Source organism: Saccharopolyspora tripterygii (genome assembly GCF_054778355.1).
The window spans coordinates 387,109-498,517 of the sequence record NZ_BAAGZP010000008.1 but is presented as its reverse complement, the minus strand read 5'-3'; the positions used below and the strand labels follow the sequence as shown (position 1 = coordinate 498,517).

General features: G+C 70.2%; 114 protein-coding genes (2 of these 114 running past the window's edge). 27 read left to right on the top strand and 87 right to left on the bottom strand.

The window, feature by feature from the left end; all coding sequences use genetic code 11:
- A protein-coding gene (gene rfbA, locus ACYVF3_RS07860) for a glucose-1-phosphate thymidylyltransferase RfbA (RefSeq protein WP_461153518.1) crosses the window boundary here: on the top strand, nt 1–624 show its 3' portion. The gene continues 252 nt to the left of window position 1, outside the view; only the last 624 of its 876 coding nucleotides appear in the window; its start codon lies beyond the left edge, outside the window; the stop codon is at nt 622–624.
- A 7-nt stretch (nt 625–631) separates the two neighbouring features.
- Here rfbA and htpX read toward each other — a convergent pair whose 3' ends face one another.
- A complete protein-coding gene (gene htpX / locus ACYVF3_RS07855) occupies nt 632–1,507 on the bottom strand; it encodes a zinc metalloprotease HtpX (RefSeq protein ID WP_461153517.1) in 876 nt (291 codons plus the stop codon).
- A gap of 194 nt (nt 1,508–1,701) precedes the next feature.
- Here htpX and ACYVF3_RS07850 point away from each other — a divergent pair, with 194 nt between their 5' ends.
- Nucleotides 1,702–2,610, top strand: coding sequence for a YceI family protein (locus ACYVF3_RS07850; protein ID WP_461153516.1), 909 nt, complete (start codon nt 1,702–1,704; stop codon nt 2,608–2,610).
- Between the two features lie 55 nt (nt 2,611–2,665).
- Here the strand turns inward: ACYVF3_RS07850 and ddaH are convergent, their stop codons facing one another.
- Entirely contained in the window at nt 2,666–3,520 is an 855-nt protein-coding gene (gene ddaH / locus ACYVF3_RS07845; protein WP_461153515.1) for a dimethylargininase, read from the bottom strand.
- Between the two features lie 74 nt (nt 3,521–3,594).
- Between ddaH and ACYVF3_RS07840 the strand changes: the two genes are divergently transcribed.
- Nucleotides 3,595–4,038 (top strand): Lrp/AsnC family transcriptional regulator, encoded by a 444-nt coding sequence (locus ACYVF3_RS07840; RefSeq protein WP_461153514.1) that lies wholly within the window; start codon nt 3,595–3,597, stop codon nt 4,036–4,038.
- A gap of 64 nt (nt 4,039–4,102) precedes the next feature.
- Here ACYVF3_RS07840 and ACYVF3_RS07835 read toward each other — a convergent pair whose 3' ends face one another.
- The 20 genes from ACYVF3_RS07835 to ACYVF3_RS07740 form a co-directional block, all read right to left on the bottom strand.
- Nucleotides 4,103–5,290 carry a sunset domain-containing protein gene (locus tag ACYVF3_RS07835; protein ID WP_461153513.1) on the bottom strand — a complete coding sequence of 396 codons (1,188 nt, stop codon included), beginning with the start codon at nt 5,288–5,290 and terminating at the stop codon, nt 4,103–4,105.
- Nucleotides 5,291–5,461: 171 nt separating this feature from the next.
- Entirely contained in the window at nt 5,462–6,490 is a 1,029-nt protein-coding gene (locus ACYVF3_RS07830; protein ID WP_461153512.1) for a polyprenyl synthetase family protein, read from the bottom strand.
- A gap of 47 nt (nt 6,491–6,537) precedes the next feature.
- On the bottom strand, nt 6,538–8,079 hold the full coding sequence (gene nuoN / locus ACYVF3_RS07825; protein WP_461153830.1) for an NADH-quinone oxidoreductase subunit NuoN: 1,542 nt from the start codon (nt 8,077–8,079) through the stop codon (nt 6,538–6,540).
- Between the two features lie 26 nt (nt 8,080–8,105).
- Entirely contained in the window at nt 8,106–9,683 is a 1,578-nt protein-coding gene (locus ACYVF3_RS07820) for an NADH-quinone oxidoreductase subunit M (protein ID WP_461153511.1), read from the bottom strand.
- Between the two features lie 64 nt (nt 9,684–9,747).
- Complete coding sequence (gene nuoL / locus ACYVF3_RS07815; RefSeq protein WP_461153510.1) at nt 9,748–11,730, bottom strand: NADH-quinone oxidoreductase subunit L; 1,983 nt, start codon at nt 11,728–11,730, stop codon at nt 9,748–9,750.
- 23 nt (nt 11,731–11,753) lie between these two features.
- Nucleotides 11,754–12,053, bottom strand: a complete 300-nt coding sequence (nuoK, locus tag ACYVF3_RS07810) for an NADH-quinone oxidoreductase subunit NuoK (protein ID WP_093414272.1) — start codon at nt 12,051–12,053, stop codon at nt 11,754–11,756.
- Nucleotides 12,050–13,006, bottom strand: a complete 957-nt coding sequence (locus ACYVF3_RS07805) for an NADH-quinone oxidoreductase subunit J (RefSeq protein WP_461153509.1) — start codon at nt 13,004–13,006, stop codon at nt 12,050–12,052. The genes nuoK and ACYVF3_RS07805 overlap by 4 nt, the downstream gene beginning before the upstream one ends.
- Nucleotides 13,003–13,569 (bottom strand): NADH-quinone oxidoreductase subunit NuoI, encoded by a 567-nt coding sequence (gene nuoI, locus ACYVF3_RS07800; protein WP_461153508.1) that lies wholly within the window; start codon nt 13,567–13,569, stop codon nt 13,003–13,005. Before nuoI ends, ACYVF3_RS07805 begins: the two co-directional genes overlap by 4 nt.
- A complete protein-coding gene (gene nuoH / locus ACYVF3_RS07795) occupies nt 13,556–14,863 on the bottom strand; it encodes an NADH-quinone oxidoreductase subunit NuoH (protein ID WP_461153507.1) in 1,308 nt (435 codons plus the stop codon). The genes nuoI and nuoH overlap by 14 nt, the downstream gene beginning before the upstream one ends.
- Nucleotides 14,860–17,394, bottom strand: coding sequence for an NADH-quinone oxidoreductase subunit G (locus tag ACYVF3_RS07790; RefSeq protein ID WP_461153506.1), 2,535 nt, complete (start codon nt 17,392–17,394; stop codon nt 14,860–14,862). Before ACYVF3_RS07790 ends, nuoH begins: the two co-directional genes overlap by 4 nt.
- Nucleotides 17,391–18,704 (bottom strand): NADH-quinone oxidoreductase subunit NuoF, encoded by a 1,314-nt coding sequence (nuoF, locus tag ACYVF3_RS07785; RefSeq protein WP_461153505.1) that lies wholly within the window; start codon nt 18,702–18,704, stop codon nt 17,391–17,393. The genes ACYVF3_RS07790 and nuoF overlap by 4 nt, the downstream gene beginning before the upstream one ends.
- A gap of 8 nt (nt 18,705–18,712) precedes the next feature.
- Nucleotides 18,713–19,468, bottom strand: coding sequence for an NADH-quinone oxidoreductase subunit NuoE (nuoE, locus tag ACYVF3_RS07780; protein WP_461153504.1), 756 nt, complete (start codon nt 19,466–19,468; stop codon nt 18,713–18,715).
- Nucleotides 19,465–20,793, bottom strand: coding sequence for an NADH-quinone oxidoreductase subunit D (locus ACYVF3_RS07775; protein WP_461153503.1), 1,329 nt, complete (start codon nt 20,791–20,793; stop codon nt 19,465–19,467). Before ACYVF3_RS07775 ends, nuoE begins: the two co-directional genes overlap by 4 nt.
- Nucleotides 20,794–20,812: 19 nt before the next feature.
- Complete coding sequence (locus tag ACYVF3_RS07770; RefSeq protein ID WP_461153502.1) at nt 20,813–21,574, bottom strand: NADH-quinone oxidoreductase subunit C; 762 nt, start codon at nt 21,572–21,574, stop codon at nt 20,813–20,815.
- A 5-nt stretch (nt 21,575–21,579) separates the two neighbouring features.
- Nucleotides 21,580–22,251: a NuoB/complex I 20 kDa subunit family protein gene (locus ACYVF3_RS07765; RefSeq protein WP_461153501.1), complete on the bottom strand. Its 672-nt coding sequence runs from the start codon at nt 22,249–22,251 to the stop codon at nt 21,580–21,582.
- A gap of 83 nt (nt 22,252–22,334) precedes the next feature.
- Nucleotides 22,335–22,700 (bottom strand): NADH-quinone oxidoreductase subunit A, encoded by a 366-nt coding sequence (locus ACYVF3_RS07760; RefSeq protein WP_132680587.1) that lies wholly within the window; start codon nt 22,698–22,700, stop codon nt 22,335–22,337.
- Nucleotides 22,701–22,892: 192 nt separating this feature from the next.
- Nucleotides 22,893–24,191, bottom strand: a complete 1,299-nt coding sequence (locus tag ACYVF3_RS07755; protein WP_461153500.1) for a geranylgeranyl reductase family protein — start codon at nt 24,189–24,191, stop codon at nt 22,893–22,895.
- Nucleotides 24,192–24,493: 302 nt separating this feature from the next.
- Nucleotides 24,494–24,793: an AtuA-related protein gene (locus ACYVF3_RS07750; RefSeq protein WP_461153499.1), complete on the bottom strand. Its 300-nt coding sequence runs from the start codon at nt 24,791–24,793 to the stop codon at nt 24,494–24,496.
- Nucleotides 24,780–26,069 carry an acyclic terpene utilization AtuA family protein gene (locus tag ACYVF3_RS07745; RefSeq protein ID WP_461153498.1) on the bottom strand — a complete coding sequence of 430 codons (1,290 nt, stop codon included), beginning with the start codon at nt 26,067–26,069 and terminating at the stop codon, nt 24,780–24,782. The genes ACYVF3_RS07750 and ACYVF3_RS07745 overlap by 14 nt, the downstream gene beginning before the upstream one ends.
- Nucleotides 26,070–27,341, bottom strand: a complete 1,272-nt coding sequence (locus ACYVF3_RS07740) for a CitMHS family transporter (protein WP_461153497.1) — start codon at nt 27,339–27,341, stop codon at nt 26,070–26,072.
- A gap of 97 nt (nt 27,342–27,438) precedes the next feature.
- Between ACYVF3_RS07740 and ACYVF3_RS07735 the strand changes: the two genes are divergently transcribed.
- Nucleotides 27,439–28,368 carry a LysR family transcriptional regulator gene (locus ACYVF3_RS07735; RefSeq protein WP_461153496.1) on the top strand — a complete coding sequence of 310 codons (930 nt, stop codon included), beginning with the start codon at nt 27,439–27,441 and terminating at the stop codon, nt 28,366–28,368.
- Here the strand turns inward: ACYVF3_RS07735 and ACYVF3_RS07730 are convergent.
- Together ACYVF3_RS07730 and ACYVF3_RS07725 are read right to left on the bottom strand one after the other, a co-directional pair.
- On the bottom strand, nt 28,365–29,054 hold the full coding sequence (locus tag ACYVF3_RS07730) for a demethylmenaquinone methyltransferase (protein ID WP_461153495.1): 690 nt from the start codon (nt 29,052–29,054) through the stop codon (nt 28,365–28,367). The two genes, ACYVF3_RS07735 and ACYVF3_RS07730, sit on opposite strands and share 4 nt — an antisense overlap.
- A gap of 34 nt (nt 29,055–29,088) precedes the next feature.
- Nucleotides 29,089–30,213, bottom strand: a complete 1,125-nt coding sequence (locus tag ACYVF3_RS07725; RefSeq protein WP_461153494.1) for a glycosyltransferase family 4 protein — start codon at nt 30,211–30,213, stop codon at nt 29,089–29,091.
- Nucleotides 30,214–30,390: 177 nt separating this feature from the next.
- Between ACYVF3_RS07725 and ACYVF3_RS07720 the strand changes: the two genes are divergently transcribed.
- Nucleotides 30,391–31,248 carry an inositol monophosphatase family protein gene (locus ACYVF3_RS07720; protein WP_461153493.1) on the top strand — a complete coding sequence of 286 codons (858 nt, stop codon included), beginning with the start codon at nt 30,391–30,393 and terminating at the stop codon, nt 31,246–31,248.
- Nucleotides 31,249–31,342: 94 nt separating this feature from the next.
- On the opposite strand, the gene ACYVF3_RS07715 is transcribed toward ACYVF3_RS07720, so the two are convergent.
- The 3 genes from ACYVF3_RS07715 to ACYVF3_RS07705 all read right to left on the bottom strand — a co-directional run bounded on the left by ACYVF3_RS07715 (nt 31,343) and on the right by ACYVF3_RS07705 (nt 33,522).
- A complete protein-coding gene (locus tag ACYVF3_RS07715; RefSeq protein WP_461153492.1) occupies nt 31,343–31,849 on the bottom strand; it encodes a hypothetical protein in 507 nt (168 codons plus the stop codon).
- A gap of 125 nt (nt 31,850–31,974) precedes the next feature.
- Nucleotides 31,975–32,916 (bottom strand): 1,2-phenylacetyl-CoA epoxidase subunit PaaC, encoded by a 942-nt coding sequence (paaC, locus tag ACYVF3_RS07710; protein WP_461153491.1) that lies wholly within the window; start codon nt 32,914–32,916, stop codon nt 31,975–31,977.
- A gap of 108 nt (nt 32,917–33,024) precedes the next feature.
- On the bottom strand, nt 33,025–33,522 hold the full coding sequence (locus ACYVF3_RS07705; RefSeq protein ID WP_461153490.1) for a DUF3592 domain-containing protein: 498 nt from the start codon (nt 33,520–33,522) through the stop codon (nt 33,025–33,027).
- 88 nt (nt 33,523–33,610) lie between these two features.
- Between ACYVF3_RS07705 and ACYVF3_RS07700 the strand changes: the two genes are divergently transcribed.
- Complete coding sequence (locus ACYVF3_RS07700; protein ID WP_461153489.1) at nt 33,611–34,900, top strand: isochorismate synthase; 1,290 nt, start codon at nt 33,611–33,613, stop codon at nt 34,898–34,900.
- Between the two features lies 1 nt (nt 34,901).
- Here ACYVF3_RS07700 and ACYVF3_RS07695 read toward each other — a convergent pair whose 3' ends face one another.
- A complete protein-coding gene (locus ACYVF3_RS07695) occupies nt 34,902–36,401 on the bottom strand; it encodes a M1 family metallopeptidase (RefSeq protein WP_461153488.1) in 1,500 nt (499 codons plus the stop codon).
- Nucleotides 36,402–36,667: 266 nt separating this feature from the next.
- Nucleotides 36,668–38,341, bottom strand: a complete 1,674-nt coding sequence (gene menD, locus ACYVF3_RS07690) for a 2-succinyl-5-enolpyruvyl-6-hydroxy-3-cyclohexene-1-carboxylic-acid synthase (protein WP_461153487.1) — start codon at nt 38,339–38,341, stop codon at nt 36,668–36,670.
- A 133-nt stretch (nt 38,342–38,474) separates the two neighbouring features.
- Between menD and ACYVF3_RS07685 the strand changes: the two genes are divergently transcribed.
- From ACYVF3_RS07685 to ACYVF3_RS07675, 3 genes are all read left to right on the top strand, one after another.
- Nucleotides 38,475–39,398, top strand: coding sequence for a 1,4-dihydroxy-2-naphthoyl-CoA synthase (locus ACYVF3_RS07685; RefSeq protein WP_461153486.1), 924 nt, complete (start codon nt 38,475–38,477; stop codon nt 39,396–39,398).
- Nucleotides 39,399–39,757: 359 nt separating this feature from the next.
- Nucleotides 39,758–40,939, top strand: coding sequence for an o-succinylbenzoate--CoA ligase (menE, locus tag ACYVF3_RS07680; RefSeq protein ID WP_461153485.1), 1,182 nt, complete (start codon nt 39,758–39,760; stop codon nt 40,937–40,939).
- A gap of 35 nt (nt 40,940–40,974) precedes the next feature.
- Nucleotides 40,975–41,847: a 1,4-dihydroxy-2-naphthoate polyprenyltransferase gene (locus ACYVF3_RS07675; RefSeq protein ID WP_461153484.1), complete on the top strand. Its 873-nt coding sequence runs from the start codon at nt 40,975–40,977 to the stop codon at nt 41,845–41,847.
- A gap of 46 nt (nt 41,848–41,893) precedes the next feature.
- Here the strand turns inward: ACYVF3_RS07675 and ACYVF3_RS07670 are convergent, their stop codons facing one another.
- The 7 genes from ACYVF3_RS07670 to ACYVF3_RS07640 all read right to left on the bottom strand — a co-directional run bounded on the left by ACYVF3_RS07670 (nt 41,894) and on the right by ACYVF3_RS07640 (nt 46,359).
- On the bottom strand, nt 41,894–42,370 hold the full coding sequence (locus tag ACYVF3_RS07670) for a hypothetical protein (protein ID WP_461153483.1): 477 nt from the start codon (nt 42,368–42,370) through the stop codon (nt 41,894–41,896).
- An 18-nt stretch (nt 42,371–42,388) separates the two neighbouring features.
- A complete protein-coding gene (locus ACYVF3_RS07665) occupies nt 42,389–42,817 on the bottom strand; it encodes a hypothetical protein (protein WP_461153482.1) in 429 nt (142 codons plus the stop codon).
- A gap of 14 nt (nt 42,818–42,831) precedes the next feature.
- Nucleotides 42,832–43,695: a WXG100 family type VII secretion target gene (locus tag ACYVF3_RS07660; protein ID WP_461153481.1), complete on the bottom strand. Its 864-nt coding sequence runs from the start codon at nt 43,693–43,695 to the stop codon at nt 42,832–42,834.
- Nucleotides 43,696–43,709: 14 nt separating this feature from the next.
- Nucleotides 43,710–44,051 (bottom strand): hypothetical protein, encoded by a 342-nt coding sequence (locus tag ACYVF3_RS07655; RefSeq protein WP_461153480.1) that lies wholly within the window; start codon nt 44,049–44,051, stop codon nt 43,710–43,712.
- 212 nt (nt 44,052–44,263) lie between these two features.
- Nucleotides 44,264–44,830 (bottom strand): DUF3558 family protein, encoded by a 567-nt coding sequence (locus tag ACYVF3_RS07650; RefSeq protein ID WP_461153479.1) that lies wholly within the window; start codon nt 44,828–44,830, stop codon nt 44,264–44,266.
- A gap of 60 nt (nt 44,831–44,890) precedes the next feature.
- Nucleotides 44,891–45,988 (bottom strand): L-cysteine desulfhydrase Cds1, encoded by a 1,098-nt coding sequence (gene cds1, locus ACYVF3_RS07645; RefSeq protein ID WP_461153478.1) that lies wholly within the window; start codon nt 45,986–45,988, stop codon nt 44,891–44,893.
- Nucleotides 45,985–46,359, bottom strand: a complete 375-nt coding sequence (locus tag ACYVF3_RS07640) for a DUF4229 domain-containing protein (RefSeq protein WP_461153477.1) — start codon at nt 46,357–46,359, stop codon at nt 45,985–45,987. Before ACYVF3_RS07640 ends, cds1 begins: the two co-directional genes overlap by 4 nt.
- 194 nt (nt 46,360–46,553) lie before the next feature.
- On the opposite strand from ACYVF3_RS07640, the gene ACYVF3_RS07635 reads away from it, so the two are divergent.
- On the top strand, nt 46,554–46,778 hold the full coding sequence (locus ACYVF3_RS07635) for a BldC family transcriptional regulator (protein WP_461153476.1): 225 nt from the start codon (nt 46,554–46,556) through the stop codon (nt 46,776–46,778).
- Nucleotides 46,779–47,102: 324 nt separating this feature from the next.
- Nucleotides 47,103–47,288 carry a hypothetical protein gene (locus ACYVF3_RS07630; RefSeq protein WP_461153475.1) on the top strand — a complete coding sequence of 62 codons (186 nt, stop codon included), beginning with the start codon at nt 47,103–47,105 and terminating at the stop codon, nt 47,286–47,288.
- A gap of 142 nt (nt 47,289–47,430) precedes the next feature.
- Here the strand turns inward: ACYVF3_RS07630 and ACYVF3_RS07625 are convergent, their stop codons facing one another.
- The 15 genes from ACYVF3_RS07625 to hemB form a co-directional block, all read right to left on the bottom strand.
- Nucleotides 47,431–48,942 (bottom strand): MinD/ParA family ATP-binding protein, encoded by a 1,512-nt coding sequence (locus ACYVF3_RS07625; protein ID WP_461153474.1) that lies wholly within the window; start codon nt 48,940–48,942, stop codon nt 47,431–47,433.
- A gap of 193 nt (nt 48,943–49,135) precedes the next feature.
- A complete protein-coding gene (ccsB, locus tag ACYVF3_RS07620; protein WP_461153473.1) occupies nt 49,136–50,149 on the bottom strand; it encodes a c-type cytochrome biogenesis protein CcsB in 1,014 nt (337 codons plus the stop codon).
- Nucleotides 50,149–51,774 carry a cytochrome c biogenesis protein ResB gene (gene resB / locus ACYVF3_RS07615; RefSeq protein WP_461153472.1) on the bottom strand — a complete coding sequence of 542 codons (1,626 nt, stop codon included), beginning with the start codon at nt 51,772–51,774 and terminating at the stop codon, nt 50,149–50,151. The genes ccsB and resB overlap by 1 nt, the downstream gene beginning before the upstream one ends.
- Nucleotides 51,774–52,556 (bottom strand): cytochrome c biogenesis CcdA family protein, encoded by a 783-nt coding sequence (locus ACYVF3_RS07610; RefSeq protein ID WP_461153471.1) that lies wholly within the window; start codon nt 52,554–52,556, stop codon nt 51,774–51,776. Before ACYVF3_RS07610 ends, resB begins: the two co-directional genes overlap by 1 nt.
- A 223-nt stretch (nt 52,557–52,779) precedes the next feature.
- Nucleotides 52,780–53,367, bottom strand: a complete 588-nt coding sequence (locus tag ACYVF3_RS07605) for a TlpA family protein disulfide reductase (RefSeq protein ID WP_461153470.1) — start codon at nt 53,365–53,367, stop codon at nt 52,780–52,782.
- Nucleotides 53,364–54,008, bottom strand: a complete 645-nt coding sequence (locus tag ACYVF3_RS07600; RefSeq protein WP_461153469.1) for a histidine phosphatase family protein — start codon at nt 54,006–54,008, stop codon at nt 53,364–53,366. The genes ACYVF3_RS07605 and ACYVF3_RS07600 overlap by 4 nt, the downstream gene beginning before the upstream one ends.
- A complete protein-coding gene (gene hemL / locus ACYVF3_RS07595) occupies nt 54,005–55,354 on the bottom strand; it encodes a glutamate-1-semialdehyde 2,1-aminomutase (protein WP_461153468.1) in 1,350 nt (449 codons plus the stop codon). The genes ACYVF3_RS07600 and hemL overlap by 4 nt, the downstream gene beginning before the upstream one ends.
- 225 nt (nt 55,355–55,579) lie before the next feature.
- Entirely contained in the window at nt 55,580–55,912 is a 333-nt protein-coding gene (locus tag ACYVF3_RS07590; protein ID WP_461153467.1) for a hypothetical protein, read from the bottom strand.
- A 13-nt stretch (nt 55,913–55,925) separates the two neighbouring features.
- Nucleotides 55,926–56,561 carry a hypothetical protein gene (locus ACYVF3_RS07585; protein WP_461153466.1) on the bottom strand — a complete coding sequence of 212 codons (636 nt, stop codon included), beginning with the start codon at nt 56,559–56,561 and terminating at the stop codon, nt 55,926–55,928.
- 134 nt (nt 56,562–56,695) lie between these two features.
- A complete protein-coding gene (locus tag ACYVF3_RS07580; protein WP_461153465.1) occupies nt 56,696–57,145 on the bottom strand; it encodes a DUF3093 family protein in 450 nt (149 codons plus the stop codon).
- Nucleotides 57,142–57,498: a hypothetical protein gene (locus tag ACYVF3_RS07575; RefSeq protein WP_461153464.1), complete on the bottom strand. Its 357-nt coding sequence runs from the start codon at nt 57,496–57,498 to the stop codon at nt 57,142–57,144. Before ACYVF3_RS07575 ends, ACYVF3_RS07580 begins: the two co-directional genes overlap by 4 nt.
- Nucleotides 57,498–58,160, bottom strand: coding sequence for a hypothetical protein (locus ACYVF3_RS07570; RefSeq protein WP_461153463.1), 663 nt, complete (start codon nt 58,158–58,160; stop codon nt 57,498–57,500). The genes ACYVF3_RS07575 and ACYVF3_RS07570 overlap by 1 nt, the downstream gene beginning before the upstream one ends.
- 148 nt (nt 58,161–58,308) lie before the next feature.
- A complete protein-coding gene (locus tag ACYVF3_RS07565; RefSeq protein ID WP_461153462.1) occupies nt 58,309–58,833 on the bottom strand; it encodes a hypothetical protein in 525 nt (174 codons plus the stop codon).
- A 43-nt stretch (nt 58,834–58,876) separates the two neighbouring features.
- Entirely contained in the window at nt 58,877–59,452 is a 576-nt protein-coding gene (locus tag ACYVF3_RS07560; RefSeq protein ID WP_461153461.1) for a hypothetical protein, read from the bottom strand.
- Complete coding sequence (gene hemB, locus ACYVF3_RS07555) at nt 59,449–60,432, bottom strand: porphobilinogen synthase (protein WP_461153460.1); 984 nt, start codon at nt 60,430–60,432, stop codon at nt 59,449–59,451. Before hemB ends, ACYVF3_RS07560 begins: the two co-directional genes overlap by 4 nt.
- A 201-nt stretch (nt 60,433–60,633) precedes the next feature.
- Here hemB and ACYVF3_RS07550 point away from each other — a divergent pair, with 201 nt between their 5' ends.
- Entirely contained in the window at nt 60,634–60,930 is a 297-nt protein-coding gene (locus ACYVF3_RS07550) for a hypothetical protein (RefSeq protein WP_461153459.1), read from the top strand.
- 47 nt (nt 60,931–60,977) lie between these two features.
- Here the strand turns inward: ACYVF3_RS07550 and ACYVF3_RS07545 are convergent, their stop codons facing one another.
- The 5 genes from ACYVF3_RS07545 to ACYVF3_RS07525 all read right to left on the bottom strand — a co-directional run bounded on the left by ACYVF3_RS07545 (nt 60,978) and on the right by ACYVF3_RS07525 (nt 66,271).
- Nucleotides 60,978–62,510 carry a bifunctional uroporphyrinogen-III C-methyltransferase/uroporphyrinogen-III synthase gene (locus ACYVF3_RS07545; RefSeq protein WP_461153458.1) on the bottom strand — a complete coding sequence of 511 codons (1,533 nt, stop codon included), beginning with the start codon at nt 62,508–62,510 and terminating at the stop codon, nt 60,978–60,980.
- 14 nt (nt 62,511–62,524) lie between these two features.
- Nucleotides 62,525–63,463: a hydroxymethylbilane synthase gene (gene hemC, locus ACYVF3_RS07540; RefSeq protein WP_461153457.1), complete on the bottom strand. Its 939-nt coding sequence runs from the start codon at nt 63,461–63,463 to the stop codon at nt 62,525–62,527.
- Complete coding sequence (locus tag ACYVF3_RS07535; RefSeq protein WP_461153456.1) at nt 63,460–64,860, bottom strand: glutamyl-tRNA reductase; 1,401 nt, start codon at nt 64,858–64,860, stop codon at nt 63,460–63,462. Before ACYVF3_RS07535 ends, hemC begins: the two co-directional genes overlap by 4 nt.
- Nucleotides 64,857–65,732 carry a redox-sensing transcriptional repressor Rex gene (locus tag ACYVF3_RS07530; protein WP_461153455.1) on the bottom strand — a complete coding sequence of 292 codons (876 nt, stop codon included), beginning with the start codon at nt 65,730–65,732 and terminating at the stop codon, nt 64,857–64,859. The genes ACYVF3_RS07535 and ACYVF3_RS07530 overlap by 4 nt, the downstream gene beginning before the upstream one ends.
- Before the next feature lie 320 nt (nt 65,733–66,052).
- Nucleotides 66,053–66,271 carry a glutaredoxin family protein gene (locus tag ACYVF3_RS07525; protein ID WP_461153829.1) on the bottom strand — a complete coding sequence of 73 codons (219 nt, stop codon included), beginning with the start codon at nt 66,269–66,271 and terminating at the stop codon, nt 66,053–66,055.
- A 425-nt stretch (nt 66,272–66,696) separates the two neighbouring features.
- Here ACYVF3_RS07525 and ACYVF3_RS07520 point away from each other — a divergent pair, with 425 nt between their 5' ends.
- Entirely contained in the window at nt 66,697–67,401 is a 705-nt protein-coding gene (locus tag ACYVF3_RS07520) for a sigma-70 family RNA polymerase sigma factor (protein ID WP_461153454.1), read from the top strand.
- Nucleotides 67,402–67,583: 182 nt separating this feature from the next.
- A complete protein-coding gene (locus tag ACYVF3_RS07515) occupies nt 67,584–68,471 on the top strand; it encodes an HAD family hydrolase (protein ID WP_461153828.1) in 888 nt (295 codons plus the stop codon).
- 200 nt (nt 68,472–68,671) lie between these two features.
- On the opposite strand, the gene ACYVF3_RS07510 is transcribed toward ACYVF3_RS07515, so the two are convergent.
- From ACYVF3_RS07510 to proC, 6 genes are all read right to left on the bottom strand, one after another.
- The gene (locus ACYVF3_RS07510) at nt 68,672–69,028 is read right to left on the bottom strand and encodes a VOC family protein (protein ID WP_461153453.1); all 357 of its coding nucleotides are present in this window, start codon (nt 69,026–69,028) and stop codon (nt 68,672–68,674) included.
- 196 nt (nt 69,029–69,224) lie between these two features.
- Nucleotides 69,225–70,133, bottom strand: coding sequence for a lysophospholipid acyltransferase family protein (locus tag ACYVF3_RS07505; protein WP_461153452.1), 909 nt, complete (start codon nt 70,131–70,133; stop codon nt 69,225–69,227).
- Nucleotides 70,134–70,156: 23 nt separating this feature from the next.
- Nucleotides 70,157–71,191, bottom strand: coding sequence for an NAD-dependent epimerase/dehydratase family protein (locus ACYVF3_RS07500; protein ID WP_461153451.1), 1,035 nt, complete (start codon nt 71,189–71,191; stop codon nt 70,157–70,159).
- Nucleotides 71,192–71,402: 211 nt separating this feature from the next.
- Nucleotides 71,403–71,504, bottom strand: a complete 102-nt coding sequence (locus ACYVF3_RS07495; RefSeq protein ID WP_010241351.1) for a 30S ribosomal protein bS22 — start codon at nt 71,502–71,504, stop codon at nt 71,403–71,405.
- A 181-nt stretch (nt 71,505–71,685) separates the two neighbouring features.
- The gene (locus ACYVF3_RS07490; protein ID WP_145741188.1) at nt 71,686–71,910 is read right to left on the bottom strand and encodes a helix-turn-helix domain-containing protein; all 225 of its coding nucleotides are present in this window, start codon (nt 71,908–71,910) and stop codon (nt 71,686–71,688) included.
- A 238-nt stretch (nt 71,911–72,148) separates the two neighbouring features.
- Nucleotides 72,149–72,964: a pyrroline-5-carboxylate reductase gene (gene proC, locus ACYVF3_RS07485; protein ID WP_461153450.1), complete on the bottom strand. Its 816-nt coding sequence runs from the start codon at nt 72,962–72,964 to the stop codon at nt 72,149–72,151.
- A 148-nt stretch (nt 72,965–73,112) separates the two neighbouring features.
- On the opposite strand from proC, the gene ACYVF3_RS07480 reads away from it, so the two are divergent.
- Nucleotides 73,113–74,741, top strand: a complete 1,629-nt coding sequence (locus ACYVF3_RS07480) for a long-chain fatty acid--CoA ligase (RefSeq protein ID WP_461153449.1) — start codon at nt 73,113–73,115, stop codon at nt 74,739–74,741.
- 80 nt (nt 74,742–74,821) lie between these two features.
- Here ACYVF3_RS07480 and ACYVF3_RS07475 read toward each other — a convergent pair whose 3' ends face one another.
- From ACYVF3_RS07475 to ACYVF3_RS07420, 12 genes are all read right to left on the bottom strand, one after another.
- Nucleotides 74,822–75,616 carry a thioesterase family protein gene (locus ACYVF3_RS07475; RefSeq protein ID WP_461153448.1) on the bottom strand — a complete coding sequence of 265 codons (795 nt, stop codon included), beginning with the start codon at nt 75,614–75,616 and terminating at the stop codon, nt 74,822–74,824.
- A 101-nt stretch (nt 75,617–75,717) separates the two neighbouring features.
- Complete coding sequence (locus ACYVF3_RS07470) at nt 75,718–76,596, bottom strand: sugar phosphate isomerase/epimerase family protein (RefSeq protein ID WP_461153447.1); 879 nt, start codon at nt 76,594–76,596, stop codon at nt 75,718–75,720.
- An 88-nt stretch (nt 76,597–76,684) separates the two neighbouring features.
- Nucleotides 76,685–77,851 (bottom strand): hypothetical protein, encoded by a 1,167-nt coding sequence (locus tag ACYVF3_RS07465; protein WP_461153446.1) that lies wholly within the window; start codon nt 77,849–77,851, stop codon nt 76,685–76,687.
- Nucleotides 77,848–78,939, bottom strand: a complete 1,092-nt coding sequence (locus tag ACYVF3_RS07460) for a Ppx/GppA family phosphatase (RefSeq protein ID WP_461153445.1) — start codon at nt 78,937–78,939, stop codon at nt 77,848–77,850. The genes ACYVF3_RS07465 and ACYVF3_RS07460 overlap by 4 nt, the downstream gene beginning before the upstream one ends.
- 132 nt (nt 78,940–79,071) lie before the next feature.
- Nucleotides 79,072–79,752, bottom strand: coding sequence for a response regulator (locus ACYVF3_RS07455; RefSeq protein WP_461153444.1), 681 nt, complete (start codon nt 79,750–79,752; stop codon nt 79,072–79,074).
- Entirely contained in the window at nt 79,749–80,987 is a 1,239-nt protein-coding gene (locus ACYVF3_RS07450) for a sensor histidine kinase (protein WP_461153443.1), read from the bottom strand. Before ACYVF3_RS07450 ends, ACYVF3_RS07455 begins: the two co-directional genes overlap by 4 nt.
- Nucleotides 80,988–81,240: 253 nt before the next feature.
- A complete protein-coding gene (locus ACYVF3_RS07445; RefSeq protein ID WP_461153442.1) occupies nt 81,241–81,984 on the bottom strand; it encodes a phosphoglyceromutase in 744 nt (247 codons plus the stop codon).
- 641 nt (nt 81,985–82,625) lie between these two features.
- On the bottom strand, nt 82,626–83,108 hold the full coding sequence (locus tag ACYVF3_RS07440; RefSeq protein WP_461153441.1) for a type III secretion system chaperone family protein: 483 nt from the start codon (nt 83,106–83,108) through the stop codon (nt 82,626–82,628).
- A complete protein-coding gene (gene mshA / locus ACYVF3_RS07435; RefSeq protein WP_461153440.1) occupies nt 83,105–84,400 on the bottom strand; it encodes a D-inositol-3-phosphate glycosyltransferase in 1,296 nt (431 codons plus the stop codon). Before mshA ends, ACYVF3_RS07440 begins: the two co-directional genes overlap by 4 nt.
- Nucleotides 84,401–84,651: 251 nt before the next feature.
- Nucleotides 84,652–85,791, bottom strand: a complete 1,140-nt coding sequence (locus ACYVF3_RS07430) for a L,D-transpeptidase (protein ID WP_461153827.1) — start codon at nt 85,789–85,791, stop codon at nt 84,652–84,654.
- Nucleotides 85,792–86,064: 273 nt separating this feature from the next.
- Nucleotides 86,065–87,072: a chymotrypsin family serine protease gene (locus tag ACYVF3_RS07425; protein WP_461153439.1), complete on the bottom strand. Its 1,008-nt coding sequence runs from the start codon at nt 87,070–87,072 to the stop codon at nt 86,065–86,067.
- 76 nt (nt 87,073–87,148) lie between these two features.
- Nucleotides 87,149–88,261: a UDP-N-acetylmuramate dehydrogenase gene (locus tag ACYVF3_RS07420; RefSeq protein WP_461153826.1), complete on the bottom strand. Its 1,113-nt coding sequence runs from the start codon at nt 88,259–88,261 to the stop codon at nt 87,149–87,151.
- A 37-nt stretch (nt 88,262–88,298) separates the two neighbouring features.
- On the opposite strand from ACYVF3_RS07420, the gene ACYVF3_RS07415 reads away from it, so the two are divergent.
- From ACYVF3_RS07415 to purU, 4 genes are all read left to right on the top strand, one after another.
- Nucleotides 88,299–88,817, top strand: a complete 519-nt coding sequence (locus ACYVF3_RS07415) for a DUF2505 domain-containing protein (RefSeq protein ID WP_461153438.1) — start codon at nt 88,299–88,301, stop codon at nt 88,815–88,817.
- Nucleotides 88,818–88,823: 6 nt separating this feature from the next.
- Entirely contained in the window at nt 88,824–89,678 is an 855-nt protein-coding gene (locus tag ACYVF3_RS07410) for a class I SAM-dependent methyltransferase (protein WP_461153437.1), read from the top strand.
- Between the two features lie 72 nt (nt 89,679–89,750).
- Nucleotides 89,751–90,476, top strand: coding sequence for a maleylpyruvate isomerase family mycothiol-dependent enzyme (locus ACYVF3_RS07405; RefSeq protein WP_461153436.1), 726 nt, complete (start codon nt 89,751–89,753; stop codon nt 90,474–90,476).
- A 32-nt stretch (nt 90,477–90,508) separates the two neighbouring features.
- Nucleotides 90,509–91,381 (top strand): formyltetrahydrofolate deformylase, encoded by an 873-nt coding sequence (gene purU, locus ACYVF3_RS07400; RefSeq protein WP_461153435.1) that lies wholly within the window; start codon nt 90,509–90,511, stop codon nt 91,379–91,381.
- Nucleotides 91,382–91,513: 132 nt separating this feature from the next.
- Here the strand turns inward: purU and ACYVF3_RS07395 are convergent, their stop codons facing one another.
- From ACYVF3_RS07395 to ACYVF3_RS07370, 6 genes are all read right to left on the bottom strand, one after another.
- Nucleotides 91,514–92,062: a YbaK/EbsC family protein gene (locus ACYVF3_RS07395; RefSeq protein WP_461153434.1), complete on the bottom strand. Its 549-nt coding sequence runs from the start codon at nt 92,060–92,062 to the stop codon at nt 91,514–91,516.
- 19 nt (nt 92,063–92,081) lie between these two features.
- Complete coding sequence (locus ACYVF3_RS07390; RefSeq protein WP_461153433.1) at nt 92,082–92,783, bottom strand: alpha/beta fold hydrolase; 702 nt, start codon at nt 92,781–92,783, stop codon at nt 92,082–92,084.
- Between the two features lie 38 nt (nt 92,784–92,821).
- Nucleotides 92,822–93,106, bottom strand: coding sequence for a DUF2516 family protein (locus tag ACYVF3_RS07385; RefSeq protein WP_461153825.1), 285 nt, complete (start codon nt 93,104–93,106; stop codon nt 92,822–92,824).
- A 114-nt stretch (nt 93,107–93,220) separates the two neighbouring features.
- The gene (locus tag ACYVF3_RS07380; protein WP_461153432.1) at nt 93,221–93,910 is read right to left on the bottom strand and encodes a hypothetical protein; all 690 of its coding nucleotides are present in this window, start codon (nt 93,908–93,910) and stop codon (nt 93,221–93,223) included.
- 6 nt (nt 93,911–93,916) lie between these two features.
- Nucleotides 93,917–94,333 carry a helix-turn-helix domain-containing protein gene (locus tag ACYVF3_RS07375; RefSeq protein ID WP_461153431.1) on the bottom strand — a complete coding sequence of 139 codons (417 nt, stop codon included), beginning with the start codon at nt 94,331–94,333 and terminating at the stop codon, nt 93,917–93,919.
- A 92-nt stretch (nt 94,334–94,425) separates the two neighbouring features.
- Entirely contained in the window at nt 94,426–94,806 is a 381-nt protein-coding gene (locus ACYVF3_RS07370) for a VOC family protein (protein ID WP_461153430.1), read from the bottom strand.
- A 102-nt stretch (nt 94,807–94,908) separates the two neighbouring features.
- On the opposite strand from ACYVF3_RS07370, the gene ACYVF3_RS07365 reads away from it, so the two are divergent.
- Complete coding sequence (locus ACYVF3_RS07365) at nt 94,909–95,454, top strand: CGNR zinc finger domain-containing protein (protein ID WP_461153429.1); 546 nt, start codon at nt 94,909–94,911, stop codon at nt 95,452–95,454.
- Nucleotides 95,455–95,482: 28 nt separating this feature from the next.
- Here the strand turns inward: ACYVF3_RS07365 and ACYVF3_RS07360 are convergent, their stop codons facing one another.
- Entirely contained in the window at nt 95,483–96,691 is a 1,209-nt protein-coding gene (locus ACYVF3_RS07360; protein WP_461153428.1) for a DUF445 domain-containing protein, read from the bottom strand.
- A gap of 211 nt (nt 96,692–96,902) precedes the next feature.
- Between ACYVF3_RS07360 and ACYVF3_RS07355 the strand changes: the two genes are divergently transcribed.
- Nucleotides 96,903–98,072, top strand: a complete 1,170-nt coding sequence (locus ACYVF3_RS07355) for a pyridoxal phosphate-dependent aminotransferase (protein ID WP_461153427.1) — start codon at nt 96,903–96,905, stop codon at nt 98,070–98,072.
- Between the two features lie 4 nt (nt 98,073–98,076).
- Here ACYVF3_RS07355 and ACYVF3_RS07350 read toward each other — a convergent pair whose 3' ends face one another.
- The 4 genes from ACYVF3_RS07350 to ACYVF3_RS07335 all read right to left on the bottom strand — a co-directional run bounded on the left by ACYVF3_RS07350 (nt 98,077) and on the right by ACYVF3_RS07335 (nt 102,719).
- The gene (locus ACYVF3_RS07350) at nt 98,077–100,689 is read right to left on the bottom strand and encodes a CHAT domain-containing protein (protein ID WP_461153426.1); all 2,613 of its coding nucleotides are present in this window, start codon (nt 100,687–100,689) and stop codon (nt 98,077–98,079) included.
- Nucleotides 100,686–101,159 (bottom strand): hypothetical protein, encoded by a 474-nt coding sequence (locus ACYVF3_RS07345; protein WP_461153425.1) that lies wholly within the window; start codon nt 101,157–101,159, stop codon nt 100,686–100,688. Before ACYVF3_RS07345 ends, ACYVF3_RS07350 begins: the two co-directional genes overlap by 4 nt.
- Nucleotides 101,156–101,740 carry an RNA polymerase sigma factor gene (locus tag ACYVF3_RS07340; RefSeq protein WP_461153424.1) on the bottom strand — a complete coding sequence of 195 codons (585 nt, stop codon included), beginning with the start codon at nt 101,738–101,740 and terminating at the stop codon, nt 101,156–101,158. The genes ACYVF3_RS07345 and ACYVF3_RS07340 overlap by 4 nt, the downstream gene beginning before the upstream one ends.
- A 112-nt stretch (nt 101,741–101,852) precedes the next feature.
- Complete coding sequence (locus ACYVF3_RS07335) at nt 101,853–102,719, bottom strand: S8 family peptidase (RefSeq protein ID WP_461153423.1); 867 nt, start codon at nt 102,717–102,719, stop codon at nt 101,853–101,855.
- Nucleotides 102,720–103,296: 577 nt separating this feature from the next.
- On the opposite strand from ACYVF3_RS07335, the gene ACYVF3_RS07330 reads away from it, so the two are divergent.
- Nucleotides 103,297–104,292, top strand: a complete 996-nt coding sequence (locus tag ACYVF3_RS07330; RefSeq protein WP_461153422.1) for a hypothetical protein — start codon at nt 103,297–103,299, stop codon at nt 104,290–104,292.
- Between the two features lie 385 nt (nt 104,293–104,677).
- Here the strand turns inward: ACYVF3_RS07330 and yczR are convergent, their stop codons facing one another.
- Nucleotides 104,678–106,123, bottom strand: a complete 1,446-nt coding sequence (gene yczR / locus ACYVF3_RS07325) for a MocR-like transcription factor YczR (protein WP_461153421.1) — start codon at nt 106,121–106,123, stop codon at nt 104,678–104,680.
- 63 nt (nt 106,124–106,186) lie between these two features.
- On the opposite strand from yczR, the gene yczE reads away from it, so the two are divergent.
- The 5 genes from yczE (at nt 106,187) to ACYVF3_RS07300 (ending at nt 110,950) form a co-directional block, all read left to right on the top strand.
- A complete protein-coding gene (gene yczE / locus ACYVF3_RS07320) occupies nt 106,187–106,834 on the top strand; it encodes a membrane protein YczE (protein WP_461153420.1) in 648 nt (215 codons plus the stop codon).
- Nucleotides 106,835–107,073: 239 nt separating this feature from the next.
- The gene (locus ACYVF3_RS07315; RefSeq protein ID WP_461153419.1) at nt 107,074–107,661 is read left to right on the top strand and encodes a TIGR03086 family metal-binding protein; all 588 of its coding nucleotides are present in this window, start codon (nt 107,074–107,076) and stop codon (nt 107,659–107,661) included.
- Nucleotides 107,662–107,725: 64 nt separating this feature from the next.
- The gene (locus ACYVF3_RS07310) at nt 107,726–108,166 is read left to right on the top strand and encodes a helix-turn-helix transcriptional regulator (RefSeq protein ID WP_461153418.1); all 441 of its coding nucleotides are present in this window, start codon (nt 107,726–107,728) and stop codon (nt 108,164–108,166) included.
- A gap of 10 nt (nt 108,167–108,176) precedes the next feature.
- Nucleotides 108,177–108,587 (top strand): VOC family protein, encoded by a 411-nt coding sequence (locus tag ACYVF3_RS07305; RefSeq protein WP_461153417.1) that lies wholly within the window; start codon nt 108,177–108,179, stop codon nt 108,585–108,587.
- Between the two features lie 11 nt (nt 108,588–108,598).
- A complete protein-coding gene (locus ACYVF3_RS07300; RefSeq protein WP_461153824.1) occupies nt 108,599–110,950 on the top strand; it encodes an ATP-binding cassette domain-containing protein in 2,352 nt (783 codons plus the stop codon).
- Between the two features lie 210 nt (nt 110,951–111,160).
- Here ACYVF3_RS07300 and ACYVF3_RS07295 read toward each other — a convergent pair whose 3' ends face one another.
- Nucleotides 111,161–111,409 carry the 3' portion of a substrate-binding domain-containing protein gene (locus ACYVF3_RS07295; RefSeq protein ID WP_461153416.1) on the bottom strand. Its footprint extends 1,251 nt past the window's final position, so 249 of the gene's 1,500 nt are visible here — the last part of the coding sequence; its start codon lies beyond the right edge, outside the window — the gene reads right to left on this strand; its stop codon occupies nt 111,161–111,163.

Here is a 111,409-nt window from a genome sequence, read left to right as displayed (position 1 = left end):
GGGCTCGCCGAAGCCTTCGTGATCGGTGCGGACTTCGTCGCCGACGAGCCCGTCGCCCTCGTGCTCGGCGACAACATCTTCTACGGCCAGGGCTTCTCCAGCATCCTCCGCAACAGCGCCCGCGACCTGAAGGGGTGCACGCTGTTCGGCTACCCCGTCCGGGACCCCCAGCGGTACGGGGTCGGCGAAGTCGACCCCGACGGCAAGCTGCTGTCGATCGTGGAGAAGCCCACCGAGCCCCGGTCGAACATGGCGATCACCGGGCTGTACTTCTACGACAACGCGGTCGTCGACATCGCCAAGGGCCTGTCCCCCTCACCCCGCGGCGAGCTGGAGATCACCGACGTCAACCTCGCCTACCTGCGAGAAGGCCGAGCGCACCTGTCCGAGCTGGGACGCGGGTTCGCGTGGTTGGACACCGGCACGCACGACTCGCTGCTGGAGGCCGGGCAGTTCGTGCAGGTCCTCGAACACCGCACCGGGGTCCGCATCGCCTGCCTGGAGGAGATCGCCCTGAAGATGGGCTTCATCTCCGCCGAGGACTGCTACGAGCTCGGCGCCAAGCAGGCCAAGTCCGGGTACGGCGAGTACGTGATGGAGGTCGCCCGCAAGGCGGGCGCCTGAACGGGGGTCAGTGGATCGGCGGCAGCTGCTTGCCGGCCATGCCCTCCAGCCGCGAGATGCGCTCCTCCATCGGCGGGTGCGTGGAGAACAGCTTGGTCAGCCGCTCACCCGGCCGGAACGGGTTGGCGATCATCAGGTGCGACTGCGACACCAGCTGCGGTTCCGGGGCCAGCGGAGCCGCCTGAGTGCCCATCTGCAGCTTCCGCAGCGCTGAGGCCAGGGCCAGCGGGTCCCCGGTGAGCTGAGCGCCCGAGGCGTCCGCCTGGTACTCGCGGGAGCGGCTCACCGCCATCTGCACCACGGCCGCCGCGATCGGGCCGACCAGGGCCACCAGCAGCATCGCGAAGGGGTTGGGTCGGTCCTCGTCGCTGCCGCCGAACATGCCGAAGAACATCCCGAAGTTCGCCAGGAACGTCACCACGCTGGCCAGCGCGCCTGCGACGCTGGAGATCAGGATGTCCCGGTTGTAGACGTGCGAGAGCTCGTGGCCGAGCACGGCGCGCAGCTCGCGCTCGTCGAGCAGCTCCAAGATCCCGGTGGTGCAGCACACCGCGGCGTTGCGCGGGTTGCGGCCGGTCGCGAACGCGTTCGGCGCGCGGGTCGGGCTGATGTACAGGGCGGGCATGGGCTGCCGCGCCGACGTCGCGAGCTCGCGCACGATCCGGTACATCGCCGGCTGCTCGGCCTCCGACACCGGCCGCGCGCGCATCGAGCGCAACGCCATCTTCGCCGAGTTGAAGTAGGCGTACCCGTTCATGCCCAGCGCCACGACGAGCGCGATGACCAGGCCGGCCCGACCGAAGATCGCACCGACCATCAGCACCAGCGCGCTCATGCCGCCGAGCAGGACCGCGGTTTTCAGACCGTTGAACTGACTGTGCACCTCTGCCTCCGCCCGTGATTCAACTGGAAAACGCTTGGCGAGGGCGACTGGTTCCGCTGACCGGATGTGCGGAATGCAACTACGGCGTCCGATCGGATGAAATCAAATTTGGATCTAGGCTGAAGGGTCTAGCAGCTGAAACCGAATTTCATCTTCCGGTTCCCCCGCCGGAGGATGCTCAGAAGGGATTCTCAATGGTCCTCGCCAAGCTGCGCCGACGATGGTCGGCCAGCCCCGGCACCCCGTCGCCTTCCCCCCGCGGCGGGTTCTCCTTGCACCCCACGCCTCTGGACAGCGGTCTGGTGAGCGGCCAGGTGCACGACGAGCGCGGCACGCTCCTCCCCGGCGCGAGCGTCACGATCGTCGACCGCTTGAACCAGGCCATCGGGGAGACGAAGACCGACGCCTACGGCGGCTTCGTGCTCTCGGTCGCGCCCGGCACGCACCGGCTGTCGATCAGCGCCGGTGGCTACCGGCGGTTCAGCACCAGAGTTCAGGTGCAGGTCAACCAGCACTCCCCGCTCGGCAGCATCGGGATGCAGTCGGACGACTCGCTGCAGATGCCGCAGCCCGGTCGCTACCGGTTCGACCCGTACCACACCGAGATCCGGTTCGTGGCCCAGCACATCGGGCTCTCCAAGATCCACGGTGAGTTCCGCCGCTTCGACGGCGTGATCGACGTGGCCCCGAGGTTCGAGGACTCGCAGATCGAGGTGGTGATGGAGGCCGCCTCCATCGACACCGGCGTGCAGATGCGCGACGACCACCTGCGCTCGGCGGACTTCCTCGACGTCGAGTCGCACCCGCGGGTCCTGTTCCGCAGCGAGCGGTTCACGCACGTGCGCGCGGACCGCTGGAACGTCAGCGGCCGGCTCACCCTGCGCGGGACCACGAGCCCGGTGGAGCTGGAGACGGTCTACCTGGGTCAGCGCCAGTTCCAGGGCCCGGGTTTCGACGGCGACCTGCGGGTCGCGTGCGACGCGAAGGCGACCCTGCGGCGCGAGGACTACTCGGTGAACTGGCAGGCCACGCTCGCCAAGGGCATCGCGGTCGTCGGCCCGACGATCAACATCGAGCTGGGCGTCCAGGCAGTCATGGAGTGACCGGGACGCGGGAGAGCGGCTGCGCAACTAGGTCGTGCAGCCGCTCTCGCACGTATCAGGTGTGCAGCTCCATCGTGCAGCACTTGGGACCGCCGCCGGACTTGCGGAGCTCGGAGATGTCCAGGCCGATGACCTCGTAGCCGCGGTCCTCCAGCTGCTTGGCCAGACCGGTCGCCTCGACGGGCAGCACCACGTGGCGCCCGTCGGAGACTCCGTTGAGCCCGAGGCAGGAGGCGTCGGCCTCGTCGGCGATCACCGCGTCCGGGAACATCCGCGCGAGCACCCGGCGGGAGCCCTCGGAGAAGGCGTCCGGGAAGTAGGCGATCTGCGCGTTCGGGCCCTTGTCCAGCACGAACAGGGCCGTGTCGAGGTGGTAGTAGCGGGCGTCGACCAGGTTGAGCGAGACGACCGGAACGCCCAGCGCCTCCTGCGCCTCGGCGTGCGCGGCGGGGTCGGTCCGGAACCCGGTGCCTGCCAGCAGCACGTTCCCGGTCCAGGCGAAGTCGCCCTCCGCCTCGTTGATCCGGGTCGGCATCACCAGGTCGCGGTGGCCGCGGGTGACGAACCAGCGGCGGAAGTGCTCGGCCTCCGCGGCGCGCTCGGGCGCGCGGAACTTCGAGCCGAGCACGCGGCCTTCGATCACCGTGCCGGAGTTGGCGGCGAAGACCATGTCCGGCAGGCCGGGCTGGGGCTCGATGGTGTCCACCGCGTGCCCGAGCCTGACGTAGGTGTCCTTGAGCTCCTGCCACTGCGCCAGCGCCAGCGCCGTGTCGACCGGTTCGTCCGGGTTCATCCACGGGTTGATCGCGTACTCGACGGTGAAGTACTCGGGCGGGCACATCAGGAAGTGGCGGGTGGTGGCCTGCCTGGCCAGGAGCGTGTCGGCGGGTCGCGCCGCTGTTGCCGTCATGAATCGAAATCTAAGCTCTACGGATACCCGCCATCAACGCTGCTCCGTTCGTCGTTTGCGGCAGAATGTTGCGTATGGACGCCTTGGACCAACGAATCATTTCGCACCTGGTCACCGACGCTCGCGCGAGCTACGCGGAGATCGGTTCGGACGTGGGGCTGTCGGCGCCCGCGGTGAAGCGACGTGTCGACAAGTTGCTCGACCAGGGCGTTCTGCAGGGGTTCACCGCCGTGGTCGACCCCGAGGCGCTCGGCTGGGGCACCGAGGCGTTCGTGGAGGTCCACTGCCACGGCAACGTGCCCGCGCACCGGATCCGGTCCGGCCTGGAGCCGCTGCCGGAGGTCGTCGCCGCCTACACCGTCTCCGGGCAGGCGGACGCCATCGTGCACCTGCGCGCCGCCGACATCCACCACCTGGAGGAGGCGATGGAACGGCTCCGCGAAGTCGACTTCGTCTCGCGCACTGTCTCGACCGTCGTGCTCTCCCGCCTCCTGGAGCGCCAACCGCAGCCCGACTGACCCGCGCAACGGAGAACCGCCGGAGTCGCGCGGGCGGCTCCGGCGGTTCTCGCAGCAGGTGGGCTCAGCGGCGGGAGCGGTTCCAGGGCTCGAAGCCGGCGGTCTCGGCGTCGGAGGGGTTGCGGAACCAGACGTCGGCGGTGATCTGGTCGTAGTGCGGGGATTCCGGCGTGTGGTACTGCCGGGAGGCCGAGTGGCCCTTGATCATCGGACCGGTCGAACCTGCGCTCTGAGCCGGCTGGGACGCGGAGGTCTGCCGGGTCTCCGCCGCGGCCTGGGGCGTCTCCGAGGCCTTCTCCCACTTGAGATCACGACCGGGGTGCGGGCCCGCGCCGGGCGTGCGGCGGGGCAGCGGAGCCGAGTCGTCCGGGTTCTCGACGAGCTTGATCTCGGCCGCGGGGTCCTCGCCCTGATCCCCGCTGGAGAGCGGCTCCGCGTTCTCCACGCGCTGCCGCAACGAGTCCGGGATGTGCGGGCGGTCGGGCTGCGCCGCGTCGGCGCGCGGCTGCGGAGTGCGCTTCGGGAGCGGCTGGGCCTCGGCGCCGTCGCCACCGAGGCTGCCGCTGAGCTGGGAGGACTTGCCCTTGCGCTCGTCCGGCACGGTCGGGATGACCTGGGTGGCGTCCGCGCCGACCGGTGGCGTGTAGGGCTCCTCGGTGTCCGCCGACTCCGGCTCGAACAGCGAGCGGAGCTGGCCGGAGAGCTGGTCGGGTTCCTCATCAGCGCCGGGCGGGAACTGCGACGGGCGCTGCTCGCCCCTCGTCTCCTCGAACTCCGGGTTGCGGAACCAGGTGTTGTCACCGGCCGAGGGCTCCGGTTCCGGCTCGGGTTCCGGCACCGGTGCCGCAGCGGGCTCCGGTTCGGGCACGCGCTGCGTGTCCGCCAGGTCCGACCGGGTCGTGGCCCCGGGCGCGACCCACGGGCGGGGTCTGCGGTCCCACTCGCCGAACTGGTCCTCGGCGGGTTCCCGGTGCCCCGGGCGCTCGTCGAGCAGGTCCAGCGGAGCGGGCCGGTGCTCGGTGACCGGCTCGTCCTCGTAGGCCTCATGAGCCCGCTCGTACACCGGCTCGTCGTAGACCGTTTCGTCGTAGACGGGGTGGTCGTAGACGGGTTCGTCGTAGTGCGGCCGGTCGAGCTCCTCCTTGAGCCTGCGCCGCAACGGCCGGACGAACAGCGCCCAGGTGACGAACGCACCCACCAGGAAAGCGGCGAGGCTCCACAGCCACACCTGGGTGAAGAGCCAGGTGATCACGAGAGATGTCCCTCCTCCGGGGCTCCAGAAGCACCGCCGGTCACACCCGGGTTCCTACCACGCGTGCGACGTCGCCCGGTACCGCTTTCACCGGCATGTGACTGATCCGGCGAGTTCAAGACAGGCCCTCGGCGTTCACCGAACAGCAGGGCATCGCCGAACAGCGGCGCATCACCAGGTCCGGGCGACCACGTAGTCGACGAGCGAGGACAGCGCCTCCCTGGCCGGCACGTCGGGCAGCGAGGCGAGCTCCTTGCGGGCGTCGTCGGCGAACTCCTGCAGCGTGCTGCGGGTTCGCTCCAGACCGCGGGAATCGCGCAGCAGGGCCAGGGCTTCCTCGACCTCGGCGTCGCTGTCCAGCGGACGGCCCAGCAGGTCCCGCAGTCGTGCCGGGCACTGCTCGTCGGCCAGCGCGTAGAGCATCGGCAGGGTCTTCACGCCCTCCCGCAGATCGGTGCCCGGGGTCTTGCCGGACTCCTGGGACTGCGAGGCGATGTCGATGATGTCGTCGGAGATCTGGAACCCGGTGCCGATCAACTTGCCGATGCGTTCGAGCGACTCGATGGTCGCCGCGTCCGCACCGGAGAACCAGGCCCCGAACCGGCCGGCCGTCGCGATCAGCGACCCGGTCTTCTCGTAGATCACCTTGAGGTAGAAGTCGACGGCGTCGTCGTCCTCGCCGATCCCCTCGGTCTCGCGCATCTGGCCGGTGACCAGAGCTTCGAAGGTCGCCGCCATCCGGCGGACCGCTTCGGCACCGAGATCGGCGATCAGCTGGGAAGCCTTGGCGAACAGGAAGTCGCCGGTGAGGATGGCCACCGAGTTGTCCCAGCGGGCGTTCGCGCTGGTCGCGCCCCGCCGCATGGTGGCCTCGTCCATCACGTCGTCGTGGTAGAGCGTGGCGAGGTGGATCATCTCCACCACCGCGCCGGACTTGACGACCTCGTCCGTCGTGGGGTCGCCGAACTGCGCGGCGAGGAGCACGAACAGCGGCCGGAACCGCTTGCCGCCCGCGTCCACCAGGTGCAGCGAGGTGCGCGTGGCGAAGTCGAGGTCGCTCTGCACCTCGTCGTGCAGCAGCTGCTCGACGCGGGCCATGCCCTGCTTGACCGAGTCGGCCAGCCCGGCGTCGGTGATCTGGAAACCACCCGGCCCGGCTGCGCTCAGTTCACTGATCGGGTCATCCGCTGGCCTGCTCACGTCACCGTCGCCTTCGCTCCCCCACGATCGCCCTACGGGCGAGCACTCTACGACACGAAGCCCCCGACGTTCGCCCAGTCCAGAGCCAACGTCGGCAGCACGCCCAGCAACAGCGTCACGACCACGCCCAGCGTGATCGCCGCCGTCGTGAACGCACCCGGCACGCTCACGGTGGGGCCGTCAGCAGCCGGTTCTTGGAAGTGCATCAGCACGATGACACGAAGGTAGAAGAAGGCCGCAACCGCACTCGCCACCAGGGCCACCACCACCAGCGGTGCCATTCCGTCGGTCAGAGCGGCCTCGAACACCACGAACTTCCCGACGAATCCGCTGGTCATGGGGATACCGGCGAGGGCGAGCAGCAGGAACGTGAACACCCAGGCCACGAGCGGTGACCGCTTCGCCAGACCCGCCCAGTCCGAAAGGTGAGTTGCCTCACCGTCGGACCGGCGCACGAGACTGATCACACCGAACACGGCGATTGTGGTGAACCCGTAGGCCAGCAGGTAGAACAGCGTCGCGGCGACACCGCGATCGGACAGCGCGAGGGTGCCCAGCAGCATGAAACCGGCGTGCGCCACCGACGAGTAGGCGATCATCCTCTTGATGTCGCGCTGGGTCAGGCCGAGCACCACGCCGATCACCATCGACACGACGGCGATCGTCCACACCACGCCGCGCCACTCCCAGCTGGAGGCCTCGAACGCGACCTGCAGCACGCGGAGGATCCCGCCGAAGGCCGCGACCTTGGTGCAGGCGGCCATGAATCCGGTCACCGCGGTCGGAGCGCCCTGGTAGACGTCCGGCGTCCAGGTGTGGAACGGGCCGACCGAGGCCTTGAACAGCAGACCCACCAGCAGCAGGCCGAGGCCGGCGAACAGCAGCGTGTCGGAGCGATCCGAGCCGGCGGTGGCGTCGGCGATCGCCTGCAGCTTCACCGAACCCGCGTAGCCGTAGAGCAGCGCCAGGCCGTAGAGGAAGAACGCGGAGGCGAACGCCCCGAGCAGGAAGTACTTCACCGCGGATTCCTGCGACAGCAGCCTGCGGCGCTTGGCCAGACCGCACATCAGGTACAGCGGGAGGCTCAGCACCTCCAGCGCGATGAACATCGTCAGCAGGTCGTTGGCCGCGCAGAACACCATCATCCCGCCGAGCGAGAACAGGGCCAGCGGGAAGACCTCGGTGCGCATCCCGGCCGCCGACGCGGCGGCGCGGCTCATCGTCCCCGGCCCCTCGGCCGGGATCGACTCCGCGACGAACGCCCCGCCCGGTTCCACCGAGCGGTCGGCGATCAGCAGCAGCGAGCCCAGGCCGAGCGCCAGCAGCGTGCCCCACAGGAACAACGTGGGCGGATCGACGGCCAGCGAGTCCGACAGGGTCGTCACGCCGGTGCCCGCCGACCGCGCGAAGGTGGCCAGCGCGATGCCCGCGATCACGACCGACGCCAGGCTCAGCCCGACCTGCACCGACCAGCGCTGGTGCCGGGGCAGGAAGGCCTCGACCAGGATCGCCAGGCAGGCGGCACCGAGGATCACCAGCACCGGCGCGATCGCCGCGTAGTCGATCGGCGGAATCTCGACGGAACCCAGCTGGCTCGGGAATCCCTTGACCACTGTCAGTTACCTCCCTGCGAGGTCACGGGGTCGGTGACGCCGACCTCGCTCATGGTTGCCGCGACCGACGGGTTGATCACGTCCAGGACCGGCTTGGGGTACACGCCGAGCCCGATGATCAGCACGATCAGCGGAGCCAGCACCGCGATCTCCCGGGCTCCCAGGTCGGTGAACCGGAGCCGGTGCGCGCCTTCGCGACTCGGATCGATCACCGCTCCCGGTCCGCCCGCGGTGCCCAGCAGCGCGTCGCCGCGCACCGGGCCCTGCATCGTGCGCTGGTAGAGCCACAGCACGTAGACCGCCGCCAGCACCATGCCGATCGTGGCCAGCGCGGTGAACACCGGGCGGGTCGCGAAAGAGCCGACCAGCACGAGGAATTCGCTGACGAAGGAGTTGGTGCCGGGCAGCGACAGCGTGCTCAGCCCGGCGATCAGCAGCGAACCCGCCAGCAGCGGGGTCACCTTCGCCATGCCGCCGTAGTCGGCGATCCGGGTCGAACCGCCGCGCACGATGATCATGCCGATGACCAGGATCAGCATGCCCGTGGCGATGCTGTGGTTGATCATGTACGACACCGCGCCGACGTGGGCCTGCGAGGTGAACGCGAAGATCCCCAGCGCGATGAACCCGAAGTGCGCGATCGAGACGTAGGCGATGAACCGCTTGAGGTCGCTCTGCCCGAACGCCTGCAGCGAGCCGTAGAGCACGCCGATCACCGCGAGCACCAGCACCAGCGGCGCCAGCTGCTGCGAGGCCACCGGGGTCAGCGGCAGGCTGTAGCGCAGGAACCCGAAAGTGCCGACCTTGTCCAGCACGCCGACCACGATCACCGCGACGCCGATCGGCGCCTGCTGCGCGGCGTCCGGCAGCCAGGTGTGGAACGGGAACAGCGGGGCCTTGATCGCGAACGCCGCGAAGAATCCCAGGAACAGCCAGATCTGCACGTTCGCCGGGGCGTCCGACAGGATCGGGACGAGCTTGGCCCAGTCGAACGTGCCCTCGCCGGTGACCTGCGCGCTGTAGCTGTAGGCGCCGATCGCCGAGGCCAGCATGATCAGGCCGCCGAGGAACGAGTAGAGGAAGAACTTCACCGCGGCGTAGGCCCGGTTCTCACCGCCGTAGCCGCCGATGAGAAAGTACATCGGGATCAGCATGATCTCGAAGAGCACGTAGAACAGGAACACGTCGGTGGCGGCGAACACCGCGACCGTCAACGCCTGTTCGAGCAGCAGCAGCGAGAAGAACCCGCCGTGCGTGCGCCCCTCCGGGAGCCGCTCTCCCCAGCTGTAGCCCAGCACCAGCGGCATCAGCACGGCGATGACCAGCACCATCACCAGGGCGATGCCGTCGACGCCGAACGAGAGGTTGATGTCGAACGACGGGATCCACGGGATCGAGCTGGTCAGCTGCATCCGGGGACCGGCCGGGTCGTAGGCGAACCACGCGGCGACGGCGAGGACGAGCTCGGCGAGCGAGAAGCCCAGCGCGGTCCACTTCGCCGCTCCGGCGTTGCCGCGCAGCAGCGCCACCACCACCGACCCGGCGATCGGCAGCAGCACCAGGGCGAGCAGCAGGGTCATCGGATCTCCTCCCGGAGCTCACCGTCTCGGTACGAACTGGGCAGAACGGGTCCGTGCGAGGTCGTCATGACGGGATCCCCACTGCCATCAGGGCGGCGATCACCACGATGCCGCCGAAGAGCATGGACAGGGCGTAGGACCGGACGAAACCGGTCTGCCAGCGGCGCATCCGGCTGGAGCTGAAGGTCAGCAGCGAGGCGACGCCGGAGACCGTGCCGTCGACGCCCTTGCGGTCGACCGCGAGCAGGCCCTTGGTGAGGCCGAAGGCGGGGCGCACCGCGACGAGGTCGTTGAGGGCGTTGCCACCGAGGTCCGCACGAGCCGCGCGCACGACCGGCGAGACCTTCACCGGGCGCTCGACCGGGACCGGCTTGCGACCGACCACGAGCCACGCGATCAGCGCGCCCAGCGCCGAGATCCCCACCGTGAGAACGGGGATCAGCGCGTGCGGGATCGCGGTGTGGTGAGCTTCCTGCAGTTCGCCCAGCGATGGCGACAGGAACGTCACCAGCCGGTCGCCACCGGCCAGGAACATGCCTGCCCCGATCGAACCGACGGCCAGCACGATCATCGGCGCGGTCATGATCGCCGGCGACTCGTGCGGGTGGAACTCCTTGCCGTTGCTCGCCTTCAGGTCCTTCCAGCGCTTCTCGCCGAAGAACGTCATCAGCACCAGCCGCGTCATGTAGAACGCGGTGATGCCCGCGCCCAGCATCGCGGCGCCGCCGAAGATCCAGCCGCGCCAGCCCTCCTGGCCGAAGGCCGCCTCGATGATGGCGTCCTTGGAGTAGAAGCCGGACAGGAACGGGAACCCGATCAGCGCGAGGTAGCCGAGCCCGAACGTGCCGAAGGTGATCGGCATGTACCGCGCGAGGCCGCCGAACTTGCGCATGTCGACCTCGTCGTTCATGCCGTGCATGACCGAACCGGCGCCGAGGAACAGCCCGGCCTTGAAGAAGCCGTGCGTGAGCAGGTGCATGATGCCCAGCGCGTACCCGGCCGGGCCGAGCCCGACCGCCAGCATCATGTAGCCGATCTGGCTGACCGTGGAGTACGCGAGGACCTTCTTGATGTCGTCGTAGGCGCAGCCGATGACGCACCCGACGAGCAGGGTGACCGCGCCGACGATGGTGACGGCCAGCTGGCCGCCCGGCGAGAGCGAGAACAGCGGGTTGGAGCGCGCGACGAGGTAGACGCCCGCGGTGACCATCGTCGCGGCGTGGATCAGCGCCGACACCGGGGTCGGGCCCTCCATCGCGTCCGGCAACCAGGCCTGCAGCGGGACCTGACCGGACTTGCCGCAGGCGCCGAGCAGCAGCAGGAGCGTGATCGCCAGCAGCACGCCCGGCGAGAGCTCACCGGCGCGGGCGAAGACCTCGGCGTACTGGGTGGTCCCGAGGTTGGCGAACAGCAGGAAGATCGCCAGCGCCAACCCGACGTCACCGACGCGGTTCATCACGAACGCCTTGGTGGCCGCGGCCGCGGCCGAGGGCCGGTGCTGCCAGAACCCGATCAGCAGGTAGGACGCCAGGCCGACGCCCTCCCAACCGAGGTAGAGGGTCACGAAGCCGTTGCCCAGCACCAGGATCAGCATCGAGGCGACGAACAGGTTCAGGTAGGCGAAGAACCGGCGGCGCTCGGTGTTGGCCGCGCCGGTGCGCCCCTCCTGGTCGTGGCTCATGTAGCCGATCGAGTACAGGTGGATCAGCGATCCCACACCCGTGATCAGCAGCAGGAACACCATCGCCAGCGGGTCCAGCCGGAGCCCGAAGTCGACCTGCAGGGCGTTGACCGGGATCCAGGAGAACAGGTGCAGTTCGCGGACCTGCTCGCCCTCCGGAGCGCCGGACACGGAGGTGAACAGCCAGAGCCCGTAGACGAACGAGGCGACCACCGTCGCCGTCCCCAGCAGGTGTCCCCAGCCGTTGGCCCGCCGTCCCGCGATCAGCAGAATCGCGGCACCCACCAGCGGGAACGCGACCAGCAACCAGGCGTAGGACTGCGCGGGCCCGGTCGCCTCGGCGACCCCCGCTGCGGTTTCAAGCATCTTTGCCGTCACCACGCGCCCTCTCAGTACTTGAGCAGGTTGGCGTCATCGACCGAGGCCGAGCGACGCGTCCTGAAGATCGACATGATGATGGCCAGGCCGACCACCACTTCGGCGGCCGCGACGACCATCACGAAGAACGCCATGACCTGCCCGTGCACCGTTCCCTCGATGCGGGCGAAGGTGACCAGCGTCAGGTTGACCGCGTTGAGCATCAGCTCGACGCACATGAACACCACGATGGCGTTGCGCCGCACCAGGACTCCGACCGCGCCGATCGAGAACAGCAGCGCGGACAGCAGCAGGTAGTACGTGGGGGTCACTGGTGAACCTCCTCGGTGGCGTGCTCGGAACGCTGCTCCGAGTGCCCGTTGCCGTTGCCCTGGGGCGCCGGGATCTCGGGACCTGAGTCGATGACCGGCTCCCCGGACTTGCCGGAACCGCCGCGCTCCGGCGGGTCCGGCTCGTCGGTCAGCGCGCGGGCGTCGGGTTCGGGTTCGTCACCGGCGACCGCGCGGCGCTCGTCGTCGAGCGCGTCGGCGGGCAGGTTCTCCAGCAGCTCCGACAGCGACTCCGGCGCGACCGAACCGTCCGGCAGCAGCGCGGGAACGGCCACGGAGTTGGCCGTGGCGTACACGCCGGGACCGGGCAGCGGCGACGGGCGCTCACCGCGGAACCGCGCGTTGGCCTGCTCCCGCTGGCTCAAGCGCGGCCCGCGGCCCTTGCCGCCGTAGGCCAGCACCATCGCGGCGACGGCCGCGGTGATCAGCAGCGCGGAGGTCAGCTCGAACGGGAACAGGTAGTCGGTGAAGATCAGCCGGCCGAGACCGCCCGCGCCACCGCCCGCCGGCTGCCAGGAGTCCAGCGGCGCGGCCGCCTGCACCGAGGTCAGCGACCGGGCCAGGCCCGAGACCAGCAGCGCGGCCAAGCCGATTCCGCCGAGAGCGGCCCAGAGGCGTTGCCCGCGCAGGACTTCCACCACCGAGTCCGAGGAGTCGCGACCGACCATCATCAGCACGAACAGGAACAGCATCATGATCGCGCCGGTGTAGACGATGATCTGGGTGAACCCCAGGAACGGCGCGCTCTGACCCATGTAGAGCACGCCCAGGCTCAGCATCGTCAGCACCAGCCACAGCGCGGAGTGCACCGCGTTGCGGGCGAAGACCATGCCGAGCGCGCCCAGCAGCGACAGCGGACCGAGGATCCAGAACAGCACCGTCTCACCGGTGCCGACCACGTCGCCGGCCTGCGCCAGCACTACTCCGGTGCTCATCGCGCGTCCTCCTCGGGGCCGGACTCGATCGTCGCGCCCGCCGGGACGCCCCGCTGCTTGGCGAGCTGAGGACCGTTGACGTAGTAGTCCTGCTCGTTCTCGCCGAGGCGCATCTCGTGCGGCGGCTGCTCCATCCCGGGCAGCAGCGGCGCCAGCATGTCGGCCTTGGTGTAGATCAGGTCCTGGCGGTTGTCATCGGCCGTCTCGTACTCGTTGGTCATCGTCAGCGCCCGCGTCGGGCACGCCTCGATGCACAACCCGCAGCCGATGCAGCGCAGGTAGTTGATCTGGTAGTCCTTGCCGTAGCGCTCACCCGGCGAGAAGCGGGCCTCGTCGGTGTTGTCGCCGCCTTCCACGAAGATCGCGTCGGCCGGGCAGGCCCACGCGCACAGTTCGCAGCCCACGCACTTCTCCAGCCCGTCCGGGTGCCGGTTGAGCTGGTGACGTCCGTGGAACCGGGGCGCGGCAACCTTCTTGACCTCGGGGTACTCCTCGGTGACGACCTTCTTGAACATCGTCGAGAAGGTGACGCCGAATCCCTTGATCGGATCAAACATTCCCATGGGGCGCCTCCTCGCCTTCCGGACCCGCGAGTTCGCCGGAACCGGTGCCGCTGCGCACCGGGGTGCGTCGCGGCGGGGTCTTGGGGACTTCCAGGTCGAGCGGCGGCACCGGGTACCCGCTGCCCGCCAGCGGCACGTCGTCGGAGTCCTTCTCGGGCTTGCGGTCCGGGATGAGGAACGTGGCCGCGACCAGGATCACCACCACGACCGCTCCGCCGATCATGAACTGCTGGGTGCTGACCGTCTCGGAGTTGCGCAGCGCGCGGATCACCGTCACCGCCACGATCCACACCAGGCTGACCGGGACCAGCAGCTTCCAGCCGAGGTCCATGAACTGGTCGTAGCGCAGGCGGGGCAGGGTGCCGCGCAGCCACACGAAGAAGAACAGGAACGCGATCGTCTTGCCGAGGAACCACAGCACCGGCCACCAGCCGGTGTTGAGCACCCCGTCGCCGATCAGCGACAGCGGCCACGGCGCGTGCCAGCCGCCGAGGAACAGCGTCGTCGCCAGCGCGGAGACGGTGACCATGTTGATGTACTCGGCGAGGAAGAACAGCGCGAACTTCAGCGACGAGTACTCGGTGTGGAACCCGCCGACGAGCTCGGACTCGGCCTCGGGGAGGTCGAACGGGGCGCGGTTGGTCTCGCCGACCATCGACACCAGGTAGACCAGGAAGCTCACCGGCAGCAGCGCGAAGAACCAGCCGTTCTCCTGCGCTGCGACGATGCCGGAGGTCGACAGGGTGCCCGCGTACATGATGACCGCGACGAAGGACAGGCCCATCGCGATCTCGTAGGAGATCACCTGCGCCGCCGACCGAAGCGAACCCAGCAGCGGGTAGGGGGAGCCGGAGGCCCAGCCGGCGAGGACGATGCCGTACACGCCGACCGAAGCGCAGGCCAGCACCACCAGCAGGCCGACCGGCAGGTCGACCAGCTGCAGCGCGGTGCGCTCGCCGAAGATGGTGACCTCGGGGCCGATCGGCATCACCGCGAACGACACCAGCGCGGGCGTCGCGGAGATCACCGGGGCCAGGAAGTACACCCACTTGTCGGCCATGACCGGCCGGATGTCCTCCTTGAACGCCAGCTTCAAGCCGTCGGCCAGCGACTGGAGGATGCCGAAGGGACCCGCGCGGTTCGGCCCCGGCCGGTGCTGCATCCGGCCGATGACGCGGCGTTCCGCCCAGATCGTCAGCAGCGTCATCAGCACCAGGAAGACGAAGATCGCCACGACCTTGAGCAGGATCAGCCAGATCGGGTCGTCGGCGAGCAGTTCGGCGGTTCTGGTCATGCCTTCCCCCCGTTGTGGTGAGCCGGGGAACGGCCGTTGCCGTTCGGCGAAGCGCCGCTGCCGTCGAGGCTCCCGCTGCGCGGTGCGAGGTCGACCAGGGAGCCGTGACCGGCGCCGAGCGCCTCGTGGACCCGGGCGCTGCCGGAGTCGGTCGGCACCCACACGACGTCGTCGGGCATGTCGGCGATCTCGACCGGCAGCACGATCTCGCCCTGCTCGGTGCGGACTTCAAGCCGCTGCCCGGAGCTGATCTCGATCCGCTTGGCGGTCTCCGGCGAGAGGATCGCGACCCGGTTGCGGGCGGTGCCCGCCAGGCTCGGCTCCTCGGCTTGCAGCGAACCGTTGTCCAGCAGCTGCCGCCACGTGCCCAGCACGGCCTGGCCGGGGCCCGGCCGGGGCGCGTGCGCGACGGGTTCGTCCGGAGCGGCGGTGCGCCCGCCGGTGTGCGTGCCGAGCCGCTGGAGCTCGGAACCGGCGGCGGCCGGGCTCTGCGTGAACAGGTCGGCGTCCATCTCCACCGCGAGGGTGTCCAGCACCCGGCAGTCCGGCAGCGCGCCGGTCCCGTCGATGGTGGTGGCGAACTCGCGGCGGCGGCCCTCCCAGTTGAGGTAGCTGCCGTTCTTCTCGGCGCTGGGCGCGATCGGCAGCACCACGTCGGCCCGCTCGGTCACCGCGCTCGGCCGGAGTTCCAGGCTGACCACGAAATCGGCCGCGTCCAGGGCCTTGCGGGCCAGCGCCGGATCGGGCAGGTCGTCCGGGTCGACGCCGCCGAGCACCAGGCCCGACAGGTCACCGGAGGCGGCGGCGGTGAGGATCTCGGTGAGGTCCCGGCCCGCGTTGGCCGGCAGCGACCCGGGCGCCATGCCCCAGGTCCGCTCGACCTCGGAGCGGGCGTGGTCGTCCACGACCGGACGGGCACCGGGCAGCAGCGTCGGCAGCGCGCCCGCCTCGATGGCACCGCGCTCCCCGGCCCGGCGGGGGATCCAGGCGACCTGAGCTCCCGTGCGCTGAGCGGTCCGCAGCACCTCGGAGAGCAGGCCCGGCACCTCGGCGGCGCGTTCGCCGACGATGAGCACCGCGCCCTGCCGGCGCATCGCCTCGTCCACATCGGACGGCAGCGACTCCAGCGCGGCGGCTTCGCCACCGGGCGTGCACTGCACCAGCGAACCGGTCCGCACCGGGCCCCCGGCGTGGGTGATGACCGTGGTCTTCTCGACGCCCGGCGAGGTGCGCGGGGCGACGTGGAAGACCTGCGTCTTGCCCGCCCGCGCGGCCTTGCGCAGCCGCAGGAAGACGATCGGCGACTCCTCCTCCGGCTCGAACGCCACGCAGAGCACGGCCGGGGCGGATTCCAGATCGCCGTAGGTGACACCGGTTTCCGGCGTCACGCCGACCACCGTGGACTCCAGGAACCGCAGCTCCTCGGTGGAGTGCGGCCGGGCGCGGTGGTCGATGTCGTTGGTGCGCAACGCGACCCGCGCGAACTTCGAGTAGGCGTACGCGTCCTCGACGGTCAGCCGACCACCGGGCAGGACGCCGACGCCGCCGGCATCACGCGCGGCCGTCAGGCCCTCGGCGGCGGCCTGCAGCGCTTCGGTCCAGGACGCCTCGCGCAGCTCGCCGTCCACCCGGATCTGCGGCCGGGTGATGCGGTCGGCGGCGTTGGCGTAGCGGAACGCGAAGCGGCCCTTGTCGCAGATCCACTCCTCGTTGACCTCCGGGTCGTCCCCGGCGAGCCGGCGCATCACCTTGCCGCGCCGCCAGTCGGTCCGGGTCGCGCAGCCCGACGCGCAGTGCTCGCACTGCCCGGGGGTGGAGACCAGGTCGAAGGGCCGCGACCGGAACCGGTAGGCGGCACTGGTGAGCGCGCCGACCGGGCAGATCTGGATGGTGTTGCCGGAGAAGTAGGACTGGAACGGCTGCTGCTCGCCGATGCCGATCTGCTGCAGCGCACCGCGTTCCAGCAGCTCGATGAACGGGTCACCGGCGATCTGCTTGGAGAAGCGCGTGCAGCGCTGGCACAGCACGCAGCGCTCGCGATCCAGCAGCACCTGCGAGGAGATCGGGACCGGCTTGGCGAAGGTCCGCTTGGTGTCGTGGAAGCGGGATTCCGCGCGACCGTGCTTGAGCGCCTGGTTCTGCAGCGGGCACTCGCCGCCCTTGTCGCAGACCGGGCAGTCCAGCGGGTGGTTGATGAGCAGCAGCTCCATCACGCCCTGCTGCGCCTTGTCCGCGACCGGCGAGGAGTTCTGCGTCTTGACGACCATCCCGTCGGCGACCGTCATGGTGCAGGAGGCCTGCGGCTTCGGCATCGGCCGGCCGTTCATCTCGACCTCGACCAGGCACTGCCGGCAGGCACCCGCCGGGTCCAGCAGCGGGTGGTCGCAGAACCGGGGGATGGTGATCCCCATCCGCTCGGCGGTCCGGATCAGCAGCTCGCCCTTGGGGGCGTCGACCTCGATCCCGTCGATGGTCAGCCGGACGTGCCCCTCCGGGACGGGACGCGCTTCGGATTCGGGTGCCAGGGTCATCGGGCCGCTCCTACGAGTTCCGCGGCGGACTTGTCGGTTCCGCCCGAATTCTTCGAGCAGAGCGCGAGGAATTCCTCGCGGAAGTACTTGATACCGCTGGTGATCGGGCTGACCGCACCATCACCGAGCGCGCAGAACGAGCGGCCGAAGATGTTGTCGCAGACGTCCAGGAGGGTGTCGATGTCCTCCTCGGTGCCGTGCCCGTCGACCATCCGCTCCAGCACCTGGGCGAGCCAGTAGGTGCCCTCCCGGCAAGGGGTGCACTTGCCGCAGGACTCGTGCTCGTAGAACTGCGTCCACTTCATCACGGCCCACGGCACGGACACGGTCTCGTTGAAGACCTGCACAGCCGTGGTGCCCAGCATCGATCCGGCTTCGGCGGCGCCCTCGAAGTCCAGCGGGACGTCCAAGTGCTCGGCGGTGAACAGCGGCGTGGAGGACCCGCCCGGGGTCCAGAACTTCAGCGGGACGCCGTCCTTCATGCCCCCGGCGAGTTCCAGCAGCTGCCGCAGCGTGGTGCCCATCGGCGCCTCGTACTGGCCGGGCTTCTCGACGTGACCGGAGATCGAGTAGATCTTCGGGCCGGGCGACTTCTCGCTGCCCATCTCGCGGAACCAGTCCGAACCGCCGTTGACGATGAACGGCACCGAAGCGATGGTCTCCACGTTGTTCACCGTCGTCGGGCAGGCGTAGAGCCCGGCCGCGGCGGGGAACGGGGGCTTGAGCCGCGGCTGGCCGCGCTTGCCCTCCAAGGAGTCAAGCAGCGCCGTCTCCTCACCGCAGATGTAGGCGCCCGCACCCGCGTGCACGACGATGTCCAGGTCGAACCCGGAGTCGAGGATGTTCTTGCCCAGGTACCCGGCGGCGTAGGCCTCGCGGACCGCGTGGTGGAGCCGCCGCAGCGGGTGCAGGGCCTCGCCGCGCACGTAGATCATGCAGTGGTGGGCCCGCATCGCGTAGCTGGCGATGATGCAGCCCTCGATCAGCGAGTGCGGGTCGGCCATCATCAGCGGGATGTCCTTGCAGGTCCCCGGTTCGCCCTCGTCGGCGTTGATGACCAGGTAGTGCGGCTTGACGGGGTCCTTGGGCATGAAGCTCCACTTCACGCCGGCCGGGAAGCCCGCACCCCCGCGACCGCGCAGGCCGGACGCCTTGACCAGCTCGATCAGCTGATCCGGGTGGGCCTGCAGCGCCTTGCGCAGGGCGGTGTAGCCCTCCAGCTGCTCGTAGGTGTGCAGCGTCCAGGAGTTCGGCGACAGCCACCGCTTGGTCAGCACCGGGGTCACCGGGCTGGGAGTCGGTTCGGTCATGGCCACCCTCACTTCTTCTCCGGCAGGGGCGGGAGTTCCGCGTCATCGGGCATGCTCGGCGCCGTCCAGCCGCGCTCCTCGGCCAGCGCGGCGCCGCGGTTGGTCTCGATCGCCTGCGAGGGGCCGGTCACGGTCTCGTCGAGGTCGTCGAAGAACCCGGCCAGCTGGCGCTCGGCACCCCGGAAGTCCGACAGCCCCGGTCCGCGCGTCGGCGCGGGCTTCTCGCCGCGCTGCAGCGCGTTGACCAGTTCCAGCGCCTGCTCGGGCGTCTGGTTGTCGTAGTACTCGTAGTTGACCTGCAACACCGGCCCGAGGTCGCAGGCCGCGAGGCATTCGGCGTGTTCCAAGGTGATCGAGCCCTCGGTGCCGGGTTCGCCCGCGGTGTCCTCGTGCCCGACGCCCAGGTGATCGCCCAGCGTCTTGTAGATCGCGTCGCCGCCCAGCGCCGCGCACATCGTGTTGGTGCACACGCTGACCAGGTGCTCACCGCACGGCTTGCGCTTGTACATCGTGTAGAAGGTCGCCACGGCGCTGACCTCGGCCACGGACAGGGCCAGCTCCTCGGCGCAGAACTTCATGCCCGCCGGGCTGACGTGCCCCTGCACCGACTGCACGAGGTGCAGCATCGGCAGCAGCGCCGACCGCGATTCCGGGTACCGGGCGATGATCTGCTTCGCCTCGGTCCTGGTGTCCTCGCCGAACACCGAGGTGTCGACCGCGTCGGTCTGCTCCTCGGTGGTGGTGAAGTCGAACTGCTCGGTCATCGGTCCACCCCGCCCATCACCGGGTCGATGGAGGCGACGGCCGCGATCACGTCGGCCACCAGCCCGCCTTCGGCCATCGCCGGCATCGCCTGCAGATTCACGAAACTGGGTTCGCGCACGTGCACCCGCATCGGCCGGGTGCCGCCGTCGGAGACCAGGTGGACGCCCAGCTCGCCGCGCGGCGACTCGACCGGCGCGTAGGCCTGGCCGGGCGGCACGTCGAAGCCCTCGGTCACCAGCTTGAAGTGGTGGATCAGCGACTCCATGGACTGACCCATGATCTTGCGGACGTGCTCCAGGGAGTTGCCCATGCCGTCGGCGCCGATGCTCAGCTTCGACGGCCAGGCGATCTTCGCGTCCTCCACCATGTGCGGGCCGGACTCCATCTTGTCCACGCACTGCCGGATGATCTTCAGCGACTCGTGCATCTCCTGCACCCGCAGCACGTAGCGGGCGTAGCAGTCGCCGTCGTTGCTGGTCGGCACCTCGAAGTCGTATTCCTCGTAACCGCAGTACGGTTCGACCTTGCGCAGGTCCCACGGCAGACCCGCCGCGCGCAGCAGCGGCCCGGTCACGCCCAGCTGCAGAGCCCCGTCCAGCGGCAGGTGGCCGACGTCCTTGAGGCGCTGCTTCCAGATCGGCTGGCCGGTGAACAGCTTGTCGTAGTCCGGCAACCGGGTGTCCATGACCTTGATGAACTCGCGGACCTTGTCCTGCCAGCCCTCCGGCAGGTCCTGCGCGACTCCGCCGGGGCGGACGAACGCGTGGTTCATCCGCAGGCCCGTCAGGAACTCCAGCAGGTGCAGGACCTCTTCGCGCTCGCGGAAGCCGTAGGTCATGCCGGTGGTCGCACCCAGCTCCATCGCGCCGGTGGCCAGGAAGACCAGGTGCGAGGAGATCCGGTTGAGCTCCATCAGCATCACGCGGAACGTCTGGGCCCGCTCCGGCGCCTCGATGCCCAGCAGCTTCTCGATGCCCAGGCAGTAGGCGGTCTCGGTGAACAGCGGCGCCAGGTAGTCCATGCGCGTCACGAAGGTGACGCCCTGGGTCCACGTCCGGTACTCGGTGTTCTTCTCGATGCCGGTGTGCAGGTAGCCGATCACCGAGCGGGCGTTGGTGACCGTCTCGCCTTCCAGCTCCAGCACCAGCCGCAGAACACCGTGCGTGGACGGGTGCTGCGGACCGAGGTTGATGACGACCCGCTCCTCGCCGCCGGTTTCGTCCAGGAACTCGTCCCAGTCGCCGCCGGTGACGGTGAAGATGCGGCCCTCGGTGGTGTCTCTCGACTCGGCGGGGTACGCGCCGGTGAGTGATTCGGTGGTCATTGCCCACACCTCTCCGCGATCACGAGTAGGCCCTGCGCTGGTCCGGCGGCGGGATCTCGGCGCCCTTGTACTCCACCGGGATTCCGCCGAGCGGGTAGTCCTTGCGCTGCGGATGGCCGTCCCAGTCGTCGGGCATCAGGATCCGCGTGAGCGCCGGGTGCCCGTCGTAGACGAGCCCGAACATGTCCCATGCCTCGCGCTCCTGGAAGTCGGCGGTCGGGTAGACCGGCACTACCGACGGCAGGTGCGGGTCCTCCACGTCCACCGCGACTTCGAGCCGGATGCGACGCCGGTAGGTCATCGACGTCAGGTGGTAGACCGAGTGCAGCCGCTGCGGCGCCTCGGTCCCGTAGTCCACACCGGACACCGAGCTGCACAGCTCGAAGCGCAGCGCCGGGTCGTCGCGCAGCACGCGGCAGACCTCCAGCAGCTCGTCGCGGCGCAGGTAGTAGGTGATCTCGCCGCGGTCGACGGTCACCTGCTGCACGGTGTCGGCCGGAATCCCCTTGGCCCGCAAGCCTTCGAACAGGGCGTCGGTGACCTCGTCGAACCAGCCGCCGTAAGGTCGCTCGCTGGCGTGCGGCACGTGAGCCGGGAGCCGCAGGCCGCCGAAACCGGAGGTGTCACCGGTGCCGCGAACGCCGAACATGCCCTGGCGCTCGCGACCCGCGGCCGGAGCTCCGGCACGGGCCGGCTGCGCGCCCGCGGGCGAGAGGTCCGTCGCGCGCTCAGCGCTCGAACCGGGCTCGCCGGGGGCCGGGGTGGTTTCCTCGTCTGCCATCGAACTCACCTACCCGACTTGAGTTCCGGGCGCTGCGGAGCGCTCTCGAACGCGCCGAGCTCTTCGGATCCGCCCATCTCGCGGCGCTGCGCGGCCTGCTGCCGCTCGGCGCGCTTGCGCTGCGCGGCGTTCTTCGGCGCGAACCGGACGGAGGACGGGATCATCGGCGTGCGGTCTCCGCGTTCGAGCTTCTCCTGCGCGCGCTTGCCGTTGATCGGCTCGTCCATGATCTTGGCGTGCAGCTTGAGGATCGCGTCGAGCAGCATCTCGGGGCGCGGCGGGCAGCCCGGCAGGTACATGTCCACCGGCACCACGTGGTCGACGCCCTGCACGACCGCGTAGTTGTTGAACATGCCTCCGCTGGAGGCGCACACGCCCATCGCCAACACCCAGCGCGGCTCGGGCATCTGGTCGTAGATCTGGCGCAACACCGGCGCCATCTTGTTGGTCACCCGTCCGGCCACGATCATCAGATCGGCCTGTCTCGGGGTGGCGGAGAAGCGCTCCATGCCGAACCGCGAGATGTCGTAGCGGGAACCGCCCACGGTCATCATCTCGATGGCGCAGCAGGCCAGCCCGAACGTCGCCGGCCACATCGACGTCTTCCGGGTCCAGTTGACGAGCTTCTCCACGTTGGCCAACAGGATGCCGTTGGGCAGCTGCTCTTCGAGCCCCATCGCCGGCACTCCTTCCCGCGTCCTTGCGGCTAGTACCTGTAGTTCGTCTCAGGCGCCCGGAGGACCGGGCGGTCGCGCTCCGGTCAGTTCCAGTCCAGGCCGCCTCTCCGCCAGACGTAGATGTAGGCGAAGCCGACGGTCGCGATGAACAGCACGATCTCGATGACGCCGAACATCCCCAGGGCGTCTGCGGAGACCGCGAACGGGTAGAGGAAGACCATCTCGATGTCGAAGAGGATGAACAACATCGCGGTCAGGTAGTAGGCGACGGGCATCCGGCCGCCGCCGATGACGGGCTGCGGCGAGGGCTCGATGCCGCACTCGTAAGCATCGAGCTTCGCCTTGTTGTAGCGGCGGGGACCGACGAGCGGCGCGATCGCGACCGAGAACACCGCGAAACCCAGTGCCAGCGCGAACAACAGCACCAACGGGATGTACGGGTCGAGCACCTTTGCTCCCCTCCAACCGGTTCCGGACTCGTGGTCCGGAACACACTTCGTCAGTCCCCGCCGAGACGCAGGTCACGCCTCAGGCATTCGGTGCGCACTCTATGCGGTCGCCCGAATCGGCTCCGTAGTGAGGCGTACCTAACTTTATGACTTGTCTCACCCTTGCCGGGACATCTGACCAGACACTCGGCGTCACGCGCTAGGGGTGACGCGAGTAGTGGTGCTGATCACACGATCCATGGCGTCCCCACCCTTCTCGTCGTAGAGATTTGCCAGCAGCTTCAACACGAAACGCATCAACGTCCGGCGCGGCAGACCGTGCTTGGTGGCCATCCGCATGACCGTGGGATTGCCAATCAACTTGCTGAAGATATTGCCGAGCCGGAAGTACCCGCCCATCGCTTGCTGGACGGCGACCGGGTACCGGGCGAGGGCTTGTTCGCGGGAGGCCTCGGTCGGTCGTGCCATCGCGTGCACCACGCACTCGGCGGCCAGCCGGGCCGACTCCATCGCGTAGGCGATGCCCTCGCCGTTGAACGGGTTGACCATGCCGCCGGCGTCACCCACCAGCAGCAGACCGTTTCGGTAGTGCGGGGTGCGGTTGAAGCCCATCGGCAGCGCGGCCCCGCCGATCTTGCCGGTGGCGTTCTCCTCGCGGAATCCCCACTCCTCGGGGGTCCCGTCCAACCAGGACCGCATCAGCTGGCGGTAGTCGGTCTTGCCGTAGGCGGACGAGGTGGACAGGATGCCCAGCCCCGCGTTGACCGTCCCGTCGCCCATGCCGAACAGCCACCCGTAGCCGGGCAGCAGCTGCGGATCGGCGGGGTTGGACTTGTCCCACAGCTCCAGGTGCGACTCCAGGAAGTCGTCCTTGCTGCGCGGGCTGGTGTAGTACCGGCGCACGGCCACGCCCATCGGGCGGTCGTCGCGCTTCTGGATGCCCACCGACAGCGCCAGCCGCGCCGACACCCCGTCGCAGGCCACGACGAGCGGGGCCCGGTAGGTCACGGGCTTGCGCTCCGGTCCGGTCTTGGCCTCCACGCCCACGACCCGGCCGGTGCGGTCGTCGGTGATGGCGCCGCTGACCGACGTCTGCTGGAACAGGCGCGCCCCTGCGCGCTGGGCGGCCTTGGCCAGCAGGTCGTCGAAGTCGTTGCGCGGGCGGACCACGCCGTACGGCGGGAAGCCGGACAGGCTGGGCCAGTCGAGCTCCAGGCTGATCCCGCCGCCGACGACCCGCAGGCCCTTGTTGTGCAGCCAGCCGGCTTCTTCCCTGGTGTCGATGCCCAGGTCGATGAGCTGCTTGACGCCCCTCGGCGTGATCCCGTCGCCGCAGACCTTCTCCCGCGGGAAGACGCTCTTCTCCAGCAGCAGGACGTCCAGTCCCGCCCTGGCCAGGTAGGTCGCAGCCGTCGAGCCGGCCGGACCGGCCCCGACGACGATCACGTCGGCGTCATCGTCCGGTTTGCGGCGGCTGGTGGCGCTGGTCATGACACTCCTCGAACTAGTGCAGTGCTCGGTGCGAACCCGCTTGTGAACGAGTTCACTAACTCCGAGTCTAAGCCGCTGCACCAGCGCGATCGACCCTTTCCCGTAGGCCACCCGAGTGAGGAAACCCGCCATCCGGTGGCACCCCCGCGTCCTCGCCGAGGGTCACCAGCTGCCGGTTTTGGTCCGAATTGACCGGGCAAAGCGGACATCGATCATGGACGGTTCGAACCAAAACTGCCCACCGGCCCCACGCGCCCCTCGCGACGCGGAGATCCAGGGCCCTCGGAGACCCAGGACGGGGTTCAGAGATCCAGGGCCAGGAGGCGGGAGCTGAGGGTCTTGCCGTGGGCGTCCAGGGACAGGGACGTGGTCACACCGCCGTCGAGAGCGCGGTGGCAGGTGAACTGGAGAGCCTTGAGCAGCGGGAGCTCGCAGCAGAGGACCTCACCCCGCACCTGGTCGGCGAGGTGAGCGCGGACGCGGTCGGCCGTGAGCTCCCGGCGCAGGCGGTCGTAGTCGGCGTCGTCGAGCGGGAACACCGACAGGATCGAGGTGTCGCCCTTGTCCCCCGCGCGGCAATGCGCGATCTCATGCAGTCGCATCCTGCACCTCCAGGGTCGTGACCTGCGATTCCACGTCCGACCTGGGGATCAGGGCGGAGACGATGCCGATCACCTCGCGCACGTCGGTCCGCACGCCCCCACCTCCGGCGGGACCGTTGGTGTAGAGCGATTCGACCTCGTGGCAGACGATCTGCGCCGCCGTCCGGTCGTCGGCGAGGGCGGCCACTCGCAGTCGGCACTCGCCGTCCGGATCGCCCAACGCCCCCAGCACGTCGGCGCGCACGCGCAGCCCGGCGCGACGCACCCGCTCGGTCACCACGTCGGCGGCCAGCTTCGCCCGATCGGCCGCCCCCGGTCCGGCGTAGCTGATGCCGCATTCGGCTCGGTGGCCCGCGCGGTATCCAACGCTGACCTTCAGCTCCTCCGGTCTCGCCCGCCCCTGCGCCCCGCTGATGCGGACCCGGTCGGCCCCGGCCCGCTCGGCGCGGACCTCGCGGAAGTCCAGGACCACGTCGGGCGTGCGGTACGCGGTCGGGTCGGTGACCTCGTAGAGCAGCTGCTCCCGGACCGTCCCGACCGTCACCACGCCACCGGTCCCGTCGGGTTTTCCGATGGTCGCGGTGCCGTCGGCCTCGATGTCGGCGAACGGGAAGCCGAGCTCGGCCAGACCCGGGACCTCCTTGCGGCCCGGGTCGGCGAAGTAGCCGCCGGTGACCTGTCCCGCGCACTCCAGGACGTGCCCGACCAGCGTCGCGGCGGCCGCGCGCGGGACGTCGTGGAGATCCCAGCCCATCCGCTGCGCGATCGGTGCCACGAACAGCGACGGGTCGGCCACCCGTCCGGTGATCACCACGTCCGCGTCCAGCGCGGGAAGCAACGCCTCGGCGCCGAGGTAGGCGTTGGCCGAGACGATCTCGCCGTGCTCGGCCAGCGGGACGCCGTCCTCCAGCGCGGGCGCCTCCAGGTCGAGGCGGTCCAGCACGTCGTCGCCGGTGACCACCGCGATGCGGCCGATCAGCCCAGCGGCCGTCATCACCTCGCGCGTCACCTCGCCCGCCCGCAGCGGATGGGCCGCGCCCATGTTGGTGATCACCCGTGCTCCGTTCGGCACCGCGACCGGCAGCAACCGCTCGAACCGCGCGCGCAGCAACGGGTCGTACCCCTGATCCGGATCGCCCAGCCTGCGCTGCTGCCCGAGCGCGATGGTGCGCTCGGCCAGGCACTCCAGCACGAGGTCATCCACCCCGGCCCGCGCGAGCTCCAGCGCCGGTTCGAGGCGATCGCCCGCGAAACCCGCTCCGCTGCCGATGCGCACTCACAACACCCCCGTGACCAGCGCGACCAGCGTCATCACCAGCGTGGTGCCGAAGGCCCAGCCGAAGATGAACCGCTGGTGGTCGCCGAGATCGACCTTGGACATGCCGAGCAGGATGAAGGTGGACGCGGTCAGCGGGCTCAGCGGGAACCCGGTGGTCATCTGGCCGAGGATCGCCGCCCGCCCGATCGCGGCGGGGTCACCGCCGAGCGCCGCGCTCGTCTCCGCCAGCACGGGCACGACCCCGTAGTAGAAGGCGTCCGGCGTGAAGACCAGGCTCAACGGCATCCCCGCGACGGCCGTGATCAGCGGGAGCAGGGCGCCACCGGCGTCCGGGATGATCGCGACCAGCCCCTCGGCCATCGCCTTGATCATGCCGGTCCCGGTGAGGATCCCGGTGAACACGCCCGCCGCGAAGATCACCACGACGACCAGCACCACGTTGTAGGCGTGCTTGGCGAACAGCTCCTGCTGCCCCTGCCAGGAAGGGCGGTTGACCAGCAGCGCGACCAGGAAGGCGATGAGGAACAGCACTTCCAGGTCGGCGATCTGGGCGAGCAGGCAGCCGACCAGGGCCAGCGTCAGCAGCGCGTTGATCCAGAACCGCACCCGGTCCGCACCGGTGAGCCTGACCCGCTCGCCCGCTTCGAGGTTGACCACGCCGAGCCGCTTCCGCTCGGCCCGGCCGATCAGGTACGCGGCGAGCAGCACCCAGCAGATCCCGGCGATCATCGCCGGCAGCACCGGCAGGAACAGCTGCGCCGAGTCCAGCTTGAGCGCGGCCATCGCCCTGGCCGTCGGACCTCCCCACGGCACCAAGTTCATGACCCCGGCGCCGAGGCAGACCACGCCGGCGAGCACGATCCGCCGCATGCCGAGCCGCTGGTAGATCGGCAGCAGCGCGGACACGGTGATCAAGAAGGTGGAGGCCCCGTCGCCGTCCAGCGCGACCAGCAGCGTCAGCAGCGCGGTGCCGACGGTGATCTTGAGCGGATCGCCCTTCGCCCAGCGCAGGATGCGGGTGACGGCGGGGTCGAAGAGCCCCGCGTCGATCATCAGGCTGAAGTAGAGCACCGCGAAGGTGATCATGATGGCGACCGGGGCGACGGTGACCAGGCCGTCGGCCACCAGCTCGCCGAGCTCGGCGCCGCGACCGCTGATCAGCGCGGCGGCGATCGGCACCAGGGTGAGCGCGAAGAGCACCGACACCCGGCGCGAGAGCACCAGGGCGAGGAACACGCCGATCGTCAGGAATCCGCTCGCGGCGAGCATGGGCTACCTCCGAACACCGCCGTTGGGCCGGACGGGAGAACTGTGATCCACCTCGCTCATGCCGGTCAAGCACGAGTAATTGATAAATTCATGCGCTATGAGCATGGATCTGACGGTTCAGCAGCTCCGGCTGGTCCTCGCGGTGCACGACACCGGCGGTTTCACGCCTGCCGCCGAACAGCTGCACCTGGCGCAGTCCTCGATCAGCCGCGCGGTGCGCGACGTGGAGCGCAGGCTGGGCATCACGCTGTTCCAGCGCACGACGCGCCAGCTGGTCACCACCCCGGAAGGCGCCGAGTTCTGCCTGGTCGCGCGTCGGGTCGTCGGTTCCTTCGACGCCGGGATCAACCACTTCCGGGGCTTCCTCGCCGGCACCCGCGGTCGGGTCCGGGTCGCGGCGCTGCCGTCGATGGCGGCGGTCCTGCTGCCCTCCGCCGTCTCCGCCTACCGGGCGGAGCACCCCGACGTGGAGCTGTCGATCGAAGACGGCATGTCGGACGAGGTGCTGGCGAAGGTCCGGGCCGGCACCGCCGACCTCGGCGTCACGGTCGTCGCCGACGAACCGCCCGATCTGGCGGTGCACCCCATCGCGACCGACCGGATGTGCGCGGTGTTCCCGCCGGAGCACCGCTTCGCCTCGCACGAGTCGCTGACCTGGGCGGAGCTCGCGACCGAACCGCACATCGCGTTCGCGCCGACCTCCAGCATCCGGCAGCACGCCGACCGCGCCTTCACCGCTGCCCGAGCGCATCCCGACGTGGTCCTGGAATCCGGCAACATCACCGCGGTCGCCGGCCTGGTGGCGGCGGGCCTGGGTGCCGCGGCGATGCCGGGGATGGTCCTCCCCCTGGTCGCCTTCGCGGCGCTCGCGCACGTCCCCCTCGTCGCGCCCGAAACACGTCGCCGCATCGCGGTGATCCGGGCACCGGATCACCCGCTGCCCCCGGCCACCAGGGCGTTCATCACGGCGCTCACCGGGACGCGACCGGACGCACCCGAGACGACCTGGGCGCGGAGCGGTTCCTAGGCGGCGTTCTTGGCGTGGTGGATGGTGACGACGCCGCTGGTGAGGTTCTTCCACGTGGTGTCGGTCCAGCCGGCTTCGCCGATGAGCTCGGCGAGGGCGCGCTGGTCCGGCCAGGAGCGGATCGACTCGGCCAGGTAGACGTAGGCGTCCGGGTTGGAGGACACCGCGCGCGCGATCGAGGGCAGCGCGCGCATCAGGTAGTTCATGTAGACGCCGCGGAAGGGCTGCCAGGTCGGGGTCGAGAACTCGCACACGACCAGTCGGCCACCGGGCCGCACCACCCGTCGCATCTCGCTGAGCCCGGCCACCGTGTCGGCGAGGTTGCGCAGGCCGAAGGAGATCGTCGCCGCGTCGAACGCGTCGTCGGCGAACGGCAGGTTCAGGGCATCGGCGGCCACCAGGGGCACGCCGCGGTCCTTGCCGACCGAGAGCATGCCCAGCGAGAAGTCCGCCGCGACGCAGTAGGCCCCGGACCGGGCGAACTCGACGGTCGAAACACCGCTGCCCGCAGCGAGGTCCAGGATCCGCTCGTCCTTCTGGGGTGCGAGCAGCTGCCGGGTCACCTTCCGCCAGCGCCGGTCCTGCCCGAAGGACAGCACGGTGTTGGTCAGGTCGTACCGACGCGCGACGCCGTCGAACATCGCCGCGACTTCGCGAGGGTTCTTGTCCAAGCCTGCCCGAGACACACCCGAAGCGTACGTGGCCCGCTCCGGAGCCGGTTCAGGCAGCCGCCGACGCGACGTACCCGCTGACCGCCGCGTAGTGATCCACCAGCTGGCGGCACAGCGCGGGCCAGGTGCGGCCCGAGACGGCGTTGCGGGCGTGGCTCCCGAAGCGCTCGCGCAGCGCCGGGTCGCGCAGCTCGGAGATCGCCCGGCGCAGTGCCGCGGCGTGCTCGGCGTCGTCGTGCGCGGGCAGCAGGTACCCGGTGCGGCCCACGTCGACGAGGTCGCGGGGCCCGCCTGCGTCGGGCGCGATGACCGCGACGCCGGAGGCCATCGCCTCCTGCACGGCCTGGCAGAACGTCTCGTGCGGGCCGGTGTGCACGAACACGTCGAAGCTCGCGTAGATGCGGGCCAGCTCATCACCGGTTCGCTGGCCGAGGAACGCCGCGTTAGGCAGCTCCTCGCGCAGCCGCTCGCGCTCCGGCCCGTCGCCGACCACGACCGCCCGCACGCCGGGCATGCCGTCCAGCTCGGCGAGCCGCTCGATGCGCTTCTCCGGCGCCAACCGGCCGACGTAGCCCACCAGGAGCTCGCCGTTCGGGGCCAGCTCCGAGCGCAGTCCGGCGTCGCGCTTGCCCGGGGTGAAGCGCTCGGTGTCCACACCGCGGCCCCAGCGGTGCACGCGCGGGATCCCGTGCTCGCGCAACGTCTCCACCGCCCACGTCGAGGGCGCCAGGGTGCGGTCGGCGTGGCAGTGCAGGCGGCGGATCCACTTCCACGCCGCCTTCGCGGTCAGCCCCAGCCCGTAGGACTCGGCGAAGCCCGCCACGTCGGTCTGGTACACGGCGACCGTCGGAACGCCCAGGCGGCGAGCCGCGTTGAGACCTCGCGCCCCCACGACGAACGGCGAGGCCAGGTGCACCACGTCGGGGGCGAAGTCCTGGAGGCCGCGCAGCACGCGGCGGCTCGGGAACCCGATGGGCAGCGAGGACACCACCGGCAGGTCCACCGCGGGCAACCTGATGACGGGGAAGCCCGCGTACTCGTCCGGACCGGGTCCGGGCGCGATGACCAGGGCCTGGTCGCCTCGACGACGCAAGTGCTCCAGCACCCGCAACACCGAGTTCGTCACTCCGTTGATCTGCGGCAGGAAGCTCTCGGTCACGATCGCGATGCGCACGCACATCACGGTCGCCGCCACTTCCGGCGAGCAGCCGAAGGCAATGTGACGCGACCACCAACGACAACCGAAGAGCGCCCCAACTCGGTCATCGGCCCGCAAACGTGGCTTGCGGGCCGATGACCGGTCACCTCGGCTTTGCTGGCCGGTCACCCGCCGCGCGGAGGCTGGGGACGCATGACGGCCCTGCCTACTCCACCCGCCCAGATCGAACCGGCCCTGGTGTCGCGGGCTTTCGAGGTCGCCGGTCGGCTGGCCAACGACGCCGCAGACGTGATCATCGCGACCGCGGGCAGGGGCGCCCGGCCCGCGCCGAGCGAGTCGCCGTTCGACTGGGTCACCGACACCGGGCGCACGCTGGAACGGCACACCCGCCGCATCCTCGCCGACGAGTTCCCCGGAACACCGGTGTTCGGCGAGGAGTTCGGCGCGGAGCCGAGCGTGCCTCCGCAGCAGGGCGTCTCGCACTTCCGCTGGTCCGTCGACCCGGTCGACGGCACCGCCAACTACGTGGCCGGACTTCCCTGGTGCGCCTACAGCCTGGCGATGCTCGACGGGTACGGGCCGGTCGTGGGCGTGGTCGCCGATCCGTACCGGACGCAGATCTACGCGGCCGCCCGAGGGAGGGGCATGCGGGCCAACGGCACCCCGGTGCGCCTGCCCGACCGGTCCGAGATCCGCGGCGGCATCGTGTGCACCGAGCTCACCAAGAACGGGCCGTGGCCGGGCATGGACCGGTTCATCACCAACGCGGCGAGCGCGCAGGTCGGCGTGCGCTTGCTGGGTTCACCGGCCCTGGCCATCGCCCAGGTCGCGCTCGGCCACAGCATCGCCGCGGTGCTCGACCACTACGAGGAGTGGGACGTGGCGGGCGCGCTCGCGCTGGCCACCGAATCCGGGGCCACCGTCCTGGACCGCCGGGGGCGGCCCGACCCGCTTCCCCGCGACGGGCTGCTCGTCGCGGCACCCGGCGCGGCGGCCGAGGTGCACGAGTGGTGGACGCAGGCGGCGGAGGTACCGGCTAGGGGCTGTTGACGCCGTGCAGTGGGTAGGTGGGTGGGTGGGGAAGTTTTCATGAAAACTTCCCGCACAACACCCACCCGCACCGCCGAGCAAAGCGATTCGGTTCTCAGCTGACGGGTTCGGGCAGGACTGCTGAGATCGGGCGCAGCAGCGGGAACCGCGCGCGCAGCTCGCCCACTCGTTCGGCATCGGGGTCCTCGACGAGTTCCAGCACCTCGCCGGTGACCGCGCCGAAGCGCTGCTCCGCCTCGGTGAGCTCGGCGCGCACCCGACCGGCTATCTCGGCGTCGCGCGAGGTGCCGCCCAGACCGCGGCCGAGTTCGGCGAGCACGCGCAGGTTGGGCAGCTCGGCGTCCATCCGGCGCACCACGGTCCGCAGCCGGTTGCGGGCCTGCTGCGAGGACATGGCCTCCACGGACCGGCTCGCCCGCAGCACCGCCTGCTCGCAGTGCTGCACGTGCGGCTCCCACACGTCGGGTGCCGTCCGGGGCAGCGGATCGGGCTCGTCCGCCGCGACCTGCTCCTCGGGACGTCTGCGCAGCGCGAGCACCACGCCCGCTCCCGCGCACCCGGCCATCAACGCTACGAGCACCTGCAACCAGATCTGTTCCATCCGCGTTGCGCCCTTCCACTAGACCCCGACCGAGGAACGCGGGAAGGCCCCCAGCAGCGCTTCCAGCGGTTCCGATCCCCCTCGATCAGGGTGCCCCCGTCCGAGGCGCATCGGCTTGCGGGGAACTACTCATCTTGCATTTCGTTTCCGACACTTCCCGGTCCTCGCTCGTCCACCGGTCGCTGCGGAGCCCGGCCGCTGGCAAGCCCGGCCCGGACCAGGTACTGCAGGTCGGCCAGCAGGAACTCCATGGATTCGGTGTGCGTGCCGTCGCGGCCGCCGGGCGGTGCGAACTCGCCGAACGCGCCGGGGACCGGGGCGTCCAGGCGTGCGATGGAGAACACCTCGTCGAGCGCCTGCCCGGCGCGCACCCGCACGCTCGCGGGATCCACGCCGCAGCGCGCTTCGGCCATCCGCACCTCGACCGGGTGCGCGACGAACAGCTCGGCGGCCAGTGGCCACACGCGGTGCAGTCCGGCGCTCATCAGCCGCGGTCCGCCCGGTCCGGAGTCGCCGAGCTTGATCAGCCATTGCGCGGCGTGGTCCCGGTGCTGTTCGAGCAGCTGCAGCGACCGCGCCGCCAGCGTCCCCAGCACCGCGTCCCGGCTGGTGGCGAGCTCTTCGAAGACCGCGAGCCGCCAGGTGCTGAACAGCAGCAACCGGGCGACCGTGGCCGGGAAGTCGCCGCCCGGCCCCGGTCCGCAGTCGACCTCGACCAGCCGGACGTTCCGGAATTCGGCGGGTTCGCGCAGGTAGGCGAGCTGCTCCTCGTCGTCGGCGCCGTGGACCTCGGCGGCCCGGCCGAACAGGACCCGCGCCTGCCCGAGCAGGTCGTGCGCGATCCCGCCGAGCGCGGCGGATTCCTCCAGGCCTGCGCGCATCCCCCACTCGGAAAGCCGGTGGGCGAGCACCAAGGCGTCGTCGCCGAGCATCGTGCAGTAGAGCGCCAACTCGGCGGGATCCACCCCGTCGGGCAGCGATCGATCGACGGTGGACAGCACCGGGGCTCCGAGCACCCACTGCTGCTGGTCCTGCGACGAGCTTGACAACGCTCCTGGCGTGTTCATCGGCAACGACCTCGCAGACGCGGGGTCGGCACGTCGACCTGGGTCCCGCCGACCCCCTTTCGGCGGATCCCCAAGTCTGGCACCGGGCGAGGGTTCTAGGAAGGGCCCTCAGCCTCTGTTAGATCGTCTGAGCAGCCAATACGTCGGAAGGAGGACCGCCCACAGGATGGCCAGCGCGCTGAAGACGGGCAGCAGCGAGATCAGTGCGGTGCGGCCCTCGGCACGCACCAGGTCGGGGTTGCGGGAGTCGTACTCGACCCGCACCAGCTGCCCCACCTGAAGGTCCGTCGGGTAGAGGACCCCGTTCGGCGGGATGTAGACGCGCCCGTCCTCGGTGTTGAAGCGCACCACGGTCCGGGTCAGCGAGGTGTCCACGACCTCCGCGACCGCCTGACCTCGCGATTCGGTGATGGTGACGTCGTTGATGAAGCAGGCGCCGATGATCGACAAGCCCATGACCGTGAGCAACGCACCGGTGATGAGCACGCCGCGCGCCACCCGGCAGCGAACCCGCCCAGGCGAGGGCTCCGACGCCGCCCGGTCACCGTCCGTGTCTGAGCCGGTCACCGAGTCGGCCGCGTCCTGGGTCACCGCGTCGCCTGCCACGGTGACCGATTGTAGGGGCCAGGGGTCGTGGCCAGGGCCACGCGGCCGCTCAGCCCACCGGAATCCGCAGTCCGAATACGCTCCAAGCGTGGCGATTACTTCCAGGCGGCTGACGGCGCGCACCCGCAGGCTCGACCCAGCCGACCCACGGCACGACCGACCGCTGCTGGAGCTGCTGCCGGGCGGCGAGTCGCTGAGCTGGGTCCGGGAGGGCGAGGGCCTGGTCGGGCGGGGCTGCGCCGCGCGGCTGGACACGTCCGGCACGGCGCGCTTCACCGACGCCGACGCCTGGTGGCGGCAGTTGTGCGGGCACATCGACGTCGACGACGAGGTGGGGCTGCCCGGCTGCGGCCCGGTCGCCTTCACCAGCCTCGCCTTCGCCGACCAGCCGGGGGACTCGGTGCTGGTGCTCCCCGAGGTCGTGGTCGGCGAGCACGACGGGGTCCGCTGGATCACCACGATCGGCGACGCCCCGGAGCCCGCGATCGAGCCGGTCCGCCAGCCCGGAACGGTCTCCTACAGCGATGGCCGTCTGTCCTCGACGGGCTACCGGCAGGCGGTGACCGCTGCGGTCGACCGGATGCGCGACTCCGGCGGGGACCTGCTCAAGGTCGTCCTCGCGCACGACCTGGTCGCCAACACCTCCGAACCGCTCGACGAGCGGTTCCTGCTGCACAACCTGGCCGCGCGCTACTCGAGCTGCTGGACCTTCGCGGTGGACGGCCTGGTCGGCGCCACCCCCGAACTGCTGCTGGAACGGCGCGGCTACGAGGTCCGCTCGCGGGTGCTGGCGGGAACGGCATGGCCGCATCCCGGCCGCACGGACGACGAGATCGCCGCCGAACTGCTGGCGTCGGCCAAGAACCGCAGCGAGCACCAGTACGCCTCGGAGTCCCTGGCGGAACGGCTGCGACCCTTCTGCAGCGAACTGTCGGTCCCCGACTCGCCGTCGGTCCTGAGGCTGCGCAACGTGCTGCACCTGGCCACCGACGTCGAGGGGAAGCTGGCCGACACCCCGGACGGCCCGGGGCTGCTGAACGTCGTGGAGGCCGTGCACCCCACGGCCGCGGTCGGTGGCACGCCCACGGCCGACGCGGTCCAGCTGATCGCCGAGCTGGAGGGCATGGACCGGGGCCGCTACGCGGGTCCGGTCGGCTGGATCGACGGTGCCGGCAACGGCGAGTTCGGGATCGCCCTGCGCTGCGGCCAGATCGAACAGCAGAGCACCGCCGGCGCTGGGTCCGGCGGTGCTCGCGGTGGCAGGGTCCGGTTGTTCGCCGGAGGCGGGATCGTTCCCGACTCCGACCCTGATCAGGAAGTTGCCGAGGCCGAGGCGAAACTCCTCCCGGTGCGGGAAGCGCTGGAAGGAGTTCGCTGACTCAGTGGTCGTGCAGCAGTTCGTGCGCGCGATCGATCTCGGCGACCGCGGCGGGTTCGGGCACGTTCTCCCGGGCGGCGCTGGCGGTCACTCCGGTCGCCGGGCTCACGGTCGGCTTGCCCTTGGTGAACAGCCAGGCGTTGAACAGCTCGTCGAGCTGCTTGCCCGACTTCTGCTCCGCCAGCTCGATGAACTGCTCGACGGTGCCGGTCGAGTACCGGTGCTCGGTGACCCAGGTGCGGGTGATGTCGAGCATCGCCTCGTCACCGACGACGTTGCGCAGCGCGTGCAGCGCCATCGCGCCCCGGTCGTAGACCGCGGTGTGGAAGACGTCCTCGGCGCCGGGGTCTCCCGGCGGGACCTGCCAGAACGGGTCGTCGGCCGGGTAGGAGTTGTAGTAGTGGTCGAACAGCTCCTGCGTGGTCCCGGTGCCCTGGGCCTCCGACCACAGCCACTCCGCGTAGGACGCGAAGCCCTCGTTGACCCAGATGTTGCGCCAGGTGTCCACCGACACCGAGTCGCCGAACCACTGGTGGGCGTTCTCGTGCACGACCACCGAGACGTTCGCCGCGCGCTGGAAGAACAGGTGGCTGTAGGTCGGGCGGGTCTGGTTCTCCAGGGCGAAGCCCAGTCCCTCCGACGGGACGACGCCGCCCTGCGCGCTGAACGGGTACTCGCCGAACAGCTGGCTCAGGAAGTCAAGGACCTCCGGGGTGCGCTCGATGCTGGCCTTCGCCGGTCCGGCCAGCGGGCCGAGCTTGTCGGAGTAGGCGGTGACGAACGGCTGGCCGAACGCGCCGGTCTTGCTGCTGATCTCGTACTGGCCGATGGCCATGAACGCCAGGTAGGTGGCGGTCGGTTCGCTGTTGCGCCAGTTCCAGGTGGTCCACCCGGCCAGGCTGCTGTTGCGGGTGTTCACGCCGTTGGAGAGGGCCTCGGTCCCGTCGGGAACGGAGATGGCGACGTCGTAGGTGGCCTTGTCCCTCGGGTGGTCGTTGCCGGGGAACCACCAGGCGGAGATCTCGGGCTGGCCGACCGCGAGCGCTCCGTCGGAGGTGCGCACCCACGGGTTGACGGGGCCGACGTCGGCGGCCGAGGGAGTGCCCTCGTACTCCACGACGAAGGTCGCCATCTCGCCCTGCGGCAGGGTCGCCGACGGGGTCACGGTGAGCTCCAAGCCGTTCTGGCTGAACTGCGCCGGCGCGCCGTTGACCCGCACCGACTTCGCGGTGAGCGCGAAGTCCAGGTTGAAGGCGGTCAGGTCCTGCGTCGCGTTCGCGACGATCGTCGCGGTGCCCTGCAGGTGATCGTCCGCGGGCTGGTAGCGAAGCTGCAGGTCGTAGTGCGAGACGTCGTAACCGCCGTTGCCGTACCCGGGGAAGTAGTCGTCACCGGCTCCGGGCGCCCCCGGCCCTTCGGCACCCGCGAGCGCCGGTGCGGCGAACACCGCGCTCGCGCAGCAGGCCGCGATCACCGCGCGCAGGCCCTGTCGTCGAATCACCCTGCCACCTCCTCGAGGAACTGGTTCCGATCAGGAGACTAGGCAACCACGTTCACACTCGGTGCGCTTTTCGCGCCGAGTTTTTCCCATCGTCACGCGGAAAAACGCGAATGCACACCAATGGGGCAACGGGTGATGCGTCTGCGGTGATGCGACCACAGTGGCCGGTCGACCCCGGCCACGACCTGCCGTGCAAACCGATCCGTCACGCCCGCGAAACGCGAACCGAGCTTCACGCAAGGGTTTTCACGTCGTCCGGTGGTGGATCAGCCGAGCAGCGCGGAGCGGACCGCCGCGTGCAACCGCTGGTGGACCGCGCGCAGCTCGTCCCTGCTCGCCCGCACCTCGACCACGCGCAGACCGGGCGCGGGCCGCAGCGCTTCGCGCAGTTCGGAGTGACCCGGCACCTGGACGTGCTCGACGCCGTGCGCCGCGCACAACTGCCCCAGGTCGGTGCCGTGCGGCGTCCCGAAGACGCGGTCGAAGGAGTCGCTGTGCTCGGGACCGCCCTGTTCGAGCAGGCTGAAGATGCCTCCGCCGTCGTCGTTGAACACCACGATCGTCAGGTCCGGCCGTTGCTCGTAGGGGCCGAGCATCAGGCCGTTGCTGTCGTGTAGGAACGTCAGATCGCCCAGCAGCGCGTAGGCCGGGCCGCTGTGCCCGGCGGCCGCGCCGATGGCGGTCGAGATCGTCCCGTCGATGCCGGCGGCCCCGCGGTTGCGGTGCACCAGCACCTCGGGCCGCTGCCGCGCGGCGAGCGCGACGTCCCGGCTCGGATTGGACGATCCGAGCACGAGCAAGGAGTTCTCCGGCAGCGCGCCGACCAGTTCGCGCGCCACGGCAGGACCGTTCGGCCACCGCTCCAGGTCGAGGGCGGCGTGCAGCGCGGCAGAGGCCTTCTGGTCGGCCTGCTGCCACGCCGTGAGCCACTGCGGGTCCACGGCGCTGTCGGGTCCGACACCGAACCCCTCTGCGACCTCCCGGACGTTGTGCGCGGGCGCGGGCCAGTCGACGCCGCCGTGCGCCAGCAGCACCTCCACGCCGGTGTCGGCCAGCAGCTGCTGGACTTGGCGGAAGACCGTCGGCCGTCCCACGCACAGCACCTGCTCGGGGCGGTGCTCGCGGAGGAACTCCGGCAGGTTGAGCAGCCACATTCCCGTCGTGATGGCGGCCGGACCGGACACACCGACGCCGCCGACCTCCGACAGCACCGGCCAGCCGCAGCGCTCGCCCCAGGCGCTGGCCGCCTCGGAACCCCAGTCACCCACGAGCACCAGGCCACGACCGGACCGCAAGCGCGAGAGGGAGCTCGGCACCGCACCGCGGTCGGCGACCTCGGTCCACGGCTGATCGTCCGGACGCCCGTCCAGCGACTCGAACCACTCGGTGTCGCCATCGGGCACCAACGGCTCGCGGAAGGGCACGTTGAGGTGCACCGGCCCGCCGCGCATCCCGCAGTCGGCGGCGGCCCAGAACCGGCACACCTGGCTGCGCCAGTAGGCGTTCTGGCCCGCCCGCGCCTCGGCGACGCCGAGCTCGTCGAACAGCCGCACCTCGCTGCCGTACAGCCGGTGCTGGTCGATGGTCTGGTTCGCACCCGCCGCGCGCAGCTCCGGTGGCCGGTCGGCCGTGATGACCAGCAGCGGAACGCCCGCGTGGTACGCCTCGCTGACCGCCGGGTGCAGGTTGCTCGCGGCGGTGCCGGAGGTGCAGAACACCGGAACCGGCCGACCCGTGCGGGCCGCGATGCCCAGCGCCAGGAACCCGGCGCTGCGCTCGTCGATCCGAACGTGCAGCCGCAAACGCGCAGCGTGCGCGGCTCGGTGCAGAGCGTAAGCGAGAGGTGCGTTGCGCGACCCCGGGGCGAGCACCGCGTGCCGCACCCCGTTTCGGACGAGCTCGTCGACGATGACCTCAGCCTGGGCTGTGGACGGGTTCAACCGATCACCTCTGAAATCGCCTGGCGGACAACGGCGAAGGATCCGCGGTCTCCCACGCCGACGTCCACGCAAGCACCGGACGGTCACGGGGAGGACCCCGCGCCGAGCACTTGCTACCCCTATTGTCCCAGGTGTGCAGAATCCCGTTGTGTCTGAGCTGTTTGACCCGAAGTCGTGGGAGCCGGTCGAGGGCTTCGACTTCACCGACATCACCTATCACCGCTGCGTCGAGGACGGCCCCGGCAAGGGCACGGTGCGCATCGCCTTCGATCGCCCCGAGGTCCGCAACGCCTTCCGGCCGCACACCGTCGACGAGCTCTACCGCGCCCTGGACCACGCGCGGATGAGCAGCGACGTCGGATGCGTGCTGATCACCGGTAACGGCCCTTCCGCCAAGGACGGCGGCTGGGCCTTCTGCTCCGGTGGCGACCAGCGCATCCGGGGCCGTTCCGGGTACCAGTACGCCGGGGGCGAGACCGCCGAGACGGTCGACCCGGCGCGTGCCGGCCGACTGCACATCCTGGAAGTGCAGCGCCTGATCCGCTTCATGCCCAAGGTCGTCATCGCGGTGGTCCCAGGCTGGGCCGCCGGTGGCGGGCACAGCCTGCACGTGGTGTGCGATCTCACCCTCGCGAGCGCAGAGCACGCCATGTTCAAGCAGACCGACGCCGACGTGGGCAGCTTCGACGGCGGCTTCGGGTCGGCGTACCTCGCGCGCCAGGTGGGGCAGAAGTTCGCTCGCGAGATCTTCTTCCTCGGGCGCCCCTACACCGCCGAGCAGGCTCACCAGATGGGCGCGGTCAACGAGGTCGTCCCGCACGCCGAGCTGGAGGCCACCGCGCTGCAGTGGTCCAGGGAGATCAACGGCAAGTCCCCGACGGCGCAGCGCATGCTCAAGTACGCGTTCAACGCCATCGACGACGGGCTCGTCGGTCAGCAGCTCTTCGCCGGTGAAACCACCCGGCTCGCCTACATGACCGATGAAGCCGTCGAGGGCAGGGACGCGTTCCTGGAGAAGCGGACTCCCGACTGGGACTCCTTCCCCTGGTACTACTGAGACCTCCCACTCGTCTTCAGGCAGGACGCCGGACAGGAACAGCCCGGCAGGGCGCTCCTCGTCCGGCGTCCCCCGCTCGGGGTCGGCCGGGCCGGCGTCAGGTCCGACTCCCGACCTGCCGTCCGGCGACCACGAAGACCACTGCCGCGACGCCGGGGACGGCTCGGATGACCGGGGCGCTCCGGCGAAGACCGGGACGACCATCACGAAAACGAGGAACATCGCCTTCTCCTTCCGCTCGTACCCAGAACATCGACCGCGCCATTCGAACACTTGATCGCTCGAACAGGTGAGCTAGTGCCGAAGGTCTCCGACGCCCGGCGACGCCGGGGCGCGCGGCGACGCCGAGAATGGGTGCCATGCCGAACGCCCGGGAGCTGCAGCCGCTGGAAGTGCCCTCGGGCGCCGGAGCTCTGGAGGTGCTGCCCGCGCTGCGCCGCGCGCTGGAGGGCGAAGGCCCCGCGCTGCTGCCGGTCGCGGCCGACGCCCCCGACGAGGCGCAAGCACTGATCACCGCGCTCTGCGGGCCGCTGGGCCCAGGAGAGGACGCCGAGCACGACCCGACGGCCCTGGTCATCGCCACCTCGGGCTCGACCGGGGCCCCCAAGGGCGTGCTGCTGCCCGCGAGCTCGCTGCGCGGGTCGGCGGAGTCCACCCACCGCAGGCTCGGCGGGCCCGGCAACTGGTTGCTGGCGATGCCCGCCCACCACGTCGCCGGGATCCAGGTCCTGGTCCGCGCGCTGCTGGCGGGAACCGCCCCGCACGCCGTCGACACCTCCGGCGGGTTCCGGCCGGACGTCTTCGCCGCCGCTGCGCGCGAGCTGCCGTCCTCCGGCCTGCCGCGCTACACAGCCCTGGTGCCCACCCAGCTCTCCCGCCTGATCAACGACGGCGGTGAGGGGCTGGCGGCGCTGCGCGAGTTCGACGCGGTGCTGCTCGGCGGCGCCGCGACCCCACCCGCCCTGCTGGCCCGCGCCCGGGACTGCGGCGTGCGGGTGACCACCACCTACGGCATGAGCGAGACCGCCGGTGGCTGCGTGTACGACGGGGTGCCGCTGGACGTCGCGGAGGTCGACGTCGACGGCGAGCTCGGACCGATCCGCCTCGCCGGACCCATGCTGGCCAGGGGGTACCGCAACCAGCCGGAGGCGCCCGCGTTCGCAGGCGGCTGGTTCCGCACCGGCGATCTGGGCCGGTTCGCCGACAATCGGCTGGAAGTCCTCGGACGGGCCGACGACGTGATCATCACCGGTGGGGAGAAGGTCGCGCCGCTGCCGGTCGAGCGGGTGCTGACCGAGCAGCCGGGCGTGCACGAGGCCTGCGTGCTGGGCCTCCCCGACCCCGAGTGGGGGCAGGCCGTGGTGGCCGCCGTCGTCGCCGACCCCACCGCGCGACCCGACGAGGACGCACTCCGGGAGGCGGTGCGCGGACGGCTGGGCGCCGCGGCCGCCCCGAAGCGGATCGCGCTGGTGGACGAGCTCCCGCTGCGCGGCCCGGGCAAACCGGATCGGCGGGCGCTGGCCGAGCAGCTGACCTGCTAGCCGAGGGGCTTGCCGGGTGAGCGAAGATGTTGCTCATGGCGACTGTCGCGCAATGGATCGAAGGTGCCCGTCTGCGGACCTTCCCGAATGCGATCACACCGGTGCTGGCCGGCTCCGGCGCTGCCGCGGGCATGGACGGGTTCGACCCGGTGATCGCGCTGCTGGCGCTGGCCGTCTCGCTGAGCCTGATCATCGGCGTGAACTTCGCCAACGACTACTCGGACGGCATCCGCGGCACCGATGACTCCCGCGTGGGCCCGTTCCGCCTGGTCGGATCGCGTTCTGCCGCACCGGGCGCGGTGCGCAACGCCGCCTTCGCGTGCTTCGGGATCGCCGCGCTCGCTGGACTCGGCGTGGTCGCGCTGAGCGGCCAGTGGTGGATGCTCGCGATCGGCGCGCTGTGCATCGCGGGCGCCTGGTTCTACACCGGCGGCAGCAAGCCCTACGGCTACGCGGGCTTCGGCGAGATCGCGGTGTTCCTGTTCTTCGGCCTGATCGCCGTGCTGGGCACGATGTTCGTGCAGGCGGGGCAGATCTCCGGGTTCGGCATCGGAGCCGCCGTGGGAGTGGGCGCGCTGTCGTGCGCGGTGCTGGTGGCCAACAACCTCCGCGACATCCCGTCCGACGAGGTCACGGGCAAGCGAACCCTGGCGGTCATGCTCGGCGACCGCGACACCCGCACCCTCTACACGGCGCTGGCCCTGGTCCCGTTCGTCATCACGGTCCTGATCGGCCTGCGCAACTCCTGGGTGCTGCTGGGCTTCCTGGCCCTGCCGCTGCTGCTGATCCCGCTGCGCGCCGTGGTCCGGGGAGCCACCGGCCGGTACCTGATCCCCGCCGTCCGGGACACAGGATTCGCCATGCTCGCCTGGGGCACCATCACCGGTCTCGCCCTGGCCTTCGGCTGAGAGGGGTGTCCCGCGAGCGGCGAACCGCTCGCGGGACACCGCTCGATCACGCGTGGGTCTTGCGCCTCCCGACGCCGAACACGCTGACCGCGAGGAACGGCGCGACGGCGACGATGACGGTGCCGAACTGCGCGATGCGGTTCTTGGTGGCCAGCTCGTAGACGGTCACCTGCGAGCCGGTGCGGATCCGGACCGACGTCGTGCAGGTCATGTCCGCCGAACCGGAGAACCAGGGCGTGATGCGGTTGACCCGGTACCGGCTCTCGTTGCGGTAGCTGGTCACGTCGCGCGCCTCACCGCGGGCGGGCACGACGTGGCAGACGGCCGTCTTCTTCTTGTCCGAGCTGACGATCATCATCGGCTTGCCGTCCCACTGGTAGACCGGGCCGGAAGAACCCGATGCGGTGGAAGACTTGGCCAGCGAAGTGCCGCTGAACAGGGCGAACCCGAGCAGCACGGCGGCGATCAGGCCGATCAGCACGGCCCACCCGATGGTGATGCCGAGTAACGTCTTGTGGTTCATCGTCGTTCAGTCCACCCCTCACCGCAGGAACGAATCCGGCGGTTCGTCGTCGTAATCAGCCCCGGCCGACCGGTTCGGATCGTTGTTGATGACGGTCGCCGGATCGTAGCCCGCGTCGAGCATGTCCTTCGCCTGCTGCATGTTCTGCACGCTCGCGGAGAACGCCGACCGCACCGACTCGTCGCGGAACGCGCTCCCGTCCGCCACGTCCTGCCAGCTGAACTCACCCTCGTCGACGCGGCGCTGGAACGCGACGATCTCCGGCGGTGCGTTGCCGTTGCGGATCTGCTGCTCGATCTCCTCGATCCGCTCGTCGGTGAGCTTCACCTCGGGCAACTCGGATGAGAACCGGGTCGCCTTCGCCAGCGCCTCCTCGGCCTGGGTCATCCGCTCGTCGACCATCTCCTCGGCCGCGCGGATCTCCGGTGTCTTGCCGTCTGCGCTCATCGCAGGTCCCCCGATCAAATGCTGCCGGACGACAGCGTCTGGAAGCCGCCCGAGCCCGTTCCGGATCCGCCCGAGGTCGCGGAACGCACTCCCTGGGCGGAGTTGCGCACGCCCGTCGCGGCACCGCGCGCGCCGGTGGCCGCCTCGGACACGGCGGTGACGTCGTCCTTGGCCTGGATGCCGACGTTGACCACGTCGCCGAGGCTGTTCGCGTCCTTGATCTGCGCGAGATTGGTGCCCGCGCCCTTGATGGCGTCGACCAGCTGCACCACCGACTCGTACATCTGCTGCAGCGCCTCGAAGAGCTCCAGCACGGCGATCACGATCTCGACGCACTTCTCGACGTTGCGCACGACGTTCGCCCAGCCGGCCACCGGGATCCAGCCGGTGGCGGCCGTCTCGATGAGCCGGTCGACGAGCTTCTTGATCAGCTCGAGCGCCTTGTCGGTCATCTTGCGCGACATCTCGGCGGCCTTGGTGAAGCCCTTGCCGACGAGCTGCGCCAGCATCGCATCGCCTTCGAGGGCGACGGTCCAGGTGCTCACCAGCAGCGCTTCGAACGCGATCGCGCCGTCGCCGTCCCAGCTCTCCCGCAGATCGCTGATGCCCTGGTTGAGGTTCTTGCGCACCGCGCGCAGGGCTTCACCGATCTGGTTCCACGCCTCGGCGTTGGTCTCGATCTTCGAGAAGTCACCCGTGATCGGCGAGATCAGCTGCTCGATCAGGTTCTCGCCGGTGACCTGCTCGTAGACCCAGTTGACGGTCTGGACCTGCCAGCCCGCGTCCTCGATGGCCTGCTGCAGCGAGTCCTGGTTGCTCTGGCTCGGATCCGCTTCGAGGAGGGCGATCGGGTCCTCGGCGTCTTCGTAGGAAGCCATGTCCGTCCCTCCCCTCAGACCTTGATCTCGTCGAGGTCGGACTGGATCTTCTGGAACATCGCCGCGATCTTGCGCTCGGTCTCCTCGTAGTCCGAGACCGTTTCGGCGAGGTCTTCCTTGACCTTCATCAGCGCGGAATTCGCCAGGTCCAGCGTTTCGCCGTAGAGCGCGGTGACCACCTCCACGACGGGGACGAGCACCACCATGAGGCCGGTGAATCCGCTGGTGTCCGACGCGGTGCTCTCCGCCCATTCGCCAATTTTCCGGAAATGTCCGGCATTCCGGTCGAGGAGTTCACCGAATCCGTTCAGCTCCTCCGGAATCGCGCGCAGGTTCTCCGCCATCACATCCCCCATCTCTGCACCGCTCAGGGATCGCACTGGCACCACCTGGCCTGATGAAACCGGCAGGTGCTGGCGCGATGACCTCCCCGGCTGTGCCGCCAGAAGGAATCGCGGCTTGGGAATCGCCCCCCGATGCGATCTTTCCGATCGCCAGAATTCGAACTGATCGGGTTGATCAGCGCGGAAGGTTCGGGGGCAACGTTACGAGTTCGAGATCAACTGCTTCAGCGCACCACGGCGGCCATCGCGTACTGGGCGATGTCCGAGGCGGTGGTGCACTGGTCGGCGTCGGTCTCGCCGGTGATCACCGAGATCTGCAGCGTGGCGTCGGCGACGGGGGCGTAGACGGTGCACCCCCCGGTCCGCATCACCTCGGTTCCGCGGACCGCTCCGATCTCGACCTCGTCGGTCCCGAGATCGGCGAAACCGGCGGGCTGGGCGCCGACGAGGACTTCCCGGTTCCCGTTGCGGGCGTGGAACCCGCACCCGCGCACCGGGGGCTCGATCCCCACTTCCCGGGGCACGCCGGGCTCGACGTCGAAGGCCATCACCGCGATCTCCTCGGGCCGGATCAGCCCGCACAGCTCTTCCGCAGGCAGCGCCCCGAGCATCCGCCGCTGCTCCGGCGGGACATCGCGCGTGATCGACGGGGCCGTGCTGGTCTCGGTGGAATCCCCGGACGTGCTGGGCTGCGCCGAGGGCGGCCCCGGCACGACCTCCTGCACCGCGGTGCAGGAGGTGAGTCCCGCGCTCGCGAGCACCACGCCGACCAGCAAGCGCTTGGCGACCACCAGATCATCCTCCGGGCGAATGCGTCGATGAGTGTTTTCGAGAAGCAGGGCGGTGCGAGCTCAGCTCGCCTGGAACTCGCCGGTGGCGTGGAAGTGCTCCAGCACCTTGAGCGGAGCGTCGAGGTCCATGCCCTGCTCGCCGACCCAGCCGTCGTCGAAGTAGGTGTGGGTGTAGCGCTCGCCGCCGTCGCAGAGCAGCGTGACGATGCTGCCCGTGCGCCCCTCGGCGAGCATCTGGGAGACCAGCTCGAACACGCCCCACAGGTTGGTCCCGGTGGAACCGCCGACGCGGCGACCGAGGACCTGCTCGGTGCAGCGGATGGTGGCGATCGAGGCGGCGTCCGGGACCTTGATCATCCGGTCGATGGCCTCCCCGATGAAGGACGGCTCCACGCGCGGCCTGCCGATGCCCTCGATGAGCGAGCCCGAATCGCTGGTCAGCGAGGGGTCGTGATCCCGCCAGGCTTCGAAGAAGACCGAGCGCTGCGGGTCGACCACGGCCAGCCGGGTGCCGAGCCTGCGATAGCGCAGGTAGCGGCCGATGGTGGCGCTGGTCCCGCCGGTTCCGGCGCCGACGACGATCCACGCCGGTTCCGGGTGCGGTTCGAGCGCGAGCTGCTCGAAGATCGACTCGGCGATGTTGTTGTTGCCGCGCCAGTCGGTGGCCCGCTCGGCGTTGGTGAACTGGTCCATGAAGTGACCGCCGAGCTCCGAAGCCAGCCGACGGGACTCGGTGTAGATCGCGCCGGGCTCGTCGACGAAGTGGCAGCGACCTCCCTGCCACTCGATGAGCGCGACCTTCTCGCCGCTGGTGGATCGGGGCATGACCGCGATGAAGGGCAGTCCCAGCAGCCGGGCGAAGTACGCCTCGGAGACCGCGGTCGATCCGGAGGACGCCTCGATCACGGGTGTGTTCTCAGTCACCCAGCCGTTGCAGATGGCGTAGAGGAACAGCGAACGGGCCAACCGGTGCTTGAGCGAACCGGTCGGATGTGTTGACTCGTCCTTGAGGTAGAGGTCGATCCCCCACTCCGCGGGCAGGGGATACCGCAGCAGGTGGGTGTCGGCGCTGCGGTTGGCGTCGGCCTCGATGATCCGGACGGCCTCGCTGGTCCAGGCTCGCGTTCGCTCGCAGGAGCGATCGATGTCGCTGGTCATTCGGCGTCCGCCGGGGCTTCGCCGCGCAGTTGCGCGCGCAGCCGCTCGCGGCGTTCGCGGCGGTCACGGGTGCGCTCGGCCATGCCGAGCGCGACGCGGCGCCGCAGGCGTCCGAAGACCAGCAGCGACAGCGGCATGACCACGACGACGGACACGGCGAGCGCGACCAGCACCGGCACCTGGGCCAGCATCAGCAGCACCGCGACGACCGCGACCAGGCCGAACCGGGCAACGGTGTAGAGCGTGACGTCGAGAGCAAGATTGGGCTTGACCTCGGACGTCTCACCGGTCGCCTGCTGCGTTCCCGCTTCCGGGGCGGCGAGGGCCGGGGCTTCGGACTCGCCGGTTCTCGTCTCCTGCTGTTCCTGCACGTCATCCAGGGTAGAGCACCCCGCGCACCGGACGGACCGGCGGCCGCGTCCCCCGAGGTCACGCGCCCGAAGCGCCGTTTTCGTCCCTTACCTTCCCTTTACCTAAACCCAAACGTTCGAGTACCTGCCCCTCCAGGTGCCACGATGCGACCGGAATGCCCGAATACCAGTTATCGCAAAAGTGGAGGTCACCTGTGACCGCGTCGACTCAGCAGCCTCGCCAGAACGGTCAGGAGCAGCTCCTCACCCCGGGTGAGGTCGCGGCGCTCTTCCGGGTCGACCCCAAGACCGTGACCCGATGGGCGACCGCCGGGCGGATCGGCTCGATCCGCACCCCCGGTGGCCACCGTCGCTTCCGCGAGTCTGAGGTCCGCACCCTGCTGGCCGAGCTGACCAGCGACGTGAACCGCACCGCCTGACCACAGGTCCGGCAGCGGCGAACGTCGGCGAAGCGGCGCGGTGGTCAAGCTGCGGCACCCGAGATCACTTGTCAGACCCCTCGTGACGAGTGCTCTCCAGGACCGCGGCACGCGCCGGAGAAGCAGTCGCAACAGCCGTGAATCACTGCCGAAGTCGAAGATCGCCTGGGCGGCCGGCCGATGACGACCGCCGCCCCTGGTGACGCCTCGCGCTCCTGCGAGGCGTCACCAGGGGCCCGCTCGTAATCGGACACCTCCGGACAAAGACACCAGCCGCTCTGATTGGCTACTGTCGTAAGCAGAACGGTTTGGAGGTGGCCCACGATGATCTACGCCCTCGCCGCCATCGGCGCGCTCACCATCGCTGTGCTGATGTGGAAGGCGTTCGGCCCGCAGCCAGCCGCAACGCGCCCCCGCCAAACCCCGCTGGCCCCGGACGACGACCCGGACTTCCTCCGCAAGATCGCGGAACAGCAGCGCAAGAACCACGACTCCGCAGAAGAAGACTGAGACGCGACAAGGCCGAGAAAAGCCCGAACGGCTCGCTCACTCCAAGCCCGTCAGGCAACCGGCATCGCTGCGGGCTCCTGCTGGGGGGACAAGACCGAAGTTTTCATGAAAACTTCCCCACGACCCACTCATGCAACCGAGATCAACCCTGCTGCTGGCGGCCTGGGGCGTGGGGGAAGTCGTCGGCGACCATCGCCGCCAACTCCAGCAACGCCATCCGGGTCGGGGCGGCCAGCTGGTCGAGCTCCACTTCCGCGCCCTCTTCGAGGTGCGGGTCGAACGGAATCCGCGACACGGCGCGGCAGCGCGACGCGAAGTGGGCGCCGAGCTTGTCGACGTCGACCTTGCCGGAGGCGGGCCGGACGGAGTTGATCACCGCGACGGAGCGCGAGACGAGGCCGCCGTAGCCGTGGGCGTCGAGCCAGTCGAGGGTGGCCGAGGCGCTGCGGGCGCCGTCGATGGAACTGGAGGAGACGATCACGAGCGAGTCGGCGACGTCGAGGACGCCCTTCATCGCGGAGTGCATGAGTCCGGTGCCGCAGTCTGTGAGCACGACGTTGTAGAAGTGCTCGAGCAAGGTCACGGTGCGCCGGTAGTCGTCTTCGCTGAACGCTTCGGACACGGCGGGGTCCTGCTCGCTGGCGAGGATTTCGAGCCGGCTGGGGCCTTGCGAGGTGTAGGAGCGGACGTCGCTGTAGCGGCGGATGCGGTGGGCGTCGCGCAGCAGGTGCCGAACGGTGGCGGTGGTCTCCAGCGGGATCTTCTGGCTGAGCGTGCCGCGGTCCGGGTTGGCGTCGACGGCGATGACGCGGTCACCGCGCAGCGAGGCGAAGGTGGCGCCGAGCGTGGCGGTCGCGGTGGTCTTGCCGACGCCGCCCTTGAGGCTGAGCATCGCGATCTTGTAGCAGCCCTGCAGCGGCTGGTTGATGCGGGTGATCAGCTCGCGACGTCGCTGGTCGGTGGGGCCTTCACCGAAGTTGACCTTCTTGCCGCTGGCCAGGTAGACGGCTTTGCGCCAGCCGGACTGGGGCGCGCGCTTGGTCTGCCGCAGCAGCTGCGCGGAGGACAGGTCGGTGTTCGGGGGCTGACCCTGCTGCTGGAACGCCGCCTGCTGCGGTCCGGGCTGCTGCGGTCCGGGCTGCGGGGGGCCTTGCTGCTGGTTCGGCGGCTGCTGCGGGTAGGGCTGGCCGGTCGGGTACGGCCCGGAGGGCCCGCCGGCGACGGGCGCGTAGGGGCTGACCGGTGCCGGACCGGACCCGCCGTCGGCCACCTGGTGGGGTCCCGAGACCTGGTGCGGTCCCGAGACCTGGTGGGGCCCGGACGGGTTCCCGGGGTGTCCGGGCCACTGCTGCTGCGGGTGCGGTCCGGACTGGGACGGGTCGGGGTACACCGGCGCTCCGCTCGAGTTCGAGTAGTACGGCTGCGGGGTGTCCGCGACCGGGAAGGGGCCGGACGCGTCGGGCTGCGACGGGTCCACGTACGACGGTTCCGGGTGCTCCGGAACCGGTTTGGGCTGCTGAGGCCGCGTTTCCGGCTCGGTGTAGGAGCCGTTCCCGCCCTTGTTCCCGGTCTCGGTGCTCGCCGGGCCGTCGGCCTGCGGCGACACGGCACCGACATCTCGCCGCGTCTCGGGCTCCTCGTACTGTCCCGTCACCGTTGCCGTCCCTCCACGTTCGAGTCGAGCTGTGCCGCGCTTCCCGCGAAGCAACCTAAACCCACCAATACCCCCTAGTCACCATAGGTGGCTGGTAGGCGCCGCGGGTTTCTCACCGACACCAAACGCGATTCACGCCACGGCAGCGAGCCGAACGCGCCGCAGCGCTCCGGCGAACGCCGGATCGAGTTGCTCACAGACCGGCGTAGGAGTGCAAGCCCGAGACGACGAGGTTGACGAAGAACAGGTTGAAGATCATCACGGCGAGGCCGAGGACGTTGATCCAGGCCGAGCGCACGCCGCGCCAGCCCGCGGTCGCCCGGGCGTGCAGGTAGGCGGCGTAGACGATCCAGGCGATGAAAGCGCAGGTCTCCTTGGGGTCCCAACCCCAGAACCGGCCCCACGCGGCCTCGGCCCAGATGGCGCCGGCGACGATCGCGAACGTCCACACCGGGAAGATGATCACGGTGGCGCGGTAGGCCATCCGGTCCAGCGCCTGGCTGGTGGGCAGGCGCGAACCGAACTTGGACATCTTCAGCGGGTTGTTCTCGTACCGGCTGCGCAGCAGGTAGAGGACGCTGGCGGTACCGGCGAACAGCAGCGCGCCGCTGGAGACGATCGCGGCGGCGACGTGGATGACGATCCAGTACGACTGCAGCGCCGGCTGCAGCGGCGCGGCCTGCGCGTAGAGCACTGTCCCGGACAGGAACAGCAGCAGCACGACCGGCAGCATCAGGAAGCCGCCGAGGCCGCGCAGCTGGGCCGGGGTGGCCTCGCGCCGGGAGTTGCGCAGCTGCCGGAACAGCACGATCAGCCAGGCCACCACCGCGGCGAGGCAGATCGCCGAGCCGAACTCGTACATGTTGCCCCACGGCACGCGGTTGGTGGACAGACCGCGGGTCAGCAGGGATCCGAAGTGCACGAGCGCGCCGAGCACGGTCATCGACACGGCCATGCCGCCGAGCTTCTCGGCGAGCGGCCGCTTGGGCTTGGCCGGGACGTGGCCGACGACGTCCTTGGAGTCCGCTGTCGTCACCGTCGAGGAGTTCCCCGTACCCACCACGGCGGCTTCGCGCGCGGGGGCGCCGGTGGCGACCCGGCCGAGGGCGAACTCGCCGAAGTACAGCAGCATCGCGGCGATGTAGATCACCACCGATGTGGCGTAGGCCATGTCGCTGTAGTTCGACAGCGTCTCGTTGACCGGCATCAGCTCTTCCTTTCGCGCGCGGTCCCTGCGTCCGCGCGGGGCTGGGGCGAGTGGTCGATATCCGCGCCGAGCAGGTCGTCGGCGATCCGGGCGAACTCCTCGCCGTATCCCGCCTGGTCGGTGCGGGCGAGCCCGCCGACCTCGACAACGGTACGCGCGGCGGCGGTTTCACCGGGTCCAGGGTGCGGGGCGGCCCGCACCCAGATGCGCCGGCGCTTGACGATGAGCGAGGTGCCGAGCCCGAAGATGATGAGCACCGCGAAGGCCAGCACGGAGGTCTGGAACGGGTCGTGCGAGACCTGCAGGTTCGCCCAGCGCTCCACGCCGTCGAAGCGGACGGTGGTGCCGTCGTCGAGGCGGACCTCCTGGCCGACGCGGACGTTCTCGCGAGCGACCCGCTTGAGCCTGCCCTGCTCGACCATCGACTGGTCCACGCCGAAGATCGACTGCCCGCGTCCGGAGTCCAGCCCCAGGTCGCCGCGCATCACGTCGATGGCCGCGGTCGGGTCCAGCAGGTCGGGGTACCCGGAGCTGAGGATCTTGCCGTCGTAGGACGCGGTCGGCGCGAACAGGCCGGTGATGGCGATCTGGCTCTGCCTGCGCTGCACCTCGTCGGTGACGCCGGGCTGGTCGAACTTGGTGGCGCCTTGCGAGAGCATCGTCTGCGGCGACATCGGCTGCCACTGCACGAGGCTGGTGCGCTTCTGGCCGTCGGGCCAGGTGACGGTGAACTGGGGCGCGTAGCCGTTGCCCGTCAGGTACACCCGGTCGCCCGCGGTGCGCAGCGGGTGGTTGACCTGCAGCACGTAGGGCTTCCAGGCGTTGTTCTCCAGGTCCTCGTCGGACTGGTACTGCATGCCGACGTGGTAGCTGGCGACCTGGCCGTTGGGCTGGTACTTGATGTCGAAGTCGTCGACCTTGACGCAGAACGGGGACAGCTGGGTGCCGTCGACCGACAGTCCCGCGCGGAACGAGTCGTAGTTGTAAGTGCCGGAGTTGCAGAACTCCGAGCCGTCGGCGACCACGATGACCTGACCCTCGTAGCCGTAGAGCTTGCCGCCGGCGAGACCGATGAGCAGACCGACGAGCGCGAAGTGGAACACGAGGTTGCCGACCTCGCGGAGGAATCCGCGCTCGGCGCTGATCGACCGGGCGCCGTCGGCTTCTTCGTGCTCGACCATCCGCCAGCCGCGCAACCGCTTCTTCGCCGCGGAGATCGCCTCGTCGACCGAGGTGTCCGGCAGCGTCTTCTCGGCGTGGTGCGGCAGGCGGCCGAGGTTGCGCGGGGTGCGGACCGGCTTGCTGCGCCACTGCTTGTAGTACTCCCAGCAGCGCGGCAGCAGGCAGCCGATGAGCGAGATGAACAGCAGCACGTAGATGGAGGCGAACCAGACGGAGCTGAACACCTCGAACATGCCGATCTTGTCCAGGAGCGGAGCGAGCTCCGGGTACTCCTGGAAGTACTTGTCCACTTCGGTCTGGTTCAGCGAGCGCTGCGGGATGAGCGCGCCGGGCAGCGCGGCCATGGCGAGCAGGAACAGCAGCACCAGGGCGGTGCGCATGGAGGTCAGCCCGCGCCAGGTGTTGCGCAGGAAGGCGAGTGCGGTCGTGAGGTGCTCGCGCATCAGATCGGCGTCTCGAATCCGGCGATCGGGCCACGAAGCATCGAGATCAACTCTCCCCACAGACCAGTGACGAGCAGCAGGCCCACCACCACCAGCAGCACTCCACCCGCGATCTGGATCGCGCGTCCGCGTCGCCGCAGCCAGCCGGCGCTGCGCACGGCCCAGCGGGCGCCGAGCGCCAGCACCACGAACGGAACGCCGAGGCCCACGCAGTAGGCGAGCACCAGCAGGATTCCGCGCAGCGCGGTCCCGGTGTCCACATCGGTGCCCGCGGCGACCGAGATGACGCCGACCAGGGTCGGTCCCAGGCAGGGGGTCCAGCCCAAGCCGAACACCGCGCCGAGCAGCGGCGCGCCCCACACCCCGGCGCGGGGCACGCGGTGCACCCGGACGTCGCGCTGCAGGGCCGGGACCAGGCCGAGGAACACCAGGCCCATCGCGACGGTGACGACTCCGCCGATGCGCTGCAGCAGCAGCTCGTTGGTGAGCAGGGCGTCGGAGACGCCGAGCAGCAGCAGCGCGCCGGCCGCGAACACGACGCTGAAACCGGCCACGAACAGCAGCGCGGCACCAGCGACCCGCCAGCGACCGCGCCGGTTCTCCTCGGTTTCAGCCTCGTCGACGGGCGGCGCGTCGGCTCCCACCACTCCGGCGAGGTAGGCCAGGTAGCCGGGCACGAGCGGCACGACGCAGGGCGAGGCGAAGCTGATCGCCCCCGCGAGAGCCGCGATGGCCGCCGCGAACAGCAGCGGTCCGGACGCGGCGAGCTCGGTGGGGTTCACGCTTCGAGGGTAGGAAAGCCGACCTCGCCCTCACGCACCGGGCCGGGTGAACAGCCCCACAAACCCCCAGGTGAACGCGATGCCCAGGCACGAACCCCGCAACACGAGGACCAAGGTCCCCCAAAATCCAGGACCAACGCCCCACTCCCCAGAGGCGAGCATCACACCCGAGAGGGTCACCCGGGTGACGGTCAAATACTTAAGAAATTGAGTCCCCCTGGGCCTAGGCGGGTTCGGAGGCGATCTTCTGGACTTCGGGGAGGAGTTCGCTCTCCAGCATCTCCGTCAGGAAGACCGCCGCGACCCGGTGCTGGCGGTCGAGCACGATGGTGGCCGGCACGGTGCTGCGGGGGAACTGGCGCAGCGAGAGCAGCGTGCGGCCCGCCGGGTCGAAGATCGAGGGGTAGTTGAGTCCGCGGTCGCGGTGGAAGTCGGCTGCGGCGCTCTGGGTGTCGCGCACGTCGATGCCGAGCACCTGCACGCCTTGCGGGCCGAGCTTGTCCTGCACGGCCTGCAGGTCGTCGGCTTCGGAGCGGCAGGGGCCGCACCAGGAGCCCCAGATGTTGAGCACCACGACCTGGCCCGGGAAGTCCTGGATCCCCAGCTGCTTGCCGGGGGTGAGCAGGTCGTCGCCGGAGAGCTTGCTGATCCGGCCGCGTTCGGCGGCCGGGTAGAAGATGCGGGTCTGCCCGCCGGGCGAGACGAAGGTGAACTCGCCACCGGCCTTGGGGTCGTCGCCTTGGGTGGCGCAGCCACCGACCATCGCCAGCACGGCCGTGATCAGGCCGAGCCGCACCAGAAGCTTCTTCATGCGCCCGTCACTCTCGGATCGGTGCCACCTGCGGGTTCGACGTAGGCCACCCGCACGAGTTGTTCGCCGCGGAACACCAGCGTCGTCAGGGACGCCAGCGAGCACTGCCTGCGCCTGGGGTCGTGCCACATGGGTTTGCCTTCGACGTAGCGGCGAAGCGTCCAGATCGGCAGCTGGTGCGAGACGCACACGGCTTCTCGCCCGGCGACGGCGGCCCGCGCGCGGTGGGCGGCGCCGAGCATCCGGTGCGCGATCTCCAGGTAGGGCTCGCCCCAAGAGGGTTCGAAGGGGTTCCACAGCTTGGGCCAGTGGCGGGGCGAGCGCAGGGCACCGTCGCCGACGGAGACCTTCAGCCCTTCGAAGCGGTTGTCGGCTTCGATGAGGCGCTCGTCGGTGGCCACGTCGGTCTGGAACATCGCGCCGAGCGGGCGGGCGGTCTCCTGCGCGCGTTGCAGCGGTGAGGAGATCACCCGGGCGACGTCGTGCCCGGAGAGGAATTCGGCGACGAGCTTGGCCTGCCGGTCGCCGTTGTCGGAGAGCCGGTAACCGGGGAGCCGTCCGTAGAGGATGCCTTCCGGGTTGTGCACTTCGCCGTGGCGGAGGAAGTGCACGAGGGTCTTCTCGCCTCGCGGTTCGCTCATTTCGCCGCCTCCGGTGCGGTCGCCGCCGCTGCGGCGCGCGCGGCGTGCGGCAGGGCGTCGGCGATCTGCTCGAACGTCGCGTCATCCATGGCGGCGTTGACGAACCAGCTCTCGAAGGCGCTCGGCGGCGGGTAGATGCCGCGGGCGAGCAGTTCGTGGAAGAACGCCGGGAAGCGCCAGGTCTGCTGGGCGCGGGCCTGCTCGTAGTCGTGCACGGGTGTTTCGCTGAAGAAGATGCTGAGCATGTTGCCCGCGGACGCGATCTGGTGGACGACGCCTTCGGCGTTGAGCGCGGATCCGATCAGGTCGCGCAGCCGGTCGGCGTTGCGGTCGAGCGCCGCGTAGACGGAGGCGTCGGCGGCGCGGAGGTTGGCGAGACCTGCGGCGACGGCGATCGGGTTCCCGGCCAGGGTGCCCGCCTGGTAGACGGGTCCGGTGGGGGCGAGACGGGACATCACGTCTGCGCGTCCGCCGAAGGCGGCGGCGGGAAGTCCGCCGGACATGACCTTGCCGAAGGTGCAGAGGTCGCCGGCGACGCCGTCGATGCCGAACCAGCCTGCCGCGGAGACGCGGAAGCCGGTCATCACCTCGTCCATGATCAGCAGCGCGTCGTGGGCGGCGGTGAGCTCCTTGAGCCCGGCGTTGAAGCCGGGGACGGGAGCGACGGTGCCCATGTTGCCCGCGGCGGCTTCGGTGATCACGCAGGCGATCTCGTCGCCGAGCTCGGCGAAGACCTGCCGCACGGCGTCGAGGTCGTTGTAGGGCAGCACGATGGTGTCGGCGGCCTGGGCCCCGGTGACGCCCGGGGAGCTCGGCAGGCCGAGGGTGGCGACGCCCGATCCGGCGCCGGCCAGCAGCGCGTCGACGTGACCGTGGTAGCAGCCTTCGAACTTGACGATCTTCTGCTTGCCGGTGAAGGCGCGGGCGAGGCGCACGGCTGTCATGGTCGCTTCGGTGCCGGAGTTGACGAGGCGAACCTGCTCAACGGGTTCGACGCGGTCGATGATCTCCTGCGCCAGGTCGATCTCACCAACGCCGGGCGTGCCGAAGGACGTGCCGTGCACGGCGGTGTCCCGCACTGCGGCGACGACGTCGGGGTGCGCGTGACCGTTGATCATCGGGCCCCACGAGGACACCAGGTCCACGTACCGGTTGCCGTCGGCGTCCCAGATGTGGGGGCCTTCGCCGCGCACCATGAACCGCGGCGTGCCGCCGACGGACTGGAAGGCGCGGACCGGGGAGTTGACGCCGCCGGGCGTCACCGCCTGCGCGCGATCGAACAGCTGCCGCGACTGCGGAGCCGGATCGTCGTGCCGGGTCGAAGCGGAGTTCGCAGAAGCTGTCACGCCACCAGTTTGACACTCCTGGCGGTGTGGCCGGGCGCACCCCGACCCGGGGTCCTCCTCGACGGGGTACCGCCGCTTCATCCGTTCGGCGAATCCTTCCCCCCGCGGGAGCGCTGCGCGGGGTGCGCAGCGGGCACGCGGTGGAGCCGGTCGTCGGCATCGGGTCAGGCCCTGCCCGCGCTTTGGCCGTTCGGAGAAGTGGTCCCGGCCCGGCTTCACGCTCGGTCAACCACCCGCTCGGATGGCGAGGACGGCCTGGCGGAGGGCGTCGATGAGCAGCAGCCCGGCGAACGTGGCGGCGACGACGGCACCGGACAGCCAGTTGCCGAAGGTGCGGGTCACGACGTCCACGGCGCCGCCCGGTCCGGGCAGGTAGATCGTCACCGTGCCCTGGTCCCAGGCCCACCAGGCGAGCAGTGCCAGCGCGACGGCGGCGACCAGTTCGAGCCCGGCCACGGCCGCGCGCCACGGCTGGTTCAGCCGGCCGCCGGCGCGCTCCGGTTCGGCGTCGCCGTCGAGCTTCGGCCCGCTGGCGGGCCACGGTTCGGCAGTCGTCACGGCGGAAAGCGTCTCACACGTCGCGGGCGTCGAGGGCCGCGCTGATCTCGTCGGTGCGCTCGGCGTGCCGGGCCGCGTCCTGCGAGAGGTAGCCGAGGAGGCGGTAGATGCGCTCGTGGTACTCGGGCAGGTCGAGGTAGAAGATCGGTTCGTGGTGCATGACCCGGTTGCGGAAGTCGAGGATGCCCATGAAGTCCTCGTGCAGCGCGCTGCGCGGCCCGCTGTAGCGGGGGAACGCGCGGTGCGCTGCGGGGACCCAGATCTGCCGGTCGTGGGTGCGGCTGAGCAGCGAGACCCAGAAACCGAAGGTCAGCTCGGCCACGACGTCGTCGGGGGTGTGGTCCTGGCGGCGTTCGATCTTGCGGCGCGCGCGGCCGATCTTGAACTTGGCGTTGTCGGCCAGCTGCGCGGCCTTCCACCAGTCCTCCCTGCCGAAGCGCTCCCGCAGCCGGTGGTGCAGGGCGTTGCGCAGCGAGACCTCCAGCCAGTGCAGCGGACCGTAGAAGGCGGCCGAGACCTGCACGTTCCAGTCGTAGAGCCGGACCGCGACGTCGACCTCGCCCCCGGCCTTCTTGAGGTAGCGGTCGAAGCGGGATTCCGACAGCAACTCCCGGACCCAATCGGGGAGTTCGGCGTTGTCCCTGGTCAAGGAGATTTCCTTTCGACCGCCGTGGATCTCCTGCTAGAGTGGACCGCGTAGGCCCCGGGTCCGCCTCTGCTCAGGCACGCCACCCGGGGCACTTTGCTTTTCAAGGCCCGGAGGTGTTCAGGGCCCGGAGCCGTTCAGAGCTCGGACGCCCGCTTGTCGACGAGCTTCACCAGTTCCGCGGACAGGGTCTCCGAGTCCTTGGCCCAGGCCAGCACGACGGTGTCGTCGTCCAGTCGCAGCGGGATCTCACCGGTGCCCTTCGGCACGGTCCAGCTCCCGCCCAGCACCCGGGCGCCCACGGGCGCTCCCACGTCGCTGACCTGCGCGATGCGCTTGACCTCGACGGCCTCCCTGCCGAGCACCAGTTCGGCCGGGGTGAGGCTGACCGCGAGCAGCCGCCGCCTGCCGTAGACCCAGACGGCGGCGGCGATGGCGAGCGCCAGGCCGACCAGGATCCACATCGCGACGTGCTCCGGACCGAGCGTCACCTGCTCGGCGAGGAGTCCCAGCCCGGCGAACGCAGGGCCCCACAGCACGGGCCACCAGCTGCTGCCGCGTTCGGAGTACAACACCGGATCGCTCATCGTTCACCTGTCAGGAAGTCGGAGCTCTGCTGCACCCACATCAATACGGTTCCCGCCGCGCCCAGCACAAGCAGCAGCATCGGAATCCCGAAACCGGCACCCGAAACGACCATCAGCACCAGGTGTGCGGCGGCGAACACCGTGAGCACGAGCCGCGCCCACGCCGTGCGGCGGAACACCAGCGCGCCCAGCACGAGGTAGACGACGGCCATGACGGCTCCGACGAGGGTGTTGACCAGCATCAACCGGCCGTCGACGGTGGGGTCGAACCAGGTCAGCCCGGTCTCCAGCAGGAGCAGCAGGGCGACCATCCACCACAGCACGACCGCGATGCGCAGCGGTTTCGGCGGCATCAGTACCGACGGCCCGCCGCGTCGAAGAAGACGTTGGACCGGGGCAGGAAGACCAGGGCGACGAACGCGATCGTGCCGATCATCCCGAGCCCGCCCTGCGCGTAGCTCAGGGCGTAGTAGGAGCCGGGGAGCGCCTCGGTGTCGCTGAGGCCCGCCATGCCGCCGGAGCCGATGGTCCCGAGGCTCGACATCGCCCAGAAGCCGGCGAAGATCGTCAGGGTGACCCGCGCCCAGTTGCGCCCTGCTCGCAGCTTGAAGCCGAAGGCGATCCACAGGCCGGTCAGGATCAGGTAGAAGATCGTCAGGACGATGAAGAAGACCAGCATCACGCCGTTGACGGCGGAGGCGACCTCCCGCTCGACGTCGTCCGTTCCCCCGCTGATCGACTCGCGCACGTGGCCCTGCAGCACGAGGTAGCTGACCACGTTGAGCACCGTCACCAGCAGCGGGAGCACGACGGCGATCCAGAACGCGACCTCCACCTGCGCGGGCCGCTGCGGCACCGCCATCTCGTGCATCGGCACCGGCGGTGCGCTGAACGGGTTCTGCGAGTAGGACTGGTATCCGCCGGGCTGCTGCTGCGGCTGCTGCGGAAAACCGCCGGAAGGAGTCCCCGACTGCGGGTATCCGCCCTGCTGCCAAGGGTTCTGCGGGAAGTTCACGCACGAACCCTAGAAACCCCGCGTTACCCCTGTCCACCGGTTCGGGTCAAGTACCCCCGCACGACCCGCACCCGAGCCGCAAAACATGTGGTGAGGACCGCGGGGTCGAGCACGGATTTCCGCACCGCCGCCGTCGCGCCGCCTGGCCTCAGCGGGGTTGGAGGTACTGGTTCGAGGGGGCGAGGTAGGCGTAGACGATCGTGGCGCCGACGACGACCATCTGGAGGACGGCGACCAGGGCCGTGCCGATCCCGCCCGCCGCGCCACCGAGCACGGTGGGGATCGACAGCAGGAACCACAGCGCGCCGATCACCGTGATCACGACGCGGGCCCAGTTGCGGCCGTTGCGCATGAAGATCAGGAACATGATCCACAGCCCGGCCAGCACCAGGCAGAAGACCACCACGATCGCGATGGTGACGCGGAACAGCGCACGCACCTGGTCCAGGTCGAGGCTCGGCTGACCCGCCGCTCCCGTCTGGTTGAGCACCATCTGCAGCTCGGCGTCGTTGATCGTCGCGAACGACAGCGCGATCATCACGAATCCGATGACGGGACTGGCGATCCCGGCCCAGAACGCGAGCTCGATCGTGCGCGGACGCTGCGGCCCGGACGGTCGTTCCGGCGGAGGCGGGGCGGAGCCGTACGGGTTGGCTGCGTCTGGCGGCGTCACCAGGTCAGGCTAGGGACGATCTCCAGGCGTGTCCACCGACACGTCACCACACGGTGCGGGACGGTCGCGGACCGGCACCGCGCATCTCGCGGAGGAAGCGGTTCGACTCCGGCCGGTACAGGAAGACGATCGCCGCGATCTCGACCAAGGCCACCAGCACGGCGAACACCACGTCCAGGGCGCTCACGGTCGTCCCGGTCAGCCGCTCGATCAGGTCCTGCCCGACCAGCGACACCGTCAGCACGGTGATCACCGCGTTGAACACGCCGAAACCGCCGAACACCGTCAGCGTCACCCGGGCCCAGTTGCGGCCCTCCAGCATCCGCCTGCTCAGCAGCACGTACACCATGAGCGTCAGCGCCTTGAACATGAAGGTGAACATGATGCCGCTGTTGGCCGCAGCGTCCAGGTCGGTTTGCGTCATCTCCGGCTGGAGCCCGCGCAACTCGCGGATCAGCCGCTCGCGGTCGAGCAGCTCGATGAACGCCTGCACCACCCCGACCAGCACCGCCGAGACCCACAGCCACCGCGCGATCAGCAGCGCCTTCGGCGGCTGCGGAGGCTCCGGTGGCTGAACCGGTCGGCCGAACGCGTCCACCCGCTGCTCCAAGTCGGTCATGCGCGCGCGTCCTGCAGCCACTGCGCGGCTTCGGTGGCCCAGTAGGTGAGCACCACGTCCGCGCCCGCGCGGCGAATCGAGGTCAGCGTCTCCAGGACGGTGCGCCGGCGCTCCAGCCAGCCGTTGGCCACGGCGGCCTCGACCATCGCGTACTCGCCCGACACCTGGTAGGCGGCGACCGGGACGTCGGCGACACCGGCGATGTCGCGCAGCACGTCCAGGTAGGACATGGCGGGCTTGACCATCACCATGTCCGCGCCCTCGGCCAGGTCCAGGTCCGCTTCGCGCAACGCCTCGCGGCCGTTGGCCGGATCCTGCTGGTAGGTCTTGCGGTCACCCTTGAGCTGGGAGTCCACTGCTTCGCGGAACGGGCCGAAGAACGCGGAGGCGTACTTCGCCGAGTAGGCCATGATCGACACGTCGTCGTAGCCGGTGGCGTCCAGCGAATCGCGGATCACGCCGACCTGGCCGTCCATCATGCCGCTCGGACCGACCATGTGGGCACCGGACTGCGCCTGCACGACGGCCATCTCGCCGTAGATCTGCAGCGTGCGGTCGTTGTCGACGTTGCCGTCCTCGTCCAGGACGCCGCAGTGGCCGTGATCGGTGAACTCGTCGAGGCACAGGTCGGCCATCAGCACCGTGCTGTCGCCCACCTCGGAGCGCAGATCGCGCAGCGCGACGTTGAGGATGCCGTCGGGATCGACCGCGCCCGAACCGGACGCGTCGTGCTCCTGCGGCACGCCGAAGAGCATCAACCCGCCGACGCCCGCGCTGACCGCCTCGGCCGCCGCCTTCTTCAGCGAGTCGCGGGTGTGCTGCACGACCCCGGGCATCGACGTGATCGGCACCGGTTCTGAGGCACCTTCGCGGACGAACATCGGCAGCACGAGGTGCCGCGGTTCCACGGAGGTCTCGGACACCAGCCGACGCACCGCCGGATTGCGGCGGAGTCGACGAGGACGGCTCGTCGGATACATAACAGCGGCTCCCCAAGCTGACTAGGCGGGGTGACCCCACGAGCCTAACCACACCGGAAAATCGGACTCCGCTGACCTCTGCCGGGCGTGAGCGAATCCTCACCGCCCGGATCCACGACCCGGTCGGCTCACCGCCCTCACCGCGACGTCGCACGCCCTGACAAGCTGGAACGCAGGGACTCCGGCGGAGGGACGACGCGCGTGAGGATCAGGCCCGTCGACGAGAGGGACGTGAGCATCGAGGACGACCACCCCGTCTTCCGGGTGCACTTGTGGTCGCCGACCGCTCCGGCCGCGCAGGTCCCTCCCGAACGGATCGGGTGGTGGAACGACTCCTACGAGCTCCGCGAGTGCGACGTGCACGACGCGATCGCGTGGGCGCAGGACAACGTGCCCGAGGACGGTCGCTACGTGCTGCAGGCGTGCCACCGGCGCGAGGACGGCCGACTCGCCGCGATCGTGCTCGCCGGGCGGGAACCCACGCGCCCCGACCCGTGACGAACGAAGGGCGCCTCCCGCTGTGGGAGGCGCCCTTCGTTCGACGATCAGCTGCGGCGGGCTCGCTTGGCCTTGCGCGGGGGCGGCAGAGCGCCTTCCGCGCGGAGGCGGGCCGCGTGGACCGCGAGGGCGTCGACCAGCTCCTCGACCCGGGGGGCCTCCGGCTGGACGTCGACCCGCAGGCCGAACTCCTTCGCCGTCTCGGCCGTGTTCGGGCCGATGCAGGCGACCAGCGTGCGGGCGTGCGGCTTGCCCGCGATGCCGACGAGGTTGCGGACCGTGGAGGACGAGGTGAAGCAGACGGCGTCGAAACCACCGGTCTTGATCATCTCGCGGGTGTCCGCGGGCGGCGGAGCGGCGCGGACGGTCCGGTAGGCCGTCACGTCGTCGACCTCCCAGCCGCGCTCCTGCAGACCCGCCGACAGCGTCTCGGTGGCGATGTCGGCACGCGGCAGCAGCACCCGGTCAACCGGATCCAGTATGTCGTCGTGCGGCGGGAACTCCTGCAGCAAGCCCTCGCTCGACTGGTCACCCGAGGGCAGCAGCTCAGGGATGATGCCAAAGTCGCGCACCTTCTCCGCCGTGGCCTCGCCGACGCAGGCGATCTTCACGCCGGAGAACGCGCGGGCGTCCAGACCGAACTCCGCGAACTTCTCCCACACCGCGCGGACCGCGTTCGCCGAGGTGAACACGACCCACTGGTAGCGGCCGTCGACCAGGCCCTTGACCGCGCGCTCCATCTGCGCGGGGCTGCGCGGCGGCTCCACGGAGATGGTCGGCACCTCGTGCGAGACCGCGCCGTGCGACCACAGGCGCTCGCTCATCACGCCGGCCTGCTCCTTGGTGCGCGGCACCAGGATCTTCCAGCCGTAGAGGGCTCGGGACTCCCACCAGGACAGCTTGTTCCGCTCGGAGACGACGTCGCCGATCGTCACCACCAGGTGCCCCTGGAGCTCGCCGGCATCGGCGGCCAGGGAGGCCAGCGTGGTGTCGATGGTGCGCTGCTGCACCGTGGTGCCGGACGCGGTCACCGCGACCGGGGTGGTCGCCGGACGGCCGTGCTCGACCAGCCGCGACGCGGCTTCGGCGAGGTGGCTGCCAGTGGTGTGCAGCACCAGCGCTCCGGGCACAGCGGCCAGCGCCGGCCAGTCGGCGTCACCGCGGACGTCGACCTCGGTGTGCACCGCGCCCAGCGCGATGCCGGCGTAGGCCGGAACCGCGCTGCCGCCGGCGACACCGGGGATCACGTCGAACGGCGCCTCGGTCTTGGCGACCTCCTGCGTCTCGCGGACCACGGCGTCAGCGGTCAGCGGGTCACCGGCGACCAGGCGCACCACGTTGCGGCCTGTGTCGGCCTCGTTCACCAGGTCCTTGGCCACGTCGGACGGGTCGCCGACGGCGGGGCGGACCTCCGCCCCCTCGGCGGCCAGGGCGACGATGTCGGCGGGTACGTCCGGGTCGGTCACCAGCAGCGAAGCGCGGGCGATCACATCCCGGCCCCGAACGGTGAGCAGTCCCGCATCACCAGGACCGGAACCCACGAAAGCAATCCGTCCGGGGGTCTTACGTGCTCGGGTCATCAGGGCACTCCCCATCAACTACTGCCGGGACCGCTGAGCAAAGCGGCCCTGGCTTCGAGCAGCTCATCGGCCAGTTCCAGGCCGAGCTGCTCTGCGGCGGTCGTCTCACCAGTGGCGGAGGCGCGGACCAGGACATCGTCGTCGGTCGCTACCACTCCACGCAGGGACAGGCGCAGCGCCACGCGCCCGTCTTCGTCGAGGTCCTCCACCACTTCGGCCAGCGCGCCGACCGGCGCGTGGCAGCCGGCTTCGAGCCGGGCCAGCACTGCGCGTTCGGCGGCAACCGCGGCGCGGCTGGCCTGATCGTCCAAAACGGACTGCAGCAAGTGCTCGGTGTCGACGTCATCGACGCGACATTCCACTGCGAGCGCGCCCTGAGCGGGCGCGGGCAGCATCTGCAGCGGATCGAGCGTTTCCGTGATCACCGAAAGCCGGCCCACCCGGGCCAGACCGGCGCGGGCGAGGACGACGGCGTCCAGCTCACCGTCGGTCACCTTGCGCATTCGGGTGTCCACGTTGCCGCGGATGCCGCGCACTTCCAGTCCCAGGCCGGAGGCCCGGAGCTGGCTGGCGCGGCGCGGCGAACCGGTGCCCACAACGGACCCCGGGGGCAGTTCGCCGAGCGTCAGACCGTCCCGCGCCACCAGCGCGTCCCTCGGGTCCTCCCGGACCGGGACTGCGGCCAGCGACAACCGGGGGTCCGGTTCGGTCGGCAGGTCTTTGCAGGAGTGGATGGCGACGTCGACCTCGTCGGCCACCAGCGCCTCGCGCACGGCGGAGGTGAACACGCCGACGCCGATCTCGGCGATCGGGGCGCTCGACTGGTCACCGGGAGTCTCGACGGCCACCAGCTGGGTCGGGTAGCCGGCCGCCTCCAACTGCTCGGCGACCCACGTGCTCTGCGCCATCGCGAGCGCGCTTCCGCGGGTGCCGATCCGGAGGGTCTTGTTCAACGGTCCTCACCGTCCTGTTCCGCCCGGCCGCGCAGCAGCGCCTGGGCGACCGTGACCCCGCCGGGGAGGTTCTCCTCGGCCTGCGGGGTGCCGATCACCGCAGCGGTCTGCGGGTCGAGCTCGAAAAGCTCACGAAGTGCGTCGGCGTAGCCGGAGCCGCCCGGCTGCGACGCCAGTTGTTTGACGCGGACGGTCGGCGCGTGCAGCAGCTTGTCCACCACGCGGCGCACCGTGCGGCTGAGCTCCTCGCGCGTCGGCTCGTCGATGTCGGGCAGCCGCGAGTCCAGCCGCAGCAGTTCGCTGTCGACGACCTCGGCGGCCCGCTTGCGCAGCGCGGTCACCGTGGGGGTGACCTCCGCGGAGCGCTGCGCGGCGAGGTAGCCGCGCACCTCCTCGGCGACGATCCCGGCTGCGCGCTCGGACTCGTTGCCGCCCTGCTTGGCAGAGAGCCGCTGCTGCAGGCTGGCCAGGTCGACGACGGTCACGCCGGGCAGGTCGCCGACCTCGGCGGCGATGTCGCGCGGCAGACCGAGGTCGCAGCACAGCAACGGCTTGCCGTCGCGGGCCGTGTCCCGGCGCAGCGACGCGGCGGTCGCCACCACTTCTTCGGTCACCACGGCACCGACCGCGCCGGTGCAGGCGACGACCAGGTCTGCCTCGGCGATCGCCCCGACCAGTCCGGAGAGGTCCGCGGTGCCGGCGTCGACTCCGTCGGCGCGCAGGGACTCCGCGAGCCGCTCGCCGTTGGCGGCGGTGCGGTTGGCGATCACGATGCGGCCGATGTCGGCGCGCTTGAGCTGCGCGGCGGTCAGCCCGCCCATCGAGCCCGCGCCCACCAGCAGCGCGTTCTTGCCCTCGAGGCCGCCGAGCGCCGCTTCGGCGTCGGCCAGCGCCTCGGAGACCACCGAGGCGCCTTCGTTGTCGATGCCCGTCTCGCTGTGCACGCGCTTGCCGACGCGCAGCGCCTGCTGGGCGAGCTCGTGCAGCGTCTTGCCGACGGTGCCGCGCTCGTCGGCGGTGCCGTAGGCCTGGCGCAGCTGACCGAGGATCTGGGCCTCGCCCACGACCATCGAGTCCAGCCCGGCCGAGACCGAGAACAGGTGCTCGACGGCGGCGCCCGCGTAGTAGACGTAGAGGTGGTCGGCGAGCTCGCCGACCTCGGTGCCCGAGTGGCGGGACAGCACGGCCGTCACGTCGTCGAGGCCGCCGTGGAAGGTCTCCGCAAGCGCGTAGATCTCGACCCGGTTGCAGGTGGAGATCACGAACGCCTCGGCGATGTGCTCGCGCAGGACGAGCTCGTCGAGGATCTTGTTGATGTCACCGCCACTGATGGCGACCCGCTCCAAGACGCGGACCGGGGCGCTGTGGTGGGAAATCCCGACGGTGAGCAGGTTCACAGCCGTTCCACCATCCTGTTCGCCGAATCGATCTCTCCCGGAAGGCCCGCGCCGCCGCCCGGCGGTCCAGCGCCGTCGGCTTCGCCTGCGGCAGCGGCTTCCTGCTGCCGCCGGGCCACGTGGAAGGACAAGATCTGCATCTCCACCGCCAGGTCGACCTTGCGCACCTCGACGTGCTCGGGGACCTGCAGCACGACGGGCGCGAAGTTCAGGATGCACGTGACGCCGCCTGCGACCAAGCGGTCGCAGACCTCCTGCGCGCCCTGCGTGGGGGTGGCGATGACGCCGATGGTGACCTCGCGAGCGGAGCACACCTCGACGATGTCGTCGACGTGGCTGACCGGGATGCCGCCGACCGGCACGCCGACCAGGTCGTCGTCGAGGTCGAACAGCGCCGACACCGGGAAGCCGCGGCTCGGGAAGCCGCCGTAGTTGGCCAGCGCGTGACCGAGGTTGCCGATGCCTGCCACGGCGACGGTGTGCTTGCGGGTCAGGCCGAGCGTCCGCTCGATCTGACCGACCAGCACCTCGACCTCGTAGCCGACGCCGCGGGTGCCGTAGGAGCCGATGTAGGAGAGGTCCTTGCGCAGCTTGGCGGAGTTGACGCCCGCCGCGGTGGCGAGCTCCTCGCTGGAGACCGTCGTGGTGCCCTGCTCGGCGAGCGCGGACAGGGTCCGCAGGTAGACCGCGAGCCGCGCGACGGCGGCTTCCGGGATGGATCGGGCGCGCTCGCGGGCGGCCGGAACCGCGATGGCGGCTCCGTTGGCGTCGGTCCCGTTCGCGCCGGTCCCGTTGGCGGCGGTCGTGCTGGCGTCCTGGGTGCGCGGAGACGCAGCGGTCCGGGCAGTGGTCTGCCCGTCTCCTTCTGGCACGTCCGCTCCTTGGGCCGTCACGCTTGGATCTCCCTCGCCTGCTCGTGGTCTGCCCCTCGGGCGGCATCGGAGTGGCGCGAACACCGGGGAAACGGTGAGTCGGGACCACCCGATCCGCTGATCCGCGCCGGACAATCCGGCGGGGAGTTCCGGCGGCACGACCTTTACACCGTAGCCATTTGTGAATGCATGCACAAAGTCGGCGGGGGCGAGCGCACCGGAGGCGCAAACCTTCTCCGCCATCATTCCGGATACCCCCCTGAAGTGCCAAAACGGGTGGTACAGGGCACGTTGGCCGCCGAGTCGGGCCGACGACGAGGTCAGTTCCGGAGCGCGCGGCGGAGCCGCTCCTCCTCGACCTTCCAGAAGCCGTGCTCGACTCCATCGATCAAGATCACCGGAACCTGGTCGCCGTACTCCGCGCGCAGTTCCGAGTCGGCGTCGACATCGCTCACCGACCAGGGCACGCCCAGCTCATCGCAGATCCGGCGCACGTCGGCGATCGCGTCATCGCAGGCGTGGCAGCCCTCGCGGGACATCACGGTCACCTCGTGCACGGCGGCTCCTCGGCGCGTCGTTCGAAAAAATTTCGGCGACTCCAACGTACTCAGCCCGCGACCGCGCGGAGACCTGGCTCACCAGCCCGATCGTCCTGCTCACGTGTGCAAAATCACGAGGGGTGATCGGGGTCATTCCGCCTGAACGACACGGAAAGCGACCGGACCGTCACCGCATTGCCCTACCTACTTCTGAGTAACAACACGTATGCTGCTGCTCCAACGCCCACGAGAGTGGGAAACGGCCAGTCGAGTGAAGGCCCGATCGAGCGGTACCGGCGCGACCCGTCGGCCTGATCGGTCCCCGGATCAGGTGTCCGCCACGGGCACGACGACATGGTTGCCGGCCCGGTGAGTCCCAACACCACCGAGCCGGTGAAGCCAACGAAGGCAGGAGGTCGCCGGAGATGAGCAGTTCCAAGACGCTCACACCCCCCGCCCCCGACATCGCAGGCCGCATTCATCACGTCTCGCCCCGGCCGGTGAGTTCAACGACGACGAACGTGTCCCTCCCGGACACGTGGACCTCCGAGACGATCACCCCGGACCCCTGGATCGCTCCCGACAACTGGGCCTACGTCAGCGCTGCGCAGCAGGGCGACAACGACGCCTTCGGCAGGCTCTACGACGAGTACTCCCAGACCGTCTACCGCTACGTGCTGTTCCGGGTCAGCGATCACTGCCTGGCCGAGGACATCACCAGCGAGACCTTCCTGCGGGCGCTCCGGCGCATCGCCTCCATCAGCTACCAGGGCCGCGACGTGGCCGCCTGGTTCATCACGATCGCCAAGAACCTCATACTCGACCACATCAAGTCGAGCCGGAACCGGCTGGAGGTCCCGACCTCCGAGGTCACCGACCACCTGCCGGCGAAGGGCTCGCACGCCGGGCCCGAGCACCAGGTGCTGCTCGACGCCACCAACGACGAGCTCCTGCAGTGCATCCGCCAGCTCAACCCCGACCAGCGGGAATGCATCCGGCTGCGCTTCCTGAAGGACAAGTCGGTCACCGAGACCGCCATCGCCATGCAGCGCAACGAAGGCGCGGTGAAGGCCCTCCAGCACCGCGCCGTGCGCCGGCTGGCGCAACTCCTTCCCGACGATCTCCGGTAGCCGGTTGCCGATCCCGGCGGAGGTGCGCAATCGTGGCGCGGACGAGGTCTTAAGCTATGAGGGAGCCGGCCCTGCTCGGGGTCGGCTCGGACCACGGATCTCGCACACCACTCCGGAGGACCCTGGGAGGCGCGGCGGTGCCGACACGGCAGGGCTCGGCCGATGACGCGGACCACAACGGCATGCGCACGTCCAGCACAGATCAGATCGACAGCGCGAAGGTAGCGGGTCGAGCCTCGGCCGAGGCGGCGGTCGCCGCTGCCCCGGTCCAGGACGGCACGCTGACGACACCGCCGGACCTGACCGCGGCGGCGTTCTTCGACGTCGACAACACGATGATGATGGGCGCCTCGCTGTTCCACTTCGCGCGAGGACTGGCCGCCCGGAAGTTCTTCAACCCCGGTGACCTCGCCGGTTTCGCCTGGCAGCAGCTCAAGTTCCGGGTGGGCGGCCGGGAGAACCCGCAGGACATCCAGGCCAGCCGCGAGCTGGCCCTGTCCTTCGTGGCCGGGCGCAGCGTCGAGGAGCTGGTCAACCTCAGCGAGGAGATCTACGACGAGCTGATGGCCGACCGGATCTGGGCGGGAACCCGCGCGCTCGCGCAGATGCACCTCGACGCCGGGCAGCGCGTCTGGCTGGTGACGGCGACCCCGGTCGAGCTCGCCTCGATCATCGCCCGGCGGCTCGGGCTGACCGGCGCGCTGGGCACAGTCTCCGAGAGCGAGGACGGCATCTACACCGGACGTCTCGTCGGCGAGATGCTGCACGGCCGCGCCAAGGCGCACGCGGTGCGCGCGATCGCCGCCAGCGAAGGCCTGGACCTGCGGCGCTGCACGGCCTACTCGGATTCCGCCAACGACATCCCGATGCTCTCGGTGGTCGGCACGGCGGTGGCGGTCAACCCGGACCAGCGGCTGCGCGAGATCGCCCGCGCCCGGAGCTGGGAGGTCCGCGACTTCCGGACCGGCCGCAAAGCCGTCCGGATCGGGTTCAACTCCATGCTCGGCGCAGGTGCCGCGGCAGGCGCGGTCGCGGCGGGGATGGCCTACCGCAGGCGCGACCGCTCCTGAGCAGTGCCGAAGGCGATGCAAGCACCGAAGGTGCTTTCTCGGTACCCCACCTGAGCAACCGGCACCGCCGGGGGTTCTCAGACGTTCTCTGGTGAGGACAGCCGCAGCGCCGCGTATTCGACATACTCAAGTCGCGGATCCCGGAGCCAGAGAATGTCTGAGGTTCCCCCCACCCGCACCGCCCAACAAGCCGACGACCGTCAACCGGAAATGTCGACCATCCAGTTGATGCCGAACTTGTCGGTGCACATGCCGAACTCGTCGCCCCACATCTGCTTCTCCAGGGGCACGTGGACCTGGCCGCCCTCGGCCAGCGCGGCGAAGTACCCGCGCAGCGCTTCCGCGTCCGCCGCGTCGCCGCTGATGCTGATCGAGAAGTTGCTGCCCGGCTGCGGGGTCATGTCCGGCGGGGCGTCGGCGACCATCAGCGTGAAACCGAGCTGGGACGTCAGGCTCCCGTGCATGATCTTGTCCGCGAGCGGCCCGTCCGCCTGGCCGAACTGGCCGTAGGTGTTCAGCGCGGTCTCACCGCCGAGCACCGAGTGGTAGAACTCCAACGCCTGCTTGCCCGTCGCCGTTGAACTGCAGGTACGGGTTGAGCTTCGCCGTCATCGGAAATCGCCTCCGATCGTCGGGATGCGGTGGGGTCGGCGCGGCGCCATCCCCGCCCGCCGCGCCGACCCGCTACATCCTCGTCACGCGCGGGCTCAGCACGCACGCCCGACCGGCACGCATCATCAGTCCGGGTGGATATCAGCCCAGGAAAACGCTCGTGCGCTGGGAAAGCAACCGGTAGAGCATCTGCTGGATGTTCTCCCGGACCTGGTCGGAGAGGCTGAAGACCAGCATCGGATCGTCCGCGGCGCCCTCCGGGTAGCCGCTGGTCTCGATCGGCTCGCCGAACTCGATGTACCACTTGGACGGCAGCGGAACCGCCCCCAGCGGCCCGAAGTGCGGGAACAGCGGGGTCACCGGGAAGTAGGGCAGCCCGAGCAGCCGGGCGATCGGCTTCAGATCGGCGAGCTTCGGGTAGATCTCCTCGGCGCCGACGATCGCGCACGGGATGATCGGCGCGCCGGTGCGCAGGGCCGCCGAGACGAAACCGCCGCGGCCGAAGCGCTGCAGCTTGTAGCGGTCCTTGAACGGCTTGCCGATGCCCTTGAAGCCCTCCGGCCACACGCCGACGAGCTCGCCGCCGGTCAGCAGCCGCTCGGCGTCCGGGCTGCAGGCGAGCGTGTGCCCTGCCTTCCGGGCCAGCGGACCCAGCATCGGCATCCGGAACACCAAGTCCGCGCCCAGCATCCGCAGGTGCCGCTGCGCAGGGTGGTGGTCGTGCAGCGCGACCGTGGTCATCAGCGCGTCCCAGGGCAAGGTCCCGGAGTGGTTGGCCACCACCAGAGCACCGCTGTCGGGCACGTTGTGGGCGCCGATCGTCTCGACCCGGAACCACTTGTCGTAGAACGGGCGGATCAGGCGCAGCAGGACCTCGTCGGTGAGCTCCTCGTCGAAGCCGAACTCGTCGACCCGGTAGTCGCCCAGCAGCCTGCGACGGGCGAAGGCGAGGACGTCGACGACGGCGTCCTCCCACCCCGGTTCTCCCGGGCCGGGCGGAATCCGCTCCGCGTCCTCGGGTCGCAGCGGGATCACCTGCGCATCGGCCATCGCGCCTCCGTCTCGCCTTCCGCTCACCGCAGTCTCGACAGCAGGTCCCCGGCGCGCTGCTCCAGCGCCTCGATGTTCTCCGGCGTCACCACGGGCCGCAGCCCGCGGCCGCGCACGAAGTCGTCGAAGGCCTGCTGCGTCGTCCAGCGCGGGGTGAACCCGAACGTCTCACGGAGCCGGGCGGTGTCCAGCACCCGGCCGAAGTTGAGGAATCGCAGCTGCTCCGGCGAGAAGTCGACCAACCGGGCGCTCCGGAACAGCTGGGTCACGGCGGGCACCGACGGGCTCGGCAGCGGCAGCGCCACCCGGCCCGCCCGGCGGATCGCCTGCGACAGCATCAGCACGCCATCGCCCGCGACGTTGTAGACCCCGGTCTTGTCCCCGAGGGTCGCGCGCTCCAGCACCGCCAGCGCGTCCTCCGAGTGCAGCAGCTGGAAGCGCGCGTCGAAGCCGAGCACGGTGGGAACCACCGGCAGCATGAAGTAGCGGGCCAGCATCGCGTCGATGCGCGGACCGATCAGGTTCGAGTAGCGCAACGTCGTGACGTCCACGTCGGGCCGGCGGCGGCCGAAACCGCGCACGTAGCCCTCGATCTCCACGGCGTCCTTGGCGTAACCGGACGAGGGCAGGTCCTTGGGCTCGATGTCCTCGGTGAACACCGCGGGATCCCGCGAGCTCGACCCGTAGACCGCGCAGGTGGAGCGCACCACGACCTTGCGGACCCGCGGCGACTGCTGGCAGGCGGCCAGCAGCTGCATGGTGCCGATGACGTTCATCTCCTTGAGCGTCGCCCGGCCACCGGGCCCCGTGTGCGTGTTGATCGCCGCGTGCACGACGGTGTCGACCCCGGCGTTGCTGATCACCTTGCCGATCAGCGGGTTGCGGATGTCGGCGCGCACGAACTCGGTGCGCCCCATCCGCCGCAGGAGGTCCCGGCCGGGCTGGACCGTGTCCACGCCCAGCACCCGGTCGATCGAGGGGTCCGCCGCCAGCCGCGCCGCCAGGTGACCGCCCAGGAAGCGGCTCACACCCGTCACGAGCACGACGTTCGGCCCCATGTTCACCCCGCGCAGTCGAAGGAGCGCTGACCGAGATCGATGCTACAGGCGCACCCGTCGACGACCGGTCGACCCGGCGTTACCGAACGGGGTCGAAACAGCAAAAACCGCCGCCGACATCCGATGGTCGACGGCGGTTCGCGGGAGTTGCCCGGAACGAGGCGGTAGCCGCTGGACTACGCGTGCCGGCCCCGGAACGACTCCCGGTAGATCACTTGCCCAACTTGCGACGCTGGACGCGCGTCTTGCGAAGCAGCTTGCGGTGCTTCTTCTTGGACATACGCTTGCGGCGCTTCTTGATGACCGAGCCCATGCGGACTCCTTCACTCTTGACGGCGGTTCGAACGTCTTCCGTGCCGGAGCAGCTGCCAGGAGCGCATCAGGCACGACCAACCCAAAACTTTACCTGCCCTGGTCTCGGACCTGCCGCCGTGGTCCGGCAAGCGCCCTCGAACCGCCCCCAGGGCGGCCCCGGGGGCGATCTTCGAGACCGCTCAGCCCGCGTCGTAGTAGGCGTGTTCGAGGTAGGCGTGAACGTCCTTCTCAGCCACGCGGAAGGAGCGGCCCACCCTGGCGGCCGGCAGCTCACCCGCGTGCACGAGGCGGTAGACCGTCATCTTCGACACCCGCATCAGCTTGGCCACCTCGGCGACGGTGAGGAACCGCACCTGCCCCATGCTGGGCGGTGCCTGCTGGCCGGGTTCGGAGTTCGAAGACATGCTTCACCGTGCCCTCCACACGTGTCGCCCCCGGCGGCTTCCCCTTCCGCCGGAAACCTCACGCACGTGCTCCTCCGAGACTAACGGGACACACGACAATTGTTGAGTTGACTTTTGTCCCGGGGCTTACTCGTGATCACCCTGCTCACCGGTGCGGGTGGGGAGGTGGGGAAGTTTTCATGAAAACTTCCCCACCCGACGCACGACGGCGCACACCCCTCACGCCGGGTGCGTGACGTCAGTCGTCCTCGTCGTGGGCGCTGCCGAGCTCCACCGAGCGGTCTCGGGCCGCCTCTATCGCGTCGATGAGGGCTGCGCGGACTCCGTGCTTCTCCAGCTCCCTGATGCCCGCGATGGTGGTGCCCGCAGGCGAGGTGACGGCTTCGCGGAGCATGACGGGGTGGCCGCCGCCCTCGCGGAGCATCGCCGCCGCGCCGACCGCGGACTGGACGATGAGGTCGGCGGCGGTGGCGCGCGGGATGCCCAGCAGGATCCCGGCGTCGATCATGGCCTCGACCAGGTAGAAGAAGTAGGCGGGACCCGAGCCCGACAGGGCGGTGACCGCGTCCTGCTGGCTCTCCGGAACCCTGGCGACCTTGCCGACGCTGCCCAGCAGCTCCTCGACCAGGTCCAGGTCGCGGCCGTCGGCGTGCGCACCACCGGAGATGGCGGCCATGGCCTCACCGACCAGCATCGGAGTGTTGGGCATGACCCGCACGACCGCCGTGCCCTCGGGCAGGCGGCGCTCGAACAACTTCGTCGGCAGGCCGGCGCACAGCGAGACGACCAGCTTGCCGCTCGGGAGCTTCGGCGCCACCTCGTCCAGCAGCGGTTCGATGTCCTGCGGCTTGACCGCCACCACGATCACGTCCGCGCGCTCCACCGCTGCGGGCACGTCCACGTGCGAGATGCCGTAGGTCTTGGCCAGCTCCTCGGCACGGGTCGGGAAGCGCTCGGTGAACAGCAGGTCGGACGGGGCTCGTCCGGCCTTGATCAGGCCCGAGAGCAGGGCTTCTCCGATCTTTCCGGCTCCGAGCACGGCGATGGTCGTCATGAAGCTCAGGGTGCCAGACCACGCTGCGTGTCGACCCCTCCCGTTGTCCCGCAGCGACGGATACTGTGTTCCGCACCACAAAGCGAAGGTCTTTCATCCCGTCGCAGCCGAGCGATCTCCCCACGGAAGCAGCGAAGGAGCTTCGACCATGTTGAGCACGATGAACGACGGTCCCCTCTCGATCGCCCGGATCCTGCAGCAGGGGGCCGGTCCGCACGGCGCCTCCGCCGAGGTCGTGACCTGGACCGGTGCCGAACCACGCCGCAGCCCCTACTCCGAGGTGGGCCGGGAAGCCGCTCGGCTGGCGCACGCGCTGCGCGCGCTCGGGGTCACCGGTGACCAGCGCGTCGCCACCTTCATGTGGAACAACGCCGAGCACCTGGCCGCCTACCTGGCCGTTCCCTCGATGGGCGCGGTGCTGCACACCCTCAACATCCGCCTGTTCCCCGAGCAGGTGGTCTACGTCGCCAACCACGCCGAGGACCACGCGGTGCTGGTCGACCACACGCTGCTGCCGCTGTTCGCGAAGCTGCTGCCGGAGATGAAGACCGTCCGGCACGTCGTGGTGGTCGGCGGCGACGCGAGCGCACTGGAAGCGCCGCCCGGGGTCGAGGTGCACGGCTACGCCGACCTGCTGGTCGGGCAACCGGAGGAGTTCGACTGGCCCGCGCTGGACGAGCGATCCGCCGCCGCCATGTGCTACACGTCCGGCACCACGGCCAACCCCAAGGGCGTCGTCTACTCGCACCGCTCGATCTACCTGCACTCGATGCAGGTGTGCATGACCGACGGGATGGGTCTCGCGCAAGGTGACCGGGGCCTGGCGGTGGTGCCGATGTTCCACGCGATGTCGTGGGGCCTGCCCTACGCGGCGTTCATGGTCGGCGCCTCGCTGATCATGCCCGACCGGTTCCTGCAGCCCGAGCCGCTGGTGGAGATGATGGCCGCCGAACGCCCGACGATGGCGGCCGCGGTGCCGACGATCTGGCAGGGCGTGCTGGCGGAGCTGGAGAAGTCACCCCGCGACATCTCCTCGCTCGACGAGGTCGTGGTGGGCGGATCGGCGTGCCCGCCGGCGATGATGCGGACCTTCGAGGAGGACTACGGCATCACCGTGGTGCACGCCTGGGGCATGACCGAGACCTCCCCGCTCGGCAGCCTCGCCCGGCCACCGGCCGGAGTTACCGGTGAGCAGCAGTGGGCCTACCGCGCGAGCCAGGGCCGGCTTCCCGCATCGGTCGAGGGTCGGCTGGTCGGTGACGACGGCCGGGTGCTCCAGTGGGACGGGCAGAGCGTGGGCGAGCTGGAGGTGCGCGGCCCGTGGGTCGCCCAGGCCTACTACGGCGATGACGATCCGGAGCGGTTCCACGACGGCTGGCTGCGCACCGGTGACGTCGGGTACCTGACGCCCGAGGGCTTCCTGCACCTGACCGACCGGGCCAAGGACGTGATCAAGTCCGGCGGCGAGTGGATCTCCTCGGTGGAGCTGGAGAACCAGGTCATGGCCCACCCGGCGGTGGCCGAGGCGATGGTCATCGGGGTTCCGGATGAGAAGTGGTCGGAACGGCCGCTGGTGGCGGTGGTGCTCCGCGCGGGTCAGACCGCCGACGCCGCGGAGCTGCGGGAATTCCTCTCCGGCTCGGTCGCCCGCTGGCAGCTGCCCGAGCACTGGACGTTCCTCGCCGAGACCCCGAAGACCAGCGTCGGCAAGTTCGACAAGAAGCGCCTCCGCACGCAGCACGCCTCGGGCGACCTCGACGTCATTCACCTGATCTGATCTGGGGTGGGGAAGTTTTCATGAAAACTTCCCCACCCCACCAACACGACCTTCCCCACCCCACCAACACGACGGTCGACTCACCCTGGTCGGGAGGGCGACAGGGCGAGCTGGCGGGACTGGCAGATGAGGCGGCCCACCGAGTCGACGACCTGGACGTCCTCGTCGAACCACTGGCCGTGCACGGCCCGGCAGTCCACGTGCATGCGCAGCCAGCCGTTGGCGGGGTGGGCGCGCAGGTAGGCGGTCAGCTGGACCGTCGGTGCCCAGCCGAAGCGCCCCATGTTCAGCGTCACCGGAACCGTGAGGTCTCCCGCGACCAGACCGAACAGGAGGTCGGGCCGGCCCTCGCGGGGCTTGACCCACATCCGGTAGCGGGGTTCGCCGGTCCCACCGTTGAGGAACTCCGCGGTGTCCGGGTCCAACCGCATGTCGCAGACGTCCGCGAGGTGGAAGAACCTCGTCGACTGGCTGAGATCGATGGCGTCCGACGGCGGGTTCACCGGCATGGACGGCAGGTCCGACCACTCGGGCTCGGCGGCGGGCATCCGTCCCGCCGTCACCGTCGAGTCGACGCACACCTGGCCCCGCTGCTCCAGCACCGCGCGCACGACCGTGACGGTCTTGCCGGTCTTGAGCGCCTGCAAGCGGACCATCACCGGTCCGACGCGAGGGGGCCGCAGGTACTGCGCGCTGATCGACAGCGGGTCGAGCCCGGTTCCGTCGGAGACGGCTCTGGTGAGCAGCGCCAGCAGGTACCCGCCGTGCGGGTTGTCCCCGACGGCCCAGTCCGGGTGGAGGTTCGCGACGTAACTGCCGTCGCCGAGCGAACGCACCGAAGTGGCCGCGGAGAACGGATCCTGGACCTCGGTCACGTGCGATCCACCGGTCGAACGCCCACTACGCGCAACGAGTTCATGGTCGAAGATTCTAATGACCTTCACAGAAGTTGATCATTAGGCGTCGGTTAGCGTCCCTAAGCTCCCAAGGGCTCAAGGTGCAGGCGGGCGAAGAGTAGGGCTTCGGCCAGCATTTCCGCTCGTTGCTGGGGATTCCGGGCCTTGCGGGTGTTCACCTCGAGCACCACCGAGCCGTCGTAGCCGTCCGCCGCCAGGGCCTCGCAGACCTCCGCGCACGGCTGGTTCCCCTGCCCCGGCAGGAGGTGCTCGTCGCGGGCTGCTCCGGTGCCGTCCGCGAGGTGCACGTGCGCCAGGCCGTCGCGCATCCGCTTCAGCAGCTCGATGGCGTCCACGTGCGCGGCGGCGGCGTGCGAGAGGTCCAGCGTGTAGTTGCGGAAACCCACGTCGGTGGGGTCGGGCGAGGGCTTGAACGCCGAGAGCCCGCTGTTGGTCCTGCCGCCCGGAACGCGTCCGGTGCGGAGCCGGTTCAACGAGTTCGGCGGGCGCAGCGGGAACATGTTCTCCACCGCCACCTTGATGCCGCTCGTCTCCTCCAGCTCCTCGACCAGCTCGGAGAACGCGTCCGCGTAGCGGCGCTGCCAGCGGAACGGCGGGTGCACCACGACCGTCGAGGCACCCAGCTCCTCGGCCACGACCACCGCCTTGCGCAACCGCTCCTCGGGTTCCGGCGACCAGACCCGCTGGGTGATCAGCAGGCACGGCGCGTGCACCGCGAGCACCGGAACCCCGTGCTGCTGCGACAACCGGCTCAGCGCCTTGACGTCCTGGCTGACCGCGTCGGCCCACACCATCACCTCGACGCCGTCGAAGCCGAGGTCCGCGGACATCTCGAAGGCCGCGCGAGCGGGCTGCGGCCACACCGATGCGCTGGACAGCCCCACCGGCGCACGACCGGAGGTGCCCTGGCGCTCAGGCAGCTGCGATTGTCCCGTCATCTCGAACCCAGCATGACCGACGACTCGCGGGAGGTTGCGCGGCGGTGGGCAGACCGGCTGTCACCTGTCCGACCACGCCCACGACCTCTCACTGGTTGATCAACAGCAACGCGGCGGGCGACACCGTGCAGAACAGGCCGACCAGCACCGAGAGCAGGATGGTCTGCAGGTCGTTGGTGCGGAAGAACTTCCACGCGACGAGCACCAGGAGGCCGGTGAACACCAGCGCCGCGCCGAACGCGGCGATCGTCGCGTTGATCCACAACCAGCGGAAACCGACCCACACGGCACCGCCACCGACGAGCCCGGCGACGCCCTGCAGGGCGAGGGTGCCCCACTCCTTGCCCGCCGACGGCGGGCGATCCCCCTCGTCGGGGTCGTAGTCGTCGTCCAGCCCGGCGGGCGCGGAGCGGTCGTAGTCCTCGTCGTAGGGCTCGTCGTAGGACTGCTGGTAGCCGACGTCGTCGGCGAAGACCTGCCCGGAATCGCCGAAGGAGTCGTAGTCGTAGGGATCGGCGTCCGGGTCCGCCTGAGCGGGGTACGCCTGATCAGCACCACCGTCTATGCGCGGCAGCTGCTCGGTCAGGTTCTCCGGCAGCTGCGGCGGACCGGCGGGCGCGATCGGCGGCCGCGACCGGGCGGGCGGCAGCGCGGGCTGCCGCAGCGTCGCCTCGGCGTCGTTGCTGGGCGCGGACGGCGCAGGCGGAGTGGCGGCCGCGCCACCCGCGCTGCTGAAGCGCTGCGCCCAGTACCCGGCGCTGCCCGGCTGCGGACCGGACTCGGCGGGAGGTTCGCTCGCGGGCTGGGGCTTGGCGGGCGAAGCGGGCCCGGCGGCCTGCGCCGACTGCTGGGGCTGCGCGGGCTGCTGAGCCGCAGGCGGTTGGGCGGGTTGCTGAGCCGCAGGCTGCTGAGGTTGCTGAGCCGCAGGCGGCTGAGCAGCCGGAGGTTGTGCGGCAGGAGGCTGGGCAGCGGGCGGCTGAGCCGGAGGCGGACCTGCTGGAGCCGCCGGCGGCTGACCGTTCGTCGGACCGGGGTTCCTGCGGCTGCTCGGCGGTTCCTCGTCCGGCTTGACCGGGCGCATCTTGCCGCTGTCCGACAGCACCCGGTTGATGATCTCCTGCGGTGCCGTCTCGGTGGGGTCCTCGGGCTTCCTGCGCCGACGCCGGGAGCCCTTCTCCGAGCTGCCGCCGTACTCGGCGAGCAGCTCCGCAACGGTGCGCTGGGTGGGCTGATCCGCCCCGCTGTCCCGACTCATCGTTCCCACCGTGCCCCGTGCCGCGTTCGCAGTCCAGTTCCGTCCACCGGTGCCTCGGTTTCATCCCGTGTCGGGCCGGGCGCATTCTCCTGCGCCGGCACGAGCCCGTCCGTGCCCCCCGCACGCACCGGAACGCCGCTCTTGAACGCAGTGTGACTATCTCCGTTGGTGTGGTCCAGCCGCCGAAGGATGACTCCCTCGCGCAGCGCCCACGGGCAGATGTCGAGCTCGGTGACTCCCAGCGCCTTCATCGCGGCCTCGGCGACCAGCGCACCGCCGACGAGCTGGTGCGACCGCGCCGAGCTCACGCCGTCGAGCGCGGCCAGGTCGCTGGAGGACATCCGGGTGATGAACGCCAGCAGCTGCCGCAGGCCCGTGTCGGTGAGCTTGCGCGACACGCGCTGCCCCGCCGAGGACGGCGCGGACCCGGTCAGCCGGGCCAGCGAGCGGAACGTCTTCGACGTCGCCACCACGCGGTCCGGCTTGGCCAGCTTGCGGAACTGCTTGGCCGTGGGTGCGAGCTGCCCCTCCAGCCAGTCCCGCAGCTTCTTGACCTCGTCCTGCTTCGGCGGGTCCTTGAGCATCGTGCGGCTCATCCGGCCCGCGCCCAGCGGCAGCGAGACGGCGAGGTCGGGCTGCTCGTCGATGCCCAGCGCCATCTCCAGCGAGCCACCGCCGATGTCGAGCAGCAGCAGGTTGCCCGCCGACCAGCCGTACCAGCGGCGGGCCGCGAGGAAGGTGTAGCGGGCCTCGTCCTCGCCCGGCAGCACCTCCAGCTGTATCCCCGTCTCGGCGCGCAGCCGGTCCAGGACTTCCGCGGAGTTGTCCGCATCGCGGATCGCCGAGGTCGCGAAGGCCATCACCTCGTCGCACCCGGCCGCAGCGGCGGCTTCCTGCGACTCGGCGATCGTCCGGATCAGCTCGTCGGCATCGTTCTCGGAGATCCGGCCGTCGTGCGCGCCGATCCGCTCGGCGAGCCGCAGCACGGTCTTGTCCGATGTCATCGGAGTCGGATGCGCACCGCGGTGCGCGTCCACCACGAGCAGGTGGACGGTGTTGGATCCGACGTCGAGGACCCCTAGGCGCATGGCGCACAAATTACCGGCTGCGCATGTGGCCGGGCGGCAGGTGGGCGGAAAACTGCGTCCCGGAACACTCCCGCCGCGCCCGCCACCAGGTCAGCAGCCCCTCGGGGATGCGACGGATCACACCTGGCCGGCTCAGGCCTCGAACTTGTAGCCGAGACCACGGACAGTGATCAGGTAGCGCGGGTCCGCCGGATCCGGTTCGATCTTCGAGCGAAGCCGCTTGACGTGCACGTCCAGGGTCTTGGTGTCGCCGACGTAGTCCGCGCCCCACACCCGGTCGATGAGCTGACCGCGGGTGAGCACCCGGCCGACGTTGCGCAGCAGGTACTCAAGCAGGTCGAACTCCTTGAGCGGCAGGCTCACGTCCTCGCCCTCCACGGTCACCACGTGCCGCTCGACGTCCAGCCGCACCGGACCGGCCGCCAGCACCTGCGGCTGCAGCTCCTCCGCCTCACCGCGGCGGCGCAGCACCGCCCGCACCCGGGCGATCAGCTCGCGCGCCGAGTAGGGCTTGGTGACGTAGTCGTCGGCGCCGAGCTCCAGGCCCACGACCTTGTCGATCTCGCTGTCGCGGGCGGTCACCATGATCACCGGGACCGCGGAGCGCTGCCGCAGCTGCTTGCACACGTCCGTGCCGCTCATCCCGGGCAGCATCAGGTCCAGCAGCACGATGTCCGCGCCGTTGCGGTCGAACTCGTCCAGGGCATCGGTGCCGTTGGTCGCTACGGCGGCCGTGAATCCCTCCTTGCGCAGCAGGAAGGCAAGTGGGTCGGCGAAGGACTCCTCGTCCTCCACGATCAACACTCTGGTCACCGGACTCCTCCCGTTTCGACGGTTGTCACGCCGTCCGCACTTTCGGTGGTGGACCGCGCGGCAGGTGCCGCCCGATCGGGTTCGGTGGTCGGCTCCTCGCCGTCGATCTCGCCGGCGCTGTGCCTGGGCACCCGGAGCGTGAAGGTGGAGCCCGTCCCCGGTCTGCTCCACAGCTTCACCTCGCCTCCGTGGTTCGCGGCGACGTGCTTGACGATGGCCAACCCCAAACCGGTACCGCCGGTGGCCCGCGAACGAGCGGGATCCACCCGGAAGAACCGCTCGAACACCCTTTCGTGGTGCTCGGCTTCGATGCCGATACCGCGGTCGGTGACCGCGATCTCGACGTAGTCCTCGGACAGCCGGCGCGAGATCGACACCGGGCTCCCGTGGGACGAGTAGTTGATGGCGTTGGTGACCAGGTTGGTCAGCGCGGTGACCAGCAACGCCCGGTCGCCTTCCAGCAGGTAACCGGACGATCCGTCGACCGCGATCTCGATGCCCGCGGACTCGGCGGGCAGCCGGGAGCGCCCCAGCGCCTCCTCGACCACCTCGTCGACGTCGATCGTGGTGAGCTCCGGCAACCGCTCCGCGCCCTGCAGGCGGGACAGCGCGATCAGCTCGGACACGAGCGTTCCCAGGCGGGTCGACTCGTGCAGGATCTTGGTGGAGAAGCGCCGCACCTCCTCCGGGTCGTCCGCGCTGTCCAGCAGCGCTTCGGCCAGCAGCGCCAGCGCCCCCACCGGGGTCTTGAGCTCGTGGCTGACGTTGGCGACGAAGTCGCGCCGGGTCGCCTCCAGGCGCACCGAGTCGGACTGGTCGGCCGCATCGACGACGGTGAAGCCGTCGCCGAGCGACCGGACGTCACCGAGCACGGCGCTCGGAGCACGGCCGGACAGCGAGGCCCGCCCGTCCAGCGGGCAGAGGTCGACGGTCACCGTCTCGCCGGTCTCGCGCGCCCGCTCAGCGGCCTTCTGCGCGCGGGGATCGGCCCGGTAGTCGTGGATGACGCCGAGCTCCACGGCGCGCGGGTTGTGCAGCACCACGTCGCCGAAGCGGTTGAGGAGCACGACCCCGCTGGTGCTGGTGTGCACCTGGCGCTGCAGGAGCTCGGCGACGGTGGGGCCCTGCGGCTTGGACTTGCGGTAGGGCCGGGATCCTCCGGCTGCCACGAATCCGCCGGCCGCGCCCAGCAGGAGCGCGGCGATGATCAGGGCGGTGTAGCCCAAAGCGGTCACATCTGCATCGTAAGCAAGCGGTGGTGGGGAAATGCCAGTCCACGAGGGCGTTCAGTGACGCCCATGACACGAATCGGGAGCTTCTTCACCTGTGGTTCACCCCCTGATCGGAGGGGGTTCAGCTACCGACCGGGCTTCCGTAGCGCTCCGTTGGGCAAGTGGGCGAATTCTCGCCACCCATCACCCACGTGAGTGACGACTGGAGGGCACCTCGGATGCGTGCTCCGAGACGCCCTCCGTCGTCGGCTCGGGTTCAGCGACCCTGGTTGGCCACGGCCGCGGCGGCCTGAGCGGCGGCCTCCGGGTCCAGGTAGGTGCCGCCCGGGTTGGTGGGCTTGAAGTTCTCGTCGAGGTCGTAGCGCAGCGGGATGCCGGTGGGGATGTTCAGCCCGGCGATCTTCTCGTCGGAGATCCCGTCCAGGTGCTTGACCAGCGCGCGCAGCGAGTTGCCGTGGGCTGCGACCAGCACGACCTTGCCGGCCTTGAGATCCGGCACGATCGCCGACTCCCAGTACGGCAGCAGCCGGGCCACCACGTCCTTGAGGCATTCGGTGCGCGGCATCTCGGCACCGAGGTCGGCGTAGCGCGGGTCCGCGTCCTGGCTGAACTCGTCGCCGAGCTCGATCTCCGGCGGCGGGGTGTCGTAGGAGCGGCGCCAGAGCATGAACTGCTCCTCGCCGTAGGCCTCCAACGTCTGCTTCTTGTTCTTGCCCTGCAAGGCGCCGTAGTGGCGCTCGTTGAGCCGCCAGTCGCGCTTGACCGGGATCCAGTGCCGGTCGGCGCCGTCCAGGGCGATGTTGGCGGTGGAGATCGCGCGGCGCAGCAGCGAGGTGTGCAGCACGTCCGGCAGCGTCCCCGCCTCGCGCAGCAGCTCACCGCCGCGCTTGGCCTCGGCCTGGCCCTTGTCCGACAGCGGGACGTCCACCCAGCCGGTGAACAGGTTCTCGGCGTTCCACGTGCTCTCACCGTGCCGCAGCAGCACCAAAGTCGAAGTCATGGCCCCAGGCTATCCGCACCGATTCGCGAGGCAGCGAGGTTGTGAGGTTCACCCGAGAGTTACGGGATCACCGCCCGGATGTGACACGACCGTGGCGATCGTCACTTTCCGTCGAAGATATGGGCTTCTCCAGGGCAGCTGCCTTAGATTTCATACACAACATCACACGAATGGAGTAATGCGGCGGCCTTGTGGCGGCTACGTAACTCTGCGAAGTTGACAATGCTCTCCTTGATCGGCTCCCACGCACTCCCCGATCCTGCGAGAGCGAGAAACGCGGTTCAGCTCCCCCAACGAACCGCACCCGCCAGGCCACAGGGTGCCCCCCGCCCTACGGCTCTCCGGCGGGACCACCGTGGTGGGGCGGCTCGAGCTCGTGACTCCCCCTCTCTCCCGAGCCGCCCCCCTCGTGGGGTTTTCTTGTTCTTCTGACCGTGGTCCTTTTGCTTGGCGGTGCCAGTAGGGGAACCTGAGCGGCTCCGTGGACTCCGCGCGCCACTCCTCATGTATGCCAATACACATCGTCGCGGCGTGCTCGCCACGAAGCCGCTCAGAACCCCCGGCGGTGTCAGTTGCTCGGGTGGGGCAAGGAGAAAGCGCCCTTGGCGCTTGCCTGACGTGCTCTTTTGTGGCTTTTGCCTTCAGTCCTCGTCTACCAGTTGCTTGAAGGGTTGGAGGTTGGCGAGGGATTCTCCTCGGGACTCGCGCCAGGCCCACTCCCTGCGGATGGCCGTGGCGAAGCCGAGCTCCAGGAGGGTGTTGAAGTCCCCGTCGGCCGCCTCCAGGACCTGGCCGAGGATCCTGTCCAGCTCCTCCGCGGTGACCGCGTGCAGACCGATCCGGCCCACCAGGTAGATGTCCCCGGTCTTGTCGATCGTGTAGTGGACGCCGTAGAGCTTCGCGTTCCGGCGCAGCAGGTAGCGGTAGACGTTCTCGTGAGCCTCGTCCGGCTGCCTGCAGACGAACGCCTCCACGAGCAGCGCGTGCTCGGCGACGATCAGCCAGCAGTTGGTCTGCAGCTTCTTCGTCCCCGGCAACGTCACGAAGTACCGGCCGTCACCCTTGTCCTGGTAGGCGAGCTCGTTGGCCTCCAGCGTGGACGTGATCACCTGCTCGGGGCTCACGCCGTCACCTCCTCGATCGGCAGACTCCGGTGGAAGGACAGTTTGGCCTGCGCGTAGGCGTCGAGCAGCGACTCGGTGGTCCGCGACCACGAGAACGCCGTCGCGTGCCCGCGCGCGTTGCTCGCCAGCCGCTCCCGCAAGCCCGCGTCGAGCACCAGCGAGCCGAGCGCCTCGGCCCACTGCTCGGTTCGGTGACCGTCGACGAGCAGCCCCGACACGCCGTCGCGGACCGCGACCGGCAAGCCGCCCACCGCCGCGGCCACCACCGGCGTGCCGCACGCCTGCGCCTCCAGCGCGACCAGCCCGAAGGACTCGTTGTGACTGGGCACCGCCACCACGTCGGCGGCCCGGTACACCTGCGCCAGCTCCGCTCCGCCGCGCGGCGGCAAGAAGCGCACCACGTCGTCGATCCCCAGGTCCACCGCCAGCTGCTGCAAGGCGCGCGGGCGCTCCAGACCGCTGCCGGACGGACCGCCCACGACCAGCACGACCAGTCGTTCGCGCAGCTCGGGGCGGCGCTGCAGCAGTTCGGCCGCGGCGCGCAGCAGCACGTCCGGGGCCTTCAACGGCTGGATCCGCCCGATGAACGCCAGCACCAGGGACCCGGGCCGAACGCCCAGCTGGTCGCGCGCGGCCTGCACGTCGCCGGGCGTGAAGACGTCCACGTCCACACCGGGCGGGATGGTGGCCACCGCACCGGGATCGGCGCCGTAGCGATCGACGAGGTCGGTGGCCTCGAACTCCGTGTTGGCCACGAGCATGTCGGCCTGGTCCACGACCTGCTCCTCACCGAGGACCCGGACCCGCGGCTCCGGTGAATCCCCCTCGGCCAGGCTCGCGTTCTTGACCTTCGCCAAGGTGTGCGCGGTGTGCACCAGCGGCACGCCCCAGCGCTCCCGCGCCAGCCAGCCGACCTGCCCGGACAACCAGTAGTGCGAGTGCACGAGGTCGTAGTAGCCCGGTTCGTGCCGGGCCTCCACCCGCAGCGCGCCTGCGGCGAACGCGCACAGCTGCGAGGGGAGTTCGTTCTTGTCCAGGCCCTCGAACGGGCCCGCGACGACGTTGCGGACCAGCACCCCGGGCGCCAGTTCCGCGATCGGCGGGACGTCGGACGAGGTGGCGCGGGTGAAGATCTCCACTTCGGTGCCCAGTTCGGCCAGCCGGCGGGACGTCTGGGCGATGTAGACGTTCATCCCGCCCGCGTCACCCGTGCCGGGCTGCTCCAGCGGCGAGGTGTGCAACGAGAAGACGGCGGCGCGGCGAGGCCGCATGCGTAATGTCCTGGAAGTCATCTGCTGCCCATCGCAAGCCGGTCGGCCCGAGTTGTTCGGACCCGATCAACCCCGACACCGCACGCCGCCGAAACATTCCCGTCGACGCGTCGAAACCTCGGAGCCAGCCCACGACGCTACCCCCGAGAGACGGCGGGACCTCCGCTCCGCAGCCCCCCGGTGGCTACCGTCACAGGCCCTCCGGACGGCGTGCTGTGGGGTGGGGGTGGGGAAGTTTTCATGAAAACTTCCCCACCCCCCACCACCATCGATCAGAGGGCGGACTTCGCCTTCCACTGGTCCCAGGACAGGATCCAGTCGTAGACGTCGTAGCGCGGCTCCATCGCGCTGGCCGATCCGGTCACCTCGACGGGATCGCCCAGCAGGGCGCTGTCGTAGTAGGCCTTCGCGTCGGCGGCGCTGAGGTTGACGCAACCGTGCGAGTTGTTGACCTTGCCCAGCGCCGCGGCGTTCTCCTGGTTCTCGTGGATGAACTCACCGTGGTTGGAGAAGCGGGCCGCGAACGTCTTGCGCACGTCGTGGTAGCCGTAGCGCGGGTTGTCCATGATCTCGACGGGGTTCTTCTGCATCACGATGTACGTGCCGTTCGGGGTGTTGCGCCCGGGGTCGTACTCCTCGCCGTAGCTGGCCGGGTAGCTGGCGACCTGCTTGCCGTCGCGGATCACCACCATCTGGTGGGTGCCCACCGCGGCCTTGACGATCTGCGCGCGGCCGATGTCGAAATCGCTGGTCAGGTCGGCGAGGCCGTAGGCCCCGTTGCCGTAGGGCACGCCGTAGAGGTCGGCCTTGACCGTGACGTGCGTGTTGGCAGGCCAGTACTCCTTGGGCCGGTAGTCGACCTGCTTGTCCGACAGCCACGCCCACGAGCCCTCGACCGGCTTCGAGGCCTGCACGCTCAGCGCTCGCTCCGCGGCGGCCTTGTCCTTGACGGGCTCGTCGAACTTGACGCTGATCGGCATCGCGACGCCGACCTGGGCGTCGTCGGTCGGGTTGACCGTGGCGCGGACGGTCTTCTTCGGCTGCACCGTCGTGAAGGAGCCCTGCACCGGCGCCTTCTTCCCGTCAGCACCCACGGCCTGACCGGACCACGTGTAGTCCTTGCCGTAGCCCAACGCCTCGGTGGCCTGCCAACTCTTGCCGTCGGGCGACAGCTGCCCGGCGACGGCCTTGCCATCGGCGTTGGTCAACTGAACGGACTCGAAGCGGCCCTTGTCGACCGTGGCCTTGATCGGAGCGGTCGGACTGACCTCACCCGCACCGGCACCCGGTTCGAAGTGGACCGCGGCGACCGGCGGAGCGGGTTCGGGCTGCCCCTGAGGCTGCCCGGAACAGCTCGAGATCAGCAGGACGGCCGCCAGCGCACCCAACACCACGCGCCACGGCAGCCGCATCACACCACTCACCTTGAAAAATCCTCTCTGAAATTGAGTTCAGAACTAAGCAAAAAGGACATCGCCGAAAAGGCGGTCACTTTGCCGCTTCTCCCCGGCCGACGGATTTCCCGCCCCCACAGAGAAAGACGTGTGGCGGCCCGAAAAGATGTCCGAACGCCGCTGTGCATCGCATCACAGGAGCCGACGAGCACGTCAACCGGATCGCGAGGCGCGCATTCCGCCGAAAAGGACTTTCGGAGAGGAATCCGGGACGATGCGCGCGAAATGCCCTCAGACGCCGAGCGGTTGCGATTGCGGATTCAGCCGGACGTCCAACTCGGAGAGCACGTCCCCGATGGGAGTCGCGTACCCGATCGCGCCGTCCCCCGCACCGGCCACGTGCAGACCGACCAGGCGGCCCGCCGGGTCGACCACGGCCGCGCCCGCGTCGCCCTGACCGCAGAACCGCGGCTGGTCGGTGGTGATCCGGATCTGCTCCCGCAGCACCCGCACCCCCAAGGCCACCCCGTGATCAACCCGGATGGTGGCGTCCACGGACGTCACGAAGCCGTCGGTGAGACCGGTGCCGAACCCGTGCTTGCGGACCAGCTCGCCGGGGTAGGCCCGGGCGTGGCCGGTCACCGGCCCCAGGGCGCCGATCTCGCGCGAGGCCGCGAGCCCGGGGACCAGGCTGACGGCGGCCGCGTCGACCCGGCCGGACAACGCCGCGCGCGCCAGCTCGGCGTGGACCCGGCCGCTGTCCGCGTCGGTCATCCGGTCGCCCACCGACCACGCGTCGTCCAGGCAGCCGACGTCGAAGGTCGTCAGCCCCATCGGCTCGGCGGAGTCGCTGGTCACGATCACCCCGAGGGTGCCGATGCGGTGGTAGTCGCGCACCCCCATCCGGACCGACCGGCACGGCGCGAGCCCGCTGCCGCCGCGCACAGCGCGGAGCGGGCATCCGGGGTGACCACCGTCGGAACCGATCGTCCGCCTCGGCCAGGGCAGCTGCTCGTCGCACGCGCGGTGGATGTGCTGGAGGACCGGCTGCTCCTCGACGACGTCGGTCGGGATGCCGAACACCTCGGCGGGCACGCACGCGGCACGATCGAGTGACTCGCGCGGTCGCTTGCCGACCACAGACACGACGATCGCCTGCTCCCGGAGACGACTCCCCGCGCGCGTCCTGCTGCCGATGTCCACGCCGGTCACGCCGGGCAGATCCAGCAGCTGATCCTCGACGGCGCGCTTGATGGGGCGGATCACCGCCCGGTCCCTCAGTTCCCTGATGCTCAGCATGCGGGCCCCTCCACCCACACCATTTAACACTCAGGGTTATCAATCAGTCACTAAGAGTCACCCTTACGGTCGCTAGTCAGACCTCGCAGTCGACCATGACCGGCTCCGGCACGAGGGTGACCCCGAAGGCGGAACGCACGCCGTCCCGGACTTCGCGCGCGAGTTCCAGCAGATCAGCGGTGGTGGCCCCGCCTCGGTTGGTCAGCGCGAGGGTGTGCTTGCTCGACAGCGCCACGCGCCCGCCCGGCCCCTGGTGACCCTTGGCGAAACCGGCCCGCTCGATCAGCCACGCCGCGGACAGCTTGCCACCGCCCTCGGCGGGGTACTGCGGAATCCGCTGGTCGGCACCGACCTTCGCGGCGATGCCCGCGATCACCTCGGGCAGGTCCGCCTCGGCGATGATCGGGTTGGTGAAGAACGAGCCCGCGCTCCAGGTGTCGTGATCGTCGGGGTCGAGCACCATGCCCTTGCCGCGCCTGAGCTCCAGCACCGCCTGCCGCGCCTTCGCCGCCTCGACCCGCTCGCCGGGCTCCACGCCCAGCGTCCGGGCGAGCTCCGCGTAGCGGATCGGCTCCGACAGCCCGCTGTCGCGGAGCAGGAACCGCGCGCGCAGCACCACCGCCGCGTGGCTGTGCTTGAGGACGCTGTTGCGATAGGTCAGGCCCAGATCGGCGGCCTGCACGGTGCGCACCCGACCGGTGCCGCGGTCCAGCAGGTCCACCGAGACCAGCAGCTCGGAGATCTCCACACCGTAGGCGCCGACGTTCTGCACCGGGGTCGCGCCGGCCAGGCCGGGGATGCCCGACAGGCATTCGAGCCCGCCCAGCCCCTGCTCGACCGAGTCGGCGACCACCTCGTCCCAGTCCTCACCCGCCTCGGCGGTGAGCTGGACCGCGCCGTCCCCGACGTTGTCGTACTCGCGGCCCTTCGTGGCGATGCGCACGACGTGACCGTCGAACCCCGCATCGCTGATGACCAGGTTCGAACCGCCGCCGAGCACCAGCAGGCGGTGACCCCCGTCGTCGGCCGCCCGGACCGCGTCGATCAGCTCGTCGTCGCTGGTGGCGACCACCGTGCCGGTCGCGGGACCACCGAGCCGCAGGCTCGTGTGCTCGGCGAGCGGCGACCCGCGGCCCGCTCGTTCCCCGGGCAGGGCGGTGTTGTCGCGCACTTCTTCGGCACCGGACATGGAGGCACTCACGATTGCCAAAGGTAACCTCCGCTGCATGGCACGCCGCATCGAGCACCGCAGCACCTCCGAACGGTCCGCCGTCGAGGTGTACCGGGCGCTGATCGATTCCGATTACCTCGCAGCACGTCTCGAGGAGCTCGGCGGCTCCACCGCGTCGCTGGTCAAGCACGTGGACACCGATGACGGCGCTCGCTTCCAGACCCGGCAGGGCATCCCGGCCGACAAGCTCCCGTCGCTGGCCCGGACGGTCGTCGGCGGCGACCTCCTCATCGACCGCAGCGAGTCCTGGCGGCGCGAGGAGGACGGCCACTACACGGGCGAGATCGCCGCGGAGATCGCCGGTGCGCCGTGCTCGGTCACCGGATCGATGTGGCTGCGCGACCTCGTGTCGCCCACCGGCACCGCCGTCAGCGAGCTCGTCGTGGAGGGCTCGGTCAAGGTCACCGTCCCCTTCGTCTCCGGCAAGCTCGAAGACCTCGTCGTCGACCAGGTGCAGAAGATGCTGGTGGACGAGGACAACTTCACCGCCGCCTGGCTGGCCCAGCGCGGCTGAGCCGCGATGAACGCTCCGAAGAAGCGCAACCCCCGGCTCGCGGCCGGCCGCGCCCGCGCGATGGGCATGCCGACCCGGGGCACCACCAACCCCAACCGGCTGCGCCGCATCGACCGCTGGATCGCGGGAACACCGCAGGTGGCGCGGGCCGTGAGCAGCTCGGACGAGCCGGTGGTCATCGACCTCGGCTACGGCGCCACCCCGACGACCACGGTCGAACTCGCGCAGCGGCTGTCCGGCCTGCACCCGCGGCTGCGGGTCGTCGGCCTGGAGATCGACCCCGATCGGGTCGCGGCGGGCAAGGCCGTCGCCGACCCTCCCCGGCTGGAGTTCCGCCGCGGCGGCTTCGAACTCGCCGGGCTCGCCGCCGGGATTCGCGGCTCCTCCGGGCCCGCCCTGATCCGCGCGCTCAACGTGCTGCGCCAGTACACCGAACCGGAAGCCCGGAAGGCCTGGGACGAGCTGTGCTCCCGGCTCGCACCCGAGGGGCTGCTGGTCGAGGGCACCTGCGACGAGATCGGCCGCCGCTGCTGCTGGGTGACCCTCACCCGGGAAGGGCCGCGCACGCTCACCTTCGCCTGCCTGCCCTCGGACATCGAAAGGCCGTCCGATCTCGCCGAACGCCTGCCCAAGACGCTGATCCACCGCAACGTTCCCGGTGAGCGGATCCACGCGCTGCTCACCGAGCTCGACGCCTGCTGGGCCAAGGCCGCTCCGCTGGCCACCTTCGGGCCCCGGGCGCGCTGGGCGCACGCCGTCGGCCTGTTCGCCGAGCGGGGATGGCCGGTGCTCGACCGGCGCCGCCGCTGGCGACTCGGCGAGCTCACCGTCCCCTGGACGACGGTCGCCCCGGAGATCTGATCCGAGATCTCCGACGACCCGCGCGGGCGCCGTTCCTTTCCCGTCCGGGACGACAGCGACTTTAATGGGGGCATGGCTCTCGACTTCCACCTCAGGGCGTTCCAGGAGCAGGCGGAGTCCTTCCGGCGCGCGGTGCTGCAGGCGGACCCGGACACCGCCGTGCCCACCTGCCCGGGCTGGGACGTCCGGCGGCTCACCGGTCACGTCGCCCGCGCCTACGCGCGCGCCCGGACGTCGCTGGAGGTCGAGCCCGGCGGCATCAGGCCGGAAGTCGCCGAGGCACCGGCGGATTTCGACGCCGCGCTGTCCTGGTGGGACGAGCTCCGCGAGGACCTGCGCACCCGTCTGTCCACGATGGACCTCGATCGCGAGGTGTGGTGGTTCTCCACCAGCGCCACCCCCGCGGACTGGGCCCGGCGGGTCGCGCACGAGACCGCCATCCACCGCCTCGACGTCGAACTCGCCCTCGGGCAGGGCGGTGACCTGTTCTTCGATCCCGAGCTGGCGGCCGACGGCATCGACGAGATGCTGACCAGGTTGCTGCCGCTGGGCGACTGGACGACCCGGCAGCACGAGGGCACCGCGCTCTACCACGCGGCGGACGCGGGCCGGGCCTGGCTGGTGACCTACCGGGCGGGCGAACCGCCGACGACCGGCGCTCCGTCCGACGCCGGGCTGGAGACCGGCGCGACCATCGCCGGCACCGCCGACGCCCTCTACCGACGCGTGTGGGGACGGCCGAGCTCCGCTGTGGTCACCGGCGACACCGCGCTCGCCGCGGTGGCGGCCGGACGCTGAGAGAACCCACCCCACCTGCAACAATCACGTTCGTGAGCTCTTCCGAACGCCGTTTCGTCATCAGCCTCGGCTGCCCCGACCGCACCGGGATCGTCGCCCGCGTCTCCGGTTTCCTCGCCGAGCACGGCGGCTGGATCGTGGAGGCCGGCCACCACACCGACACGGCGACCGGCTGGTTCTTCACCCGGCAGGAGGTGCGCGCCGACTCGCTGCCCTTCGGCATCGACGAGCTGCGCGAACGCTTCGCCAACGTCGCCGGGGAGCTCAGCGATCGCGCCGAGTGGCGGATCTGGGACACCGGCGAGCGCCGCCGGGTCGTCGTCCTGGTGTCGAAGGAAGCGCACTGCCTGCACGACCTGCTCGGCCGGGTCTCCTCGGGAGAGCTGGACGTCGAGCTGTGCGCGGTGATCGGGAACCACCCCGAGCTCGGCGCGATCACCGAGGCGCACGGGATCCCGTTCCACCACGTGCCCTTCAGCAAGGACCCCGACGCCAAGGCGGCTGCGTTCGACCGGGTCAGGGCGTTGGCGGAGGAGCACGACCCGCACGCGATCGTGCTGGCCCGGTTCATGCAGGTGCTGCCGCCGGAGCTGTGCGAGCGGTGGACCGGGAAGGCGATCAACATCCACCACAGCTTCCTGCCGTCGTTCGCCGGGGCCAGGCCCTACCACCAGGCCTACGAGCGCGGGGTGAAGCTGATCGGCGCGACCTGCCACTACGTGACGGCGGAGCTCGACGCGGGACCGATCATCGAGCAGGGCGTGATCCGGGTGGATCACACCGACGACGTGGCCGACATGGTCCGCAAGGGCCGCGACATCGAGAAGATGGTCCTGGCCAAGGGACTCCGAGCCCACGTCGAGGACAGGGTCCTGGTCCACGCCCAGCGCACGGTCGTCTTCTGAGCGCCCGGCTTCCGAGCCTCGTGGCGGACCTGCGGTCCTGGACCTAGGGCAGTTTTGGTCCGAACTGTCCGGGCAAAAGGGACGTTGACGGTGGACGGTTCGGACCAAAACTGCCGCACGGCCACACGACGCTCAGCGGGCGAGGTCTTCGAGGACTTCCGCCGCGGGGAGTCCTGCGAGGACGTCCGCCGGGGTGATGATCTTGCTGCGGCGGAGGCCGCTCCCCACGACCACCACGCCCGCTTCCAGGACCCCCGGGTCGATCAGGACCGGCCACGACTCGGGAAGCCCGAACGGGGTGATCCCGCCGTACTCCATGCCGGTCAGGGCCACGGCCACGTCCATCGCGGCGAAGGACGCCTTGCGGACGTCGAGCCGACGCTTGACCACGCCGTTGACGTCGGCGCGAGTGGTGGCCAGCACGACGCACGCCGCGTGGCGGACCTCACCGGACCGCTTGCCCGCTACCACCACGCAGTTCGCCGAGCGCTCCAGCGGTGAGCCGTACTGCTCGCAGAACGCGGCCGTGTCGGCGAGTTCGGGGTCGATCTCGGTGGCACCCACCCGCTCGTCACCGATGCCGCGCACGGACTCGGCGACCGGGTCGGCCAGCAGGTCCAGCCGTTCGAGCGCAGTGGTGACGTCCAGCTTCCCCGCCGCATCGGACCAGTCGAATCCCATGACCCGCACGATAGAGGCTTCAGCGCAGGAAGTTCGTCAGCAGGTCCCGGAGCTGCCTGCGGTGGGTGAGCATCGGTGCCTGCGACTCCAGGAGCTCCAGCCGCGCCTCGCGGAACGCCGCAGCGGTCGCCTTCGCGGCCGACGCCGGGTGCATGGGGTCCTCGGTCGCGCCGATGACCAGCACCTCGGCCGTGGCCTCGGCCAGAGCGCCCGCGTCCAGGACGGGGACCTGATCGGGCAGGTCGCGCAAAGCTTCGGAGAGCCGGGCGAGCGCGCGGGCCCGCTGATCGAGATGATCGCCGACCTCAACACCCGACGGGACCTCGGCGGCCAGGACCTCGCGCAGGCTCGCACCGCCGTCGTCGGCGGCGACCGCATCGGCTAGGCGCTCGTAAGCCCAGGCGGCAGCCGGCTCACGAGGACGGTCCAGGGCGGCGGGGAGCAGCAGCGCGAGCCGCTGGAAGCGGTCGGGGTGTTCGGCGGCGATACGGGTCAGCGCACCGGATCCGAGCGAGACGCCGACGGCTTGGGTCGCACCGACCTCGTCGGCGACCGCGAGCACGTCTGCGGCGACAGAACCGTAGTTCCAGTAACCGGCCGGAGCGTCCGGCGCCGACCCGTGGCCGGGCAAGGTCACCACTACCCGTGTGCCGCGCAATCCGGACGCGGGGATCCGCGCTTCGCCCTCGGTCGCGCCGAGTCCGTGCACGACGAGCGTCACCGGGGCTCCGGTTCCGAGCACCCGCGAGCGGGTGCGCACTACCAGGACCGCCCCTGGACTTCCTTGACCTTGGGCCGGACGTCGACGATGTAGACGAGCGCGGCGACCAGGCCGGCGATCCAGATGATCCCGTACGGACCGCGCATGTCGAGGATCAGCAGGAGCGCGGCGGCACCGGTGATCCCCATCCAGGCCAGTTTGTTCAGCTTGTCCGCGGCCGTGAAGGCATCCGCGCGCTGCAGCGCGGCGTGCACGAACGCGAAAACACCGACCGGGATGCCCACGATCCAGATGACCGACAGGATCCACCAGTACAGCGGCATTCCGCTCGAAAAACCCACGTCTCCACCTTACGTGCTGGGCGCAGCGGAAGGCACCCGCCTTCACAGCGGTCGGTCCCGGCACCCATCGGGTACCGGGACCGGCGCTCGCGGTGATCAGTTGCCGCTGGTCTTGGGGGTGGTCGACTTCTTGGCGGTGGTCGCCTTCGGGGTGGTCGGCTTGGCCGCCGGGGTGGCCTTGGCCGCAGCGGGCTTCGGCTCGACGGGCTTCGTCGCAGCGGGCTTCGCCTCGGCGGGCTCGGTCTCCGCAGGCTGCGGGGCAACCTTGGCCTCGGCCGGCTTCGCCGCGGGCTCGGCCGGGGTCGACTGGGCGGTGCCCGAAGCCTCGGCCTCCTCCTTGGTGAAGGTCCGGGTGACCCGGCCCAGCACGTCGTCGGCAAGTCCGCGCACGTCGCCGACGGTGTTCTCGACCCGGCCCTGAGCGGTGCCCACCTGCTCGCGGACCTTCTTCACCTGCGAGGTGTCCTGCAGCTTCTTGAAGGTCTCCTCACCGTGCTCGGTGAGCTGGTCGTAGAGCTTGCGGGCCGATTCGCCGTAGGTCTCCAGCTGCTTGCGGACCTCGGACGGGTCCAGCTTGGCCTTGAACTCGGTGAAGTCCTTCGGCAGCTCGGAGCGGGCGGACTCGGTGCGCTCGTTGACCTGCGTGCGGAACTTGTTCACCGCGTCGAGCACGGCCTGAGCAGCCAGGTCACCGGCGCCCAGGGCCGCCAGCAGCGGGGTGCGCGCCTGGTCGACGCCGTCCTTGAAGGCCTTGTTCACGTCGTCGGTCTTGGGGAAAGCCGGCATCGCGGTTCACTCCTCGGGTTGGTGGGTGTTCCCGTCGGTGTCCCCGCCCTCCGCGGCGTCCTGCTCGCGCCGGAACGAGGAGTAGATGTCCAGAAGCACTTGTTTCTGCCGCTCGTTGAGCTCCGGGTCGGCGAGGACCGCGTCGACCACGGGCCCTGACTCGCGGCTTTCCAGGATCCCGGCCTGCACGTAGAGCGCCTCGGCGGAGATCCGCAGACCCTTGGCGATCTGCTGCAGGATCTCCGCGCTCGGCTTGCGCAGGCCGCGTTCGACCTGGCTCAGATACGGGTTGGACACTCCGGCGAGCTTCGCCAGCTGCCGCAACGAGATCTGCGCGTTGTTGCGTTGGGTCCGGATGTAGCTCCCGAGGTCGCTGACCGCTTGGTTCACAGCTTTGGGGACGGCTTTGTCCATCCGCTCCATCGGGCACCTCTCCGGATCAAGACCCACGATAACGCCGAGTGCTAACTATTGCAAGCACGCAGCTAACACCCTGCACCCACTCCGCGAACAACCTACTGACATGCGCACATGCAGAAGGGGTGACCTTCCGGATCGGCGTAGACGCGGAACTTCGCGTTCAGCTGATCAGCCGGCTGCGGCAACTGGACGGCGCCCGCCGCCAGCGCCCGCTCGTGCCCCTCGTCGAGGGTGGACACCCGGACGTCGAGGTGCGCCATCTGCGGAACCTCCTGGCTCGGCCAGCTGGAGGGCCGGTGGTCCGGGACCAGCTGGAAGGCCAGCGGCGCCCCGCCCGACGGATCGGCGAGCTCCACCCAGTGATCCTCGGACTCCGGCTCGTCGATCTCCCAGCCGAGCAAGCGCCCGTAGAACTCGGCGAGCCGGCGCGGGTCGGTGCAATCGATCGCGTACGCGGCGAGCTTCAGCGCGGTCATCTGCTTCCCTCTCTAACCTGTGAATCAGTGACGACGGTTACTAACCGTCAAGAGGCAGAATGCTGGTTAGCGGGGTCGGCCGCAACCCCCTACTGGCTTACGATGGTGTCCGTGAACAGCAGAGCTGTCGCTCCGGAAGTGGACCGCGCGCCCGTGCTGGAGGCGGTCGGACTCGACTTCGACCACGACATCGAGCTAGTCCTGGCCTTCCTCAACACCTGTGACGCGGAGAAGGGCACCGAAGTCCTCGACGATCACGCCGACTGGCAGCGGTGGTGCACCGAACGCGGAATGGTCGTGGTTCCCGAGGTCGAAGCCGCCCGCGAGATGCGCGACACGATGCGCTCGGCGGTGTCCTGCGGGGTGCGCCCCGCGGACTTCGCGAACACGACGTGGCCGGTGCAGGTCCAGCTGCGCAACGGCGTCCCATCGCTGGTCGGCGTGGACGCGCTCGGCAGCGTTCTGGTGGCCGCCGCGCGCCTGGTGCACACCGAGCACTGGGATCGGATCAAGATCTGCCCGGCCGAGGACTGCCTGTGGGCGTTCTACGACCGCTCCCGCAACCGATCCCGCACCTGGTGCTCGATGCGCGTCTGCGGCAACAGGGAGAAGGCCCGCTCCTGGCGCGAGAGGCACACCACGGCTTAGCCGCGCTCCGGGCGCCGGTGGCGGAACCTCAGAACAGCAGCTCCGAGATCGTGTAGATCGCCAGGCCGGCCAGGGCGCCGACCACGGTGCCGTTGATGCGGATGAACTGCAGGTCGCGACCGACCTGGAGCTCGATCTTGCGCGAGGTGTCCTGGGCGTCCCAGCGCTCCACGGTGTCGGTGATCAGCGTCGTCAGCTCGTCCCGGTAGTTCGCCACGACGTAGGTCGCAGCTCCCTCCAGCCAGCCGTCGACCTTGGCTCGCAGCTCGGGTTCGGTGTGCAGCCGGGCGCCGAGCGAGCGGAGACCGTCCCTGACCCGCACGCGCAGCTCGCTTGAGGGGTCTTCGGCGGCGTTGAGCAGCATCTTCTTCGCGGTGCCCCAGGCCGAGGACACCAGGTTCTGCACCTCGGGGTGCTCCAGCACCTGGTGCTTGATCTGCTCGGCCCTGGCCATCGTCTTCTCGTCGTGCTGCAGGTCCTCGGCGAACTCGACGAGGAAGCGGTCCACGGCCTGCCGCATCGGGTGCTCGGAGTCGGTCCGCACCGCCCAGGCGAAGGAGAGCACCTCGGCGTAGATCTTGTCCGCGAGCATCGCGTCGACGAACTTCGGCGACCAGGACGGAGCCCGCTGGCTGACCACCCGCAGCACGGTCTCGTGGTTGTCGCGCACCCAGTCGTAGGCGCGGTCGCAGACCAGGTCGACCAGCTTGTGGTGCGAACCGTCGCTGAACACCTGGCCCAGGATGCGACCCAGCGGCGGCCCCCACTGCTGGTCGACGAGCTTGCGGACCACGCCGTGCTCGATGATGGCCTGCACGTCGTCGTCGCGGAGCACCTGCACGGCACCGCGCACCGCCGTGGCCAGCTCGGAGGTGACCCGCTCTGCGTGATCGTCGTCGTCGAGCCACAGCCCGATCCGACGGCTGATCTCCGCGCTGCGCAGCTTGTCCCGCACCACGTCCTCGGCGAGGAAGTTGGTGCCGACGAAGTCGCCGAGGCTGCGGCCGATGGTGTCCTTGCGGGTCGGGATGATCGCGGTGTGCGGGATCGGCAACCCCAGCGGGCGGCGGAACAGCGCGGTCACCGCGAACCAGTCGGCCAGCGCGCCGACCATTCCCGCCTCGGCAGCGGCCCGGACGTAGCCGACCCAGGCGCCGGCCCCGGCGTTCTCCTGCCAGCGGGCGAAGAAGTAGACCACGACCGCCACCAGCAGGAATCCGGTGGCAACGGCCTTCATCCGCCGAAGACTCCGGCGCTTTTCCGTGTCGGGAACCGATGTGGGGTGCACGCATCGATTGTTGCAGCGTTTTCGGACGAACCGGGGCGAACGCGGAGGCGTGGCCTTCCTCATAGCACCCGGCTCCGGGGTCAGCGCCACCCCCGAGGCCCGTGAGGCGGGAACAAAACGCTGGTCACGGGCCTCGTTCGATGCATTAGGCTCCGCAGGCGTGCGCACTCCTGCTCTGACCTCCCGCCTCCGGCCCTTCACCTCCACGATCTTCGCGGAGATCACCGAGCTGGCCCGCCGCACCGGCGCGGTCAACCTCGGCCAGGGATTTCCCGACACCGACGGCCCGGAGAGCATGCTGCGCGTCGCGCAGGAGGCCATCGCCAACGGCGTGAACCAGTACCCGCCCGGCGCGGGTGAGCCCGAGCTGCGCGCGGCCATCAGCGAGCACCGCGCCACCCGATACGGCATCGAGCACTCCCCGGAGGACCAGGTGCTGGTCACCGTCGGAGCCACCGAGGCGCTGACGGCGACGATGATCGCGCTGGTCGAGCCCGGTGACGAGGTAGTGCTCATCGAGCCCTACTACGACTCGTACCCGGTCGCGGTGGCCATGGCCGGTGGGGTCCGCAAGACCGTCGGTCTCCGCCAGGGGCCCGATCACCGGTTCGAGCTCGACCTCGACCAGCTGCGGTCGGTCGTCGGCCCGCAGACCCGCGCGCTGGTGCTCAACTCACCGCACAACCCGACCGGAACCGTGTTCACCGACGACGAGCTGGCCGCGATCGCCGAGGTCTGCCGGGACAACGACGTCGTCGCGGTCACCGACGAGGTCTACGAGCACCTGCTCTTCGACGGCCGCGAGCACCACCCGCTGGCCGGACTTCCCGGCATGGCCGAGCGGACCGTGTCGATCTCCAGCGTCGGCAAGAGCTTCAGCGCCACCGGCTGGAAGATCGGCTGGGTGTGCGGCCCGGCCGAGCTGGTCGGAGCCGTGCGCGCCGCCAAGCAGTTCATGACCTTCGTCGGCGGCGCACCGTTCCAGCCGGCCGTCGCGCACGCGCTGCGCACCGAGCTGACCTGGGTGGACCAGCTCCGCTCCGATCTGCAGGGCAAGCGGGACCGGCTGTCGCAGGGCCTCACCGAAGCCGGGTTCGACGTGCTCGACAGCGAGGGCACCTACTTCATCTGCGCCGACGTGCGACCGCTCGGATTCACCGATGGCGCCGAGTTCTGCCGCTCGCTGCCGGAGCGCGCCGGGGTCGCGGCCATCCCGGTTCAGGTGTTCTGCGACAACCCCGACGACTTCAGGCACCTGGTGCGCTTCGCGTTCTGCAAGAAGGACGAGGTCCTCGACGAGGGCATCCGCCGCCTGCACAAGCTGCGGTAGTCGTTCACCCACCTCCGTAGCCGATGCAGATGAACCCGGTTTCGCCGTGCCGCGCTTGGGCTTCCGCGAGCGCGGCCGCCGGTGGCAGGCCCTCGTCGAGCGCGTCGTGCAGCGCCAGCATGACCGCCGCGGTCCGCTCGTCGGGGACCGGGACGACGCTCGCGATCACCGTCGCCGTTCCGCGGTCCAGCAGGGTCGCGGTCAGCCCGCTGAGCTGATCGCCCTTGCTGATCGCGGACTTCCCGACGTCGCAGGCCGAGAGCACGACCGTGGTGGGGCTGCGGCGCAAGCCGTCGAGGTCGTGCGCGTAGAGCGGCCCGTCGTCGAGGTCTAGGCACGACAGCAGCGGCTGGCCGTCGCGGAAGTGGCCGTGTGCGGCCAGGTGCGCGACCCGGGCACCGTCCAGTTCGGACAGGACGAGATCGGTTCGCGCCTCCTCCCCGGTGAGCGACCTCCCGCCGTGACGCCGCTGCAGCGCGGCGACCTCGGATTCGGCGTGGTCGAGATGCGGGCCCGCCACCCACACCCTGGACCCGGCCGGATCGGCGGCGCGAGCACGCGCCGCGCCGCCCAGCCAGCAGCGGATCGACGGGCTGACCGTGACCGCGGTGCCCCGGCACGCGGGCAGCACGGCCCACGGCAGCAGGTGCAGCCGACCGGTGGGCACCACGACGAGTTCACGTCCCCGCCCGAGCGCGGGCAGCACCGGCGCCAGCAGCTGCGCCTGGAGCTCGGCGGCCGCCAGCTCGACGCCGTGCTCGAACATCGGTGCCGCTCGTGAGGCGACGCCGCAGGCCTGCCGTGCGAGCAGGTGCCGGAGCCGGACCGCCTGGCTCTCCGCGGCGGCTTCCGGGCCGAGCACATGCAGCTCGACCTCACCGTCCACGATGGACACCGCGAACAGCCTGCCCCGCTCCGAGAACAGGCTCAGCAGCACGGCGTCGCCGAGCTCCGCGCTGATCTCGGCGAGCTCAGCGGGTGCGCGCAGCCGATCCGTGCGGCCCTCCACGAGGACCGCCTGGTGCCGCACCCGTTCTTCGAGCTCGGCAACGCTTCTCATCGCGCTCTCCGGGTCCTCCGCACGCTGCGCGTCGAGCACCGCGCCGCGCAGCCGGACCAGGGCGGCGTTGAGCCTCGGATCCGATGGCGGGCGCAGCGCCCGCCGATGCAGTGCGCCGGCCCGGGACCGCTCGGTCCAGCGCAGCACCAGCTGCGGGTCACCGATGCGCAACGCGGCGCGCAACGCGACCTCGCCGAGTTCGTCGATCAACCCGAGCGCGTGCACCCGCAGCTCGAACGGGGCCATGCCCTCGGCCTGACCGTCGATGGCTTCGAGCCCGGAGCGGCACGCCCGCAGCAGCCGCGAGGTGCTGCCCTCCTGTTCGGCCAGCAACGCCTCGGCCAGCCATCCCAGAGCTCGCAGCTGCGGTGGCATGGTGCTCTCGCGGAGCCGGGTGCACCGCCCGAGAAGCCTGCGCGCCACCGAGTTCAGGCCCGCCAGCTGAGCTGTCCGCCCGGCCGCGAGGCGGAGCTCGGCGGCGGTGGCACGCCACCCGAACTCCTCGCAGGCGGTGGCCGCCCGGCGAGCCGCCGTCAGCGCGTAGCGGGTGTTGTGCCCGGAGGCCAGCTTGGCCTGCCACATGATCGCCGAGGCCAGAGCCGCCCACGCCGGGCGCTTCTGGCCCCGGAACAAGCGTCGCGCCGCGCCCGCCGCCTCGGCCGCCGCGGCCGGATCGCCGTCCCGCAGCGCGCACCCGGCCAGCGCCAGCCGGGTTTCGGCGAGCCTGCCCTGACGCCCGGTGGCGGCCAGCCGCTGCGCGGCCTGCTCCATGACCGCGCGGGCCTGCCGGGTCAGCCCGGCCGCGGCGAGCGCTTCGCCCCGGTCGACGAGAGCCTCCGGATTCGCGGTGCCGTCGAGACCGGCGTCCGCCGCCTGCTCGAAGAGCCGCAGCGCCAGGGGCAGATCGCCCGCCCGGAACGCCACGCAGCCCCGGTTGTGGGTGCAGCCCGCTGCGCGCATCCCCCGGCCGTCGGCGGCGAAGATCCGCTCGGCGGCGGCCAGGTCCTGCTCGGCCTCGGTCAACCGGTTGGTGTAGAGGTTGGCCAGACCGCGACCGAGCAGCGCGTTGGCGCTCCAGTGCCGATCTCCTCCGAGGTGCACCAGCGCGCTGGTCAAGCGGATTCGCGCGTCGCGGTGATGACCGCGCTGGCAGTGCAGCAGTCCGCGCAAGCAGGTCGCCCGCGGCCGGTCTTCGGCGGGCAGGTGCGGTTCGGCGGCGGCGAGGTTGGCCCAGCTCGCACCGGTCGCCCCGCGTTCCAGCTCGATCCACGCCAAGGTCAGCTGGAGCTGCGCCGCCCGCTTCGACCACCCGCCGCGGTGGGCGGTGGAGAGCCCGAGCCGCACGTGCCCGCGGGCCTCGTCGACCTGTCCGAGCTCGACCGCCGCGAGCGCGGCGATGTGCCGGGCGAGCACCCGCAGCTCGCCTTCCGGGGCCGCGCCCGACAGCAACCGCTCGGCCTCGGCGAGCGCGGCCCTCGGTGTTGCCGTCGCCTCGTCGCGCCAGCGCAGCGCTGCTGCGATGGCGCGCGGCGGTGCCACCGCCGTCGCGGCGCTCAACAGACCAGCCAATCGGCGATGGCGGCCTCGGCCCGCTCGGGGCGGAAGCCGACGCTCAGCGGCCCGCGCGGCACCTCGGTCACCTCGAACGCGCCGTGCCGGTCCAGTTCGCCGATGCGCTCACCGTCCGGGTGGCGCAGCACGACCTCGCCGGTCGGCGTCGCCTGACCGGCCCGGTTGAGCACCAACCCGGACACCGTGATCAGACCGGCTGCCGTGGGCACCAGGTCCATTTCCAGCACCCGTCCGGGCATCGCGAACGTCAGCACCCGAGGCTGCGGACTTCCGCACCGCACTCCGACGAGTTCGTCCGCGGAATCGCCGACGAGCTTGAGCTCTCCTCGGTCTCGGCCGGTCGCCCGCAGAGCGACCGCCGCGTAGGAGCCGGCCAGCACCCGTTCCGGGACCGGGTCCTGGGTCTGGAACATCTCCCGCAACCGGCGCAGTTCCGCCGGGATCGACTGCTTCATCCCGCCACCTCCTCGGGCAGATCGGTGCCCACGAGCCGCCTGCGCAGCTCGGCCAGGCACCGGCCCTTCTTCGGGCCGATCGTTCCTCTGGGTATTCCCAACGCCTCGCTGACCTGGGCGTAGCTCGCTTCCGGCGTGACCGCCAAGACCCGCAGGAGCTGCTGGCAGCGCTGCGGAAGAGCGCCGAAGGCCTTCGCCAGACGCGTGCCGGACACCATGCGCAGCGCCAGCTTCTCGGCGGCTTCGGAGTGCTCGGCCGCCCCCAGGTGGTCGGTGTCGAGCCCGACCGGTGCTTCTCGCGCGCGGGCGCGGCGCAGCCGGATCGCCTCGCGCCGCGCGGTGGTGACCAGCCACCCGGGCAGCGCCCCGGGGTGCCGGAGCCGCTCGATGTTCTCCGCCAGCGACAGCCAGGTCGCCTGGCAGACGTCTTCGGCGTCGGCGGTGGTGCCGGCGAACGCCCGCGAGACACCCCAGATCACCGGCGTGTACAGGTCCACCAGTTCCCGCCACGCCTGTTCGTCCCCTGACGCCGCCCGATTCAGCAGCGCCGCAGCCGGACCGGCTTCCCCGACCTCGTACACGTCCAGCACCTCCGGAGCTCGGTGATCTCTCTTCCTTCCCACCGAGTAAGAGGACGAAGGGGGCCGCAAAGATTCAATTGGCGCCGGATACCGCACGATCGGGTAAAGCTGATCACTCCGCGGCGACGGGCTCCGGCAACGCCGTCGCGTACGGGTAGAAGTGCTCGACGTGGTCGCGGGCCCGCGCGGGATCCCGGTCCGCCTGCAGGGCGGTGGCGATCACCGCGGCCACCCGGGGAGCGGCGAAGGACGTCCCGCTCCAGCGCGCGTAGCCGTAGCGGCGACCGCCGCCGGGGGTCAAGCGGACGAAGCTGCTGCGCACGTCGACGCCGGGTGCCGCGGCGTCGACCCAGTCGCCGGTGTTGGAGAAGGGCGCGATCTTGCCGTCGGCACCGGTGGCGGCCACCGCCAGGACGTCGGGCGCGGCGGCCGGCCAGAAGGGCCTGGTGCTGCCGTGGTTCCCGGCGGCCGCCACGACCACGGCCGGGGACATCGCTTCCAGCGCGGCGGTCAGCACGTCCGGGCAGCGGTCGTCGACCGTCCGGCACCCGGAGGTCAGCACCACCACGTCGACCGGTTCGCCGCGGCGCTGGGCCGCGCGGCGCAGGGCGCGCAGCCCGGAGGCGACGGTGTAGTCGTCGGTGAAGCCCAGCGAGGACAGCACCCGGCGCGGTCTGACGATCGCACCCGGGGCGTGCTGCAGGACGACGCCGCTGACGAACGTGCCGTGCCCCGCTTGCCGGTCCTGGCCGGAGTCGTCATCGGCGTCCAGCTCTTCCGGAACCGCCTCGAATCCGGACCGTCCGGCGAACCAGGGATGGGGATCGCAACCGGTGTCGAGCACGCCGACGAAAATCCGCGGTTCCCATTCAACCCAGGGCGGCTCAGCAACCGGACGGGTGAATTCCGCTTCCTTTCCGGTGCCGAACATCACCGGTGTTCCGAACATGACCGGACTGCCGACGTGAACGTTGTTCACCGACACTCCCGCGCCTTCCCTCGCCAGATCGACGCAGTGGTCGCGTTCCGCATCGCGGAGCCGAATTCGGGCGAGCAACAAGCCCTCGTCGTGGTGCACCCGATCAATCCACCTGCGATACCGGTCGAGAACGGGGTCCAACGAATTCGCCGGGGCGAGCAACTCACCTCGCCTGACCAGGCATTCACCATTCCCGCCTGGATCGTGCAACAACATCTCGTGGCCGTAGGAGGCCCAGATGCGATGAAGGTCTTCGAGACCCAGTCGTTCCTGAATGTGTTCCTGATCCACAGCGGACACTCTGCATCTTTCGGGCCAAGTCCACAGCGGACGAGACTCCTTCGAGGAAAGGGGACTACCCCTTCCGACAACATTTGGCCCCTTCCGGAGTCCCCCGAATGCATGGAGAATGCTGGCCCAACTGTCGTGATCGTCGCTCCAGGTGGTCCGAAATCGCCCCCTGGAGTGGTTGAATGTCAGCCGGAGGCGCCGTTCGCGGCGCAATCGTTGCCCCACCGCGCCGAGCAGCGCGGACTGGACCGAATTGGCGGTGGTGACCGTGAAGGGAATTCGCGCAATGCGCGGTCCCCGTTCGCGCACCGCCGCGTTCCTCGTCCGGACATCCGTCTTCAGCTTCCTGTGCCTGGGCATGATGGTCGGTGGCGCGACGGCGGCCTCCGCCGCCGAGCACGCGCACGCCGACAAGCCGAGCACCTCGCAGTCCGCTTCCGCGCACGCGTCGAGCAAGCCGGGCAACGGCCCGAAGGCGACGGGATCTGACTCCGCCGGATCGGCCGAGCCCGCGGCGAAGGCCTCCGAATCGAAGGCCACCAAGACCAGCGGCGATTCCACCGGGAGCAGCAAGTCCCGGAAACCGGTCCAGCCCGAGAAGCCCGAGAAGGCCAAGCCGACCGAGGTCGAGAAGACCGAACCGGCGACTCCCGTGGTGCCCGCTCCCGCCGAGCCCGCCGTTCAGGCTCCGGCGAAACCCGAGACCGGCGACAACGCGTCGGCCCAGGGGCAGTCGAGCTCCGCGTCGAATGCGAGCTCGGCCTCGAACGGCAACTCCTCGTCGAACGCGAACTCCGCTTCCGAGAACGATTCCTCATCGAACGGCAACGCGTCCGAAGGCAAGTCCGCGTCCCAGGGCAAGCCCGGTGCAGCTGCGAAGGCAGGCCAGCCGCGCTACCCCCATCCCCAGGCCATCGCCCAGGCCCAGCCGGACGACGCGGCCCCCGCCCTGTTCAGCGGGCCGACGACACGTCATTCGGCGAAGGCGACGGGCACCCGCACCGCCCAAGGCGACGCGCAGCCGCGAGCGCCCGACGACGGGCGAGCGCCGGACGCCGAACCGCCGGGCGGCACGAGTCCCGCTGCGCCGTCTCCCTGCTCACCGCCGGCGAGCTCGCTGACCGCGGCGAGCGTCGGCGGCATCGGAGGCCTGCGCAACGCGCACGCGATCCTGCCCAGCACACCTGATCTCTCGGACAGCGCGGCCATCTTCGTGGCTCAGCGCGACATCGGTCCGGACATCGACACCCGATCGACCGAAACCACCGCATCGCCTGACTAATCATGGCAGGCCGAGCTGCGTCGAACGGCTTCTGCGGCGACGCTTGTGCCAACACACCCGATGAACTCCGATCCGGACGTCTGCGCCCGACCGGATCGGACCGGGGCGCCACCAGCCCGACCGGCAGCGTCGCTGTGAACAATCGCTGATCAAGCGTTTCTGACCTGCTGGTTCTCGGGACTGGGCCCTGGCCCCGGTGCCGCAATTGCCCCTGCGGCACCGGGGTGGCGCCCTTTGAGTCGAACCGTCCGTCGGCACGTCGAGGGGCCGTGCCGACGGACGGCCGGCAACTTCTCCTGGGTGGACATCCGTGCGGCATCCGCACGGGATCTCGCACGGATCCCACCTGGCGCGGGCCTGAAGTTCTCTACGAGGGGTGTGAGCTTCAGGCGATCGGAATGGTGAGCGGGTTCGGTGCCGGCCCAGGCCGCACCGAACCCGCTGCCGCAGCCAGCCGCTGGATGGCGTCGACCAGCCGCTCTCCCGGCAGTGTGTAGGGGACCCGGATCCAGCGTTCGAGGGAGCCGTTGACCGAGAAGCGCGCGCCCGGCGCCAGCCGAACCGCGTGCGACTCGGCCGCGACGGCCAGCCTGCTGGCGATGGGGGCGCCGACGTCGCACCACAGCGACAGCCCGCCGTCGGGCATCCGGAAGCGCCACTCCGGCAGGTGCTCCCGCAACGCCGCGGCCAGGACGTTTAGCCGTTCCCGGGTTTCCGCCCGTCTCCGGGCGAGCAGCGGTTCGGCGTCGTCGAGCAGTTCGGCGAGCAGCAGCTGTTCGAGCACCGGTGTTCCCAGGTCCGTGGCCGCGCGCCCGAGGATCAGCCGCTGCACGAACTCCTCGCTCGCCCGGACCCAGCCGAGACGCAGTCCGCCCCAGAACGACTTGCCCGCCGAACCGATCGTGATGGCGCGTTCGGTGAAGCTCGCCATCGGCGGCGGTGGCTCCTGGCCGGTGAGGTCGATGTCGATCAGCGTCTCGTCGATGACCGCGTTGGTGCAGTTGCGGGCCAGCGCGGTCGCCAGCCGCGACCGGCCCTCGGCGTCGAGCCGCACGCCGGTGGGGTTGTGAAAGTCGGGGATCAGGTAGGCGAGCCGCGGTGAGGTCTGGCGCAGCGTCGCGGTGAGCAGCTCCAGGTCCCAGCCCTCGCCGGTCATCGGCACGGCGACCGGCATCACGCCGTGGCCGCGCAGCGCTTCGAGGGCGTTGGGGTAGGTGGGGTGCTCGACGAGCACCCGCTCGCCGGGAGCGACCAGAGTGCGCAGGACCAGGGCGAACGCGTGCTGCGCACCGTTGGTGACCAGGATCTGCTCGGGGTTGGTGGGCACGCCTCGCGCGGTGTAGCGCTCGGCGATGCGAGCGCGCAGCGAGGGGAGCCCGTGCGGCTGGTAGCCGTGATCGCCGAGCTGCTCGACGAGCCGCACCTGCGCGCGCTCGACGGCCGCGCGCAGCTCGGGCGGGGCCGCGGGCGTGGCCTGGGCGAGGTTGATCACCGCCGGGTCGCCGGACGGGAACCACCCGCCGTGCATCTCGTTGTCCCGCCGCGAGTCCGGCAGCGTCACCCACGACCCGGCTCCTCGACGGCTGGCCGCGAAGTCGTCCTCGCGCAACCTCTCCAGAGCCCGCGCGACCAGGGTCCGGCTCACGTCGAGTGCGGCGGCGAGCTCTCGCTCCGCGGGCAGCCTGGTTCCGGGTGGGAGTCGTCCGTCGAGCACCAGCTGACGCACGCTCTCGGCCAGCAGCTGCGAAGAGGGCCGAGACCCGCCGCGCCACGCTCCGAGCAGGTCGACGAGCTTGTGCGCGTGGATGTGGGCGCCGGGCGTCGGCAACATGGGAGTCCACATTAGCGTAATTGGATATCGAGATGAAGTCCAATATGACGGTAGGAAGGTGTCATGGCCTCAGCACCGGTCCACGTGGATCTCTCACCGCTGTCGATGCGCGTCCGCCCGCTGGCTCGTTTCCCGCAGCTCGTCGGCGGTCTCCTGCTCTACGGCGCGAGCCTGGCGCTGATGGTGCGCGCCGATCTCGGCCTGTCGCCGTGGAGCGTGCTCGACCAGGGCATCTCCGAGCGGTTCGGGGTGAGCATGGGGGTGGCGAACGCGCTGGTCGGCGTCGCGCTGCTGCTCGCCTGGCTGCCGCTGCGCCAGCCTCCGGGCGTGGGCACCGTCGCCAACGTGGCGCTCATCGGGATCGCCGTCGACGCGACCCTCGCCCTGCTGTCCCCGGTGGAGGGTCTGGCTCTGCGGGTTCCGCTGCTGGTCGCCGGGGTCGTGCTCAACGCGCTGGCGACCGCGATCTACGTCGGCGCCCGCCTCGGCCCGGGACCGCGCGACGGGTTGATGACCGGACTGCACGCGCGCACCGGCGGCTCGGTGCGTCTGGTGCGGACGTCCATCGAGGTCTGCGTCCTGGCGGTGGGCTGGTCGCTCGGCGGCACCGCGGGCCTGGGGACCGTCCTCTACGCCGTGGCGATCGGCCCACTCACACAAGGAGGCCTGCGGTTCACCGCCGTGCGAGTGAAAAAAGATCTCTGCCCCTAGAGACATCTCGGATACCACGCAGTAGCATTGACGCCGTCCACCTGACCCCCAGGGGTGGACCTTGACACCCCCGCACTCCCGGTAACCCCCAGGCCGGTTGAGCGCGGGGGTGTCTTACGTCCGGGTCCGGTTGATCGTGGACGGTTGCCCTGAAGCTATCCCGGAACACCGACAACAACCGCGATGAGTTCCCGGGGCGCTGCCGGTCTACCTCTCCAGCCGTCCTGGGAGGAGCGGAGATGAGCGCGCGAGAACCGTTGATGGGGCCCGAGTTGATCGGGTTGCTGGAGCGCGGCTTCGACGCCACGGCCTCGGTGCTGGAAGCGGTGCCGGAGCACCAGTGGGGTGCTCCGAGCCCGTGCGAGGCGTGGAGCACGGGTCAGATCGCCGGGCATCTCGTCGGCGGACTGGTCTACTTCGGTCAGGCCGCCGACGGGCAGGCCCCGGAGCTGCCGACCGACGAACCTCGTCCGACCGGAGCCGGGGTGGCGGGAGAGTTCGACGATGCCGCGCGGTTCGACCTCGCGGTCTTCAGCCGCACCGGCGTGCTCGACCAGCAGCACGACTTCGCGTTCGGCCCGACGCCGGGCTGGGTCATCGCGAACATCGCGTTGTCCGAATCCCTGCTCCACGGCTGGGACCTGGCTCGCGCCGTCGGTGCGCCCTACGCGCCCGGCGACGACCTGGCCGACGCCGTGATGCGATTCCAGGCCCAGGCCGGCGAGGAGCAGCTGCGTTCCGAGGGCATGTTCGGCCCGGCCGAGCCGGAACCGCCGAACGCGACCCCCTTCGAAGCGCTGCTGGCCTTCACCGGGCGCCAGCCGTGATCACAACCGGCGATCAGGGCTGAACCGGGCGCGACCGTCGGGGTGGCGTGGCAGGATTTCGCAGGTGAGCAGGTCATCGGGCGGTGCGGCGCGGTTGCGGGACCTGGCGTTGCTGCGGCGGGTCCGGGACCGGATCGACCGCGAGCACGCGCAGCCGCTGGACGTCGAGGCGCTGGCCCGCGGGGTGAACATGTCCGCAGGTCACCTCAGCAGGCGGTTCCGGGCCGCCTACGGCGAGTCCGTCTACGCCTACCTGATGACGCGTCGGATCGAGCGCGCGATGGCGCTGCTCCGGCGCGGCGACCTGAGCGTCACCGAGGTCTGCTTCGAGGTGGGCTGCTCGTCGCTGGGCACGTTCAGCACCCGGTTCACCGAACTCGTCGGCGTGTCGCCGAGCGCGTACCGCCGGGAAGCCGCCGGGACGGTGGCGCTCGCTCCGTGCCTGGCCAAGCAGGTCACCAGACCGGTCAGGAATCGAGAAGCACCCGGCGCGAGCAGCTCCTAGCGTGATGGCCATGGACATCAGCATCAACGCGAGCTTCCTCCCGCAGGACGACCCGGAGGCCGCCCTCGCCTTCTACCGCGACCTGCTCGGCTTCGAACTCCGCAAGGACGTCGGCTACAACGGGCTGCGCTGGCTGACCGTCGGCCCGCCCGGGCAGCCCGGCACCTCGATCGTGCTGCACCCGCCGGCGATCGACCCGGGCATCACCGAGGACGAGAGGCAGATGATCGGCGAGATGATGGCCAAGGGGACCTACGCTGGGATCCTGCTGGCCACGCCCGATCTCACGGCCACGTTCGACGTGCTGCAGGCCGGCGACGTCGAGATCGTCCAGGAACCGACCGACCAGCCCTACGGGATCCGCGACTGCGCCGTCCGCGATCCCGCCGGGAACATGATCAGAATCCAGGAAGCGCAGTGAACGGAGCCCCGATGCACGTCGCCGACAGCCACGACCTGATCCGGATCCACGGTGCGCGGGTCAACAACCTCCAGGACGTGAGCGTCGAGATCCCCAAGCGCCGGTTGACCGTGTTCACCGGCGTCTCGGGATCGGGCAAGAGCTCGCTGGTCTTCGGCACGATCGCGTCCGAATCGCAGCGGATGATCAACGAGACCTACAGCGCCTTCCTGCAGGGATTCATGCCGACGCTGGCCCGGCCCGACGTCGACGTCCTCGACGGGCTGACCACCGCGATCATCGTCGACCAGGAGCGGATGGGCGCGGACCCGCGCTCCACGGTCGGCACCGCGACCGACGCCAACGCGATGCTGCGGATCCTGTTCAGCAGGCTCGGTCAACCGCACATCGGCTCGCAGCAGGCCTTCTCCTTCAACGTCGCCTCGATCAGCGGCGCGGGTGCGATCACGACCGAGCGCGGCGGGACGAAGGTGAAGGAGCGCCGCGAGTTCAGCGTCACCGGCGGCATGTGCCCGAGGTGCGACGGTCGCGGCGCCGTGTCCGACTTCGACCTGACGCAGCTCTACGACGACTCGAAGTCGCTGCGCGAAGGCGCGCTGACGATCCCCGGCTACACCATGGACGGCTGGTACGGCCGCATCTACATGGGCTCGGGTTTCCTCGACCCGGACAAGCCGATCCGCTCCTACACCAAGAAGGAGCTGCACGACCTGCTCCACAAGGAGGCCACGCGGATCAAGGTCGAGGGCGTCAACGTCACCTACGAGGGCCTGATCCCGAGGATCCAGAAGTCGATGCTGTCCAAGGACCGCGAGGGGATGCAGCCGCACATCCGCGCGTTCGTGGACCGCGCGATCACCTTCGCCACCTGCCCGGAGTGCGACGGCACGCGGCTCAACGAGGGCGCCCGGTCCTCGAAGATCGCGGGCATCAACATCGCCGACGCCTGCAGCATGCAGATCAGCGATCTGGCCGAGTGGGTCAGCGGGCTGGACGAGCCGTCGGCGAAGCCGCTGCTCGCCAAGCTCCGGCACACCTTGGACTCGTTCGTCGAGATCGGGCTCGGCTACCTCTCGCTGGACCGTCCTGCGGGAACGCTCTCGGGCGGTGAGGCCCAGCGCACGAAGATGATCCGGCACCTCGGGTCGTCGCTGACCGACGTCACCTACGTCTTCGACGAGCCGACCATCGGGCTGCACCCGCACGACATCCAGCGGATGAACGACCTGCTGCTGCGGCTGCGCGACAAGGGCAACACGGTGCTGGTCGTCGAGCACAAGCCGGAGACCATCGCGATCGCCGATCACGTCGTGGACCTGGGGCCGGGAGCCGGAACCGACGGCGGCGCGGTGTGCTTCGAGGGCGACGTGGCGGCCCTGCGCACCAGCGACACCGTGACCGGCAAGCACTTCGACGACCGGGCTTCGCTGAAGCCGGAGGTCCGCGCGGCCACCGGCGCGCTGGAGATCCGCGGTGCGACCGAGAACAACCTGCGCGACGTGGACGTCGACGTCCCGCTCGGCGTGCTGTGCGTGATCACCGGTGTCGCGGGGTCCGGCAAGAGCTCGCTGATCCACGGGTCGCTCCCGCCCGGCGAGGAGGTGGTGTCGATCGACCAGACCGGCATCCGCGGCTCGCGGCGCAGCAACCCCGCGACCTACACCGGTCTGCTCGACCCGATCCGCAAGGCGTTCGCCAAGGCCAACGCCGTGAAACCTGCCCTGTTCAGCGCGAATTCGGAGGGTGCCTGCCCCACCTGCAACGGCGCCGGGGTCGTCTACACCGACCTGGGGATCATGGACACCGTCGCCACCACCTGCGAGGAGTGCGAGGGCAAGCGGTTCAGCGCCTCGGTGCTGGAGTACCGCTTCGGCGGGCGCGACATCAGCGAGGTGCTGGACATGTCCGTGGCCCAGGCCGAGGAGTTCTTCGGCTCAGGTGACGCCCGCACGCCCGCCGCGCACAAGATCCTGGAGCGCATGGACCAGGTCGGGCTCGGCTACCTGCGTCTCGGCCAGCCGCTGACCACGCTGTCCGGCGGTGAGCGGCAACGGCTGAAGCTCGCCACGCACATGGGCGACAAGGGCGGCGTCTACGTGCTCGACGAGCCGACCACCGGTCTGCACCTGGCGGACGTGGAGCAGCTCCTGGGCCTGCTGGACCGGCTGGTGGACTCCGGCAAGTCCGTGATCGTCATCGAGCACCACCAAGCGGTCATGGCCCACGCGGACTGGATCATCGACCTCGGTCCCGGCGCCGGCCACGACGGCGGCGCGGTCGTCTTCGAAGGAACACCGGCCGAACTGGTCGAGTCCGGAAAGACGCTCACAGCACGGCACCTCGCGGACTACGTCCGAGGCTGACCGGTGTGTGGGTGGGTGGGGAAGTTTTCATGAAAACTTCCCCACCCACCCAACATGCATCAACAACCCCTAGTCGGTCGGGCACTGGTCCTGGCCCGGGTTGCCGCACGGCTTGCTCCCGGAGTCGGTCAGGATCCCGCCGGCCTGGCCGCTGGTGATGTACTCCCGGAACTTGGTCAGCAGCGAGTTCCCCTGCTCCGACTTCCTGGTTTAGAGGTACTCGACCGCCCAGAACGGGTAGCCGTCTTCCCCGGGGTCCTTGCCGTCGATGGGGATGACGTCGAGCCCGTGGGCTCCGGCGGTGACCCGGGCCGCGTGCGCGTCGGCGAACCCGATCGCACCGGGCGTGGTCTCGACCCTGTTGAGGACAGCCGCGGTGTTGGACGACCAGCAGTGCACGGCCGGGGAGTCCGGTGCGAGGTTCCGGCTGTCGCACGGCTGATCCGGTGGCGCGATCGT

Excerpts from the sequence above, each read along its gene's own strand:
- ACYVF3_RS07850 (WP_461153516.1), top strand. The coding sequence starts at position 1,702 with ATGGTCCTCGCCAAGCTGCGCCGACGATGGTCGGCCAGCCCCGGCACC.
- ddaH (WP_461153515.1), bottom strand. The coding sequence starts at position 3,520 with ATGACGGCAACAGCGGCGCGACCCGCCGACACGCTCCTGGCCAGGCAG.
- ACYVF3_RS07840 (WP_461153514.1), top strand. The coding sequence starts at position 3,595 with ATGGACGCCTTGGACCAACGAATCATTTCGCACCTGGTCACCGACGCT.
- ACYVF3_RS07820 (WP_461153511.1), bottom strand. The coding sequence starts at position 9,683 with ATGACCCTGCTGCTCGCCCTGGTGCTGCTGCCGATCGCCGGGTCGGTG.
- nuoL (WP_461153510.1), bottom strand. The coding sequence starts at position 11,730 with ATGCTTGAAACCGCAGCGGGGGTCGCCGAGGCGACCGGGCCCGCGCAG.
- ACYVF3_RS07805 (WP_461153509.1), bottom strand. The coding sequence starts at position 13,006 with ATGAGCACCGGAGTAGTGCTGGCGCAGGCCGGCGACGTGGTCGGCACC.
- nuoI (WP_461153508.1), bottom strand. The coding sequence starts at position 13,569 with ATGGGAATGTTTGATCCGATCAAGGGATTCGGCGTCACCTTCTCGACG.
- nuoH (WP_461153507.1), bottom strand. The coding sequence starts at position 14,863 with ATGACCAGAACCGCCGAACTGCTCGCCGACGACCCGATCTGGCTGATC.
- ACYVF3_RS07790 (WP_461153506.1), bottom strand. The coding sequence starts at position 17,394 with ATGACCCTGGCACCCGAATCCGAAGCGCGTCCCGTCCCGGAGGGGCAC.
- nuoF (WP_461153505.1), bottom strand. The coding sequence starts at position 18,704 with ATGACCGAACCGACTCCCAGCCCGGTGACCCCGGTGCTGACCAAGCGG.
- nuoE (WP_461153504.1), bottom strand. The coding sequence starts at position 19,468 with ATGACCGAGCAGTTCGACTTCACCACCACCGAGGAGCAGACCGACGCG.
- ACYVF3_RS07775 (WP_461153503.1), bottom strand. The coding sequence starts at position 20,793 with ATGACCACCGAATCACTCACCGGCGCGTACCCCGCCGAGTCGAGAGAC.
- ACYVF3_RS07770 (WP_461153502.1), bottom strand. The coding sequence starts at position 21,574 with ATGGCAGACGAGGAAACCACCCCGGCCCCCGGCGAGCCCGGTTCGAGC.
- ACYVF3_RS07765 (WP_461153501.1), bottom strand. The coding sequence starts at position 22,251 with ATGGGGCTCGAAGAGCAGCTGCCCAACGGCATCCTGTTGGCCAACGTG.
- ACYVF3_RS07755 (WP_461153500.1), bottom strand. The coding sequence starts at position 24,191 with ATGACCAGCGCCACCAGCCGCCGCAAACCGGACGATGACGCCGACGTG.
- ACYVF3_RS07750 (WP_461153499.1), bottom strand. The coding sequence starts at position 24,793 with ATGCGACTGCATGAGATCGCGCATTGCCGCGCGGGGGACAAGGGCGAC.
- ACYVF3_RS07740 (WP_461153497.1), bottom strand. The coding sequence starts at position 27,341 with ATGCTCGCCGCGAGCGGATTCCTGACGATCGGCGTGTTCCTCGCCCTG.
- ACYVF3_RS07735 (WP_461153496.1), top strand. The coding sequence starts at position 27,439 with ATGAGCATGGATCTGACGGTTCAGCAGCTCCGGCTGGTCCTCGCGGTG.
- ACYVF3_RS07720 (WP_461153493.1), top strand. The coding sequence starts at position 30,391 with ATGACGGCCCTGCCTACTCCACCCGCCCAGATCGAACCGGCCCTGGTG.
- ACYVF3_RS07715 (WP_461153492.1), bottom strand. The coding sequence starts at position 31,849 with ATGGAACAGATCTGGTTGCAGGTGCTCGTAGCGTTGATGGCCGGGTGC.
- paaC (WP_461153491.1), bottom strand. The coding sequence starts at position 32,916 with ATGAACACGCCAGGAGCGTTGTCAAGCTCGTCGCAGGACCAGCAGCAG.
- menE (WP_461153485.1), top strand. The coding sequence starts at position 39,758 with ATGCCGAACGCCCGGGAGCTGCAGCCGCTGGAAGTGCCCTCGGGCGCC.
- ACYVF3_RS07675 (WP_461153484.1), top strand. The coding sequence starts at position 40,975 with ATGGCGACTGTCGCGCAATGGATCGAAGGTGCCCGTCTGCGGACCTTC.
- ACYVF3_RS07670 (WP_461153483.1), bottom strand. The coding sequence starts at position 42,370 with ATGAACCACAAGACGTTACTCGGCATCACCATCGGGTGGGCCGTGCTG.
- ACYVF3_RS07665 (WP_461153482.1), bottom strand. The coding sequence starts at position 42,817 with ATGAGCGCAGACGGCAAGACACCGGAGATCCGCGCGGCCGAGGAGATG.
- ACYVF3_RS07660 (WP_461153481.1), bottom strand. The coding sequence starts at position 43,695 with ATGGCTTCCTACGAAGACGCCGAGGACCCGATCGCCCTCCTCGAAGCG.
- ACYVF3_RS07655 (WP_461153480.1), bottom strand. The coding sequence starts at position 44,051 with ATGGGGGATGTGATGGCGGAGAACCTGCGCGCGATTCCGGAGGAGCTG.
- cds1 (WP_461153478.1), bottom strand. The coding sequence starts at position 45,988 with ATGACCAGCGACATCGATCGCTCCTGCGAGCGAACGCGAGCCTGGACC.
- ACYVF3_RS07630 (WP_461153475.1), top strand. The coding sequence starts at position 47,103 with ATGATCTACGCCCTCGCCGCCATCGGCGCGCTCACCATCGCTGTGCTG.
- ccsB (WP_461153473.1), bottom strand. The coding sequence starts at position 50,149 with ATGCCGGTCAACGAGACGCTGTCGAACTACAGCGACATGGCCTACGCC.
- resB (WP_461153472.1), bottom strand. The coding sequence starts at position 51,774 with ATGCGCGAGCACCTCACGACCGCACTCGCCTTCCTGCGCAACACCTGG.
- ACYVF3_RS07605 (WP_461153470.1), bottom strand. The coding sequence starts at position 53,367 with ATGAAGAAGCTTCTGGTGCGGCTCGGCCTGATCACGGCCGTGCTGGCG.
- ACYVF3_RS07600 (WP_461153469.1), bottom strand. The coding sequence starts at position 54,008 with ATGAGCGAACCGCGAGGCGAGAAGACCCTCGTGCACTTCCTCCGCCAC.
- ACYVF3_RS07580 (WP_461153465.1), bottom strand. The coding sequence starts at position 57,145 with ATGAGCGATCCGGTGTTGTACTCCGAACGCGGCAGCAGCTGGTGGCCC.
- ACYVF3_RS07575 (WP_461153464.1), bottom strand. The coding sequence starts at position 57,498 with ATGCCGCCGAAACCGCTGCGCATCGCGGTCGTGCTGTGGTGGATGGTC.
- ACYVF3_RS07560 (WP_461153461.1), bottom strand. The coding sequence starts at position 59,452 with ATGACCGACTTGGAGCAGCGGGTGGACGCGTTCGGCCGACCGGTTCAG.
- hemB (WP_461153460.1), bottom strand. The coding sequence starts at position 60,432 with ATGTATCCGACGAGCCGTCCTCGTCGACTCCGCCGCAATCCGGCGGTG.
- ACYVF3_RS07545 (WP_461153458.1), bottom strand. The coding sequence starts at position 62,510 with ATGACCCGAGCACGTAAGACCCCCGGACGGATTGCTTTCGTGGGTTCC.
- ACYVF3_RS07525 (WP_461153829.1), bottom strand. The coding sequence starts at position 66,271 with ATGTCCCGCGAGGGCTGCCACGCCTGCGATGACGCGATCGCCGACGTG.
- ACYVF3_RS07520 (WP_461153454.1), top strand. The coding sequence starts at position 66,697 with ATGAGCAGTTCCAAGACGCTCACACCCCCCGCCCCCGACATCGCAGGC.
- ACYVF3_RS07515 (WP_461153828.1), top strand. The coding sequence starts at position 67,584 with ATGCGCACGTCCAGCACAGATCAGATCGACAGCGCGAAGGTAGCGGGT.
- ACYVF3_RS07505 (WP_461153452.1), bottom strand. The coding sequence starts at position 70,133 with ATGGCCGATGCGCAGGTGATCCCGCTGCGACCCGAGGACGCGGAGCGG.
- ACYVF3_RS07500 (WP_461153451.1), bottom strand. The coding sequence starts at position 71,191 with ATGGGGCCGAACGTCGTGCTCGTGACGGGTGTGAGCCGCTTCCTGGGC.
- ACYVF3_RS07495 (WP_010241351.1), bottom strand. The coding sequence starts at position 71,504 with ATGGGCTCGGTCATCAAGAAGCGCCGCAAGCGTATGTCCAAGAAGAAG.
- ACYVF3_RS07490 (WP_145741188.1), bottom strand. The coding sequence starts at position 71,910 with ATGTCTTCGAACTCCGAACCCGGCCAGCAGGCACCGCCCAGCATGGGG.
- proC (WP_461153450.1), bottom strand. The coding sequence starts at position 72,964 with ATGACGACCATCGCCGTGCTCGGAGCCGGAAAGATCGGAGAAGCCCTG.
- ACYVF3_RS07480 (WP_461153449.1), top strand. The coding sequence starts at position 73,113 with ATGTTGAGCACGATGAACGACGGTCCCCTCTCGATCGCCCGGATCCTG.
- ACYVF3_RS07470 (WP_461153447.1), bottom strand. The coding sequence starts at position 76,596 with ATGACGGGACAATCGCAGCTGCCTGAGCGCCAGGGCACCTCCGGTCGT.
- ACYVF3_RS07465 (WP_461153446.1), bottom strand. The coding sequence starts at position 77,851 with ATGAGTCGGGACAGCGGGGCGGATCAGCCCACCCAGCGCACCGTTGCG.
- ACYVF3_RS07460 (WP_461153445.1), bottom strand. The coding sequence starts at position 78,939 with ATGCGCCTAGGGGTCCTCGACGTCGGATCCAACACCGTCCACCTGCTC.
- ACYVF3_RS07445 (WP_461153442.1), bottom strand. The coding sequence starts at position 81,984 with ATGACTTCGACTTTGGTGCTGCTGCGGCACGGTGAGAGCACGTGGAAC.
- mshA (WP_461153440.1), bottom strand. The coding sequence starts at position 84,400 with ATGACTTCCAGGACATTACGCATGCGGCCTCGCCGCGCCGCCGTCTTC.
- ACYVF3_RS07430 (WP_461153827.1), bottom strand. The coding sequence starts at position 85,791 with ATGCGGCTGCCGTGGCGCGTGGTGTTGGGTGCGCTGGCGGCCGTCCTG.
- ACYVF3_RS07425 (WP_461153439.1), bottom strand. The coding sequence starts at position 87,072 with ATGCTGAGCATCAGGGAACTGAGGGACCGGGCGGTGATCCGCCCCATC.
- ACYVF3_RS07420 (WP_461153826.1), bottom strand. The coding sequence starts at position 88,261 with ATGTCCGGTGCCGAAGAAGTGCGCGACAACACCGCCCTGCCCGGGGAA.
- ACYVF3_RS07415 (WP_461153438.1), top strand. The coding sequence starts at position 88,299 with ATGGCACGCCGCATCGAGCACCGCAGCACCTCCGAACGGTCCGCCGTC.
- ACYVF3_RS07410 (WP_461153437.1), top strand. The coding sequence starts at position 88,824 with ATGAACGCTCCGAAGAAGCGCAACCCCCGGCTCGCGGCCGGCCGCGCC.
- ACYVF3_RS07405 (WP_461153436.1), top strand. The coding sequence starts at position 89,751 with ATGGCTCTCGACTTCCACCTCAGGGCGTTCCAGGAGCAGGCGGAGTCC.
- ACYVF3_RS07395 (WP_461153434.1), bottom strand. The coding sequence starts at position 92,062 with ATGGGATTCGACTGGTCCGATGCGGCGGGGAAGCTGGACGTCACCACT.
- ACYVF3_RS07385 (WP_461153825.1), bottom strand. The coding sequence starts at position 93,106 with ATGCCGCTGTACTGGTGGATCCTGTCGGTCATCTGGATCGTGGGCATC.
- ACYVF3_RS07380 (WP_461153432.1), bottom strand. The coding sequence starts at position 93,910 with ATGCCGGCTTTCCCCAAGACCGACGACGTGAACAAGGCCTTCAAGGAC.
- ACYVF3_RS07375 (WP_461153431.1), bottom strand. The coding sequence starts at position 94,333 with ATGGAGCGGATGGACAAAGCCGTCCCCAAAGCTGTGAACCAAGCGGTC.
- ACYVF3_RS07370 (WP_461153430.1), bottom strand. The coding sequence starts at position 94,806 with ATGACCGCGCTGAAGCTCGCCGCGTACGCGATCGATTGCACCGACCCG.
- ACYVF3_RS07365 (WP_461153429.1), top strand. The coding sequence starts at position 94,909 with ATGGTGTCCGTGAACAGCAGAGCTGTCGCTCCGGAAGTGGACCGCGCG.
- ACYVF3_RS07360 (WP_461153428.1), bottom strand. The coding sequence starts at position 96,691 with ATGAAGGCCGTTGCCACCGGATTCCTGCTGGTGGCGGTCGTGGTCTAC.
- ACYVF3_RS07345 (WP_461153425.1), bottom strand. The coding sequence starts at position 101,159 with ATGAAGCAGTCGATCCCGGCGGAACTGCGCCGGTTGCGGGAGATGTTC.
- ACYVF3_RS07330 (WP_461153422.1), top strand. The coding sequence starts at position 103,297 with ATGCGCGGTCCCCGTTCGCGCACCGCCGCGTTCCTCGTCCGGACATCC.
- yczR (WP_461153421.1), bottom strand. The coding sequence starts at position 106,123 with ATGTTGCCGACGCCCGGCGCCCACATCCACGCGCACAAGCTCGTCGAC.
- yczE (WP_461153420.1), top strand. The coding sequence starts at position 106,187 with ATGGCCTCAGCACCGGTCCACGTGGATCTCTCACCGCTGTCGATGCGC.
- ACYVF3_RS07315 (WP_461153419.1), top strand. The coding sequence starts at position 107,074 with ATGAGCGCGCGAGAACCGTTGATGGGGCCCGAGTTGATCGGGTTGCTG.
- ACYVF3_RS07305 (WP_461153417.1), top strand. The coding sequence starts at position 108,177 with ATGGACATCAGCATCAACGCGAGCTTCCTCCCGCAGGACGACCCGGAG.
- ACYVF3_RS07300 (WP_461153824.1), top strand. The coding sequence starts at position 108,599 with ATGCACGTCGCCGACAGCCACGACCTGATCCGGATCCACGGTGCGCGG.